At 69.0% G+C, this 112084-nt stretch carries 106 protein-coding genes (1 of these 106 running past the window's edge); 43 read left to right on the top strand and 63 right to left on the bottom strand.

Annotated features, from left to right (window positions below):
• Positions 1-684 carry a dienelactone hydrolase family protein gene (locus PSQ40_RS17685; RefSeq protein WP_273953209.1) on the bottom strand — a complete coding sequence of 228 codons (684 nt, stop codon included), beginning with the start codon at positions 682-684 and terminating at the stop codon, positions 1-3.
• Between the two features lie 189 nt (positions 685-873).
• On the opposite strand from PSQ40_RS17685, the gene PSQ40_RS17680 reads away from it, so the two are divergent.
• From PSQ40_RS17680 to PSQ40_RS17660, 5 genes are all read left to right on the top strand, one after another.
• Positions 874-1620, top strand: a complete 747-nt coding sequence (locus tag PSQ40_RS17680) for an SDR family oxidoreductase (RefSeq protein WP_273953208.1) — start codon at positions 874-876, stop codon at positions 1618-1620.
• 50 nt (positions 1621-1670) lie between these two features.
• Entirely contained in the window at positions 1671-2177 is a 507-nt protein-coding gene (locus tag PSQ40_RS17675) for a MaoC family dehydratase (RefSeq protein ID WP_273953207.1), read from the top strand.
• A gap of 90 nt (positions 2178-2267) precedes the next feature.
• Complete coding sequence (locus PSQ40_RS17670) at positions 2268-2891, top strand: MarC family protein (RefSeq protein ID WP_273953206.1); 624 nt, start codon at positions 2268-2270, stop codon at positions 2889-2891.
• A 192-nt stretch (positions 2892-3083) separates the two neighbouring features.
• Positions 3084-4700, top strand: coding sequence for a methyl-accepting chemotaxis protein (locus PSQ40_RS17665; RefSeq protein ID WP_273953205.1), 1617 nt, complete (start codon positions 3084-3086; stop codon positions 4698-4700).
• Between the two features lie 224 nt (positions 4701-4924).
• On the top strand, positions 4925-5515 hold the full coding sequence (locus PSQ40_RS17660) for an OmpW/AlkL family protein (RefSeq protein WP_273953204.1): 591 nt from the start codon (positions 4925-4927) through the stop codon (positions 5513-5515).
• A 167-nt stretch (positions 5516-5682) separates the two neighbouring features.
• Here the strand turns inward: PSQ40_RS17660 and PSQ40_RS17655 are convergent, their stop codons facing one another.
• From PSQ40_RS17655 to PSQ40_RS17620, 8 genes are all read right to left on the bottom strand, one after another.
• A complete protein-coding gene (locus PSQ40_RS17655; protein ID WP_273953203.1) occupies positions 5683-6648 on the bottom strand; it encodes an acyltransferase family protein in 966 nt (321 codons plus the stop codon).
• 108 nt (positions 6649-6756) lie between these two features.
• A complete protein-coding gene (locus PSQ40_RS17650; RefSeq protein ID WP_273953202.1) occupies positions 6757-7257 on the bottom strand; it encodes a hemerythrin domain-containing protein in 501 nt (166 codons plus the stop codon).
• 98 nt (positions 7258-7355) lie between these two features.
• The gene (locus PSQ40_RS17645; RefSeq protein ID WP_273953201.1) at positions 7356-7547 is read right to left on the bottom strand and encodes a hypothetical protein; all 192 of its coding nucleotides are present in this window, start codon (positions 7545-7547) and stop codon (positions 7356-7358) included.
• A 315-nt stretch (positions 7548-7862) separates the two neighbouring features.
• Positions 7863-8576, bottom strand: coding sequence for an ABC-type transport auxiliary lipoprotein family protein (locus tag PSQ40_RS17640; RefSeq protein WP_273953200.1), 714 nt, complete (start codon positions 8574-8576; stop codon positions 7863-7865).
• Positions 8577-8600: 24 nt separating this feature from the next.
• A complete protein-coding gene (locus PSQ40_RS17635; protein WP_273953199.1) occupies positions 8601-9584 on the bottom strand; it encodes an MlaD family protein in 984 nt (327 codons plus the stop codon).
• An 18-nt stretch (positions 9585-9602) separates the two neighbouring features.
• A complete protein-coding gene (locus tag PSQ40_RS17630; RefSeq protein WP_273953198.1) occupies positions 9603-10457 on the bottom strand; it encodes an ABC transporter ATP-binding protein in 855 nt (284 codons plus the stop codon).
• Positions 10458-10459: 2 nt separating this feature from the next.
• Complete coding sequence (locus tag PSQ40_RS17625) at positions 10460-11614, bottom strand: MlaE family ABC transporter permease (protein WP_409338616.1); 1155 nt, start codon at positions 11612-11614, stop codon at positions 10460-10462.
• Between the two features lie 123 nt (positions 11615-11737).
• Positions 11738-12625, bottom strand: coding sequence for a LysR family transcriptional regulator (locus PSQ40_RS17620; RefSeq protein WP_273953197.1), 888 nt, complete (start codon positions 12623-12625; stop codon positions 11738-11740).
• A gap of 180 nt (positions 12626-12805) precedes the next feature.
• On the opposite strand from PSQ40_RS17620, the gene PSQ40_RS17615 reads away from it, so the two are divergent.
• A complete protein-coding gene (locus PSQ40_RS17615; RefSeq protein ID WP_273953196.1) occupies positions 12806-14542 on the top strand; it encodes a GMC family oxidoreductase in 1737 nt (578 codons plus the stop codon).
• A 66-nt stretch (positions 14543-14608) separates the two neighbouring features.
• On the opposite strand, the gene PSQ40_RS17610 is transcribed toward PSQ40_RS17615, so the two are convergent.
• Both PSQ40_RS17610 and PSQ40_RS17605 read right to left on the bottom strand, forming a co-directional pair.
• Positions 14609-14938: a hypothetical protein gene (locus PSQ40_RS17610; protein ID WP_273953195.1), complete on the bottom strand. Its 330-nt coding sequence runs from the start codon at positions 14936-14938 to the stop codon at positions 14609-14611.
• Between the two features lie 43 nt (positions 14939-14981).
• On the bottom strand, positions 14982-16307 hold the full coding sequence (locus PSQ40_RS17605; protein ID WP_409338615.1) for an ammonium transporter: 1326 nt from the start codon (positions 16305-16307) through the stop codon (positions 14982-14984).
• Between the two features lie 345 nt (positions 16308-16652).
• On the opposite strand from PSQ40_RS17605, the gene PSQ40_RS17600 reads away from it, so the two are divergent.
• On the top strand, positions 16653-17411 hold the full coding sequence (locus tag PSQ40_RS17600) for a sulfite exporter TauE/SafE family protein (RefSeq protein WP_273953194.1): 759 nt from the start codon (positions 16653-16655) through the stop codon (positions 17409-17411).
• A gap of 73 nt (positions 17412-17484) precedes the next feature.
• Here PSQ40_RS17600 and mrdA read toward each other — a convergent pair whose 3' ends face one another.
• The 4 genes from mrdA to PSQ40_RS17580 form a co-directional block, all read right to left on the bottom strand.
• Positions 17485-19467: a penicillin-binding protein 2 gene (gene mrdA / locus PSQ40_RS17595; RefSeq protein WP_273953193.1), complete on the bottom strand. Its 1983-nt coding sequence runs from the start codon at positions 19465-19467 to the stop codon at positions 17485-17487.
• Positions 19464-19985 carry a rod shape-determining protein MreD gene (mreD, locus tag PSQ40_RS17590; protein WP_273953192.1) on the bottom strand — a complete coding sequence of 174 codons (522 nt, stop codon included), beginning with the start codon at positions 19983-19985 and terminating at the stop codon, positions 19464-19466. The genes mrdA and mreD overlap by 4 nt, the downstream gene beginning before the upstream one ends.
• Positions 19982-20899, bottom strand: coding sequence for a rod shape-determining protein MreC (gene mreC, locus PSQ40_RS17585; RefSeq protein WP_273953191.1), 918 nt, complete (start codon positions 20897-20899; stop codon positions 19982-19984). The genes mreD and mreC overlap by 4 nt, the downstream gene beginning before the upstream one ends.
• An 81-nt stretch (positions 20900-20980) precedes the next feature.
• Entirely contained in the window at positions 20981-22024 is a 1044-nt protein-coding gene (locus PSQ40_RS17580) for a rod shape-determining protein (RefSeq protein ID WP_273925337.1), read from the bottom strand.
• Positions 22025-22249: 225 nt separating this feature from the next.
• Here PSQ40_RS17580 and gatC point away from each other — a divergent pair, with 225 nt between their 5' ends.
• Genes gatC through gatB form a run of 3 tightly spaced genes read left to right on the top strand, consistent with a single transcriptional unit; the run spans position 22250 to position 25515 of the window.
• Positions 22250-22549, top strand: coding sequence for an Asp-tRNA(Asn)/Glu-tRNA(Gln) amidotransferase subunit GatC (gatC, locus tag PSQ40_RS17575; protein ID WP_273953190.1), 300 nt, complete (start codon positions 22250-22252; stop codon positions 22547-22549).
• A 12-nt stretch (positions 22550-22561) separates the two neighbouring features.
• On the top strand, positions 22562-24064 hold the full coding sequence (gatA, locus tag PSQ40_RS17570) for an Asp-tRNA(Asn)/Glu-tRNA(Gln) amidotransferase subunit GatA (RefSeq protein WP_273953189.1): 1503 nt from the start codon (positions 22562-22564) through the stop codon (positions 24062-24064).
• Positions 24065-24066: 2 nt separating this feature from the next.
• Positions 24067-25515 (top strand): Asp-tRNA(Asn)/Glu-tRNA(Gln) amidotransferase subunit GatB, encoded by a 1449-nt coding sequence (gene gatB / locus PSQ40_RS17565; protein WP_273953188.1) that lies wholly within the window; start codon positions 24067-24069, stop codon positions 25513-25515.
• A 220-nt stretch (positions 25516-25735) separates the two neighbouring features.
• Here gatB and PSQ40_RS17560 read toward each other — a convergent pair whose 3' ends face one another.
• Positions 25736-26368 carry a DUF4124 domain-containing protein gene (locus tag PSQ40_RS17560; RefSeq protein ID WP_273953187.1) on the bottom strand — a complete coding sequence of 211 codons (633 nt, stop codon included), beginning with the start codon at positions 26366-26368 and terminating at the stop codon, positions 25736-25738.
• 2 nt (positions 26369-26370) lie between these two features.
• Positions 26371-27081: an orotate phosphoribosyltransferase gene (gene pyrE, locus PSQ40_RS17555; RefSeq protein WP_273953186.1), complete on the bottom strand. Its 711-nt coding sequence runs from the start codon at positions 27079-27081 to the stop codon at positions 26371-26373.
• 10 nt (positions 27082-27091) lie between these two features.
• Here pyrE and PSQ40_RS17550 point away from each other — a divergent pair, with 10 nt between their 5' ends.
• A complete protein-coding gene (locus PSQ40_RS17550; protein ID WP_273953185.1) occupies positions 27092-27895 on the top strand; it encodes an exodeoxyribonuclease III in 804 nt (267 codons plus the stop codon).
• Positions 27896-27925: 30 nt separating this feature from the next.
• Here PSQ40_RS17550 and PSQ40_RS17545 read toward each other — a convergent pair whose 3' ends face one another.
• Positions 27926-28687, bottom strand: a complete 762-nt coding sequence (locus PSQ40_RS17545) for a 4-hydroxy-tetrahydrodipicolinate reductase (RefSeq protein ID WP_273953184.1) — start codon at positions 28685-28687, stop codon at positions 27926-27928.
• Between the two features lie 123 nt (positions 28688-28810).
• On the opposite strand from PSQ40_RS17545, the gene PSQ40_RS17540 reads away from it, so the two are divergent.
• Positions 28811-30175 carry a chloride channel protein gene (locus PSQ40_RS17540; protein WP_273953183.1) on the top strand — a complete coding sequence of 455 codons (1365 nt, stop codon included), beginning with the start codon at positions 28811-28813 and terminating at the stop codon, positions 30173-30175.
• Between the two features lie 52 nt (positions 30176-30227).
• On the opposite strand, the gene PSQ40_RS17535 is transcribed toward PSQ40_RS17540, so the two are convergent.
• Entirely contained in the window at positions 30228-30779 is a 552-nt protein-coding gene (locus PSQ40_RS17535) for a MarR family winged helix-turn-helix transcriptional regulator (protein WP_273953182.1), read from the bottom strand.
• A gap of 140 nt (positions 30780-30919) precedes the next feature.
• Between PSQ40_RS17535 and PSQ40_RS17530 the strand changes: the two genes are divergently transcribed.
• The 3 genes from PSQ40_RS17530 (at position 30920) to PSQ40_RS17520 (ending at position 34955) form a co-directional block, all read left to right on the top strand.
• Positions 30920-32839 carry a C1 family peptidase gene (locus PSQ40_RS17530; RefSeq protein ID WP_273953181.1) on the top strand — a complete coding sequence of 640 codons (1920 nt, stop codon included), beginning with the start codon at positions 30920-30922 and terminating at the stop codon, positions 32837-32839.
• Between the two features lie 25 nt (positions 32840-32864).
• Entirely contained in the window at positions 32865-33344 is a 480-nt protein-coding gene (locus PSQ40_RS17525; RefSeq protein ID WP_273953180.1) for a hypothetical protein, read from the top strand.
• A gap of 66 nt (positions 33345-33410) precedes the next feature.
• On the top strand, positions 33411-34955 hold the full coding sequence (locus tag PSQ40_RS17520; protein ID WP_273953179.1) for an argininosuccinate lyase: 1545 nt from the start codon (positions 33411-33413) through the stop codon (positions 34953-34955).
• 199 nt (positions 34956-35154) lie between these two features.
• Here PSQ40_RS17520 and PSQ40_RS17515 read toward each other — a convergent pair whose 3' ends face one another.
• The 4 genes from PSQ40_RS17515 to PSQ40_RS17500 form a co-directional block, all read right to left on the bottom strand.
• A complete protein-coding gene (locus PSQ40_RS17515) occupies positions 35155-36414 on the bottom strand; it encodes an NAD(P)/FAD-dependent oxidoreductase (protein WP_273953178.1) in 1260 nt (419 codons plus the stop codon).
• A 243-nt stretch (positions 36415-36657) separates the two neighbouring features.
• Positions 36658-38442 carry a methyl-accepting chemotaxis protein gene (locus tag PSQ40_RS17510; RefSeq protein ID WP_273953177.1) on the bottom strand — a complete coding sequence of 595 codons (1785 nt, stop codon included), beginning with the start codon at positions 38440-38442 and terminating at the stop codon, positions 36658-36660.
• A gap of 432 nt (positions 38443-38874) precedes the next feature.
• Entirely contained in the window at positions 38875-39861 is a 987-nt protein-coding gene (locus PSQ40_RS17505; protein ID WP_273953176.1) for a tripartite tricarboxylate transporter substrate binding protein BugE, read from the bottom strand.
• Positions 39862-39917: 56 nt separating this feature from the next.
• On the bottom strand, positions 39918-41120 hold the full coding sequence (locus PSQ40_RS17500; RefSeq protein ID WP_273953175.1) for an alpha-hydroxy acid oxidase: 1203 nt from the start codon (positions 41118-41120) through the stop codon (positions 39918-39920).
• 105 nt (positions 41121-41225) lie between these two features.
• On the opposite strand from PSQ40_RS17500, the gene PSQ40_RS17495 reads away from it, so the two are divergent.
• Both PSQ40_RS17495 and PSQ40_RS17490 read left to right on the top strand, forming a co-directional pair.
• The gene (locus PSQ40_RS17495; protein WP_273953174.1) at positions 41226-42122 is read left to right on the top strand and encodes a LysR family transcriptional regulator; all 897 of its coding nucleotides are present in this window, start codon (positions 41226-41228) and stop codon (positions 42120-42122) included.
• Positions 42123-42310: 188 nt separating this feature from the next.
• The gene (locus tag PSQ40_RS17490; protein WP_273953173.1) at positions 42311-42949 is read left to right on the top strand and encodes an MBL fold metallo-hydrolase; all 639 of its coding nucleotides are present in this window, start codon (positions 42311-42313) and stop codon (positions 42947-42949) included.
• 30 nt (positions 42950-42979) lie between these two features.
• Here PSQ40_RS17490 and PSQ40_RS17485 read toward each other — a convergent pair whose 3' ends face one another.
• Positions 42980-43876 carry a M48 family metallopeptidase gene (locus PSQ40_RS17485; protein ID WP_409338614.1) on the bottom strand — a complete coding sequence of 299 codons (897 nt, stop codon included), beginning with the start codon at positions 43874-43876 and terminating at the stop codon, positions 42980-42982.
• A 58-nt stretch (positions 43877-43934) separates the two neighbouring features.
• On the opposite strand from PSQ40_RS17485, the gene PSQ40_RS17480 reads away from it, so the two are divergent.
• The 3 genes from PSQ40_RS17480 (at position 43935) to PSQ40_RS17470 (ending at position 47452) form a co-directional block, all read left to right on the top strand.
• Positions 43935-45278, top strand: coding sequence for an AmpG family muropeptide MFS transporter (locus PSQ40_RS17480; RefSeq protein WP_273953172.1), 1344 nt, complete (start codon positions 43935-43937; stop codon positions 45276-45278).
• Positions 45279-45437: 159 nt separating this feature from the next.
• Positions 45438-46148, top strand: a complete 711-nt coding sequence (locus PSQ40_RS17475; protein WP_273953171.1) for a response regulator — start codon at positions 45438-45440, stop codon at positions 46146-46148.
• 116 nt (positions 46149-46264) lie between these two features.
• Positions 46265-47452 carry a sensor histidine kinase gene (locus PSQ40_RS17470; RefSeq protein WP_273953228.1) on the top strand — a complete coding sequence of 396 codons (1188 nt, stop codon included), beginning with the start codon at positions 46265-46267 and terminating at the stop codon, positions 47450-47452.
• A gap of 44 nt (positions 47453-47496) precedes the next feature.
• Here PSQ40_RS17470 and PSQ40_RS17465 read toward each other — a convergent pair whose 3' ends face one another.
• On the bottom strand, positions 47497-48399 hold the full coding sequence (locus PSQ40_RS17465; protein ID WP_273953170.1) for a LysR family transcriptional regulator: 903 nt from the start codon (positions 48397-48399) through the stop codon (positions 47497-47499).
• Between the two features lie 74 nt (positions 48400-48473).
• Between PSQ40_RS17465 and PSQ40_RS17460 the strand changes: the two genes are divergently transcribed.
• Positions 48474-49511 (top strand): NAD(P)H-dependent flavin oxidoreductase, encoded by a 1038-nt coding sequence (locus PSQ40_RS17460; RefSeq protein ID WP_273953169.1) that lies wholly within the window; start codon positions 48474-48476, stop codon positions 49509-49511.
• A gap of 38 nt (positions 49512-49549) precedes the next feature.
• On the opposite strand, the gene PSQ40_RS17455 is transcribed toward PSQ40_RS17460, so the two are convergent.
• The 8 genes from PSQ40_RS17455 to radA form a co-directional block, all read right to left on the bottom strand.
• Positions 49550-50524 (bottom strand): glycosyltransferase, encoded by a 975-nt coding sequence (locus PSQ40_RS17455; protein ID WP_273953168.1) that lies wholly within the window; start codon positions 50522-50524, stop codon positions 49550-49552.
• 15 nt (positions 50525-50539) lie between these two features.
• Complete coding sequence (locus PSQ40_RS17450) at positions 50540-51862, bottom strand: O-antigen ligase family protein (RefSeq protein WP_273953167.1); 1323 nt, start codon at positions 51860-51862, stop codon at positions 50540-50542.
• A gap of 2 nt (positions 51863-51864) precedes the next feature.
• The gene (locus PSQ40_RS17445; protein WP_273953166.1) at positions 51865-52701 is read right to left on the bottom strand and encodes a glycosyltransferase family 2 protein; all 837 of its coding nucleotides are present in this window, start codon (positions 52699-52701) and stop codon (positions 51865-51867) included.
• A gap of 21 nt (positions 52702-52722) precedes the next feature.
• Entirely contained in the window at positions 52723-53595 is an 873-nt protein-coding gene (locus PSQ40_RS17440) for a glycosyltransferase family 2 protein (protein ID WP_273953165.1), read from the bottom strand.
• 43 nt (positions 53596-53638) lie between these two features.
• A complete protein-coding gene (locus PSQ40_RS17435; protein ID WP_273953164.1) occupies positions 53639-53845 on the bottom strand; it encodes a zinc-finger domain-containing protein in 207 nt (68 codons plus the stop codon).
• Between the two features lie 37 nt (positions 53846-53882).
• Positions 53883-54821, bottom strand: a complete 939-nt coding sequence (locus PSQ40_RS17430; protein WP_273953163.1) for a branched-chain amino acid transaminase — start codon at positions 54819-54821, stop codon at positions 53883-53885.
• A gap of 81 nt (positions 54822-54902) precedes the next feature.
• Complete coding sequence (locus tag PSQ40_RS17425; RefSeq protein WP_273953162.1) at positions 54903-55322, bottom strand: glycerate kinase; 420 nt, start codon at positions 55320-55322, stop codon at positions 54903-54905.
• Positions 55323-55389: 67 nt separating this feature from the next.
• Positions 55390-56784 (bottom strand): DNA repair protein RadA, encoded by a 1395-nt coding sequence (radA, locus tag PSQ40_RS17420; RefSeq protein WP_273953161.1) that lies wholly within the window; start codon positions 56782-56784, stop codon positions 55390-55392.
• Between the two features lie 100 nt (positions 56785-56884).
• Between radA and hpaR the strand changes: the two genes are divergently transcribed.
• The 13 genes from hpaR to PSQ40_RS17355 all read left to right on the top strand — a co-directional run bounded on the left by hpaR (position 56885) and on the right by PSQ40_RS17355 (position 68370).
• The gene (gene hpaR, locus PSQ40_RS17415) at positions 56885-57325 is read left to right on the top strand and encodes a homoprotocatechuate degradation operon regulator HpaR (protein WP_273953160.1); all 441 of its coding nucleotides are present in this window, start codon (positions 56885-56887) and stop codon (positions 57323-57325) included.
• Positions 57322-57990: a fumarylacetoacetate hydrolase family protein gene (locus PSQ40_RS17410; protein ID WP_273953159.1), complete on the top strand. Its 669-nt coding sequence runs from the start codon at positions 57322-57324 to the stop codon at positions 57988-57990. The genes hpaR and PSQ40_RS17410 overlap by 4 nt, the downstream gene beginning before the upstream one ends.
• Positions 57987-58763, top strand: a complete 777-nt coding sequence (locus tag PSQ40_RS17405) for a fumarylacetoacetate hydrolase family protein (protein ID WP_273953158.1) — start codon at positions 57987-57989, stop codon at positions 58761-58763. Before PSQ40_RS17410 ends, PSQ40_RS17405 begins: the two co-directional genes overlap by 4 nt.
• A 4-nt stretch (positions 58764-58767) precedes the next feature.
• Positions 58768-60240 carry a 5-carboxymethyl-2-hydroxymuconate semialdehyde dehydrogenase gene (hpaE, locus tag PSQ40_RS17400; protein ID WP_273953157.1) on the top strand — a complete coding sequence of 491 codons (1473 nt, stop codon included), beginning with the start codon at positions 58768-58770 and terminating at the stop codon, positions 60238-60240.
• 102 nt (positions 60241-60342) lie between these two features.
• Complete coding sequence (locus tag PSQ40_RS17395; protein WP_273953156.1) at positions 60343-61314, top strand: tripartite tricarboxylate transporter substrate binding protein; 972 nt, start codon at positions 60343-60345, stop codon at positions 61312-61314.
• A gap of 32 nt (positions 61315-61346) precedes the next feature.
• Positions 61347-62270, top strand: coding sequence for a 3,4-dihydroxyphenylacetate 2,3-dioxygenase (gene hpaD, locus PSQ40_RS17390; protein ID WP_273953155.1), 924 nt, complete (start codon positions 61347-61349; stop codon positions 62268-62270).
• Between the two features lie 58 nt (positions 62271-62328).
• A complete protein-coding gene (locus tag PSQ40_RS17385) occupies positions 62329-62763 on the top strand; it encodes a 5-carboxymethyl-2-hydroxymuconate isomerase (RefSeq protein WP_273953154.1) in 435 nt (144 codons plus the stop codon).
• Positions 62764-62795: 32 nt separating this feature from the next.
• The gene (gene hpaH / locus PSQ40_RS17380; protein WP_273953153.1) at positions 62796-63599 is read left to right on the top strand and encodes a 2-oxo-hept-4-ene-1,7-dioate hydratase; all 804 of its coding nucleotides are present in this window, start codon (positions 62796-62798) and stop codon (positions 63597-63599) included.
• Positions 63600-63601: 2 nt separating this feature from the next.
• Complete coding sequence (locus PSQ40_RS17375) at positions 63602-64408, top strand: SDR family NAD(P)-dependent oxidoreductase (protein ID WP_273953152.1); 807 nt, start codon at positions 63602-63604, stop codon at positions 64406-64408.
• Between the two features lie 150 nt (positions 64409-64558).
• Positions 64559-65578 (top strand): Bug family tripartite tricarboxylate transporter substrate binding protein, encoded by a 1020-nt coding sequence (locus PSQ40_RS17370; RefSeq protein ID WP_273953151.1) that lies wholly within the window; start codon positions 64559-64561, stop codon positions 65576-65578.
• Positions 65579-65624: 46 nt separating this feature from the next.
• On the top strand, positions 65625-66437 hold the full coding sequence (locus PSQ40_RS17365) for a class II aldolase/adducin family protein (protein WP_409338613.1): 813 nt from the start codon (positions 65625-65627) through the stop codon (positions 66435-66437).
• A gap of 111 nt (positions 66438-66548) precedes the next feature.
• Positions 66549-67535 carry a 2-dehydropantoate 2-reductase gene (locus PSQ40_RS17360; RefSeq protein WP_273953150.1) on the top strand — a complete coding sequence of 329 codons (987 nt, stop codon included), beginning with the start codon at positions 66549-66551 and terminating at the stop codon, positions 67533-67535.
• 193 nt (positions 67536-67728) lie between these two features.
• Positions 67729-68370 carry a glutathione S-transferase family protein gene (locus PSQ40_RS17355; RefSeq protein ID WP_273953149.1) on the top strand — a complete coding sequence of 214 codons (642 nt, stop codon included), beginning with the start codon at positions 67729-67731 and terminating at the stop codon, positions 68368-68370.
• 135 nt (positions 68371-68505) lie between these two features.
• On the opposite strand, the gene PSQ40_RS17350 is transcribed toward PSQ40_RS17355, so the two are convergent.
• Positions 68506-70098, bottom strand: coding sequence for an ABC transporter substrate-binding protein (locus PSQ40_RS17350; protein ID WP_273953148.1), 1593 nt, complete (start codon positions 70096-70098; stop codon positions 68506-68508).
• A gap of 146 nt (positions 70099-70244) precedes the next feature.
• Positions 70245-71369 carry an alanine racemase gene (gene alr, locus PSQ40_RS17345; protein WP_273953147.1) on the bottom strand — a complete coding sequence of 375 codons (1125 nt, stop codon included), beginning with the start codon at positions 71367-71369 and terminating at the stop codon, positions 70245-70247.
• Positions 71370-71506: 137 nt separating this feature from the next.
• On the opposite strand from alr, the gene lplT reads away from it, so the two are divergent.
• The 3 genes from lplT to PSQ40_RS17330 all read left to right on the top strand — a co-directional run bounded on the left by lplT (position 71507) and on the right by PSQ40_RS17330 (position 74357).
• Positions 71507-72811, top strand: a complete 1305-nt coding sequence (gene lplT / locus PSQ40_RS17340) for a lysophospholipid transporter LplT (RefSeq protein WP_273953146.1) — start codon at positions 71507-71509, stop codon at positions 72809-72811.
• A 51-nt stretch (positions 72812-72862) separates the two neighbouring features.
• Positions 72863-73774, top strand: a complete 912-nt coding sequence (locus PSQ40_RS17335; protein ID WP_273953145.1) for a DMT family transporter — start codon at positions 72863-72865, stop codon at positions 73772-73774.
• A 79-nt stretch (positions 73775-73853) separates the two neighbouring features.
• The gene (locus tag PSQ40_RS17330; protein WP_273953144.1) at positions 73854-74357 is read left to right on the top strand and encodes a glutathione peroxidase; all 504 of its coding nucleotides are present in this window, start codon (positions 73854-73856) and stop codon (positions 74355-74357) included.
• Positions 74358-74372: 15 nt separating this feature from the next.
• Here PSQ40_RS17330 and PSQ40_RS17325 read toward each other — a convergent pair whose 3' ends face one another.
• The 15 genes from PSQ40_RS17325 to PSQ40_RS17255 all read right to left on the bottom strand — a co-directional run bounded on the left by PSQ40_RS17325 (position 74373) and on the right by PSQ40_RS17255 (position 87613).
• Positions 74373-75332 (bottom strand): DMT family transporter, encoded by a 960-nt coding sequence (locus PSQ40_RS17325; protein ID WP_273953226.1) that lies wholly within the window; start codon positions 75330-75332, stop codon positions 74373-74375.
• Positions 75333-75598: 266 nt separating this feature from the next.
• Positions 75599-76480 (bottom strand): AraC family transcriptional regulator, encoded by an 882-nt coding sequence (locus tag PSQ40_RS17320; protein ID WP_273953143.1) that lies wholly within the window; start codon positions 76478-76480, stop codon positions 75599-75601.
• A 39-nt stretch (positions 76481-76519) separates the two neighbouring features.
• The gene (locus PSQ40_RS17315) at positions 76520-76909 is read right to left on the bottom strand and encodes a DUF2237 family protein (protein ID WP_273953142.1); all 390 of its coding nucleotides are present in this window, start codon (positions 76907-76909) and stop codon (positions 76520-76522) included.
• A gap of 97 nt (positions 76910-77006) precedes the next feature.
• Entirely contained in the window at positions 77007-77705 is a 699-nt protein-coding gene (locus PSQ40_RS17310) for a helix-turn-helix transcriptional regulator (protein ID WP_273953141.1), read from the bottom strand.
• A 55-nt stretch (positions 77706-77760) separates the two neighbouring features.
• Complete coding sequence (locus PSQ40_RS17305) at positions 77761-78255, bottom strand: EVE domain-containing protein (protein WP_273953140.1); 495 nt, start codon at positions 78253-78255, stop codon at positions 77761-77763.
• A 14-nt stretch (positions 78256-78269) separates the two neighbouring features.
• Entirely contained in the window at positions 78270-78683 is a 414-nt protein-coding gene (locus tag PSQ40_RS17300) for a VOC family protein (RefSeq protein ID WP_273953139.1), read from the bottom strand.
• A gap of 114 nt (positions 78684-78797) precedes the next feature.
• Entirely contained in the window at positions 78798-79763 is a 966-nt protein-coding gene (locus tag PSQ40_RS17295) for a ProQ/FINO family protein (RefSeq protein WP_273953138.1), read from the bottom strand.
• 100 nt (positions 79764-79863) lie between these two features.
• Positions 79864-81093, bottom strand: a complete 1230-nt coding sequence (gene glcF / locus PSQ40_RS17290; protein WP_273953137.1) for a glycolate oxidase subunit GlcF — start codon at positions 81091-81093, stop codon at positions 79864-79866.
• A gap of 53 nt (positions 81094-81146) precedes the next feature.
• The gene (locus PSQ40_RS17285) at positions 81147-81923 is read right to left on the bottom strand and encodes a YoaK family protein (RefSeq protein WP_273953136.1); all 777 of its coding nucleotides are present in this window, start codon (positions 81921-81923) and stop codon (positions 81147-81149) included.
• A gap of 33 nt (positions 81924-81956) precedes the next feature.
• Complete coding sequence (glcE, locus tag PSQ40_RS17280) at positions 81957-83027, bottom strand: glycolate oxidase subunit GlcE (protein ID WP_273953135.1); 1071 nt, start codon at positions 83025-83027, stop codon at positions 81957-81959.
• 97 nt (positions 83028-83124) lie between these two features.
• Positions 83125-83598, bottom strand: coding sequence for a DUF7256 domain-containing protein (locus tag PSQ40_RS17275; RefSeq protein ID WP_273953134.1), 474 nt, complete (start codon positions 83596-83598; stop codon positions 83125-83127).
• A 102-nt stretch (positions 83599-83700) separates the two neighbouring features.
• Entirely contained in the window at positions 83701-84654 is a 954-nt protein-coding gene (locus PSQ40_RS17270; protein ID WP_273953133.1) for an SMP-30/gluconolactonase/LRE family protein, read from the bottom strand.
• A gap of 263 nt (positions 84655-84917) precedes the next feature.
• On the bottom strand, positions 84918-86459 hold the full coding sequence (locus tag PSQ40_RS17265) for an ammonium transporter (RefSeq protein WP_273953132.1): 1542 nt from the start codon (positions 86457-86459) through the stop codon (positions 84918-84920).
• A 37-nt stretch (positions 86460-86496) separates the two neighbouring features.
• Positions 86497-86835 carry a P-II family nitrogen regulator gene (glnK, locus tag PSQ40_RS17260; protein ID WP_273925434.1) on the bottom strand — a complete coding sequence of 113 codons (339 nt, stop codon included), beginning with the start codon at positions 86833-86835 and terminating at the stop codon, positions 86497-86499.
• A 25-nt stretch (positions 86836-86860) separates the two neighbouring features.
• Positions 86861-87613 (bottom strand): TorF family putative porin, encoded by a 753-nt coding sequence (locus PSQ40_RS17255; RefSeq protein WP_273953225.1) that lies wholly within the window; start codon positions 87611-87613, stop codon positions 86861-86863.
• A 263-nt stretch (positions 87614-87876) separates the two neighbouring features.
• Here PSQ40_RS17255 and PSQ40_RS17250 point away from each other — a divergent pair, with 263 nt between their 5' ends.
• Both PSQ40_RS17250 and PSQ40_RS17245 read left to right on the top strand, forming a co-directional pair.
• Complete coding sequence (locus PSQ40_RS17250) at positions 87877-89415, top strand: YifB family Mg chelatase-like AAA ATPase (protein WP_273953131.1); 1539 nt, start codon at positions 87877-87879, stop codon at positions 89413-89415.
• Between the two features lie 149 nt (positions 89416-89564).
• A complete protein-coding gene (locus PSQ40_RS17245; RefSeq protein WP_273953130.1) occupies positions 89565-90821 on the top strand; it encodes an MFS transporter in 1257 nt (418 codons plus the stop codon).
• A gap of 137 nt (positions 90822-90958) precedes the next feature.
• On the opposite strand, the gene PSQ40_RS17240 is transcribed toward PSQ40_RS17245, so the two are convergent.
• The 11 genes from PSQ40_RS17240 to PSQ40_RS17190 all read right to left on the bottom strand — a co-directional run bounded on the left by PSQ40_RS17240 (position 90959) and on the right by PSQ40_RS17190 (position 104887).
• Complete coding sequence (locus PSQ40_RS17240; RefSeq protein ID WP_273953129.1) at positions 90959-94741, bottom strand: molybdopterin cofactor-binding domain-containing protein; 3783 nt, start codon at positions 94739-94741, stop codon at positions 90959-90961.
• Positions 94738-95274, bottom strand: a complete 537-nt coding sequence (locus PSQ40_RS17235) for a (2Fe-2S)-binding protein (RefSeq protein ID WP_273953128.1) — start codon at positions 95272-95274, stop codon at positions 94738-94740. The genes PSQ40_RS17240 and PSQ40_RS17235 overlap by 4 nt, the downstream gene beginning before the upstream one ends.
• A gap of 45 nt (positions 95275-95319) precedes the next feature.
• Entirely contained in the window at positions 95320-96048 is a 729-nt protein-coding gene (pncA, locus tag PSQ40_RS17230) for a bifunctional nicotinamidase/pyrazinamidase (protein WP_273953127.1), read from the bottom strand.
• 76 nt (positions 96049-96124) lie between these two features.
• Positions 96125-96871, bottom strand: coding sequence for an ABC transporter ATP-binding protein (locus PSQ40_RS17225; RefSeq protein ID WP_273953126.1), 747 nt, complete (start codon positions 96869-96871; stop codon positions 96125-96127).
• Positions 96868-97671 (bottom strand): ABC transporter ATP-binding protein, encoded by an 804-nt coding sequence (locus PSQ40_RS17220; protein ID WP_273953125.1) that lies wholly within the window; start codon positions 97669-97671, stop codon positions 96868-96870. Before PSQ40_RS17220 ends, PSQ40_RS17225 begins: the two co-directional genes overlap by 4 nt.
• The gene (locus PSQ40_RS17215; protein ID WP_273953124.1) at positions 97668-99599 is read right to left on the bottom strand and encodes an ABC transporter permease; all 1932 of its coding nucleotides are present in this window, start codon (positions 99597-99599) and stop codon (positions 97668-97670) included. Before PSQ40_RS17215 ends, PSQ40_RS17220 begins: the two co-directional genes overlap by 4 nt.
• 93 nt (positions 99600-99692) lie before the next feature.
• Positions 99693-100898, bottom strand: a complete 1206-nt coding sequence (locus PSQ40_RS17210) for an ABC transporter substrate-binding protein (RefSeq protein WP_273953123.1) — start codon at positions 100896-100898, stop codon at positions 99693-99695.
• An 86-nt stretch (positions 100899-100984) separates the two neighbouring features.
• Complete coding sequence (locus PSQ40_RS17205) at positions 100985-101569, bottom strand: amino acid synthesis family protein (protein WP_273953122.1); 585 nt, start codon at positions 101567-101569, stop codon at positions 100985-100987.
• A 48-nt stretch (positions 101570-101617) separates the two neighbouring features.
• Positions 101618-102259: an amino acid synthesis family protein gene (locus PSQ40_RS17200; RefSeq protein ID WP_273953121.1), complete on the bottom strand. Its 642-nt coding sequence runs from the start codon at positions 102257-102259 to the stop codon at positions 101618-101620.
• Positions 102260-102280: 21 nt separating this feature from the next.
• Entirely contained in the window at positions 102281-103201 is a 921-nt protein-coding gene (locus tag PSQ40_RS17195) for a UPF0280 family protein (RefSeq protein ID WP_273953120.1), read from the bottom strand.
• Between the two features lie 33 nt (positions 103202-103234).
• Entirely contained in the window at positions 103235-104887 is a 1653-nt protein-coding gene (locus PSQ40_RS17190) for a 6-hydroxynicotinate reductase (RefSeq protein ID WP_273953119.1), read from the bottom strand.
• A 372-nt stretch (positions 104888-105259) separates the two neighbouring features.
• On the opposite strand from PSQ40_RS17190, the gene PSQ40_RS17185 reads away from it, so the two are divergent.
• From PSQ40_RS17185 to PSQ40_RS17175, 3 genes are all read left to right on the top strand, one after another.
• Positions 105260-106033 carry a ferredoxin--NADP reductase gene (locus tag PSQ40_RS17185; RefSeq protein WP_273953118.1) on the top strand — a complete coding sequence of 258 codons (774 nt, stop codon included), beginning with the start codon at positions 105260-105262 and terminating at the stop codon, positions 106031-106033.
• An 88-nt stretch (positions 106034-106121) separates the two neighbouring features.
• The gene (locus PSQ40_RS17180) at positions 106122-106913 is read left to right on the top strand and encodes a TetR family transcriptional regulator (RefSeq protein ID WP_273953117.1); all 792 of its coding nucleotides are present in this window, start codon (positions 106122-106124) and stop codon (positions 106911-106913) included.
• Between the two features lie 72 nt (positions 106914-106985).
• Entirely contained in the window at positions 106986-108185 is a 1200-nt protein-coding gene (locus PSQ40_RS17175) for an amidohydrolase family protein (RefSeq protein WP_273953116.1), read from the top strand.
• 29 nt (positions 108186-108214) lie between these two features.
• Here the strand turns inward: PSQ40_RS17175 and PSQ40_RS17170 are convergent, their stop codons facing one another.
• Positions 108215-109798, bottom strand: a complete 1584-nt coding sequence (locus tag PSQ40_RS17170) for a methyl-accepting chemotaxis protein (protein WP_273953115.1) — start codon at positions 109796-109798, stop codon at positions 108215-108217.
• 202 nt (positions 109799-110000) lie between these two features.
• Here PSQ40_RS17170 and PSQ40_RS17165 point away from each other — a divergent pair, with 202 nt between their 5' ends.
• Positions 110001-111137 carry a serine hydrolase domain-containing protein gene (locus tag PSQ40_RS17165; protein WP_273953114.1) on the top strand — a complete coding sequence of 379 codons (1137 nt, stop codon included), beginning with the start codon at positions 110001-110003 and terminating at the stop codon, positions 111135-111137.
• Positions 111138-111304: 167 nt separating this feature from the next.
• Here PSQ40_RS17165 and PSQ40_RS17160 read toward each other — a convergent pair whose 3' ends face one another.
• On the bottom strand, positions 111305-112084 hold the 3' portion of the coding sequence (locus PSQ40_RS17160; RefSeq protein ID WP_273953113.1) for a hypothetical protein. The gene runs 48 nt beyond the window's last position; the window shows 780 of its 828 coding nt (coding positions 49-828); the start codon falls outside the window, past its right edge; its stop codon occupies positions 111305-111307.

Here is a 112084-nt window from a genome sequence, read left to right as displayed (position 1 = left end):
TCAGGCCAGGTGCTGAGCGAAGAAAGCCAACGAACGCTCGAGCGCCGCCTTGGCCGCGGCCGCGTCGTAAGAACCCCGCTGGTCGCAGTTGAAGCCGTGGTTGGCCGCATAGACATGGGTCTGCACCTCGGGGTGGGCCGCGCGGAACGCCTCGACCGTGTCGAGCGGGATCCAGTGGTCCTGATCGCCAAAATGCGCCAGCACCGGCACCTTGGGTTGGCGCGCCACCTCGGCCGGGGTGGTGACACCGCCGCCGTAGTAAGCCACTGCAGCGCTCAGGCCCTGCAACTCGGCGGCCGAGCGCCAGACCAGCAGACCGCCCCAGCAGTAACCCACGATGCCCACCTTGCCCGCCGACGCGGCATGGTCCACGGCGGCCTGGATGTCCAGCAGCACGCCCGGGGCCGGCAGGGCCTCGACGGCGGTCTTCAGGCCAAAGCCCTCACCCATGTCGGCCTCGGTGTAGCCCAGCTCCACACCCGCCTTGACGCGGTGGAAGGTGGACGGCGCCACCGCCAGGTAGCCCTGGGCGGCGTAGCCGTCGGCGACCGCGCGGATGTGCGAATTGACACCAAAAATCTCTTGCAGGACGACCACAGCGCCCTTGGGCGTGCCCGCGGGCTGCGCCACGTAAGCCGGGAACACATGGCCGTCGGCGGCCTTCAGATCGGTGAATTGACCCATGAACAATCTCCTTGGAAACAAAACGGAACGCGCCGGGGGCTCGCCCCCTCAACCGCGGGTGGGCGCCAGCACGGCACGCCAGCTGACCGCACAATGGACGACGGGGCGAACGGGCGACCCAGGTGAAGCCCCGGCCACGCCACAGGCGTTTTTTAACCGAACAAGCTTACCCTGAGAGGAGATCGGGACATGGACAAGGTTTTGCTCGTCACTGGCGGCAGCCGGGGCATTGGGGCGGCCACCGCGCTGCGGGCGGCCGAAGCTGGCTACGCGGTCGCGGTCAACTACAGCGCCAACTCGCTGGCCGCCGACGAGGTGGTGCGCCAGATCCGCGCCCAGGGCGGCAGCGCCATCGCGGTGCAGGCCGATGTGGCCGACGAGGCCCAGGTGCTGGCCATGTTCCGCAAGGTGGACGCCAAGCTCGGCCGCCTGACCGGCCTGGTCAACAACGCCGGCGTGGTGGACGTCAGCGCGCGGGTCGAGGACATGAGCCTGGCGCGCTGGAAGCGCATGTTCGACATCAATGTGCTGGGCAGCTTTCTGTGCGCGCGCGAGGCCGTGCGCCGCATGAGCCAGCGCCATGGCGGCTCGGGCGGGGCCATCGTCAATGTGTCCAGCGCCGCGGCCCGGCTCGGATCGCCGGGGCAGTACGTGGACTACGCGGCGGCCAAGGGGGCCATCGACGCCTTCACCGTGGGCCTGGCCAAGGAGGTGGCGGCCGACGGCATCCGCGTCAACGCGGTGCGGCCCGGCCTGATCGAGACCGAGATCCACGCCTCCGGTGGCCTGCCCGACCGGGTGCGCGACCTGGCCCACCTGGTGCCGATGCAGCGCGGCGGCAGGGCCGACGAAGTCGCGCAGGCGATTGTCTGGTTGCTGTCGGAGCAGGCAAGCTACACCACGATGTCGCTGCTGGACGTGTCCGGCGGCCGCTGAACCGGCCCGACATCCGCCGCCTGTCCACCCCAAGCCCCACCGCCCGCCCCATGAGCACGCCCACCATCCGTTATTACTGGGAAGACCTGCAAGTCGGCTCGCAACGCGACCTTGGCAGCATCACCCCGACGCGCGAAGAGATCCTGGCCTTCGCGGGCCAGTTCGACCCGCAGCCCTTCCACCTCGACGACGAGGCCGCCAAGGCCTCGGTGTTTGGCGCCCTCTGCGCCAGCGGCTGGCACACCTGCGCGATGGCCATGCGCCTGATGGTCACCAACTTCCTGCACGAGGCCGCCAGCCTGGGCTCGCCAGGCCTGGAGTCGGTCAAATGGCTCAAACCGGTGTACCCCGGTGACACGCTGAACCTGCGCCATTCGGTGCTGGAAAGCCGTCCCATGAGCAAGCGCCCCGACGTCGGCCTGGTGCGCACCCAGTGGGCCATGTTCAACCAACATGGCGAGCAGGTGCTGCACATGGAAGGCTACGGCATGTTCCGGCGCCGCCACCCGGGGGCCCCCGTACCCGATGCGCCAGCGTCATCGCCCACCGACGCCTGAACCAGCCCGATTTGCACAGAGGGGAAGCCCTGAGCAGCCCCAGCTATGGCGTGGGCCACAAAGCCCGGGCGGTGTGCGAGACTGCCGCCCATGGATTTCAAACCCCTTGTGACCTTGCTGGCCATCGTCAACCCGTTGGCGATCGTGCCCTTTTTCATCCACTACACCCAAGACTTCACGCCGGCCCAGCGCCGGCGCACCATCGTCATCGCGTCGTTCAGCACCTTTGCGGTGATCGCGATCAGCGCCATCCTGGGCCTGCAGATCCTGGATTTCTTCAGCATCTCGCTGCAGAGCTTCCAGGTCGGCGGCGGCACCTTGCTGCTGATCGGCTCGATCAACATGCTCAACGCACAGCCTGCCGAAGCCAAGTCGAATGCCGACGAGGTCAGCGATGCCGCCGCGCGCGCCTCCATCGCCGTGGTGCCGCTGACCATCCCGCTGCTGACCGGCCCCGCCACCATGTCCACCGTGGTGATCTACGCCGACAAGGCGCACACCTTCTGGCAACACGCGGCCCTGGTGGGCTACGGCGCGGTGATCGCGGCGGCCACCGCCATGTGCTTCCTGCTGGCCGAGCCGATCGCGCGCGTGCTGGGCAAAACCGGCATCAACGTCATGACCCGCCTCATGGGCTTGATCCTGGCCGCGCTGTCGGTCGAGGTGATGGCCGACGGCCTGGGCAAGCTGTTCCCGGCCTTGCTGGGGCGCTGAGGGCGCTCGGCGCGGGCCTGACCGGGCCCGCTCATTGACCTTGGTCAAGGAAGCGCCAAGCAGGCCAGCGCGCGGGCGAGGCCCTCCCTAGAATCGATTTCAGGCCCCTGCAGACCCGCCAGCCCGCCGCGGCTGCGCCCCCGGATCCCGTGTCCTGCGAGGGCCTGAGCCCTCGATTCCAGGACCCTTTTCATGCAGAAACTCTCCATTGGCACCCGGCTCGCGCTCGGGTTTGGCCTCCTCTTGTTGCTGACCTTGCTCAACACCGGCCTGGGCAACTGGCAATTGCAGACCGCCACCGAATCCACCCAGGCCATCATCGACCAGCCGCTGAGCAAAGAGCGCCTGATCTCCGACTGGTACCGACTGATCCACACCGCGGTGCGCCGCACCACCGCCATCGCCAAGAGCAGCGACCCCTCGCTGGCCACCTTCTTTGCCGCCGAGCAAAAGGAATCCGCTGCCGCTACCACCGCGATCCAGAAGCAGGTCGAAGGCCTGATGGTCACCAGCGCGGAAAAGCAGTTGTTCGCCGACATCTCCGAGCTGCGCAAGACCTACGTCGCCGCACGCGATGAGGTGATCCGCCTGAAACGCGAGGGCCAGCCCGCCGAGGCCGACAAACTGCTGGAGAACGCCTTCCTGCCGGCCTCCGTGCGCTATGTGGAGCAGGTCAAAGCGTTGCTGGAGATGCAGCGCACCGCGCTGGACCAGGCCGCCGCGCCGATCCGCGAGGCCAACGACCAGGCGCGCCATGCCATGTGGCTGCTGGGCGCCCTGGGCCTGGCCGCGGGCGTCACCTGCTCGGTGCTGATCACGCGCAGCATCACGGCCCCCATGGGCCGCTCGCTGCAGGTGGCGCAGCAAGTGGCCTCGGGCGACCTCAGCCCGCTGCCCGCCCACCTGCACGACAGCCGCGAAGCCAGCGACACGCGCGACGAATCGCGCCACCTGCTGCTGGCCCTGGGCACCATGCAAGGCTCGCTGACCCAGGTGATCCAGGGCATCCGCCAGGCCGCGGACAGCATCGCCACCGCCAGCGCCGAGATCGCCAACGGCAACCACGACCTGTCGGTGCGCACCGAGCAGACCGCCACCAACCTGCAGTCCACCGCCTCCTCGATCGAGCAGCTGACCGGCCACGTGCAGCAAACCGCTCAGGCCGCGCGCAGCGCCAGCGACCTGGCCTCACAGGCCACCGAGGTGGCGTCGCACGGCGGCGCCGTGGTGGCCCAGGTGGTCAACACCATGGACGCCATCAACGCCAGCTCCCGCCGCATTGCCGACATCACCGGCCTGATCGACAGCATCGCCTTCCAGACCAACATCCTGGCCTTGAACGCCGCCGTCGAAGCCGCGCGCGCCGGTGAACAAGGGCGGGGCTTTGCCGTGGTGGCCAGCGAGGTGCGCACCCTGGCCCAGCGCAGCGCCGAGGCGGCGCGCGAGATCAAGAGCCTGATCACCAACAGCGTCGAACGCGTGGAAGACGGCACCCGCCAGGTGCACGAGGCGGGCCGCACCATGGAAAGCATCGTGGACGCGGTGCAGCGCGTGACGGCGGTGGTCAATGAGATCGCCAGCGCGGCCCAGGACCAATCGCAGGGCATTGCCCACGTCAACCAGTCGATTGGCGAGCTGGATCAGATGACGCAGCAGAACGCCGCCCTGGTCGAAGAGTCCGCCGCTGCGGCCCAAAGCCTGCGCGAGCAAGCCGAGCGCCTGACCCAGACCGTGGCCACCTTCACCCTGGGCCCAGGGGCCGGCGGCGTGCGTGCGCCTCGGCCGGCGCAGGCGCTGCTGAGCGCCTGACGGTGGGGGGCATGGCGCGTGACAAGCGTGCTCAGGCACGCCCCGTGCCCCGCCCAGCAGCCCACAACCGCCCCGTCAAGCCGGCGCCATTTGACGCAGCGCAAACATTGCGCATGACCCCGCCGACGGCCTGTGGCCACTTGACCTGACGCAAGGCCTCAACCAGGCGGAACGACTTTAATCAAGTCACGGGGGCCGTCCCCGGTGATGTAAGAGAGAACACCATGAAAAAGCAAGTGATGGCTGTCGCCGCCCTGTGTGCCCTGATGTCTGGCGCTGCCTTCGCCCAGCAAACCGAAGGCCCCTGGATGGTCCGCGCCCGTGCCGTGAACCTGCAAAGCGCCAACGGCGACACGACCGGCCTGGGCCTGTCGACCAACAACAAGTGGCTGCCTGAAGTCGACTTCACCTATTTCTTCAACAAGAACATCGCAGCCGAGTTGATCCTGACCGTGCCGCAAAGCCAAACGCTGTACGCCAAGGGCACCGCCATCGGCTCGTTCAAGCACCTGCCGCCGACCCTGACGCTGCAGTACCACTTTGACGCACCGGGCTTCAAGCCCTACGTTGGCGCCGGCATCAACTACACCCGCCTGAGCAGCATCAAGCTGCCGGCCGGTGTGAGCGCCGACAGCAGCAGCTTCGGTCCGGCCCTGCAAGTGGGCGTGGACATCCCTGTGGGCAAGAACATGTACGTCAACTTCGACGTCAAGAAGGTTTACATCCGTACGGATGTGAGCGCCGCTGGCAGCAAGTTGGGGACCTTCAAGGTGGACCCCCTGCTGGTGGGTGTGGGTCTGGGCTGGCGTTTCTAAACCAATCGCCTCAAACGCCCAGTTTGGAGCCAGCAGGTCGCAAGCCTGCTGGCTTTTTTATTGGCCGTCGGATCTGAAAACCGGCACCCTGACCGCGAGCCCGCGCGCCGCACAGTCACCCGCGCGGCGCATCCCGCCAGCCTGCCTGGCTGCCGAGGCCCTGGCGCTCAGGCGGGCAGCTTGAGCTTTTGCAGCGGTCGGTCGATCCACCAGACGAACGCGGCCGACACCAGCAAACTCGCCAGCAGCGACACGGCGGCAAAGTCCAAGGGGCGGTCTGCGCCCCAGCGCAACAGGAACACCGCCCCCACCGTGGTGTGCACCAGGTACAGCGGGTAAGACAGGTCGCCCAGCCACTTGTCCGTCAGGCCCGTGCGGCCACGCGCCAGCGACAACACGACCCAGGCCGACAGCAGCACCGACAAGCCCAGGCCATGGGTCCAGGGCCAATAGGGATCGCGCAACCAGTAGGCGCCATGCAAGCACCAGACCAGGACGCTGAGCCGCGGCATGGCCCAGCGCTGCCAGGCGTCGCGGTAGTGGCAGACCAGCGAGCCCGCCGCGAACGGCATCAGGCCGGTGGCAAAGCCCACGTAGCGCGGCACAAAGGAGTCGGTCGAGAAGCCAAACTGCACATTGGCAAAGAAGGCCACCGCCAGCCCCAGCCAGGCCGCACTGCGGCTGCGCGCGAACAGGGGCATCAGGGCGTAGGCCCAGACTTCCACAAACAAGGCGCCGGCCACCGGCACCGGCAGGCCCGGGGTGGGCAGCCAGGGGTTCATGGTGATGGCCGCCAGCCAGTTGCGCCAGCCTTGCGGAAACTGGAACTGGGGGTTCAGCACCGCCGGGTTGATGCCCTGCCGGCCCAACCACCACAACAGCGCCAGGCCCGCCAGCGAGGCCAACACATACGAGGGGTAGATGCGCAGAAAGCGGTTGAAGGCATAACGCTTGAGCCCCGCGGCTTCAAAGCCGTAGCGCTGGCTCAGCACAAAGGTCATGAGGTAGCCGCTGAGGACAAAAAAGCCCCACACCGCGTACGCGGCCGGGCCATGGATCATGTCGGCGTACAGGTGCGACACGGCCACCAACAGGGCCAGAAAAAACCGCCAACTGCCCAGACCCAAACCCATTGCAACCCCCGCATCAGAAAGGGGTGAAAGGTATCACAAGCGGCTGCGGCGGCCGCTCACCGTGGGGTCAGCGCCAGTGCGGCAACGGCCCAGAACCCGAAACCGGCCTCAGTGGGTGGCCAATGCGTCCTCGGGGGTGTCGGAACAGGTGGCGCCGCCGCAGCCGTGGATCACGGCCCCCGGCAGCGCCTCGGGCGCGGCCACCACGCCCGTCAGCGGGTCGTAGCCGACACGGCGCAGGTGCAGGGCCAAGGCCGCGTCCATCGACTGCGCATGCTGGGGGAACCAGATCGCCAGTTCGGCGGCCATCTGACGCACCACCGCCAAGTCACCGGCGGCCCCACGCACGGCGCCCTCGCGCATCACCTGCAGCACCACCTTGTGCTGCACGCTGTGGCAGTTAGAGGACGAGAACCGGGTGTCCTGCATCCACTGGTCTTCCCGCCCAAAGTGGTCGTCGGTGTGCTCGATCAGGGCTTGCCAATGCGCCAGCAACTGCTCGTCAGGTGCCTCGCGAACCACGGCCAGCAGGTCGACAAACTCACGGTGGGTGTCGTCCATGAGGGGAAGGTCAAGCGACAGGGCGTCGCTCCAAACGAGCTGGGTCATGCGGTTCTCCGAGGGTGGCAAGCGCCGCAGCTTAAGCGGCCCTGTGTCGGCCCCGCTTGATCCAGGTCAGGCTCTGCGCAATGCCGCAGCGCGCCAGCTCAGGGCTTGCGCGGCGGGCGCTTGGCCAGCGAGGGCGCGGCCTTGAAGGGCCAGGCCACGGCGGCCTGGGCCCAGGCAGGGGCGGCCACCGAGGACGGCGCGGGGCGTTGCGGGCTGGGGGCGTTGGCCGACGGGTTGGCGGCGGCCGGGGGATGGGGCTGGTCGGCCGAGACCGGCTTCGGATGTGACATGGGGCTCCCTTGGAGTGCGCGGCCCGGGGCGGGCCAACAAGCACGGTGGTCCAGCCACCGGCTGGCCACCTTTTTGCTCACTCAACGAAGTGGATCCCTCTGCGGTTGACGCCCCGGGGTCGGCGCCAGCGCAAAAAATGAAAAATCGCCCACCAGCCGGTCACCATCCGCCCAGGCTGCCGCACCGGGGTGCCAGCCAGCGAAGGGCGCCAGCGTCGGCGCAGCTCTGATCCGGTGGATGGGCCGGGGCAGAACCGCCGCGGGCCAGGCCGGCCCGCCCCGGGCGCGGGGCCCTGTGGGCCGGCGCGGAGCGCCTCAGGGTTTGGACGGCGCCGCGTCGATCCACTGTGCCAGGTCTTGGGCCAGTTGGTCGGTGGCCTGGGTCAGCGCGATCACCCCGCCCGGGGCATCTGGGCTGAGCGCCGCCTGGCGGGTCACAAAGACGCGCTGGGCCAGCAGGGTCTCGCCAGCCGGCCGACTGTCCAGCAAGGTGGCGCGCAGGCGCACCAGGGCCGAGCTTTGCTGCGGCTGGTCAAACACCTGGCTGAACTCCTCCAGCTCGAGGCGCAGCACGCGCAGCGACTGGCCCTGACTGCGCTGCAACGCCGCGCCTTCGGTGGGGCTCATGACGGCGCGCTGCAGGCTCAGGTGGTCGCGCAAACGCAGGCGCACCAGCTGGGCCGGGGGCAAGGTCCAGCGGGCCTGGGCATAGGGGCGCAATTGCTGGTCACCGGTGTAGGCCAGCCGGTACAGCACCATGCTGGAGCTGTCCAGCCCCCCCGAGGGTTCAAGGTCGGCGATCACCAGCACCGCCTGGCCCAGGGCGGGTCGCGGCGCGGGGGCCGTCATGGCCCCGGGGCCAAAGTCATACTGGGTCGGGCGCACCGGGTGGTCTGGCATCACCGAGCAGGCGCCCAGCCCCAGCACCAGGGCCGTCAGGCCCACCAGACGACCAGCGCGAGACAGCGCCGGCGACACCCCCACCGCCCGCGCGGGCTGGGACCAAGACAACAGAGAAAACAAAGACATGGGTTCGTGCTCCTAAAGCCGATCTCAGGGCCGCGCGGCAGCGGGGGGCGGGGTGAAGCCGGGTTCGCCCGGGCCTGGCAGCATCTGTCCGGACCCGAACAGCAGCGACTGGGGGTTGTCGTTGAGGCCGGTCACCGTGCGGCCCAACAGGCGCGCGGTGCGGGAGGCGTCTTCTGTCACGCGGTTGATGCGCGGCAAGGTGGTGGTGCCCAACGTGTCGATGACGTGGGAGAAGGCGTCGGCGCTCTCGGCGATGCGGTCCAGCGGGCCGTTGCGCTCGTTCAGGCGCTGCGCGGTCAGCGTGATAGCGTTCGACATGCGCCCCACATCGGCGGCGTTGGTCTGCAGGGTCTTGAGGGTCAGCGTGGCCTCGTGGGCCAGCGCCGGCACGGTGGCCAAGGCCGGGTCCAGCCGCGCCTGAACGGTGTGGTTCAGGTTGGCGGTCAGCTCGGCGGTGTTTTCGGAGACCTTGGCCAGGTTGCTCAGCATGAGCGACAGGCGGCGCTGGTTGTCGTCCGACAGCAGCTGGTTGATGCGCACCGTGGCCTCGTTGATCTGGGCCAGCAACTCGGGCGCCTGCTCGGTCATCTTGCCCAGCTGCGACGTGACCAACGGCAGGCGCGGCAGACCGTCGTCGCCCGAGGGATGCGGCTTCTGGGGCTCGCCCGAGTCGTTGAGCAACACATAGGCCAGACCGGTCACCCCCTGGTAGGCCAGGGTGGCGTAGGTGGTCGAGCTGATCGGGGCCTTTTCGTCCACCTGGATGCGGATCAGCACATTGCCTTTGGCCTGGTGGTCAAAGCTGATGGTGGTGACCTTGCCGACCGACACCCCTTTGTAACGCACCGCGGCCTGCGGCTGCAGGCCGGTGATGGCATCGGCGCTGGAGAGTTCGTAGGTCTGGTACTGCCCCTTGTCACGGGTCAGCCAAAGCACCAGGGAGACGAGCAACAAGGTGATCACCAGCACAAAAGTGCCGGCGGCCAGGGCGTGAGATTTATTTTCCATGAGCGGATCCTTGGCAATTCAGGGCTGAGACGGAGCGGGAGCGGAGGCAGGCGCCACAGCGGCCATCGGGGTCATGGCCCGACGTCCGCGCTCACCCTGGAAGAAATCGTGAATGAAGGGGTGCTGGATGCGCGCCACCTCGGTCGGGGGGCCGGTGAACAGCACTTTCTGCTCGGCCAGCACCGCCACCCGGGACGACAGGGTGAACAGGGTGTCCAGGTCGTGGGTGACCATCACCATGGTGATGCCCAGCTCGGCGTGCAGCGAATGCAGCAGCTCGCAGAACTCGTCGGAGGCATGGGGGTCCAGACCGGCGGTCGGCTCGTCGAGCAGCAGCAGCGGCGGGTCCATGATGAGCGCCCGCGCCAGGGCGACGCGCTTGATCATGCCGCCCGACAGGTCGGAGGGGCGCTTGTTGGCATGCTGCGGCCCCAGGCCGACCATCTGCAGCTTGACGTAGGCCGCGGCCCGCACCAGGTCGTCGGGCAGCGTGCCCAGCTCGCGCAGGGGGAAGGCGATGTTGTCGAGCACGCTGAAGGCCGAGAACAAGGCGCCCTGCTGGAACAGCATGCCGACCCGGCTGGCGGCGCCCTTGCGCCCCATCTGGGCCGCGGGCTGCCCCAGCACCACGACCGTGCCCCGCGCGGGGTGTTCGAGGCCCAGCATCTGGCGCAGCAACACCGTCTTGCCGGTTCCGGATCCCCCCACCAGGGACACCATTTCGCCACGCTCGACGGTCAGGGCGAGGTCGCGGTGGATCACGACGGGGCGGTCTTCAGGACCAAACTGGGTCCACAGGCCCCGGATCTCCACCACCGGGGGCGGCGTGCCCGGGGCACGCGCGGCGGCGGACGGCTGGACGGTTGGCTGCATCATCAAATCCCCACGTCCCTGAACAAAATGGCAAACAGGGCGTCGACCAGGATCACCACCGTGATGGCACTGACCACCGACGACGTGGTGCCCTGCCCCAGGCTTTCGGTGTTGGGCTTGATGCGCAGGCCGTAGTGGCAGCCCACCATGGCGATCAGGATGCCGAACACCGCGGACTTGGCGGTGGCCAGCACCACGTTGGCGGGTGCCACGGCGGCCGGCAGGGCCTCCATGAAATAGGCCGGGGTGACGTTCAAGGCCAGGTCACTGGCCAGCATGCCGCCGGCCAGCGAGCACAGCGAGGTCCAGACCGAGATCAGCGGCATGGCAATCGCCAGGGCCACCGCCCGGGGCATGACCAGACGGAAGCCGTGCGAGATGCCCATCACCCGCATGGCGTCGAGTTCTTCGGTCACCCGCATGACGCCAATCTGTGCCGTGATGGCCGACCCCGAGCGCCCCGCCACCAGGATGGCGGCCAGCATGGGGCCCAGCTCGCGGATCAGCGAGATGCCCAGGATGTTGACGATGAAGGCCTCCGCGCCAAACTGGCGCAGCTGCAGCGACATCAGGTAGGCGAGCACCACGCCGATCAAGAACCCCACCAGGGCCGTGATGGGCAAGGCCGTGGTGCCCATCTGGTAGAGGTGGCCGGAGAGATCGCGCCAGGGGCCGTCCTGCGGTGAACGGAGCCAGCGGTACAGGTCCAACAGCAACTGCCCCTGCATGCGCAGGTAGTCGGTGGCGTGCTCGCCGCCTTCGATGACCCGCTCGCCCAGGCGGTCCACCCACAGGCCCCAGCCGCCCTCGCGGGCGTTGGCCTTAACCAGGGCCTCGGGGGTCAGCGCCAGCTGCGCCACCCGCTCCAGCATCTGTTGCTGCAAGTCGGTGGTGGCCAGTGCGGCCGGCCATTGCTGGCCCCACTGACGCCACAGCAACTGGGCGCCCACATGGTCGAGTTGCTGCAACTCGCGCAGGTCCCAACGCTGCGGGGCCTGGGCACGGCCCTGGCTGCGGGCCAACTGCCCGAGCAGGGCTTTGGCGGCGTGGCGGTCCGCCAACGCAGCGGCGGTCCAGTCGCCCTGGGGCACGCCGCACAGTCCCTCGGGCAAAGTTCGCAGCGCCAGGCTCGGCAATGAACGCGAAAGTTCAGTCAAGGTGTGATCAATGGTTGGGTTGGCGGGTTACGGCGGCCATCCTAACTTGACCCTTCACAGGTCAAGGCCATGCACGCCCCTCCAAGGTAAGCAAACATGACGCCATTTACAAACCCGGGCGCCTCAGGACTGGGTGGGCCAGACCGCGGCCAGAGCCACGAGGGCGCTGCTGACCAGGGGATCGGCGCGGCGCCCCTCTGCAAAGACAAACCGAAGTTCACAATCGAGTTGCACCGTATCGGCGATCACCAGGCCACGGGCCTGGCTCTCGCGGATGGCGATCGAGTCACGCACCAGGCTCAGGCCGACGCCCGAACGCACCAGGTCCAGCATGGTGGCCTCCTGGTCCACCAGGGCCACGCGGCGCGGCTCCAGTCCGCTGACCGAACCCGGGCCAAACACCTGGGCCTGCAGGCGGTGGTGCACCGAGGCCGCGGGCGTGGCCAGCCAGGGCAATGCCGCCAGGCCTTTCCAGTCGCGCCCCAGCACCTGGGGGCCCCAGCCGGCCGGCGCCAGCACCCGGTAGCTGAACCGGGCCAGGCTGAGCTGGGCCAGGGAGGGGTCGGCCGGCGCCGCGGGCGCGTCGAGGTAGAACCCCACATCCAGCGACTGACGCGCCACCCCCGCCCAGACATCGCCGCTCATGGCCTGCCGCAACTCGGTCTGGATCTGCGGCGAGGACTCGGCCAGGGCCTTGAGAAAAGCCCCCAGCCGGGTGAACTCCGGGTCGAGGATGGTGCCAATGCGCAGGGTGCCCCGCACCGTGCTTTGCAGGCGTTGCACGGCCTGGGCAAAATCCTGCAGCCCCCCGAGCGCGCGTTCGGCCTGCGGCAGCAGCGCCGCACCGTCGGGCGTCAGCGTCAGGCCATGGGGGGTGCGGGTGAACAGGCTCAGACCGGTGGTCTGGGCCAGGCCCTTGAGTTGCAGGCTGACGGCCGGCTGGGACAGGTGCAGGCGCTGGGCCGCGCGCGACACATTGCCCTCCCGCGCGACGGCCAGAAAAGCGCGCAAGGTCTGGGGATCGGGAAGCGGTGGGAGGGACACAACAGGCTCGACTGATATTTGCCTTGTTTATAGGACAGTTTTGAATAAATCATTGGATCGCCCTCGACAAGTCGAGCAAACTGCCGTCCAAGCCCTCCACCTCGCCATGAGGTGAACAAATACGACAAGCCCCTGGAGACCCGCCCGATGAGTGCCCCTTCACCCCAAGCCCCGGCCAGCGCTGCCGCTGAGACCCAGTTCGACTACATCGTGGTGGGTGGGGGCACGGCGGGGGCCTTGATGGCCAACCGGCTCAGCGCCCTGCGTGGCAAGCGCGTGCTGCTGATCGAGGCCGGCCGCCGCGACGACTACCACTGGATCCACATCCCGGTCGGCTACCTGTATTGCATCGGCAACCCGCGCACCGACTGGCTCTACCAGACCGAACCGGCCGCCGGCCTGAACGGGCGCACGCTGCGCTACCCCCGTGGCAAGACCCTGGGGGGTTGCAGCAGCATCAACGGCATGATCTACATGCGCGGCCAGGCGCGTGACTACGCCCAATGGGCCGACCTGACGGGCGACGACAGTTGGCGCTGGGAACAGGTGCTGCCGCAGTTCATGAAGCACGAGGACCACTGGAAGCTCGACACCCCGGGCCAGGCCCCGAGCGGCTTTGCCCAATGGCACGGCCACCGCAACCAGGGCAGCACCGGCGAGTGGCGGGTGGAGAAGCAGCGCCTGCGCTGGGACGTGCTGGACGCCTTTGCCCAGGCCGCGCAGCAGGCTGGCGTGCCCGCCAGCGACGACTTCAACCAGGGCAACAACGAGGGCGTGGGCTACTTCGAGGTCAACCAGAAAAGCGGCTGGCGCTGGAACACCGCCAAGGCCTTCCTGCGCCCGACCTGCTATGGCCGCGCCAATTTTGAGCTGTGGACCAGCGCCCAGGTGGCCCGCCTGCTGCTGGAAACCCAGGCCGATGGCAGCCGCCGCTGCACCGGGGTGCAGGTCTGGACCGGCACCGAGATGGTCACCGCCCAGGCCTCGACCGAGGTGGTGCTGTGCGCGGGCAGCATTGGCAGCCCGCAGATTCTGCAGCTCTCGGGCATCGGTCCGGCCGAGCTGCTGCAGGCCCGCGGCGTGACCCCCCTGATCGACCTGCCCGGTGTGGGCCAGAACCTGCAGGACCACCTGCAAATCCGCACCGTGTTCAAGGTGCAGGGCGTCAAGACCCTCAACACCCTGGCCAACAGCCTGTGGGGCAAGGCCCTGATCGGGCTGGAGTACGCGCTCAAGCGCAGCGGGCCGATGAGCATGGCCCCGAGCCAACTGGGCGCCTTCACGCGCAGCCGGCCCGACCTGGCCCACGCCAACCTGCAGTACCACGTCCAGCCGCTGAGCCTGGACGCCTTTGGCGAGCCCCTGCACACCTTCAACGCCTTCACGGCCAGCGTGTGCAACCTCAACCCCAGCAGCCGCGGCACGGTGAACATCAAGGGCCCGCGCTTTGACGAGGCGCCCGCCATCGCGCCCAACTACCTCAGCACCGACGACGATCGCCAGGTGGCGGTGGACAGCCTGCGCCTGACGCGCCGCATCGTGGCCCAGCCGGCGCTGTCGCGCTACCAGCCCGAAGAGTTCAAGCCCGGCACGCAGTACCAGGCCGACGGCGATCTGGCGCGCCTGGCCGGGGACATTGCGACCACCATCTTCCACCCCGTGGGCACCACCAAGATGGGCCGCGCCGACGACCCGATGGCGGTGCTGGACTCGCGCCTGCGCCTGTTCGACGGCCCCGCCGTGCCGGGGCAGGCGCGCCGCACCGTGGCAGGTCTGCGCGTGGTCGACGCCGGCGCCATGCCCACCATCACCAGCGGCAACACCAACAGCCCGACCTTGATGATGGCGGAGCGCGCGGCCGCCTGGATCGCCGCCGAGGCCTGACGCGACCCCGCCCAGGCGCCTGTGCGGCCGGTCTGTGGTGACCGGCGGCGGGTCAGTGCCGCGGTCTCAGCGCAGGCCGCCGATGTAGCGGGGGGCTTCCGGGTCGGGGCTGACAGGCTCGTTGCGCACCGCGCCCCCCACCCATGCGCGGCCCAGCCCCGGCAGCGCGGACACCGGTTTGGCCGGCGCGGGCTCCCAGCACTGGGCCAGTTTGTCGGCCCACTCGGCCAGGTCGGCGTGACCGCCTTCGGCCGCCGCCTGGCGGGCCAGGCGCACCATGGCCGCGGCGTACTCGGCGTTGCTGGCAAGCCATTCGGTGTCGGTGACGCGGCCCACCTTGCGCCGCATCAAGACATGCAGATGGGCGGCGATCGCCAGTTTTTCACTCGCAAGCATGGGCCGATTCTCCGTAAGAAGACAAAACAGGGCCTGAATGCGCTCAAGACCCCAGGTGTTCGCGGTGCTGCGCCTGGTCCAGGCCCTGCAACTCGCTGGCCTCGTCCACCCGCAAACCCACCATGAAGTGGGTGAACTTCAGCACCAGCCAGGTGCCCAGGGCGCTGTACGCCGCGACCGCCACCGCGCCCAGGGCCTGCACCACCCATTGGCCGGACACCCCACCGATCAGCGGCTGGGCCAGCACCCCGGTCAACAGGCTGCCCACCAGGCCACCCACGCCGTGCACCCCAAACACATCCAGCGAGTCGTCGGCCCGCAACCAGCGCTTGAGCCCGGTGGCGCCCCAGTAACAGGCCAGACCCGCGACCGCCCCAATCAGGGCCGCCGATGCCGGACTGACGTAACCGGAGGCCGGCGTCACGGCCACCAGGCCCGCCACCACGCCCGAGCACAGCCCCAGCAGCGAGGGCCGGCGTCGGCGCACCCATTCACCCATCATCCAGGCCAGGGCCCCGGTGGCCGCGGCCAGGTGGGTGCACAGCAGCGCCAGCCCGGCCCGGCCGTCTGCCGCCACGGCCGAGCCCGCATTGAAACCAAACCAGCCCACCCACAGCAAGCCGGTGCCCGCCATGGTCAGGCCCAGGTTGTAGGGCTCGAAGGGCTCGCGCCCGTACCCCCGGCGCGGGCCCAGCACATAGGCACAGACCAGCCCGGCCACCCCGGCGTTGATGTGCACCACGGCGCCCCCGGCAAAGTCCAGCGCCCCCAACCGGGCCAGCCAGCCACCGGGCTCCCACACCCAATGGGCCACCGGCGCGTAGACCACCAGCGACCAGGTGCCGGTGAACCACAGCAGGGCCGAGAACCGCATGCGCTCGACCAAGGCACCGACCACCAGGGCCGGCGTGATGATGGCAAAGGTCAGCTGGAACATCGCGTAGACCGACTCGGGCACATTCGGCGCCACATGGCTGACCGCCACCTGGGCGCTGCCTTTGAGGTAGTCCATGCCCGCAAAGCCGGCCCGACTCCAGGAGCCCAACCAGGCATTGCCCGGCGTGAACGCCAGCGAATAGCCCACCGCGAACCACAGCAGGCTGACCAGCGCGGCCACGGCCACCAGGCTGGCCAGGGTGTTGATGACGTTTTGACGGCGCACCATGCCGGCATAGAACAGCGCCAGCCCGGGCAAGGTCATCATCAGCACCAAAGCGGTGGCGCTGAGCATCCAGGCCGTGTCGGCGGCCTGCAACGAGGCCTCGGGCACCAGGCCCGGCTCGGTCATGGGGGTGGCGGCCTGGGCCGCCCAAGGCCCGAGCGCCAGCACGGCCCCGCACATCAGCCCTTTGAGCCGGCTCAATCGCATGGTGTCTCCATCAGCATCAGTCATGCCCCACTGGTGCAGGACTCATGCCAGGGCGGCTGACGCAGCGCCAGGGGCGACTTGAGGGGGAGGGAAACTCCCTATGCACCGAAATGATCCCCCGCGTTACATTTCATGCACTCGCAACGGGCCTCAGCTGCCCGGCAGGGCGGGGGATCGAGGAGACAAATCACTCAGAATCAGAATGATTTATGGACGGTGCTCAAAGAAGCTGCCGCTACCTGACAAAGGCGCCCATTTGGGCGCCTTTTTTCTTTTTGAGGCCGCCATCCCGGTGCGTGCACCACCTCGGGGCAACGGCTCCCGGCCGGATGCGACAATCCCGGGATGGACTTTCTGCTGGTTTCCTTCGCCTCGCTGCTGGCTGGCTTCATTGATTCGATCGTCGGTGGCGGTGGCCTGGTGCTGGTACCGGCCTTGTTCGCCACCTTCCCCACCACCCACCCGGCCACCCTGTTCGGGGTCAACAAGAGCGCCTCCATCTGGGGCACGGCCATGGCCACCTGGCAATACCAACGCCGGGTGAGCCTGCGCTGGGGCACCTTGCTGCCTGCGGCGGCGGCGGGTTTCATCGGGGCCGGTTCGGGGGCCTGGGCGGTGACGGTGATCTCGCCCAACTTCCTGCGCCAACTGCTGCCGCTGGTGCTGCTCGGGGTGCTGGTCTACACGCTGGCCAAAAAAGAACTGGGGCAGCTGCACCAGCCGCGCTTCCAGGGGCGCGCCGAAGTGCTGGCGGCCAGTGCGGTGGGCCTGGGCATTGGCTTTTACGACGGCTTCTTCGGGCCTGGCACAGGCAGCTTTTTTGTCTTCTTGCTGGTGCGCTGGCTGGGCTATGACTTCCTCAACGCCTCGGCCTCGGCCAAGCTGCTGAACACCGCGACCAACCTCGCCGCCCTGATTTTGTTCACCCTCAAGGGCCACGTCTGGTGGCACTTTGCACTGCCCCTGGCGGTGGCCAATGTGGTGGGCAGCGTGCTGGGCACGCGCATGGCGCTCAAGCATGGTGCGGGCTTCGTGCGCTGGGTGTTCATTGCCGTGGTCTCGACCCTGATCCTGAAGACCAGCTACGACGCCTTCCTGCGCTGAGGCCTGCGCCACGCGCCACGGCAGCCCGCCCTCGATGGCGCTGCGGCGCGCGGGCGCCACGCGGGCGGGCGCGTCAGCGCCCGCTGGGCCGGGGTGGCAACTGGCCCTGGGCCAGATCGGGCAGGCCCGGCACCTCGGACACCTTGCGCGGTGTGCCCACCGGCAACTGCGCCTGGCCCACCTGCACCGCGGCCATGTCCTGCTCGCTGGGGTACTGCTGCATCAGCCAGTAGTCAAACACCCGACGCGCGATCGGCGCGGCCGCAGCGCCCCCCCAACCGGCGTTTTCCACCACCATGGCGAGTGCGATCTGCGGCGCCTCGGCGGGGGCAAACGCCATGTAGAGCGCATGGTCGCGGTTGCGCTCCGACATCTTGGAGGCGTCGTATTTCTCGTTTTGCTTGATGGTCACGACCTGCGCCGTGCCGGTCTTGCCGGCGGCCACATAACCCGCGCCGCGGAAGCTGGCGGCGCCCGTGCCCTCGACGTTCACACCGACCAGGGCGTGGTTGATGACGGCGATGTTGCTGGCCTTGGCGATCTGCTCGGCCTTGATCTCGTGCAGGGTGTCACGCGACTCGCGGCTCACCACGTCCACCACCTGGCGCACCAGGTGCGGCTTCATCTTGACGCCGTTGTTGGCCAGCACACCGGTGGCCAGGGCCAGTTGCAGCATGGTGAAGTTGTTGTAGCCCTGGCCGATGCCCAGCGAAATGGTTTCGCCCGAGTACCAGCGCTTTTGTTCAGGGCGCTTGTAGGCGTTGCGCTTCCATTCGGTGGACGGCAGGATGCCGCGCACTTCGCCAAAGATGTCGATGCCGGTCAGTGCCCCGAAGCCGAACTTCTGCAACTCGTCGTGGATCAGGTCCACGCCCATGTCGTTGGCCAACATGTAGTAGTAGGTGTCGCAGGACTGGACGATGGACTTGTACATGTCCACCGTGCCGTGGCCGCCTTCCTTGTCGTCACGGAAGCGGTGGTTGCCGAACATGAAATAGCCCGGGTCCTGGATCGACTGCTGCGGCGTGCGCTTCCCGGTCTCCAGCGCGGCCAGCGCCATGAAGGGCTTGTAGGTCGAACCCGGCGGGTAGGTGCCGCGCAAGGCCCGGTTCAGCAGCGGCTTGTCGGGCGACTCGTTGAGGGCCTGCCAGTTCTCCTGGTCGATGCCGTCCACAAACAGGTTGGGGTCGAAGGTGGGCTTGCTGACAAAGGCCAGCACCTCGCCGGTCTTCGGGTCCAGGGCCACCAGGGCGCCGCGGCGGTCACCAAACAGGTCCTCGACCAGCTTCTGCAACTTGATGTCGATCGACAGCATCACCGTGTTGCCCGGGGTGGCCGGGTGGCTGGCCAGGCGGCGCACCGCGCGCCCACCGGCCGAGGTTTCCATCTGCTCGACCCCGGTGATGCCATGCAACTGGCGCTCGAAGCTCTGCTCCACCCCCAGCTTGCCGATGTACTCGGTGCCACGGTAGTTGGCTTCGTCCTCGGAGCCCTGGATGTCTTCTTTTTCTTTTTGGTTGATGCGGCCGATGTAGCCGATCACATGGCTGGCCAAGGGCCCGAAGGGGTAGTTGCGGAACAGGCGGGCCTTGATCTCGACCCCCGGGAAGCGAAAACGCTGGGCCGCAAAGCGCGCCACTTCCTCGTCGGACAGGCGGGTGCGGATGGGCAGCGACTCGAAGCTTTTGGACTCATCAACCAGCTTTTTGAAGCGGCGGCGGTCACGCGGCTGGATGTCGACCACGGTGGCCAGGCCGTCGATCACCTCGTCGAGTGGGCCGGCCTTGGACGGCGTGATCTCCAGCGTGTAGGCCGAGTAGTTGGTGGCCAGCACCACCCCGTTGCGGTCCACGATCAGGCCGCGGTTGGGCACGATCGGCACCACCGCCGTGCGGTTGTTCTCCGCCTGCTCGGCCAGGTCCTCGTGGCGCACCACCTGCAGGTAAACCAGGCGCGAGGCCAGCAGCACAAAGCACAGCAGCACCAGCACCCCCGCGGCCACCACCCGCCCGCGGAAACGCCACAGGTCCGCCTCGATGTTGCGCAGTTCGGTCATAGCGGCCGGTTTTCATCCCGATCGGGCGGGCGCCGCTGCGGGGCCAGCAAGACCCAGGACACCAGCGGCCACAGCGCCACCTCCAGCCCCGCGGCCAGCAGGAACCAGAAACCCGGGAAGATGCCCCCCAGGGCCACCCGCAGCAGCACCTCGATCACCTGCGCGGCCACAAACAAGGGCAACACCTGCAGGGTCTGCGACGGCACGCTGAACCACAGCAGGCGGCGCTGCATCAGCAAGAACAAGAAGGACAAGGCGCAGTAGGCCAAGGCGTGTTGACCGAGCAGGGCCGACTGGTGCACGTCCATGATCAGGCCGAACACAAAGGCGGCGCCAATGCCGACACGGGCCGGCTGGTGCACCGACCAGAACATCAACAGCACCAGCAGCACATCGGGCATGCCGGGCATGCGCCCCAGGGGCAGCATGTTGAACATCAGGGCCACCAACAGCGAGCCCCAGATGAACAGCGGGTTGGCAGGCAGCAGCAGCTGCTGCCCGCTGGCTTTGCCAATCATTTGCGACCTCCCTTGCGGCCAGCGCTCACCGGTTCAGGCTGGGGGCGCGGCGGCACCTGCCCGCCCAGGGGCTTGAGCACCATCACGTGGCGCGAGGCCGACACCATGCCCAAGGGCACGCAGTGGATGCGCGCAAAGGCCGAGTCGGCCCGCCGCTCCACCTTGTCGACCCGGGCCACGGGCAGGCCCGGCGGGTAGACGCCGTCCACCCCGCTGGTGGACAGCAGGTCGCCCTCTTGCACGTCCGCGTTGGCGGGCATGTAGCGCAGCTCCAGCCCACCGCCCCCCGCCAGCGGGTCGCCGTAGGCCACGCTGCGCGCGCCGGTGCGGGTGTTGAGCACGGGGATGGCGAAGTCGCGGTCGATCACCAGCGTGACTTCGGACAGCAGGGGTTCGACACGGGTCACCTGACCCAGCACGCCCGCCTCGTCGATCACCGGCGAACCCAGGGCCACGTCTTTCAACTGGCCACGGTCAATGATGATGCGGCGGGTGTAGGGGTCGGGGGCGTCGTACAGGACCTCGGCCGCCAGGCCTTCGGCCTTGAAACGCTCACTGAGCGACAGCAGCGCCCGCAAGCGGGCGTTCTCCAGCAGCAGTTGCTCGACCTGGTTGGCGCGCTGCGACTGCTGCGCCAGGGCCTGACGGGCTTGCTGCTCGATCTGTTGCGCGGTGTGCAGGGACTCGAAGTACTCACCCGCATCGCGCGCCGCCCGCACCGGTTGCAACACCACCCACTGCAGCGGGTACAGGGCCGTGTCGACCAGGGCACGCAGCGGCTGGGTGATGTGGAAGCGCACATCGGCCACCATCAGGAACAGGGACAAGGCGCTGAAAAACAGCAGCCGGGACAAGGCCGACGGCCCCTGCCTGAAAAACGGGGGTGGGTTGCGATCCAGGGTTCCCAGAGGCATGTGGAGCTTGAACCAGGTTCACCAGAATTGAAAAAAGCCGGCTGACGTCAGGCCCAGCCGGCTCACGGAATCAAGCCGCCCTTACTCGCTGGTGAAGATGCTGCCCTGGCGGTCCATGCGCTCCAGCGCAATGCCACAGCCACGCACCACACAGGTCAGCGGGTCTTCGGCGACCAGCACCGGCAGACCGGTTTCTTCGGCCAGCAGGCGGTCCAGGTCGCGCAGCAGCGCGCCGCCACCGGTCAGCATCATGCCGCGGTCGGCGATGTCAGCGCCCAGTTCCGGCGGGGTTTGTTCCAGCGCGTTCTTGACCGCCGAGACGATCTGGTTGAGCGGATCGGTCAGGGCCTCCAGCACTTCGTTGCTGGAGATGGTGAAGCTGCGCGGCACGCCTTCGCTGAGGTTGCGGCCCTTGACTTCCATCTCGCGCACTTCGGAGCCCGGGAAGGCCGAACCGATCTGCTTCTTGATGGCTTCAGCGGTGGGCTCACCGATCAGCATGCCGTAGTTGCGGCGGATGTAGTTGATGATGGCTTCGTCAAACTTGTCGCCGCCCACGCGGACCGAGCCCTTGTAGACCATGCCGCCCAGCGAGATCACGCCCACTTCGGTGGTGCCACCACCGATGTCGACAACCATCGAGCCGCTGGCCTCGGACACCGGCAGGCCGGCGCCAATGCCGGCGGCCATCGGTTCTTCGATCAGGTAGACCGCGGTGGCGCCCGCCGCCTCGGCGGCGTCCTTGATGGCGCGACGCTCAACCTGGGTCGAACCGCAGGGCACGCAGATGATGATGCGCGGGCTCGGGCTCAGCAGGGTGCGCGGGTGCACCATCTTGATGAACTGCTTGATCATCTGCTCGGTGATCACGAAGTCGGCAATCACGCCGTCCTTCATCGGGCGGATGGCCTCGATGTTGCCAGGCACCTTGCCCAGCATGGCCTTGGCTTCACGCCCCACGGCCTGGATCACTTTTTTGCCGTGCGGACCTCCTTCGTGGCGGATCGCGACCACAGACGGTTCGTCCAGGACGATGCCCTTGTCACGGGCAAAAATCAGGGTGTTGGCGGTGCCAAGATCGATGGCAAGGTCGGTGGAGAAGTACCGACGGAAGGCTCCAAACATTCAAATTCCTCTCAGGCACGGCCTGCGCTTCGGCCCGCCGTCGCCTTTAAATTCCGGGTCTATTACAGGGTCTGTTACGGGGTCAAAATTGGCCCTTTTTGACTCAATTGCCCGCACATGAGGGGGCAACGCGACAAAGACGGGATAATACCCGATCCCCTGTGAATAACTCTTCCCGGCCCTTCGGGAAGGCAGCTTTATCTGCGCTTTACCGCGCCCAAATTTATGGCCCTCACCCCTCAGGACATCGGCCGGATCGCCAATCTGGCCCGGCTGGAACTCCAGCCCGCCGAAAGTGAGCGAATGCTCACTCAGCTGAATGGCTTCTTTGACATCGTCGAGAAAATGCGCGCCGTGGACACCACCGGTCTGGAGCCCCTGGCCCACCCCGTGGCCATCATCCAGGACGTGGCGCTGCGCCTGCGCGACGACATCGCCAGCGAGCCCAACCAACGCGAAGCCAACCAGCAAAGCGCCCCTGCCGTCGAGCGGGGCCTGTTCCTGGTGCCCAAGGTGATCGAGTAAGGACCGCCCCGCATGACGACCCCCGCCTCCACCGAACTGCACGACCTGAGCGTGGCCGAACTGGCCCGCCAACTGCGCGAACGCCAGGTCTCCGCCGTTGAAGCCGCCACCCATTTTCTGGGCCGCATCCAGGCCGCGCCCCAATTGGGCGCCTTTGTGGCCCTCAATGAAGAGGCCACCCTGGCCCAGGCGCGTGCCGCCGACGAACGCCTCAGCCGCGGCGAAGCCCTGGCTTTGGACGGTGTGCCGATCGCACACAAAGATATCTTTGTTACAAAAAACTTTGCCAGCACCGCCGGTTCCAAGATGCTGGATGGCTACCGCTCGCCTTTTGACGCCACCGTGGTGACGCAATTGGCCCAAGCCGGCGCCGTGACCCTGGGCAAGCTCAACTGCGACGAATTCGCCATGGGCTCGGCCAACGAGAACTCGGCCGTGGCGCCGCTGGGCTTTGACTCACCGGCGCCGGTGCGCAACCCCTGGGACCTGGACCGCGTGCCCGGCGGCTCCTCGGGCGGCAGCGCCGCCGCCGTGGCCGCCCGCCTGGCCCCGGCCGTGACCGGCACCGACACCGGCGGCTCAATCCGCCAGCCCGCCAGCTTCTGCGGCATCACCGGCATCAAGCCAACCTACGGCCGCGCCTCGCGCTACGGCATGATCGCCTTCGCCTCCAGCCTGGACCAGGCCGGCCCGATGGCGCGCAGCGCCGAAGACTGCGCCCTGCTGCTGTCGGCCATGTGCGGCCCCGACCCAGACCGTGACTCGACCTCGCTGGACCTGCCCGCCGAGAACTTTGCGCGCAGCCTGAACGACTCGATCGACGGCCTGCGCATTGGCGTCCCGGCCGAGTTCTTTGGCGACGGCCTGGCCCCCGACGTGCGCGCCGCCGTCGACGCCGCGCTGAAAGAATACGAAAAGCTCGGCGCCAAGCTGGTGCCCATCGCCCTGCCGCGCACCGAGCTGTCGATCCCGGTCTACTACATCATTGCCCCGGCCGAGGCCAGCTCCAACCTGAGCCGCTTTGACGGCGTCAAGTTCGGCCACCGCGCCAAGGACTACGGCGACCTGACCGACATGTACAAGAAGACCCGCGCCGAGGGCTTTGGCGACGAGGTCAAGCGCCGCATCATGATCGGCGCCTACGTGCTGTCGCATGGCTATTACGACGCCTACTACCTGCAGGCGCAAAAGATCCGCCGCATGATCGCCGACGACTTCCAGCAAGCCTTCCAGCACTGCGATGTGATCGCCGGCCCGGTGGCCCCGACCGTGGCCTGGAAGCTGGGTGAGAAGTCCGCCGACCCGGTGGCCAACTACCTGGCCGACATCTTCACCCTGCCCGGCTCGCTGGCCGGCCTGCCCGGCATGAGCCTGCCCGCCGGCTTTGGCGCCGGCGGGATGCCCGTGGGCCTGCAGCTGATCGGCAACTACTTCAGCGAGGCCAAGCTGCTGAACGCGGCCCACCGCTTCCAGCAAGCCACCGACTTCCACCTCCGTCGTCCGGAGGGCATCTGACCATGAGCAAGAACAAACTCGTGCAAGGCTACGAAGTCGTGATCGGCTTCGAGACCCACGCCCAGCTCTCGACCCAGAGCAAGATCTTCAGCCGCGCCCCCACCGCGTTCGGCGCCGAACCCAACACCCAGGCCTGCGCCGTGGACCTGGCCCTGCCGGGCACGCTGCCGGTGATGAACAAGGGCGCGGTCGAACGCGCCATCGAGTTCGGCCTGGCGATCGGTTCGCACATCTCGCCGCGCAGCATCTTTGCGCGCAAGAACTACTTCTACCCCGACCTGCCCAAGGGCTACCAGATCAGCCAGTTCGAGATCCCGGTGGTCGTCGGCGGCCAGGTGGAGTTCTTCCTCGGCGACGAGAAGAAGACCGTGCGCCTGGTGCGCGCCCACCTCGAAGAAGACGCCGGCAAGTCGCTGCACGAAGACTTCATCGGCCAGTCGGGCATCGACCTGAACCGCGCCGGCACGCCGCTGCTGGAGATCGTCACCGAGCCCGACATCCGCTCCAGCGAAGAAGCCGTGGCCTACGCCAAAGAGCTGCACAAGATCGTCACCTGGATCGGCATCTGCGACGGCAACATGCAGGAAGGCAGCTTCCGCTGCGACGCCAACGTGTCGGTGCGCCGCCCGGGCGAGCCGCTGGGCACGCGCCGCGAGATCAAGAACCTGAACAGCTTCAAGTTCATGCAGCAGGCCATCGACTACGAAGTGCGCTGGCAGATCGAGCAGATCGAGGACGGCCACGCGATCCAGCAGGCCACCGTGCTGTTCGACCCCGACACCGGCGAGACCCGCGCCATGCGCACCAAGGAAGACGCGGCCGATTACCGCTACTTCCCCGACCCCGACCTGCCGCCGCTGGTGATTGCCGACGAGTGGGTGCAGCGCGTCAAGGCCGCGATGACCGAACTGCCGCGCACCATGGCTGCGCGCTTTGTGGCCGACTACGGCCTGCCCGAGTACGACGCCACCACGCTGACCCAAAGCAAGGCCATGGCGGCCTACTTTGAAGCCGCGGCCAAGGCCTGTGGCCAGGCCAAGCTGGTCAGCAACTGGGTCATGGGCGAGCTGTCGCGCCGCCTCAACAGCGGCGAAGTCAGCATCGAATCCGCCCCGGTCAGCGCCGCCCAACTGGCGGCCCTGATCACACGCATTGCCGACGGCACCATCTCCAACAACGCCGCCAAGCAGGTGTTTGAGGCGCTGTGGTCCGGCGAAGCCAGCGATGTGGACGCGGTCATCGAAGCCAAGGGCCTCAAGCAGATGAACGACAGCGGCGCGCTGGAGAAAATCATCGACGAGGTGATCGCCGCCAACGCCGACAACGTGGCCCAGTACAAGGCCGGCAAGGAGAAAGCCTTCAACGCCCTGGTCGGCCAGATCATGAAGGCCAGCAAGGGCAAGGCCAACCCGGGCCAGGTCAACGAACTGCTGAAGCAAAAGCTGGCCTGAAGCCGACCCCGAAGCCGGCCGTGCACCCCCGCCCAGCCGCCGCCGCTGCAGACCCTCAGCGGCGGCTTTTTTTCGCCTGGGTGGAGCTGGAGCGTTGGGGCGCCAGGGCGTTGGGGCAGCCCCCCCGGCGCGGGCCGCCACGAAGCGGTGACGCCGAGCCGGACGCCCGCCCACCCGCTGGGGGCTTGGCTGTCGAGCCGCGGGCGTCAGCAGCAGGGCCTCAGCGGGTGCCTGGGCCCCAGATCTGCTGCAAGCGCTTGAGCTCCTGGTCAAAGCGCTGGTTGATGCGGTCTTTCTCGCGCGCCTGGTCGGCAATGAAGCGGTTCTGGGCCTCTTCGGCCTGCTGGTTGTCCTGCAGTTTCTGGCGCAGCGCGGGCGGCGCCTTGCTCGGGTCTTTGCGGTAAAACTCGAACTCGGCCAGGATGGACTTGCGTTGCTCGCGCAGGTCGTCGATGCGCTTTTGGGCAATTTTCACCACCGCGTCGACTTGCTTGAGGGCCTCGACGCGCTCGCCGTCGTGGGCCGCCTGGCTGGGGTAGCGGGCGGCCAGCGCGCGTTCTCGGCGCCGGTCCTCGTTCAGGCGGGCCTGCTCTTCGTCCTGCAGGCGCTGGCGTTCCTCGGCGGCGGCGCGCTCCTGCGCTGTGGGGGCCGGGGCCAGCTTGCGCTTGACCGTGCCGCTGGGGTTGAGCTCGCGCTGCTCACGGTCCAGGCATTCAGGGATGGGGCGGTCCGAGGTGATGCGCCGGCCCGAGGCGTCGACACAGGTGAAGATGCCCTGCGCGGCCAGTCCGGCGTGCAGGCCCACGCCCAACCAGCAAACCAGTCCAACGCGTGCCCCACCCCATTTAGTCACTTTTATCCTTCATCGACTCCATAGCGCTCGCGGTAAGCCAGCACCCGGGCGTGATCGGCGGCCAAAGCGCCGTCACCCCTTGCTTTCAGATACTGTAGCAAGTCTGCCAGTTTGGCGATGGCACAGACCTGCAAACCCAGCTGCTGGCGGACATATTGCACAGCGCTGTGGTTCACGTCTTGGCCGTTTTCGGTCGCCTTCTCTTGGCGGTCCAGCGCCAACGCCACGGCGTGCGGGGTGGCCCCGGCGGCGCGGATGATGGCAATCGACTCGCGGGCCGCGGTGCCGGCAGACATCACATCGTCCACGATCAGCACCCGGCCCTGCAACAGCGCACCGACCAGGGTGCCGCCCTCGCCATGATCCTTGGCTTCCTTGCGGTTGTAGGCAAAAGGCACGTTGCGCCCCAGGCGGGCCAGCTCGATCGCCACCGCGGCCGCGAGCGGGATGCCCTTGTAGGCGGGGCCAAAAATCATGTCGAACTCGATGCCGCTCGCCAGCAGGCGTTTTGCATAGAATTCGGCCAGTTTGCCCAGCTTGGCGCCGTCGTCAAACAGACCGGCATTGAAAAAATAGGGGCTCAGTCGACCCGCCTTGGTCTTGAATTCGCCAAAGCGCAAGACGCCCGAATCCACCGAAAACCGCACAAATTCCTGTGCCAGCGTGTCTTGTCCGGCTGCTGCTCCAGACCCTTGCGCGCTCTCAACCACCATGGGGAAATCCTTGTTCAAGTTAACCAGCCTCAACCTCAACGGCATCCGCTCTGCCGCCACCAAGGGCGTCGAAGCCTGGATTGCGGCCACACAGCCGGATTGTATTTGTGTGCAGGAAATCAAGGCCCAGGCGCCCGACATGGCGGGCCGCTTCGAAACCCTGGCCGGCTTGACCGGGCACTTCCAGTTTGCCGAGAAAAAAGGCTACTCGGGCGTGGGCATCTACACCCGCCACGAGCCCAGCGACGTGGTGATCGGGTTGGGCGCCTCCGAGTTCGACGCCGAGGGCCGCTACGTCGAGCTGCGCTTTGACACCCCGAGCCAGAAGCGCTCCATCATCAGCAGCTACTTCCCCAGTGGCTCGTCGGGCGAAGACCGGCAGCAGGCCAAGTTCCGCTTCCTGGCGCTGATGCACCCGCACCTGATGGCCCTCAAATCGCAGCGCGACTTCATCCTCTGCGGCGACATCAACATCGCGCACAAAGAGGCCGATCTGAAGAACTGGAAGGGCAACCTCAAGAACAGCGGCTTCCTGCCCGAAGAACGCGCCTGGATGACCCAGCTGCTGTCCGACAACGCGGCGGTCGGCGGCTTGGTCGACGTGTACCGGCGCCTGCAACCCGACACCACCGACGCTTGCTACACCTGGTGGAGCAACCGCGGCCAGGCCTACGCCAAGAACGTGGGCTGGCGCCTGGACTACCACCTGGCCACCCCCGCGCTGGCCGCCACCGCGCGCAGCGAGGCGATCTACAAGGGCGAGAAGTTCAGCGACCACGCGCCGATCACCATCGAGTACGACCTCAGCCTGTGAGCCCCGCTCCCGGGCCTGTGGGCCCGGCCCTCAGGCACTGGCCAGCAAGCCTTTGGCAATCCGTTTCGACAGCAGGTCCTCAAAGGCGTAAAAGCCGGGCGGCTGCTGGGCCAGTTCTTTGATCGCGAAGGCGGCGCCGGTGCCGAAGGCCTCGCGCCGGATCGAATCGTGGATCAGGCGCACGGTCTGGTGCGGGAAGCCAAAAATCACCTCATGGTGGCCCACGATGCCGCCCAGGCGCAGCGAGGTGATCTTGTCGTCATCCACGTTCAGGCCCTCGGCAATGATGCGGGCCGTGCCCGACACCTCGGGCTTGTCGCGGAAGTGCTGCTCCACGATCTCCACATCGGCCAGGGGCGCGATGCTGCGCAGCAGCTTGGCGGCGGTCAGCAAGAAGTTGATGCCCAGCGTGATGTTGGGCGAGCTCATGACCCGGCAGTCCTGCCCCAGCGCGCGCAACACCTCGCGTTGCGCGTCGCTGTAAGCCGAGATCGCGGTGACCAGCATGGTCTGGCGCTGACGCACCGCGTCGACGTACAGCGCCAGGGTCTCGGCGCGTGAGAAGTCCACCAACACCTGCACCGGGTGCGCGTCCAGCCAGCGGTCCAGGGCTTGGTCCTGCAGACCGACGAAGCGGACCGCGGGCTGCTCGTCCCAACGCGCGTCGGGCGCGGCATGGCGGCGCGCAATCCACTTCAGCTCCAGCTGCGGGTCGCTGGCCAGCACCTGGGCCACCGCCCGACCGGCTTTGCCGAAACCCAACAGGCCCACGGTGATGCGTGACGTGTTCATGGCTTTCCTCCTGTTTGTGGATGATCCTGTGGCAATTATATTTGTACAAATGTATCATCCCCTTCCAGAATCGCCGACAACCCACGCCGCAAGACCCTTTGGCGGCCTTGGAAAGTGCCCCCCATGAGCCTTGCAAAGTCCCTCGCCGCCACCTGGCATGCCGAACTCAGCAACCGCCAGATCTGGCAAACGCGCGCCGTGGTGGTCGCCTTCGGCGCCCTGTCAGGCCTGACCGTGGTCACGCTGACCTGGCTCAGCGAGCAGGCGCTGATGCTGTTCCACCGCGGCCAGGCGGCCTTCACCTACCTGCCCTTGCTGTGGACGCCGCTGCTCACGCTGGCGGTGGTGTGGGCCACAAGGCGCTTTGCGCCGGGTGCAGCGGGTTCGGGCATCCCGCAGGTGATGGCGGCCTTGCACCCGCAGTCGCCGCCCGCCTCGCGTGGCCTGTTCGTGTCCATCCGGCTCACCCTGGCCAAGATGGTGTTGACCGCCACCGGCCTGCTGAGCGGTCTGTCGCTGGGGCGCGAGGGGCCTTCGGTGCAGATCGGGGCCGGGGTGATGCACGCCGCGCGGCGCTTTTTGCCAACGCAGCACAGCGTGTCCGACCAGGGTCTGCTGATCGCGGGTGGCTCGGCCGGCATCGCGGCGGCCTTCAACACGCCCCTGGGCGGCATCATGTTCGCGATCGAAGAGTTGTCCCGGCGCCCCGAGCAGCGCAACAACGGCCTGATCATGGCGGCCATCGTGGTGGCCGGCCTGATGGGGGTGTCGGTGTTTGGCAATGCCACGCATTTCGGGGTCATCCGGGTGCAGGCCCTGTCGTGGTCGCTGCTGGGCCCGGCGCTGCTGGTGGCCGGCATCGCCGGGGTGGCGGGCGGCCTGTTCGCCCGCGTGCTGACGGCCTCGCTGGCCGGGACCTCGGCCGACCGCTTCAGCCAGTGGCGCCGCCGCTACCCGCTGCGCTTTGCGGCCGGCTGTGGCCTGGCCGTGGCGCTGATCGGCCTGGCCAGCCAGGGCAGCACCTTTGGCAGTGGCTATGCCCACACCCGGGGCCTGCTGGACGGCCACGCCGATGCGCTGCCAGGCTACTCGGCGCTCAAATGGCTGGCCACCTGGATCACCGCATGGTCAGGTGTGCCGGGGGGCATCTTTGCGCCTTCGCTGGCGATTGGCGCATCACTGGGCGCCGATGTGGCGGCCTGGACCGGGCAGGCCGATGCGCCGGCCCTGATCGCGCTGGGCATGGCGGGCTTTCTGGCCGCCGTGACCCAGGCGCCCCTGACCTCGTTCATCATCGTCATGGAAATGGTGGACGGCCACAGCCTGGTGCTGAGCCTGATGGCCAGCGCGCTGGTGGCCAGCGCCGTCTCACGCTGGATCTCCAGCCCGCTCTACGCCAGCCTGGCCGAGCTGCAATTGCAACGCCTGCCGGGCGGCGCACCGGCCCCGGACCCCAGCCCGGCGCCAGCCCAACGCGAACGGGCCTGAACGCGGCGGCCTCAGGCGCGCGCGGGGCCTGGGCGCCCGCCGAGCCAGTGGCTCACAGGTGGGCCAACGGGATCGAGCCCGCCGCGTCGTCGGCCTGCAACTGGGCCATCAAGGTGCCCAGGTCCTGGTCCAGCCGCGCCAGGGTGGCGGGGTCCAGCGCGGCCAGGGCCTCGGGCAACACGCCGGCAAAAGGCCCCGGGGCCTTTTGCAGCACCGCCTCACCGGCCGGGGTGAGGCGCAGCCGCACGGCCCGGCGGTCCGGCCCGTCGCGGTGCGTGCCCACCAGGCCCAGTGTGCTCAAGGCCTTGACCAGGTTGCTGGCGGTCGTCTGATGCACATCCATGGCCTGGGCCAGGGCACCGACGCCCAGGTCGGGCTGGGCCTGGATCACGCTCAGCGCCCACAGCTGAGCCCCCCCAATGCCGGCTTGCTTCTCGACCTGCTGAAAATGTGCCTTGACCGCGTTGAAGACCACGCGGAAGCGGCGCAGCACGCGCGCGGCCGCTTCGGGCGAGGCCCCGGCAGGGACGGGCGCGGACGACGGCGGCGGTGAGGGCGCACGGGGCGCACGGGGCAGTTGGGAAGCGGCAGCAGAGCGGGGCATGCCCCCGATGATAGAGACCCCCAACCACTCGCCCAGGGGCACCGGCGCAGGGGCCGCCCTCCCCGACCGCGTGGGCTGCACGCCGCAGCGCCGCAGCGACTGCGGGCCGTTAACATGTCGGGCGATCGGAGGCGTACAAAATGAAACACAACACCGTGCGTTGGGTCGGGGCGGGCCTGACCGTGCTCGGCGCTCTGGCTGGCGGGGCTCGGGCCCAGACCCTGGCCCCCCTCAATGCCGACTGGCTGGACCACCCCTCGAGGCAAGCGCTGAAACAAGCCGCCACGCCCAGTGACGACCCCGCGGGCCGGGGCACCGGCTGGGTGCCGTCACCAATGGACCAGAGCCACATGCGGGGCCAGATCCCGCAGCAGGTGCAACAGCTGCTGCAGACCAAGGCCGCCGGCGCCGACGGCAGCGTGCTCAAGGCCACCTTCCCCAGCAGCTTTGACCTGCGCAGCCTGGGCTGGGTGTCGCCGGTGCGTGACCAAGGCGCCTGCGGTGACTGCTACGCCTTTGCCACCACGGGCTCGCTGGAGTCCACCATGCTGGCCACCCAGGCCGGCAGCTACGACTACTCCGAGAACCACATCAACGTTCGCCACGGCTTTGACTTTCCGGTCTGTGCCGGCGGCAACATGCAGATCACGGCGGCCTACCTGACACGCTGGGGCAACACCGAAGGCTTTGCCGCCGGCCCCGTGTTCGAGTCCGATGACCCCTACACCGCCACCGCGGCCACCTCGGTGGCGGGCCTGTCGCCGCGCCAGCACGTGCAGCAGGTGATGTACCTGCCCGAACGCGCCAGCCCCACCGACAACACCAACTGGAAGTACGCCCTGCAGCAGTACGGCGCGGCCGCCGTGGCCATGTACATCAGCAGCAGCCCGGCCTACTGGAACGCCAGCACCGCCTCGTACTACTACACCGCGGCCAACCCGGCCAGTGCCAACCACGCGGTCACGCTGATTGGCTGGGACGACAACTACCCGGCCAGCCAGTTCAGCACCCGCCCGCCCGGCAATGGGGCCTTTCTGATGAAGAACCAGTACGGCAGCAACTGGGGCAATGGCGGCTACTTCTACATCTCCTACTACGACGCCCGCCTGAGCAACGCCACCGTGTTCAGCCCGGCACAAAGCGTCAACAACTACGGCCGGGCCTACCTGCACGACCCGCTGGGCAGCATCACGGCCATGGGCTACAACGGCTCCACCTCGGCCTATGGCGCCAACGTCTTCACCGCCCAGGCCACCGAAACCATCAGCGCGGTCGGCCTGTACCTGCCCGATGTGAACGGCAGCTACCAGATCGACCTCTACACCGACCTGAGTTCGGGCAGCAACCCGGTCTCGGGCACCCTGCAGACCAGCGCCCGCACCACGGGCTCGTTCCCGTATTCGGGGCTGTACACCGTGACACTGAACAGCCCCGTGCAGGTGAAGGCGGGCAGCCAATTTGCAGTGGTGGCGCGCATCACCAACAGCAGCTCGTTTTACCCCTTGGGCATCGAGAAGCCGTACGCGGGGTATTCGAGCCGCGCCACCGCCAGCAGCGGGCAGAGCTTTGTCAGCTTCAGCGGCAGCAGCTGGACCGACCTGAGCACGTTGAACGGGTATGCCAACACCAACCTGACCCTGCGCGCCTACACCCAGGCGGGCAGCGCCACGGAGGCCGCCAGCTACGCCGGCATCTACCAAAGCACGGCGGACAGCAACAGCTACCTGTCGGTGCACCAGAACGGCAACGGCGTGATCATCGCCAACTTCAACACCATCGGCGCCGTGGGGGCCCGCCAAAGCACGGTGCTGGGCAGCTACCAACCGGCGCGCCAGGACATCTGGGACCTGTACCAGGGCACCCTGTCCGGCAACCAGGCCACGCTGTCGGGCCAGCTGCTGTTTGGCGCCTGCCAGGCCAGCGTCAGCGCGGTCTTCACCAGCACCACGGTGCAACTGAACCTGTCGGGCCTGAGCGCCACCACCTCGGGCCTGTCCCAGGGGGTGAACTGCGGCAGCTCGGCGATCCGGACCAACACCGTCTACAACAAAATCATGTGAGCCCCCCGGCCGACAGGAGCCCGCCATGACCCCGACCTTCTTCCGCCCCCAGCGCCTGATCCCGACCGCCCTGCTGGCCCTTGCGGCCCTGGGCACCCCGGCCAGCTGGGCCCTGGGCAGCTACGACGGCATCTACCAGAGCAGCCTTGAGAGCAACAACTACCTGGCCGTGCACCAGAGCGGCAACACGCTGATCGTGGCCAGTTTCAACACCATCGGTCCGGTGGGCGCCGTCCAGTCCACGGCCGCGGGCATGTACACGCCCGCGCGACAGGACATCTGGGACCTGTACCAGGGCACCCTGTCGGGCTCGCTTGGCAGCCTGAGCGGGCAGCTGCTCTACGGGGCCTGCCAAGCCAACGTCAGCGCCAACTTCGACAGCACCGGCGTGCAGCTAACGCTCAACAGCCTGAGCAGTACCTCCTCGGGTCAGACCCAGGGGATCAGCTGCGGCCTGCTGCCCGCGCGCACCGCCACCAACGTGCGCTTCACCAAAATCTACTGACCGCCCACCGCCTCGCCCGCAGGCTGCAACGCCTGGGGCAGCAGGCCCCAGCCCCGCCCCCATCCCATGAAACCCCTGCTGCCCACCCGCCCCCGCGCCCTGCGGACCCTGACCTGGGCCCTGGCCTTGGCCCTGCCCCTGGGCGCGGCCCGCGCCGACGGCCCACGTGACGAGTTCTTCTGGCTTGGCGAGATCAACAAGGCCACCGCGGTCATCAACACCGAACAAGGTCTGCTGGACCGCCGCCTGACCCCGCTGGTCACGGCCGGCCTGCGCCAGGTGCTGCGCGACGCCCAGCAGCCCGGCGCCAAACGCCCGGCCAGCGTGATCACCTTCGAGCCCTTGCTGATCCAGGCCGCAGGGCCCGAGATCACCTGGCTGCACGCCGGGCGCTCCAGCCAGGACATGCACGCCACCTTCCGCGCCGCCATCCTGCGTGACGAGATGCTGCGCCTGGCAGATCAGCTCAACGCCACCCGCCGCACCCTGATCGACCTGGCCGACCAGCACCGCGCCACCATCGTGCCCAACTACACCAACGGTGTGGCCGCCCAACCCAACAGCTACGGCCACAACCTGCTGGGCCACGCCGCGGGCCTGGAGCGCGATGCCCAGCGCCTGCGCGAGGCCTATGCCCGCATCGACCGCTCACCCATGGGCAGCACGGTCTTGAACGGCAGCAGCTGGCCCCTGGACCGCGCGCGCATGGCCGACTACCTGGGCTTTGCAGCGCTGGTGGAGAACGCCTACGACGCGGGCCAGATCTCGTCGGTGGACGAGCCCGTGGAGGCGGCTGCCGTGGCCACCAGCCTGGCCCTGCACACCGGCCAGTTCATCGAGGACGTGATGACCCAGTACGCCCAGGCCCGGCCCTGGATCCTGCTGGAAGAAGGCGGAGCCAACACCTACGTGTCCAGCGCCATGCCGCAAAAGCGCAATCCGGGCCTGCTCAACGCCACCCGGCGCGACGCCAGCAGCGTGCTGGCCCAGGCGCATGGCGTGGTGCTGCAGGCGCACAACATCCCGCCGGGCATGAGCGACGCCAAAGAGGTCAAGCCCAACACCGCCTTGCTGCGCGACACCGGCGCGGTGCTCAAGCGCTGGCAGCAGATCCTGCAGGCCCTGCGCGTCAACCGCGAGCGCGCGCTGGACGAGCTCAACAGCGACTGGACCGCCTCGCAAGAGCTGGCTGACGTGCTGATGCGGCGCTTCCAGCTGCCGTTCCGGGTGGGGCACCACTTTGCCTCCGAGGTGGTGGCGTACGCCCGCGCGAAAGCCATCCGACCCCTCGACTTTCCGTACCGCGAAGCGCAGCGCATTTACGCCGAAACCGTGCACGGCAGCGAGCACCCGGCCCAGCTGCCCCTGAGCGAAGCCGAATTCCGTGCCACGCTGGACCCGGTGGCCATCGTGAACAACCGCGCCACCGCAGGGGGCCCGCAACCGGCCGAGATGACGCGCATGCTGGCCCGCGCCCGGCAGAGTGTGGCCGACCACGAGGCCTGGGTGCGCGCCCGCCGTGAGCATGTGCAGCGTGCACTGGCCCGGCTCGACCAGGACTTTGATCGCCTGGCCGACAGCGCCCGCCCGGCCCAGCCCCCCAAACCCTGAAGACCGCCGGCCGTGGCGGCCCGCGGGGGCGGCCCCGCCCCGCCAGGTCCAGGCGTCGGATCAACGTGTCGGATCAACGTGTCGGGTTAACGCGTCGGGTCCACGGGCCAACTCAAGGCGCTGGGTCAACGCGCCAGGCTGGCGACGTCAGGCGGCGCCCCGCCAACGACCGCCCCCTCACCGCGCCCGACGGGCCCCCTCAGCGCCAAAAGCGCCCGGGCCGGAACGGCGCCGCGTCGATGGCCGGGGTCTCGCCCGCCATCAGCGCGCCCAGCAAGGCGGCCGTGCCCGGGCCGGTGCTGAAGCCGATGTGCTGGTGGCCAAAGGCCAGCCACAGCCCCGGCTGCCCGGGCGCCTCGCCAATCATGGGGCGGCTGTCGGGCAGTGTCGGGCGGCTGCCCATCCAGGGTTCGGCCTCCAGACGCGCGCCCAAGGGGAAAGCCTGGCGGGCCGCATCCTCGGCCAGGGCCAGCTGCAGCGGCTGGCGCGGCGCGTCCAGATCGGTCAGCTCGACGCCCGAGGTCAGGCGCAGGCCCTGCGCCATCGGCGACAGCACGTAGGCGCCCCCCGTGTCGTACACCGGCCGGCCCAGCGTGGCGCCGTCCTGGGGCTGAAAGTGGCGGTGGTAGCCCCGCTCGTAGGCCATCGGCACCCGCACGCCCAACTGGGCCTGCAAAAAGCCCGCGCTCCACGGGCCCAAGGCCACCACCACGCGATCGGACTGGAGTTGACCACCATCGCCCAGGCTGAGTTGCCAGCCCGTCCCTTCGGCCCGGCGCGCCAAGGCCTGCACGGGCTGGCTCAGCAGGCGACCGCCCTGCGCCACGAACCAGCGGGCATAGGCCTCGGTCACCGCCCCCGGGCTGTCGACCGAAGACGTGTCCTGCACCCACAGCGTGCGCGGAAACAGCCCGGGCGTGAAGCCGGGCTCCAAGGCCTGCAGGTCGGCCGCGTCCAGGGTCTGGGTGCGCACGCCGTAGCGCTCAAACACCGCGCGCCCCGCGGCCCCGGCCTCGTAAGCCGCCTGGCTGCGGTACAGGAACAGCCAGCCGTTGTCGCGCAGGCGGTGCCGCTCGCCCACCTTGGTCAGCAGGCGCAGGTGCTCGGCCATGGACAGGCGAATCAGGCCGTCCAGGGCGCGCGCGGTCTCCTCGAACGGGCCCGGTCGGGCGCGCGCCAAAAAGGCCGTGGCCCAACCCAGGTGGCGCAGCAGAAACGACGGGCTGTAGCGAAACTGCGGCGACTGGTTGCGCAGCAGCCCCGGCAGGTTGGCCCACAGCCCGGGGTGGTTGAACGGGATCAGCGAACTGCGCGCGATCACGCCGGCGTTGCCGTAGGAGGTCTCCTGACCGGGCGCGCGGCGTTCGACCAGCGTGACTTGAAAACCGCGCCTTTGCAGCTCCAGCGCGCAAGACACGCCCACCATGCCTGCGCCCAGAACGGCGACCGTGTTGCTCATTGAAAAATCCTGTCCGTGTCCTGTCGAGGGCCCTCGGGGGCCGCTGTCCAACCCAGCCCGCCGGCGGCCAGAAGCCCTCTTCAGCAGTGGGCCGGCGTGAAGATCGCCCGCAGTATGCCAGCGCGCGCCAGGGGACGCGGAGCCCGCCCCCTTCGGGGGGGTTTGCCGAAGAGCCACCCGGGCCGCGCGCAGGATCGCCAGGGCCCCGGTCAGGGCCGAGCCCCGCTCAGCCCAGGGTCCCGGTCAGAAGGTTTCCCAGTCGTCGTCGCGCCCCTGGGTGGGCGGCGATGCGTTGCGGCCCGGAGACGCCGCCGAGGCGGCGGGCGCCACCGGGGCCGACTGGGTCAGGGCGGGCGCAGCCGCGGGCGCAGCCGCAGGCGACGCCGCCTTGGCGAGAGGCCGGTGGGCCAGGGGCGGCTGGGCAGGGCGAGCGGAGGCCGCGCGGGCCGCCGCTTGGGGGTGGGCCGGTGCGGCGCCTTCCTGCCCCGGCTGGAGCCGGAAGACACTGACCGCCTGCACCAGCTCACGGGCCTGGCTGTTGAGACTGGCTGCGGCCGCGGCCATCTGCTCGACCAGCGCCGCGTTCTGCTGCGTCGTGTGGTCAATCTGCGCCACCGCCTCCCCCACCTGGGCCACGCCGGCGCTTTGTTCGCCCGTGGCGGCGGTGATCTCGCCCACCATGTCGCGGACGCGGGCGATCGCAGCGACCACCTCGTCCATGGTGTGTCCGGCCCGGTCGACCAGCTCGGTGCCCTGCCCCACGCGGTCCACACTGGTGGTGATCAGGGTCTTGATTTCTTTGGCGGCCGCCGCACTGCGGCTGGCCAGTGAGCGCACCTCACCAGCGACCACGGCAAAACCACGCCCCTGCTCGCCGGCCCGGGCGGCCTCGACGGCGGCATTCAGCGCCAGGATGTTGGTCTGGAAGGCAATGCCATCGATGACCCCGATGATGTCGGCGATGCGCTGGCTGCTTTGGTGGATGTCCCGCATCGTGTTCACCACCTGCGACACCACCTCCCCGCCCTGGCTGGCCACTTGCGAGGCACTGAACGCCAGCTGGTTGGCTTGGGCGGCGTTGTCGGCGTTGTGCTTCACGGCAGAACCCAACTGCTCCATGGAGGCGGCGGTTTCCTGCAGGGCACTGGCCTGGCTCTCCGTCCGGGCACTGAGGTCGGCATTGCCCGTCGCGATTTCCGTGCTGGCCGTCGACACGCCGTCGGCGCCGTGACGCACCGTGGTCACCACCTGGATGAGGCTGGCCTGCATGGTCGACAGCGCTGTCAGCAACTGCGCCACCTCATCGCGCCCGTGCACCTCGATGCGGCGGCTCAGGTCGCCCTGGGCCACGGCCTCGGTCACCGCGATGGCCTGCGCCAGCGAGCGCCGCAGCCCCCGCACCAGGGACAGCCCGACGAATGCCCCCAGCAAAATGCCCCCGATGATGGACGCCAGCGCCAGCCGACGAATCACCTCGAAGCGGCCTTGCCCTTGCTGAAACTCCTGCCGTGCCACCGCCACTTGCAACTGCTGCAGGCCGTTCATGCTGTCGCGCACGGGGTCCCAGAGCGGGTGGATTTTGTCGAGCGCCAGGCGACGTGTCTGCTCCAGGTCATTGCGCTGCATCGCGGCCACGGCGGGTCGAAGCCCGTCGTTGACAAACTGAGCCCGGGCCACCTCGAAATCCCGGGCCAGTTTGACTTCTTCCGGGGTCAGGTAGGTCGCCATGTAAGCCGACCAGACGCGGGTGATGCGCTGCTCGTTGGCCTCGATCTCGTCGACGTAGCGGCGGGTGTGACTGGGGTCGTTGAAGGCCACCGCGTTCGCCACGGCCAGGCGATGGCGCAGCAACAGACGCTGCACGTCGGCCAATGCGGCCAAGGGCTCCACGCGATCGACAAAAACAGTCTGCAGCGCCGCGTTGGTTTGACTCATGCCGTACAAACCGAGTCCGCCAACCGCGCTCAACAGCAGCGACATCAAGGCCAATAAGGCCATGACCCGCGTTGAAATCTTAAATTGATTCAAAAATCGCCCCCATCCTCACGCCATTTATCTGATGACTTCAGAGTCGCTTGCTGGCTCCCAGTCAAACGCTTTGATCCTGCCCGCCCTTGAGCTGGTACGGCCTCTGATTCTATCGAGCCGCCCCCCGCGATCAGATGATGGCGATCAAGTGAAATGAAGGCACTTTGGGGATTTAAATCGCGGGGACACCGAGGCCGGCCGCCCCGGGCCAGCCGCCTCACCCGCCCGCCCCGGGCGCACGGGCGCACGGGGGCTAGGGCTGGCCGGCCAGACGCCGCCATCCCTGATCGCCCCAGCGCCAGGCCGGTGCGCTCAAAATCAGCGCGCAGACCTCGACAAAATCGGAGGCGGTTATTTTGCAGCGCCGGCCATTCAAATCCATCGCTTGAATGGCGACTGGACGGGCTGATTTTCAAAAACCGGCCCGCGCTCTCAATCCAGCGTCAGATTCTGGGTTTTCACCACCTGCTTATACAGCGCGAATTCCACCTTGATCTGCTCGGCAAACTGCTCGGGGGTATTGCCCACAATGATCGAGCCGGTGCCTTCGATGTGCTGTTGCACCGCGGGCGTGGCCAGCACTTTCCTGATCGCCGTGTGGACCCGGTCGACCACCTCCTTGGGCAGGCCTTTGGGGCCAACCAGGCCGTAATAGGCCATGCGGTTGACGGGCTCGAGGCCGACTTCCTTGAAGGTGGGCACGTTGGGCAGGGCGGCCAGTCGCCTGGGCGCCGCCACCACGATGGGCACCAGCTTGCCGGCCTTGATGAAGGGCAGCGAGGACGGCAGGTTGTCCAGGTTCATGCTGACCTGCCCGGCCACCACGTCGTTCAGGGCCGGGCCGGCGCCCCGGTAGGGCACATGGGTGATCTGCACGCCCGCCGAGGCTTTGAACATCTCCATCAGCATGTGGGTGATGCTGCCGCTGCCGGTGGAGGCGTAGGCGTACTTGTCGGGGTTGTTCTTGAGTTCCTGGACAAAACCCTTGTAGTCCTGCGCCGGGAACCTGGCCGTGACAGCGATCACATTGGGGGTGGCTGCGATGTTGCTGATGGGCGTGAAGTCGGTCTCGGGGTGGTAGGGAAACTTGGGCGTGATGGCCGGGTTGGTGGCGGTGGTTGACACGGTGGCCATGCTCAGGGTGTAGCCGTCGGCCTTGGCACGCACGGCTTCCTGCGCCCCCACGGTGCCCCCGGCGCCGCTTTTGTTGTCGACCACGACCGGCTGACCCAGTTCACGCGCCAGGGGTTCGGCCACCGCGCGGGCAATGATGTCGGTGGTGCCCCCGGCGGCGAAGGGCACGATCAGGCGGATCGGCTTGCTGGGGTAGCTGCCTTGCGCCACGGCGGCCGCGCCAGCGGTCAAAGCCAGGCTGCACAGCGCAGCGCGCGCGCCCAGGCGCAGGAAGGGGGTCAACATGAAGGTCTCCTTGGTGTGGTTGAAGGGTCAAGCCGGGGTGTGGGGTCGGGGCCGCGTCAGGCCGCGGGGCGCTGGCGGATCAGGTGCTGCGGGCCCAGTTCGGCGCAGGCCGTCACGCCGAGCATGGCCATGTTGCGGTCCACCTCGTCGCGCAGCAGGCCGATGGCGTGGGCCACACCGGCCTCACCCGCCACGGCGGCGGCGTAGTTGAAGGGGCGGCCAATCAGCACCAGGCGCGCGCCCAGGGCCAGCGCCTTGAGGACGTCCGAGCCGCGCCGGAAGCCACTGTCGATCAGCACCGGGTAGTCGGGCCCGACGGCCTGCACCACCGACCCGAGCACACGCATGGGCGAGCACGCCCCATCGAGTTGGCGCCCCCCATGGTTGGACAGCACGATGGCGTCGGCGCCCAGGCGCTGGGCCTGCAGCGCGTCGTCCACGCTGAGCAGGCCCTTCACGACCAGGGGGCCCTTCCAGCGGCGCCGGATGACCTCGAGGTGCTGCCAGCTCAGGTGGTCGCGGGCCGAGAAATCGCGCAGCACGGATGGCGAAAGGATCGGCGCGCCCCGGGTGGCGAACGAGTTCTCAAAGTGCGGCATGCCGTGGCGCAGCCAAGTGCGCAAGAAGGTGTCGAGCACCCAACGCGGCCGCACCAGGCCATCCCAGGCCAGGCGCAGGCTGGGACGCAGCGGCGTCGAGAAGCCGGTGCGGATGTTGTTCTCGCGGTTGGCCGAGATGGGGATGTCCACCGTCACCACCAGGGTGTTGAAGCCTGCGCGCTCCACCCGGTCGATCAGCGCGTCGATGCGCGCGGGGTCACCGGGCAAGTAGGCCTGGAACCAGGTGGCGGGTGACTCGCGGGCCACTGCCTCCATCGGGATCAGCGAGGTGCCGCTCATGATCGACACCACGCCCGCCTGCTGGGCGGCCCGCGCCAGCACCAGGTCCCCCCGGTAGGTGGACAGCGCGTTGATGCCCATGGGCGCGATGCCGAAGGGGCTGCTGTAGCGCTGGCCAAACAGCGTCACCGACTGGCTGCGCTGCGAGACATCGCGCAGCACCCGCGTGACCAGCCCGTACTCGGCGAACACCCCGCGGTTGTCGCGCAGCGAGGTGTTGTCCTCGGCCGCACCCGCGATGTAGCCAAAGATGGGACGCGGCAGGCGCCGGCGGGCCGCGTCCTCGAAGTCGTGCAGCGACAGCATGGCGCGCAAGGCGGCGGGGACGGGGACGGAGGAGGGTTCTGCGTAGTTGGCCATGGGTCGAGCGAGCGGGCGGGTCAATCGGGTGGCTGCGACTTTAGGCAGGCTGCTTATCAAATAAAAGCGATATATTTAGAACGCATATGTTCGATTTCTAGAAACATGACCACCCCCTCGATCAAGCAGCTGGAGGCCTTCTGGTGGGCCGCCACCTGCAGCAACTTCGCCACCGCGGCCGAGCGGGTGCATGTGTCGGTGTCGTCGCTGTCCAAGCGCATCACGGAGCTCGAAGCCGCCCTGGGCCAGACGCTGTTTGACCGCAGCGGGCACCGCGCGGTGCTAACCGAGGCCGGCCAACAGCTGCTGCCGTCGGCGCTGGCGGTGCTCAATGCCATGGCGGCGCTGAGCCAGACGTTGCAGGCCAAGGTGGCCCTGACCGGGCGGTGCCGCTTTGGGGTCGGCGACCTGTCCGCCCTGACCTGGCTGCCGCACTGGGTGGCGGCGGTGCGCCAGGCCCACCCCGGGCTGGCGCTGGAGCCTTTTGTCGACGTCGGCCGCGTGCTCGAGCGGCGCCTGGCCGATGGCGAGCTGGACTTTGCGGTGATCGCAGGCCGCAGCTCGCGCAGCGAACTGCTGTCACAGCCGGTCGGGGCGGCGCAGTTCAGCTGGGCCGCGGCGCCCGGCTTGGCCAACGCAGCGGAGCACGAGGCCGGGCAATGGCTGCAACACCACCCCTTGGTGACCCTGCCGCACACGGCAGGCACCACCCGCCTGTTGGATGACTGGCTGCACCGCCAGCAGGTCACGGTGCGCGAGCGCATCCACTGCAACAGCTGGGGCGCCGTGGCCGGCATGTTGCGCCTGGGCGTGGGGATTGGTTTTTTGCCCACGCACTGGGTGGCGGCGATGGGCTTGCAAAGCCTGCACACCGCCACCCCGCTGCAGCCATTGCACTACCACTTCCAATGGCGGCGCGGCGATGCCCGCGCCCTGATCAGCACGCTCCAGCCCTTGGTCCAGCAGCACGTTGATTTTCGGCACCACCCCTTCAGCACCTGAACCCCTGAGCCCCTGAACACCCGAGCGCCCGACGCCCCCACGGCGGCGGGACCGGGCGCCCCCCGCACAAGCCCCCCGCCCCCTGAAGCCGCCCGCCACACGGTGCCCGCTGGGCGCTATGCTTGGCCTGCCTGACCTGGGCCTGTCGCGCTGGGTCGCCCCCTTTGTTTTGGACCCCTCTCCCCACCATGCTGCAGTACCACACCGTTCCCGTCACCGCTTTCCAGCAGAACTGCTCCCTCGTCTGGTGCGATGAAAGCCGCCAGGCCGCGGTCATCGACCCGGGCGGGGACATCGACCGCTTGCTGGCCGAGCTGGACCAGCGCGATCTGACGCTGGAGCAGATCTGGCTCACCCATGCCCACATCGACCACGCGGGCGGCACGGCCGAATTGGCCAAGCGCCTGAACCTGCCGATCATCGGCCCGCACCCGGGCGACCAGTTCTGGATCGACGGCCTGCCGCAGCAAAGCCAGATGTTTGGCTTCCCGCCCGCGGGCCTGTTCTCCCCCACGCGCTGGTTGCACGACGGCGACACCGTGACCCTGGGCCGCCACACCTTGCAGGTGCGCCACTGCCCGGGCCACACGCCGGGCCATGTGGTGTTCTACTCGCCCGAGATGAAGCGCGCCTTCGTGGGCGATGTGCTGTTTGCCGGCAGCATTGGCCGCACCGACTTCCCGCAGGGCAACCATGCGCAGCTGATCGCCAGCATCACCGAGCGCCTGTGGCCGATGGGCGATGACACGGTGTTCATCCCGGGCCACGGCCCCGAAAGCACTTTTGGCCGCGAACGCCAGAGCAACCCCTACGTCGGTGGGACCTGAGGCCGCCAGGCCTGCTGGCGCGCCAGGAACTCAGCCGTTTTTGCGCGCGGCTTCGTACAGCGGCATGACCTTGGGCAGCTTGCGCTCGATGTCGGCGATGCGGGTCGCCCCCGAAGGGTGGGTGGACAGGAACTGCGGTGGCGCGCCCTTGCTGGCGGCGCTCATCTTCTGCCACAGCGTGACGCCGGCGCGCGGGTCAAAGCCCGCGCGGGCGGCCAGCTCCATGCCCACCAGGTCGGCCTCGGACTCGTCTTCGCGGCTGAACTCCAGCGTCAGCAACTGAGCACCGTACTGCGTCAGGGTCTGGCCGATCTGGCCAAAGCCCAGCACCGAACTGATCACGTTGACGCCAATGTTGGTGGCCGCCGACTTGCCCATGCGTTCGCGCGCGTGCTCGCGCAGGGCGTGGGCGATTTCGTGGCCCATGACCATCGCCACCTCGTCGTCGGTCAGCTTGAGCTGGTCGAGGATGCCGGTGTAGAAGGCGATCTTGCCTGCCGGCATGCAGAAGGCGTTGATCTGCTTGGAGCCGATCAGGTTGACCTCCCAGCGCCAGTCGCGGGCGCGCGGGTTCCACTCGTAGCTGAACGGGATCAAGCGGCGCGCAATCGAGCGCAGCCGCAGCACCTGCGGGTGGTTGTCGCTGCCCAGGGCGTTTTTGGCCTGCGCTTCGCGCAGCATCTGCGCGTACTGCTGCACCGCGGCCTGCTCGATCTGAGCCGCAGGGACCAGCTTGGTGAAGGCCGAGTTCTTGCCCACATCGTGGCCGACGCCCACGTCCTGCGCCCAGGCGGCCGGGCCACCGGCCAGCGCGGCGGCCAAGGCCCAGCCCGCAGCGCGGGCCCAGCGCCGGCGCGCGCGGCGCATGGCCACACCAGCCGACGGGAGGGCGGCAGACAAAGGGGTCTGAATGAGGGACTCTGACATGGGGGGCTCCGACAGCAAACGGGTGGGGAGGGAGTGGACCAACGCTTATTATTCCCGCATGAACGATGCCCCCGCCACTGACAGCCCTGCCCCCGCCCCCCGCCGCTCCTGGCTGGCCACGCTGAAGGTGTACCTGGAGGCCCCCAGCCTGCGCATGCTGGCGCTGGGGTTCTCGGCCGGGCTGCCGCTGCTGCTGGTCTTGGGCACGCTGAGTTTTCGCCTGCGCGAGGCCGGGGTGGACCGCACCACCATCGGCTACCTGTCGTGGGTGGGGCTGGCCTACGGCTTCAAATGGGTCTGGGCGCCCCTGGTCGACCGCCTGCCCCTGCCGGGCCTGACACCCTGGCTGGGTCGGCGCCGCAGCTGGCTGCTGCTGTCGCAACTGGCGGTCACCGGGGGCCTGGTGGGCATGGCCCTGGTCGACCCCCAACAGGACCTGCACCTGCTGGTGGGCTGTGCCCTGGCGGTGGCCTTTGGCTCGGCCACGCAAGACATCGCGCTGGACGCTTTCCGCATCGAGTCGGCCGACGCCCAGCGCCAGGCCGCGCTGGCCGCGTCCTACCAGACCGGCTACCGCCTGGCCATGATCTGGGCGGGCGCGGGGGTGCTGTGGGTGGCCGCCCGCGCCGAAGTGCCCTCGGCCAATGCCTACCAGCACGCGGCCTGGCAAAGCGCTTACCTGGTGATGGCGGCGTCGATGGCGGTGGGCATGCTGACGGTGCTGTTCTCACGCGAGCCCGTGCCGCAGCCCCACAAGCCGGCGCGCAATGCGGCCGAATGGCTGCAAGGGGCGTTGATCGAGCCGTTTGCCGACTTCCTGCGCCGCTACCGCTGGCAGGCCGCGCTGATCCTGGGCCTGATCGCGGTCTACCGCATCAGCGACGTGGTGATGGGCATCATGGCCAACCCGTTCTACGTGGACATGGGCTACACCAAGGACGAGGTGGCCGCGGTGACCAAGGTGTACGGCGTCATCATGACCCTGCTGGGCGCTTTCATCGGCGGGGCCCTGTCGATGCGCCTGGGCGTGATGCGCGTGCTGATGCTGGGCGCGGCCCTGAGCGCGGCCAGCAACCTGCTGTTCGCCTGGCTCGGCGCCCGGGGGCACGACGTGAACGGGCTGATTTTTGTGGTCTCGGCCGACAACCTGTCGAGCGGCATCGCCTCGGCCGCCTTCATCGCCTACCTGTCGTCTTTAACCAACATCAGCTACTCTGCCACGCAGTACGCGCTGTTCAGTTCGATGATGTTGCTGGCCCCCAAGTGGCTGGCGGGCTTCTCCGGGCGCTATGTGGACGCGTTTGGCTACAGCCAGTTTTTTGTCTCCACGGCCTTGCTGGGGGTCCCGGTGCTGCTGCTGGTGGCACTGGCGTCCCGGGTCAAGACGCCTCCCAGCACTTGAAATAAAAGCCTTTTTTGCTCCTGAAAAGAGAGCAAACGAGCACCGGGCAACGGCCTCGCTGGGGCGGCGGGACGGGTTTACTTTACTTTACGGCGACTTCAAGATGTGCCTACAAGTTTGGAAGATGATCTGTCAAGCAACTTTACAACGACCCCGCTCATGACGACCCAGCTCTTGATGATTGAAGACGATGCCCGCCTGGCCCAGATGGTGGGCGAGTACCTGGGCCAGTCCGGCTTTGCCGTGGCCCACGCCGCCACCGGCACGGCCGGGCTGGAGCGCATGCAGGGCAGCGCCAACGCACCCGATCTGGTGGTGCTGGACCTGATGCTGCCTGACCTGGATGGGCTGGAAATCTGCCGCCGCATCCGCTCGCTGCCGGGTGCGCAGGCGCACACCCCCATCTTGATGCTGACCGCCAAGGGCGACCCCATGGACCGCATCATCGGCCTCGAACTCGGGGCCGACGACTACCTGCCCAAGCCCTTCGAGCCGCGCGAGTTGCTGGCCCGCATCCGCGCCATCCTGCGCCGCAAGAACGACAGCGGCCATGCCCCCTCGCAAGTGATGCGCTTTGGCTCGCTCGAAATCGACCGTGATGCGCGCAGCGTCAGCGTCAACGGGCAGGCGGCCGAACTCACCTCCTACCAGTTCGACCTGCTGATCACCCTGGCCGAGCGGGCCGGCCGCGTGCTGACCCGCGACCAGATCATGGAAGCCGTGCGGGGCCGCGAACTTGAGGCCTTTGACCGCTCGATCGACGTGCACATGGGCCGCATCCGGCTGGCCATCGAGTCCGACCCCAAGGCCCCCAAGCGCATCCTGACCGTGCGGGGCGTGGGCTATGTGTTCGCCAAACAGCAGGACTGACCTTGACGCCCCCCCTTCCCCCTGCCCCGCCGCCCGCGCCCCGTTTCGCCGGCAACCCGCTGCAGCGCCTGACCCGGCGCCTGTACGTGCGCATCTGGTTGGCCGTGCTGCTGGCCATGGCGCTGCTGACCCTGGGCGTGGCGGGGGCCTGGCGCCTGGCCAGCGACCCCCCGCTGCGCGAGGCCGTGGTGCGCAACGCCACCGGCGACGTGGTGGGCTCGGGGGCGTTGCGCCTGCGCCCGCCGCCCGACGAAGCGGGCTTCCCGGGCGGCCCACCGCCGCCACCCGGCCCGCGTGCGGGCCCCGAGGGCGCTCCCCCCTGGCCCCCTGGCGAGCCACCGCCGCCGCACCGCAACGGCCCCGAGTTCGTGGTCAAGATGGACAGCGGTGAACTGCTCAGCATCCACCTGCCGCGCCCACCGCGCAGCTTTTGGGGCAAGCCCTTCGGCTTCTTCTGGACGCTGGGCTTGTGTGCCATTGCCGTGGCCCTGGCCACCTACCCCATCATCCGCAAGCTGACGCGCCGGCTCGAAGAGCTGCAACGCGGCGTCGAGCGCTGGGGCGCGGGCGAGCTGTCGGTGCGCGTGCCGGTGCACGGCCACGACGAGGTGGCCTACCTGGCCGAGCGCTTCAACCACGCGGCCGAGCGCATCGAAACCCTGATGCAGTCGCACAAGGCGCTGCTGGCCAACGCCTCCCACGAGCTGCGCTCGCCGCTGGCGCGCATCCGCATGGGGGTGGAGCTGATGGGCACGCAGGCGGCGCCGGGCTTCCGCGACGAGATCAAGCGCAACATCGCCGAGCTGGACCAACTGATCGACGAGATCTTGCTGGCCAGCCGACTCGACGCCAGCGAAGCCGACATGGGCACCCTGGAATCGGTTGACCTGGTGGGCCTGTCGGCCGAGGAATGTGCCCGCGTGGGCGCGGAGCTGGAGGCCGACGACGGCAGCAGCGAACTGGCCGTGACCGGCGTGTCCAAGCTGCTGCGCCGGGCCGTGCGCAACCTGCTGGAGAACGCGCGCCGCTATGGCCAAGGGGACATCCGCGTCAAGTTGTCACGCCAGGGGACGCAGATCCGGCTGGCGGTCTGTGACCGCGGGCCGGGCGTGCCGCCGGCGCTGCGCGAGCGCATTTTTGAGCCCTTCTACCGCCTGCCCGGCGCCAGCGAGCGTGAAGGCGGCGTGGGCCTGGGCCTGGCCCTGGTCAAGTCGATCGCCGAACGGCACGGCGGCAGCGTGCGCTGCGAGGACCACGAGGGCGGCGGCGCCTGCTTTGTGCTGACCCTACCGCACACCCCCTGAGCCGCATGGCGGGCGCCGGCGGCCCCGGTGCGGTGCGCCCCCCGTCAGGCCGAAGGCGCCAGCGTCCCGCCGCGCAAAGCCTGCACCAGCGCCCGCAAGGCCGCCGAAGCCGGCCCTTGCCGGGTCACCAGCCAGGTGGTCTGCCGCGCCCAGGCCTCGGGCAACGCCTGCACCTGCAGGCCCCGGGTGTCGAGGCTGCCCAGCACCGCACGGGGCAGCAGGCCCAGGCCCATGCCGGCGGTCACCGCCGCGGCCAGCGCATGGTATGACCCGATCTCGGTCGCCGGCCCAGGCGGCAGGCCTTGGGCACGCGCCCAGTCCAGGGCCACTTCGCGGTAGGCGCAACCCGCGCTGAAGGTGACCAGGCCCGTGGCGGGCAGCGGCGCGGCGTTCAAGTCGCCATCAGCGGCGGCGCCACTCGCCAGCGCGGTGGGCAAGGGCAGCGGGGTGATCAAGACCAGTTCCTCCTCAAACACCGGCTGCCAGTCGAGGGTGGGTCGGTTGGCCGGCCCCGCCACCAGCACCGCGTCCAGCGCATGCTGTTCCAGGCCTTGCAGCAAGGCCCCGGTGGTGCCGGTGCGCAGCGACAGGCGCATGCCGGGCTGGGCGCGGCGCAACTGCGCCAGCACGGGGGCCAGGCGCACGGCGGCGGTGCTCTCCATGGCGCCCAGGCACAGCACGGCGCCCGGGCCGGTGCCCGCCAGTTCCTGGCGCAGCGCCACCAGGTCCTGCACCAGGGCGGCGCTGCGCTCGTACAGGTGGCGGCCCTCGGGGGTGAGTTGCAGGCGGCGCCCCACGCGCTCGAACAAGGCGCAGCCCAGGTCGCGCTCCAGCGCCGACAGGCGGGCCGAGATGCTGGACTGCACCCGGTGCAGCTGCGCGGCGGCCGCGGTCACCCCACCGTGCTCCACCACGGCCCGGAAAGTCTGCAGGTCGGCAAAATCCATACTTCGTCCAAATCGATGAATAGCTTCATTTTTATTCGTTGGACTCGCTTTGTCACGCCCACCACAATCGCCCCATGACCTCCACCCCGCCCCCCTCCACCGCCGCCACCGCGGGCCGCCTCTGGCCCGAGTCCCGTTTCAGCCAACGCTACGGCCTGAGCCTGCCGGTGGCCTTGGCGCCCATGGCCCTGGCCTCGGGCGGGGCCTTGGCAGCGGCCTGCGCCGACGCGGGGGCGCTGGGCCTGGTGGGGGGCGGTTATGGCGACCTGACTTGGACTCAACGTGAGTACACACTCGCCTTGAAGTCCAAAGCCACAGGGCGCATTGGCTGTGGCTTCATCACCTGGAAACTGGACGAGGACGCCTCCGCGCTGGACTGGTTGCTGGACCAGGCCGAGGCCGATTTGCCGCGCGCCGTGATGCTGTCGTTTGGCAACCCACGGCCTTACGCGGCACGCCTGCGGGCCCGCGGCGTGGACCTGATCTGCCAGATCCAGCGCCTGGAACAACTGCCCCAGGTGCTGGAAGCCGGCGCCCAGGTGGTGGTGGCCCAAGGCGCTGAGGCCGGCGGCCACGGCATGAACGCGCTGAACGGCCGGGCCACCCTGACCCTGGTGCCCGAGTTGGCCGACGCCCTGGCGGCCCAGGCGCCCGCCACCTTGCTGCTGGCCGCGGGGGGCATCGCCGATGGCCGCACCCTGGCCGCCAGCCGCGTGCTGGGCGCCGATGGCGCCCTGGTCGGCTCGCGCCTGTGGGCCAGCCAGGAAAGCCTGGCCCCGGCCGGGGCCAAGGCACAGGCCGTGGCCAGCACCGGCGACGGCACGGCGCGCTCGGAGGTGTTTGACATCTTGCGGCGCAAGCACTGGCCGGCGCCGTATGACTTCCGGGCCCTGCGCAACCCGCTGCACCAGGCCTGGGAGTCGCGCGTCGAGGCCCTGCGCCAGGACCCCGCCGCCGCCCGCGCCGAGTACGACGCCGGGGTGGCCGAACAGGACTACCGCCGCGCCCATGCCACCGTCGGCGAAGGGGTGGGCCTGATCCACGACTGCCCACCGGCGGCGCAGATCCTGCAGGCCCTGAGCGAAGGCGCGCGCCAGCGCTTGGGTGGCTGAGCGGGCCGGGCGCGGCGCCCGCCTCGGGGCCCGCGGCCTCAGTTCTGCCAGGGCTGGTCGAAGGCCGACTCGGCCATGTGCGGCGGCTGCGGGTTCAGCTGGCCACCGGCCAGCACCTCTTCATAACACTGCAGGTAGCCGCGTGCCATGGTGTCGGCACTGAAGCGGTGCAGCACCGCCGCCTGGCAGGCGCGCGGGTCGCCGCGCCAGGCCCGCACCGCCTCGGCCAGTTCGGCCGCGCTGGCCGCCAGGGTGCCGCAGTCGTGCGGCACCAACTCGGGCAAGGCGCCGTAGGGCGTGGCGAACACCGGGCAACCAAAGTAGAGGCTTTCGATCACCGCGAGGCCAAAGGGCTCGTGCCAGCGCACCGGCAAGATCAGGCCACGCGAGGCGTTGAGCAGGTCAAACTTCTGCTGCCCGCCCACCATGCCGTAGAAATGCACACGCGGCGACCAGGTGAAGCGGAAGCCACGCCGCAGGTTGAGCCGGGTGCCCCCCAGCACGTCCAGCTCGACGCCGGCCAACGCCGCCACGCGGATCGCGCCCTTGACGTTCTTGACCCGCCAGGCCGCCTTGCCCAAAAAGTGGTGGTGGCCGCGCGCGCGCTCGAAATCCACCGGCCCGTAGGCCGACCAGTCCAGGCCATTGAGCACATAGCGGGTCGAGCCATGGCGTTGCGCGTGGTTGCGCGAGACAAAGATGGTGTTCAGCGCCAGCGGGTCGGGGTCGCGGCCGTTGCCGTGCTCGGTGACCACAAAGGGGCGACCGATGTCGGTCTTGGGGTTGAACTGGAAATGCACCACGTCCACATCGGCCGGGATCTGCGCCGCCCAGGGTTGGCCCGGGCGGATCGGCAGCACCTGCGCAAAGTCACAGTGCGACCCCTCGGGCACCAGGTAACTGACGCGGTGCCCCAAGCCCACCAGGGCGCGGCCCAGGTCCCAGATGACGCGCTCGGTGCCGCCGTAGGCAAACACCGGGATGGGCGCGTTGTTGACCAGCAAGACGTGCATGGGCGGGCTCCAGGATCAGGCCATGGGCGACGCCGAGGCCGGCGGCGGTGTGGCGGCGGCCGGTCCCGCCGCCTGCGGCGGGCGCAAGGCGCCATACATCAGCAGCGTCATGAACAGGTAGAACATGGTGCCGCTGTTGTGGCCCAGGAAGGCCTGGGTCAGGCCAAAGCCCAGGTAAGCCAGCGGCATCATCAGCGCGGCCAGTTGCAGCCCCTGGCGTTCGGGCGACAAGGCCTGCCCCAGGCGCGGCCAGAACAACCAGAGCACCGCCGCATACAGGCCCAGCACCGAGAACAGGCCCAGCAGTCCGCGCTTGGCGAACACGTCGACAAATTCATTGTGCGCATGGCCATAGACCAGCACCACGGCAGGGGCCTCGCCGGCGGCCACCAGGCGTTGCTTTTCCTGCTCGTAACCGGCCTGGGTCCAACCCAGCAGCGGGCGCTGCAGGCCCATGTGCCAGGCGGCTTTCCAGTGCGCGAGGCGCTGGCCCACCGAGTTGTCGGAGTGACCGGTGGTCTCGTACTCGCGCACCTCGTCGACCGCCAGCGTCAGGCGGTGCAACAGGGTGGGGCCCATGGCGGCCACCAGCAGCACCAGCGACAAACCCAGCGCGCCCAGCGCCACCAGCAGGCGCTTGAGCGGAATGTAGCGGCGCACCAGCCAGACCAGCACCGGCAGGATGAACACCAGCGACAGCCAGCCACCGCGCGCCTGCGACAGCAAGGACGCCACCAGGCCCAGCACCATGCCCACGCCCAGCGCCAGGCGCCAGGCCAGACGGCGCGGGCCCTCGGGCCAGGTCATGGCCCCGATCAGGCACATGATGGCCATCAGCAGGCTGAGGTTGCCGTACTGGATGGCGTTGGTGAATCCTTCGGTGCGCCACATGCCTTGCACCAGGTACTGGTACAGCGACACCAGGCCGCTGAGGCTGGCACCGACCGCCAAGCCGGCCCACAGGGCGCGCGGACGCGGCGGGTAACGCAGCACAAAAAACAGGCAGGGCAAGGCCAGGAAGTACTTCAACGGCTTGTCCAGCCCGCGCCAGCTGCCCTGGCTGATCAAAGCATCGATCAGCCAGTCCATCCCCATGAACACCACGGCCGCGACCAGCCAGCGCAGTTGGGTCCAGTCCGCGGGCCGGTGCCACCAGTGGCGGCTGGTCAGCAGCGCCGCCAGCAGCAGCAAGGTCGCGCCCCAGGAATACCCACTGGGCAGGCACAGCGACAGCGCCGGAAAGGCGAACGCCGCCAGCGAGGACGCCCGCTCCGCGGGCGACATCCCCGCCAGCAGCGCCGCGGTGGGCGATGGGGCTTGCTCAGGCGTGGACTGCATCGTCAGCGCCCCACCGACTGGCTGAGGGAGTCGCGGTCGTAGTACAGCGCGGCGTAGCGGAAGAAGCACTCCAGCGCGATGAAAAAGCAGAACAGGAAGCCGGGCCCGCCGCCGAGGAAGCCCAGGCGGAACACGTACAGGCGCAAAAAGATCGCGAACGCCGAGGCCATGCCCCGCAGCACGCCCCCGCGTTTGCCCGCCTGGGCCCGCTTGGCCGCGCCCAGCATGGCGTACTGGGTCAGCTTCTCCAGGCTGCCGCGCACGGTTTCACGCGAGTAATGCAGCAGGCGGGCCTTGAAGGCATGGCGCGGCACCGGCTCGGCCTGTGGCTTGAGCACGGCGTGCTCGTGCACCACGCCTTCGTAGCGCTCCAGCATGTCGCGGCGGAACATGCGGTCCAGGCGCGACTGCGACAAGAAGTACTTGAGCTCGCGGCCGTAGGCCACCACGCTCCATTCGATGGCCCAGATGGCGCGTTCGCCCGAGCGCACCGCGGCCTCGATCTGGGCCTGCAGCGCCGGGGTGATGACCTCGTCGGCGTCCAGGTAGAACAAATAATCGCCCCGCGCGTGCGACAGCAGGCGCGTGCGCTGCACCGCAAAGCCCTGCCAGTCGGGGTACAGGTGCACCTCGGCGCCCCAAGCCTGGGCCAGCGCCACGGTGTTGTCGGTGCTGCCACTGTCGATCACGATGACCTGATCGGCAAAGGCGGCGCTGCGCAGACAAGCCTCGATGTGGTGGGCCTCGTTCTTGGTCAGGACGCCAATGGTCAGGCTGGGGCGGTCGGTGGGCCAGGCGGCGGCCGACGGGCCGGGCACGTTGGATGAGGGGGTCGACATGGTGCTCGTCAAAAAGGGGGCTCAGGCCTGGGGCGGCAACTGCCACACACCGCGCAAGCGGCCCCAAGCCCGGGCCAGGTGTTTGGGCGACACCAGCAAGGCCCGGACCAGCACGTTGGCGCAAGCCGACAACATCAGGCGGCGTTGCGCGCGCGCGCCGGCGACAGCCCCTGCGTGCTTGTGGATGAAGGTGATTTTCGACTGCGCATGGTGGTAGCCGCGCCAGTACTCCGAGCGCCAGGGCCGCGGGCCGCGCACCGAGCCGCGCGACAGGTGGGTGACGCGGATGTCGGGCAACACCAGGATCTGCCCGTGCTGCTGGAACACCCGCAGGCACAGGTCCTCGTCCTCGTAGTACAGGAAGAATCGCGGGTCAAAAAAGCCCAGTGGGCGCAGCCGGTCCATGTGGATCAACATCACCGCGGCACAGGCATACCCCACGCCCAGCGGGCCATCGGCGGCCCCCTGACGGGGCTTCCAGGCGTGGCGCGGCCAGCTGTAATTGACCTGCAACGCCCCATCGCCGTCGACCAACTGGGGCACCAGCAAGGTGGCCTCGGGCCAGGCCTGGGCGGCGCGCACCAGGGCCGCGATGGCGTCGGGCGTGACCTCGCAGTCGGGGTTGAGCAACAGCGCGTAGGGCGTGCGCACCTCGGCCAGGCCCGCGTTGTTGGCCACGCCATAGCCCTTGTTGCTGGGCAGGCAGGTCAGCTCGGCCGTGGGCAACAGGCGCCGCACCGCGTCGGGCGTGCCGTCCTGGCTGGCGTTGTCCACCACGCGGACATGCGGCAGCCGCGCCAGGCCCTGGGCCAGCGCGGGCAGGCAGTGCCCGCTGTTGTAGGTCACCACCAGCACGGTGACCTGGGACAGCAGCGCGGCGGTGTCCGGGGACATCATGCCGGGGGGGTGAGACCGGGGCGGCGAAGCCACCGGGTGCTCAGTGGTGATGCGACACCACTTCGCCCGCCTTCAGGCGGTACACCGTGCCGCAGTACGGGCACTTGGCTTCGCCGGTGCGGGCCACGTCCAGGTAAACCTTGGGGTGGCTGTTCCACAACTTCATGTCAGCCTTGGGGTTGGGGCAGAACACGCCGCCTTGGGCGTTCAAGTCCTTGGCCAGCAGTTCAACAGCAGCGGTACTCATGGGGTCCCTTGTTTTTGGTAGTTCAAGCCAGCAGCGCTCAGACCGGGGTCAGCCAGTGGGCGTACTTGGGGTTGCGGCCGTTCACGATGTCGAAGAACGCCGACTGGATCTTTTCGGTGATCGGGCCGCGCGAGCCACTGCCGATCTCGATGCGGTCGAGCTCGCGGATCGGGGTCACTTCGGCGGCGGTGCCGGTGAAGAACGCCTCGTCGGCGATGTACACCTCGTCGCGGGTGATGCGCTTTTGCACGATGTTCAGGCCCAGGTCCTGGGCAATGTGGAACACCGTGTTGCGGGTGATGCCGTTCAGGGCACCGGCCGACAGGTCGGGCGTGTAGATCACGCCGTCCTTGATGATGAAGATGTTCTCGCCCGCGCCTTCGGACACAAAGCCCGACGAATCCAGCAGCAGCGCTTCGTCGTAGCCGTCGTCGGTGGCTTCCATGTTGGCCAGGATCGAGTTGCTGTAGTTGCTGACCGCCTTGGCCTGCGTCATGGTGATGTTGACGTGGTGGCGGGTGTAGCTGGAGGTCTTGACGCGGATGCCGCGCTTCAGGCCTTCTTCACCCAGGTAGGCGCCCCAGGCCCAGGCCGCGACCATCAAATGGATGGTGTTGCCCTTGGGGCTGACGCCCAGCTTTTGCGAGCCGATCCAGGTCAGCGGACGCAGGTAGCAGCTTTCGAGCTTGTTTTCGCGCACCACGGCCTTTTGCGCCTCATTCACCTCTTCCTGGGTGAAAGGCAGGGTCATGCGCAGGATCTTGGCGCTGTTGAACAGGCGCTTGGTGTGGTCTTCCAGGCGGAAGATCGCCGTGCCATTGACCGTGTTGTAGGCACGCACCCCTTCGAAGGCACCGCAGCCGTAGTGCAGGGTGTGGGTCAGGACGTGGATCTTGGCGTCACGCCAGTCGACCATTTGGCCGTCCATCCAGATCTTGCCGTCGCGGTCCGCCATGGAGGGGGGAAGGGTGCTCATGCGCTTGTGTCCTTTGAAAAAACGTCGAGGCACCGTTGACCGGCCAGCCAGAACCGGTCACCAGCGGTGCAAACCGCGATTTTACGGTGTGGGCGGGGCTTCGGCGTCTTCGGCGGGGGGGCGCACGAGGGTCCACTGCACCAGCTTGCCGTCGCGGAACTCGGCCGTGACATGCGAGCGGGTGCCGTCGGTCCAACGGTACACCTCGGGCTGTTCGCCCTCCGGCGACTGCAACTCGCCCAGGGCGCGGGTCAGCGCCAGCACATGGATCAGGGGCACGCCGGGGCGCAGCTTGGCGTTCAACATGACCGCGCTGCCCACGTAACCAATGGGGTTGTTGTTGGCACGCTTGAGCACCTGCATCAGGCGCGTGTAGTGCATCAGCACCCACATCACGACGCCCCCCAGGGCCGCGGCCACGCCCGCCAGGCCATAGGCGCGGTAGGCCAGGCCGACGATCAACAGGCCGCCCACGGGGACCAGAATTTTCTTGAAGTTCATGCGCGCATTTTCCTATGGCCGGCCCCGGGGGCGGCTGTGGCTTGTGCGTAGGCTGCGGGGCGGGTGGTCAATCCAGCTCGCGGCGGATCAGATCCATGGCCTCGTCCACCCGCTCGACGGCGTGCACCGTCAGGCCCTCGATCGGCTTCTTGGGGGCGTTGGCCTTGGGCACCACGGCCACGCTGAAGCCCAGCTTGGCGGCCTCCTTGAGCCGCTCCTGGCCGCGCGGCGCGGGCCGGATCTCGCCCGCCAGGCCGACCTCGCCAAAGGCCAGGAAGCCCTTGGGCAAGGCCTTGCCACGCAGCGAGGAGGTGATGGCCAGCAGCACCGCGAGGTCGGCCGCGGGCTCGCTGATGCGCACCCCGCCCACCGCGTTGACGAACACGTCCTGGTCCATGCAGGCCACGCCGGCATGCCGGTGCAACACCGCCAGCAGCATGGCCAGGCGGTCGCGCTCCAGGCCCACGCTGAGGCGGCGCGGGCTGGGCCCGCCGCCGTCGACCAGGGCCTGGATCTCGACCAGCAGCGGGCGCGTGCCTTCGAGCGTGACCAGCACGCAGCTGCCGGGCACCGGCTGGCTGTGCTGCGACAGAAAGATCGCGCTGGGGTTGCTCACGCCCTTCAGGCCGCGCTCGGTCATGGCGAAGACGCCAATCTCGTTGACCGCGCCAAAGCGGTTCTTGATGGCGCGCACCAGGCGGTGGGTGGAATGGGTGTCCCCCTCGAAATACAGCACCGTGTCGACCATGTGCTCGAGCACGCGCGGGCCGGCCAGCGCGCCCTCCTTGGTGACGTGGCCGATCAGCACGATGGCGATGCCCGTGCCCTTGGCCAGTCGCGTCAGGTGGGCCGAGCACTCGCGCACCTGGGCCACCGAGCCCGGCGCCGAGCTGAGCTGGTCGCTGTAAATGGTCTGGATCGAATCAATCACCGCCACCGCGGGCTGGCGCGCCTCGATGGTGGCGAGGATCTTCTCGAGCTGGATCTCGGCCATCACCTTGACCTGGCTGTTGTCCAGCCCCAGGCGGCGCGAGCGCAGCGCCACCTGGGCGCCGCTTTCCTCACCGGTCACGTACAGCGTCTCCAGGCCGCGGCGCTGCAGCGCGTCCAGCGCCTGCAGCAGCAGGGTGGACTTGCCAATGCCCGGGTCACCGCCGATCAGCACCACCCCGCCCTCGACGATGCCGCCGCCCAGCACCCGGTCCAGTTCCTCGAGCCCGCTGGGCGTGCGCGCCACCTCGGTGGCCTCGATCGCCGACAGCGGTGTGACCGCCTGCGCCAGCCCCGCATAGCCCGAGTAAGCCGGTGCGCTGAGCCGGTTCTTGCCCCCGCCCGCCCCCGCGCCCTCGGCCACCGACTCGACCAGGGTGTTCCAGGCATTGCACTGCGGGCATTTGCCCAGCCACTTGGCACTGGTGCCACCGCATTCGGTGCAGGTGTAGATGGTTTTTTCGCGCGACATGGGGGCCTCTGACAACAGGCGGCCACTATAGCGACCCGCCGAACGACTCCGGGTTAACACCATGCGATCACCACCTCTAAACATTTAACATGTTAAATAAATGAGCACCGTGATCCAACCCTTTGTCCACCGCAACCTGCCCCGCCTGCTGCTGCAGGCGCGCGAAGCGGTGATGGCCCACACCCGGCCCAGCCTGCGCCAGCACGGCCTGTCGGACCAGCAATGGCGTGTGCTGCGCGTGCTGGGCGAGCACGGCGTGGTGGAGACCGGGCGCGTGGCGCGCGAGGCCTTCATCCTGGGCCCCAGCCTGACCGGCGTGCTGACCCGCATGGAGCGCGACGGCCTGATCCAGCGCCAGCGCGACCCGCAGGACGCCCGCAGCACCGTGGTGCAGGCCACCGACAAGGGCCTGCGCCTGGTCGAAAAGCTGTCACTGACCATCGAGGCGCACTACCTGTGGATGGAGAAAGCCCTGGGCAAGGACAAGCTCGCGCAGCTTTACGAACTGCTGGACACCCTGATCGAACTGGAGCAACCATGAGCGCCGCCCTCCCGCCCGGCACCGCCGCGCCCTGGCAACCTGCCGGCACCGTGTACGGCGTGCTGCTGAACTTTGAGCACGAACACACCCTGTGGCGGCCGCGCATGCTCGAGGCGCCCTACCAGGCGCCACCGCAGGCCCCGGTGCTCTACATCAAAACCGCCAACACCTGGAACCCCGACGGCGGCCAGGTGACCGTGCCGGCCGACGCCCCCGGCGTCGAGGCCGGGGCCACGCTGGGCCTGGTACGCGACGCGCAAGGCCAGTGGGCCGCGGCCCTGCTCAACGACTTCAGCCTGCCCCATGACAGCTACTTCCGCCCGCCGGTCAAGTACCGCTGCCGCGATGGCTTCCTGGGCACGCCAGCCGCGCTGCGGCCCCTGGGCAGCCTGGCCGAACTGGCCACGCTGAGTTTGAGCGTGCACGTCAACGGCGAGCTGCGCCAGAGCGTGGACCTGGGCCGGCTGCGCCGCGATGCCGCCACCCTGTGGGCCGACGTCAACGACTTCATGACCCTGCGCCCCGGCGACGTGTTGATGCTGGGCTGCGACGTGGCCGCCGATGGCGGCCGGCCGCTGCTGCGGCCGGGCGACACGGTCGAGCTCAGCGCGCCGGGGTTTGCCCCGCTGCGCCACCACCTCAGCGCCGAGGAGGCCCGCGCATGAAACACGCCCGCATCCTGCTGAACGACGCGCCCGAACTGGGCCCGCTGCACGCGGTCGAAGACGGGGGCGCGCTGCGCCTGGACGACGGCCGCCGCGTGGCCTTTGACGCGGTGCGCTGGCTGCCGCCGCTGGCCCCGGTGCCGCGCGCACGCAGCATCTTTGCCATGGGTCTGAACTACGCCGACCACGCCAAAGAACTGGCGTTCAAACCGCCCACCGAACCCTTGGCGTTCCTGAAGGGCGAAGCCTCGCTGATCGGCCACCGCGAACACACCGTGCGCCCCGCCGACGCCCGGCACATGCACTACGAGTGCGAACTGGCGGTGGTGATCGGCCGCACGGCGCGCCATGTCAAGCGGGCCGACGCCTATGACTTTGTGCAGGGCTACACGGTGGCCAATGACTACGCGATCCGCGACTACCTGGAGAACTGGTACCGCCCCAATCTGCGCGTCAAAAACCGCGACACCTGCACCCCGCTGGGGCCCTGGCTGGTGGATGCGGCGGACGTCCACGCCCGCCCCGGCGGCCCGATGAACCTGGCGCTGCAGACCACCGTCAACGGCGTCGTGACCCAGCGCGGCAACACCCGCGACATGGTGTTCGACGTGCCGTTCCTGATCGAGTACTTCAGCGCCTTCATGACGCTCTCGCCGGGCGACCTGATCCTCACCGGCACCCCCGATGGCGTGGTCGACTGCCCGCCCGGCGCCGAGGTCGTGACCGCCATCGAGGGCCTCGGCACGCTCCACAACTTCATTCGACAAGGTTGACCCCATGCAGCAGATCCAGCACCTGATCAACGGCCAGTCGGTGGCCGGCAGCGACTACTTTGAAACCGTCAACCCGGCCACCCAGGAGGTGCTGGCCGAGGTCGCCAGTGGCGGCGAGGCCGAGGTCCACGCCGCCGTGGCCGCCGCCAAAGCCGCCTTCCCCGGCTGGGCGAGCACGCCCGCGCCCGAGCGCGCCAAGCGCATCCGCCAGCTCGGCGAACTGATCGCCCGCCATGTGCCCGAGATCGCCCAGACCGAAACCAACGACTGCGGCCAGGTGATCGCCCAGACCGGCAAGCAGCTGGTGCCGCGCGCGGCCGACAACTTCCACTACTTCGCCGAGATGTGCACCCGCGTGGACGGCCACACCTACCCCACGCCCACGCACCTGAACTACACCCTGTTCCACCCGGTCGGCGTGTGCGCGCTGATCAGCCCCTGGAACGTGCCCTTCATGACCGCCACCTGGAAGGTCGCGCCCTGCCTGGCCTTTGGCAACACCGCCGTGCTGAAGATGAGCGAGCTGTCGCCCCTGAGCGCCGCCCGCCTGGGCGAGCTGGCGCTGGAGGCCGGCATCCCGGCCGGCGTGCTCAACCTCGTGCACGGCTACGGGAAACAGGCCGGCGAGCCGCTGTGCGCCCACCCCGATGTGCGCGCCATCAGCTTCACCGGCTCCACCGCCACCGGCCACCGCATCGTGCAGACGGCGGGCCTGAAGAAGTTCAGCATGGAGCTGGGCGGCAAGAGCCCGTTTGTGATCTTTGCCGACGCCGACCTGGACCGCGCCCTCGACGCCGCCGTGTTCATGATCTTCAGCAACAACGGCGAGCGCTGCACCGCCGGCAGCCGCATCCTGGTGCAAAAGTCCATCTACGCCGACTTCGCGCAGAAGTTCGCCGAGCGCGCGCGCCGCATCACCGTGGGTGACCCGCTGGACGAGAAGACCATCGTCGGCCCCATGATCAGCCCCGCCCACCTGGCCAAGGTGCGCCACTACATCGAGCTGGGCCCCAAGGAAGGCGCCACGCTCCTGTGCGGCGGCCTGGACCGCCCGAGCTACGCGCCCGAGCTGCCCGAGCGCGTGCGGCGCGGCAACTACGTCTGGCCCACCGTGTTCGCCGACGTCGACAACCGCATGAAGATCGCGCAGGACGAGATCTTTGGCCCGGTGGCCTGCCTGATCCCGTTCGAGGACGAGGCCGACGCGATCCGCATCGCCAACGACACCCAGTACGGCCTGTCCAGCTACGTCTGGACCGAGAACCTGGGCCGCGCCCACCGCATGGCCGCCGCCATCGAGGCCGGCATGTGCTTTGTCAACAGCCAGAACGTGCGCGACCTGCGCCAGCCCTTTGGCGGCACCAAGGCCAGCGGCACCGGGCGCGAGGGCGGCACCTGGAGCTACGAGGTGTTCTGCGAACCCAAGAACGTGGCCGTCTCGCTGGGCGGCCACCACATCCCGCACTGGGGGGTGTGATGGCCGCCCCCTTGAGTCGGCTGCGGTGCCTGGTCCCAGGGGCCGCTGCCAGCGGACGGGCCAAGCCCGCCGCCTGCCCACGCACCGCCAAGGAGCCCTGACATGAAACGTCGCCAATCGCTGCAGGCCCTGGGGGCTGTTGCCTTGCTGCCCGGCCTGGCGTGGGCCCAGGCGCCCGCCTGGCCCACGCGGCCGCTCAAGCTGATCGTGCCCTTCCCGCCCGGGGGCACCACCGACCTGGTGGCCCGCCTGGTGGCCACGCCCATGGCCAACGGCCTGGGCCAGCCCGTGGTGGTGGACAACAAGCCCGGCGCCGGCACGGTGATCGGGGTGGACGCGGGCGCCAAGGCCGCACCCGATGGCCTGACCCTGACCTGCGTGGCCAACAGCTTTTGCGTCAACCAGACCCTGGTCAGGAACCTGCCTTACGACGGCCTGCGTGACCTGCGCCCGGTGAGCCTGATGGGCCAGTCCGAGCATGTGCTGGCCAGCCACCCGGGCAGCGGCATCCGCACCATCGCCGACTTGCGCGCGGCGGCCCAAAAGCCCGGCGCCCGGCTCAGCTACGCCTCGTTCGGCAGCGGCACCTCGGCCCACCTGGCCGGCGAGATGCTGCGCGAGCAGATGGGCATCGAGCTGACCCACATCCCCTACAAAGGCCAGGCCCCGGCGCTCAACGATTTGCTGGGCGGCCAGGTGACGCTGATGTTCGGCAACTGGCCCGAGTTCCGTGGCCACGTGCAGTCCGGCAAGCTAGTGGCGCTGGGCATGGCCACCGCCAGGCGCTCCGCCCACGCCCCCGAGCTGGCGACCCTGGCCGAACAGGGCGTGGCCGTCGAGTCCAACTCCTGGAACGGTCTGCTGGTGCCCGCCGCCACGCCCGACGCCCTGGTGCAGCGCCTCAACGCCGAGCTGCGCCGCGCACTCGACACGCCCGCCGTGCGCGAGGCCTTTGCCAAAGGCGGCATCAGCTCGCTGGCCGGCACACCGGAGCAGTTTGGCGCCTTCATCCAGAGCGAGATCAGCCGCTATGCGCAGGTGATCCGCAGTGCCCGCATCAGCGCCGACAGCTGAGCGCCGACCGACCTTCTTTTTGGAGACACCGCATGGGAACCCTCGCCCTGGCCGCCAAGATCACCCACGTGCCCTCGCTGTACCTCAGCGAGCTGCCGGGCCCGCGCCATGGCACGCGCCAGGACGCCATCGACGGCCACCTCGAGATCGGCCGCCGCTGCCGCGAACTCGGCGTGGACACCCTGGTGGTGTTCGACACCCACTGGCTGGTCAACGCCAACTACCACATCAACTGCGGGCCCCACTTCAAGGGCGTCTACACCAGCAACGAGCTGCCGCACTTCATCAGCAACCTGCCGTTTGAATGCCCGGGCAACCCGGCGCTGGGCCGGCTGCTGGCGCAGTCGTGCAACGCGCTGGGCGTGGAAACCCTGGCGCACGACGCCACCACGCTGAACCCCGAGTACGGCACCCTGGTGCCGCTGCGCTACATGAACCCCGACCAGCACTTCAAGGTGGTCTCGGTGTCGGCCCTGTGCACCGGCCACTACCTCAACGACAGCGCGCGCCTGGGCTGGGCGCTGCGCCGCGCGGTGGAAGACCACTACGACGGCACCGTGGCCTTTTTGGCCAGCGGTTCGCTGAGCCACCGCTTTGCACAGAACGGCCTGGCCCCCGAGTTCGCGTTCAAGGTCTGGAGCCCGTTCCTCGAAATGATGGACCGCGAGGTGGTCGACCTCTGGCAGCGCGGTGACTGGGCGCGCTTTTGCGACATGCTGCCCGAGTACGCCACCAAGGGCCACGGCGAAGGCTTCATGCACGACACCGCGATGCTGCTGGGCGCGCTCGGCTGGTCGGCCTACCAGGGCCAGGCCGAGGTGGTGACGCCGTACTTCGGCGCCTCGGGCACGGGCCAGATCAATGCCGTGTTCCCGGTCACGCCGCAGGACGGGCGCGCGATCCCGGCGGCGCAGGCCTCGGCCGCCAGCGCTTACCAAGCCTTTCCCCGGCTCTGACCACCAGCACCTGCCCCCCGCCTGCCGTCCCCCACAGCGCCCCCCCACTGAACCCACCATGCCCCACCTCGTCATCCTCTACACCCCGCAACTGGACGCCGAAACCGACCTCGGCGCGCTGTGCCGCCGCCTGGCCGACACCATGCTCGCGCAGCGCGACGCCGAAGGCCGCGCGGTCTTTCCGCCCGGGGGCACCCGGGTGCTGGCCTTCCCGGCCGCGCACCACGCCATCTCGGACGGCGGCACCGCGGGCCGCGCGGCCGGCGGCAACGGCGACTATGCGTTTGTCTACCTCCACCTGCGCATGGCCAGCGGCCGCCCCCCCGCCGTGGTGCAGGCCGCTGGCGAATCGCTGCTGGCCGACGTGAAGGCGCATTTCGCACCGCTGTTCGCGCAACGCCACATCGGCATCACCTTGCAAGTGGACGAGGGCGCCCCCGCCTTCGACGGCAAGCACAGCAACCTGCACCCCTTGTTCAACAAGGCGGTCTGAGCCCCACCCTGTCACCGAAAGCGAGACCGCCCATGTTCACCCCCGAGCAGATCGCCGCCCTGGCGGCCGAACTCGACCAGGCCGAGAAAAGCCGTCAACAGGTCGAGCATTTTTCCAAGCGCTTCCCCGGCATGACGATCGAAGACGGCTACGCCGTGTCGCGCGAATGGGTGCGGCAGAAGATCGCCGCCGGGCGCAGCGTGCGCGGCCACAAGATCGGCCTGACCTCGCGCGCCATGCAGTTGTCCAGCCAGATCGACGAACCCGACTACGGCACCTTGCTCGACGACATGTTCTTGGCCGAGGGCGGCGACATCCCGTTCCACCGCTTCATCGCGCCGCGCATTGAAGTCGAGCTGGCCTTCATCCTCGGCAAGCCGCTGCGCGGCCCGGGTGTCACGCTGTACGACGTGCTGGACGCCACCGACTGGGTGGTGCCCGCGATCGAGATCATCGACGCGCGCATCGAGCAGTTCGACCGCCACAGCAAGGCCCCGCGCAAGGTCTTTGACACCATTGCCGACAACGCGGCCAATGCCGGCATCGTCACGGGCGGGCGCCCGGTGCGGCCCGACGCGGTGGACCTGCGCTGGGTCAGCGCGCTGCTGTTCAAGAACGGCGTGATCGAGGAATCCGGCGTGGCCGCGGCGGTGCTGAACCACCCGGCCCAGGGCGTGGCCTGGCTGGCCAACAAGCTCGCCCCCTGGGGCGAAGGCCTGGCCGCGGGCGAGGTGGTGCTGGGCGGCTCGTTCACGCGGCCCACGCCGGCCCAGCCCGGCGACACCTTTCACGCCGACTATGGCCCCTTGGGGTCGATTGCCTTTCGGATGGTCTGACCGTGTCCCCCCTTTTGCCCCCCTCCACCACGGGCCCCGCCCCGCGCCCTGCGGTGCTGATCACCGGCTCGGCCACCGGCATTGGCGCGGCCTGCGCGCGTGAGTTCGCGCGCCAGGGCTGGAACGTCGTCATCACCCACCTGGACGCGGCCACCGCGGACGAGGCCCAGCAGGTGGCCCGCGACTGCGAAGCCGTGGGCGCCACCACCCTGGTGCAGGCGCTCGATGTCGGCGACGACGCCGCCTGCCGGGCCGTGGCCGCCACCGCCGTGGCGCGGCTGGGCGGCCTGCAGGTGCTGGTCAATTCGGCCGGCACCACGCGCTTTGTGCCGCACGAGGACCTGGACGCGCTCGACGCGGCCGAGTTCCAGCGCACCAGCCAGGTCAACCTGGTGGGGCCCTGGCAGATGACCCGCGCCTGCCGCGAGGCCCTGTCCGCCTCGGGCCAGGGGGCGGTGGTCAACATCTCGTCGATCGGCGGGGTGCTGGGGCGTGGCTCCTCGCTGGCGTACGCGGCCAGCAAGGGCGCCCTCAACACCCTGACCCTGGGCCTGGCGCGGGCACTGGCCCCGGCGATCCGGGTCAATGCGATCGCGCCGGGCTTTGTCGACGGCGGACTGCCCAGCCGGGTGCTGGACGCGGCCCAACACGGGGCCGTGCTGGCACGCCAGCAGCAAGCCTCGGTGCTGGGCCGGGTCTCGCAAGCCGAGGAAGTGGCGGCGCTGGCCTGGTTTGTCGCCGCGCGGGCGCCCGGTATGACGGGGGCGGTGCTGCTGATGGACAACGGCCTGCACCTGAACGCGGGCTGAGGCGCAAATTGGTTATAGAAATGAATCAAACGTGCAGGTAAACACGGGTAGCGCTGGCGCGTGCAGGCTGGAAAAATCAGGCGCACAGGTGGTCTGTGCCCCAGGCCTGGCCGCCGCCCACAACACCCAACCGACCCTCAGGAGACCCGCATGAGCCAACCGCACGATTCCGCTTCCAACTTCTCGCGCCGCCAATGGCTGCAAACCGCCGGCGCCAGCGCCCTGCTGGCGGGCCTGGGGCAGCAGGCCATGGCCCAGGCCAGCGCCTTTGAGACCGTGAAGATCATCACCGGCTTCGCGGCGGGCGGCACCTCCGACACCATCTGCCGCCGCGTGGCCGACAAGCTGCCGGGCACGGGCTACACCAAGGCCGCGTTTGTCGAGAACAAGACCGGCGCGGGCGGCCAGATCGCGATCCAGTTCGTGAAGTCCCAGAACCCCGACGGCCAGACCCTGCTGCAAACGCCCATGTCCATGCTGGGCATCTACCCGCACATCTACAAGAAGCTCGCCTACGACCCGGTCAACGACCTGACCCCGGTGTCGCTGGGCTGCGTGTTCGACTTCGGCTTTGCGGTCGGCCCCTCGGTGCCGGCCAGCGTCAAGACCGTGCCCGACTTCCTGGCCTGGTGCAAGGCCAACCCCAAGGACGCCAACTTCGGCTCGCCCGCCGCGGGTTCGACGCCGCACTTTGTGGGGGCGCTGCTGGGCCATGCGGCCGGCATCGACCTCAAGCACATCGCCTTCCGGGGCACCCAGCCCGCCATCCTGGACATGATCGGCGGCCAGCTGCCCGCCGTGTCGGGTCCGGTGGGTGAGTTCACCCAGCACGTGGCCGCCGGCAAATGCCGCCTGCTGGCCACCACGGGTGCCCAGCGCAACAAGTTCGCGCCCAACACCCAGACCATGGTCGAACAGGGTCTGAAGGACATGGTGTTCAACGAATGGTTCGGCTTCTACCTGCCGGCCAAGGCCTCGCGCGACCTCGTGACCCGACTCAACACCGCCCTGCGCAGCGCGCTGGCCGCCCCCGATGTGGTGGACGGTCTGGCTGCCATGGGCCTGGAGGCCAAGTCCTCCAGCCCGGCCGAACTGGCCGCCATGCTGAAAGCCGACTTTGAACGCTGGGGCCCGCTGGTGAAGACCATCGGGTTCACGGCCGACGCCTGAGGCGCCCGCTGCGCGCGGGGGCCCACCACCACCGAGGAGACCCACCATGAACGCCCCCACCCCGGCCAGCCTGCTGGCCCCCCGCGCCCCCGAACCGGCCGCCCCGGCCGGCATGCACCCCGAAGAATGGACGCAGCGCGTCCAGCTCGCCGCCTGTTACCGCGTGTTCGCGATGCTGGGCTGGACCGAGATGATCTACAACCACATCACGGTGCGCCTGCCCGACAGCGTCAGCGGGCCCGGCAGCAAGCAGTTCCTGATCAACCCGTTTGGCCTGCACTACAGCGAGGTCACCGCCAGCAACCTGGTCAAGATCGACCTGCAGGGCCAGGTGCTGGACGGCTCGCCCTACCCCGTCAACCCGGCCGGGTTTGTGGTGCACGGCGCCATCCACGAAGGCCTGCCCGACGCGCATTGCGTGATGCACACCCACACCACCGCAGGCGTGGCCGTGGCCTGCCTGCAAGGCGGCCTGCAGCAAACCAACTTCTACACCGCGCAGCTGCACGGCATGGTGGGCTACCACGACTTTGAAGGCATCACGGTGCACGCCGAAGAAGGCCCGCGCCTGGTCAACAACATCCGCGGCAAGCCCGCCGTGATCCTGCGCAACCACGGCCTGCTGGCCTGGGGCCAGACCCTGCCGCAAACCTTCGCCATCCTGTGGACCTTGCAGCGCGCCTGCGAGATCCAGCTCGCCACGCTGTCGATGGGCGCCCCGATCCCGGTCACCGAGGAAGCCGCCATCAAGAGCAGCCGCGACGCGCTGCAGTTCAGCCCCGCGCACGGGGCCGGGCAGGACGTGTTCGACGCCCTGGTGCGCCAGGTGCACCGGCAAGACAGCAGCTACCTGCAATGACCCGCGGGGCTGCGGCGGCTCCAAAATGTGCCGCTGCAGGCGCAGGCCGTCGGCCCGCCCCGCACTGACCCCAACCCGCCCTGAGCCAGGGCAGCAAACCACACAGTTCCCATGAAAGCATGCATTTACGGCGCCGGCGCCATCGGCGGCTGGATCGGTGCCGGCCTGGCCCGCACCCCCGAACTCGAACTCAGCGCGGTGGCGCGCGGCGACACCCTGCAGGCCCTGCAAAGCCAGGGCCTGCAAATCGACCAGGACGGCCAGACCCTGCGCCTGCCGATCCGCGCCTGTGCTGACCCGGCCGAGCTGGGCCCCCAGGACCTGGTGGTGATCGCCGTCAAGGCCCCGGCCCTGGCCGCGGTGGCGCGCCAGATCGGCCCCCTGATCGGCCCCGACACCCTGGTGCTGACGGCCATGAACGGTGTGCCCTGGTGGTTCCTGCACGGCTTTGGGGGTGCGCTGGCGGGCCAGCGCCTGAGCGCCGTGGACCCCGAGGGCGCGATCGCCGCGGCCATCCCGCCCAGCCAGGTGATTGGCTGCGTGGTGCACGCCAGCTGCTCGCTGAACGGTCCGGGCCACGTCAAGCACCACTTTGGCAACGGCCTGATCATCGGCGAACCCGCAGGGGGGCTGACGCCGCGCGTGCAGGCCTTGCAGGCCCGCCTGGTGCAGGCCGGCTTCAACGCCACGGTGTCGCCGCAGATCCAGAAGGACACCTGGTACAAGCTGTGGGGAAACATGACGGTCAACCCGGTCAGCGCCCTGACCGGCGCCACCACCGACCTGATCCTCGGCGACGAACTGGTGCGCCATTTCATCTCGGCGGTGATGCTGGAGGCGCGCGAGATCGGCGCACGCATCGGCATCCCGATCGACCAGCAACCCGAGGACCGACACCAGGTCACGCTCAAGCTCGGCGCCTTCAAGACCTCGATGTTGCAGGACGTGGAAGCCGGCCGCAGCGTCGAGCTCGACGCGCTGGTCGGCGTGGTGCGCGAACTGGGCCAGCGTTGTGGCGTGGCCACGCCGTTCACCGACGCCTTGCTGGGGCTGGCCCGGCTGCAGGCCCAGGTGCGCGGCCTGTACCCGCGCCCTTGACGCAGGGCTGACCGACGACTGACCGAGGCCCGCCGCGGGACGGCCCCGGGCCCACCGGTGGTGGACCGCTGCACGCCTCAGGCAGGCTGGCTAAACTGACACCCCCAACCGGCCCCCGGCCGCCCCGGTGCGCGCGCCGGGGTGGCCAGTCCGCCGACCTCACCCTGTTCCCCTCCCCGGAGTGATTTCGCCCATGTCCCGCCTCAAGCTCTACCTCGCCCCCGGCACCTGCGCCCTGGCCGTCCACATCGCCTTGCACGAGGCCGACGCCGGCCACGAGCTGGCCTTGGTCAACTTCGCTGCCAGCCAGCAGCGCAGCCCCGAGTACCTGGCCGTCAACCCCAAAGGCCGTGTGCCGGCCCTGGTGACCGAGCAAGGGGTGCTGACCGAAACCCCGGCCCTGCTGCTGTATGTGGCCCAGCTTTTTCCGGCCGCCCAGCTGGCGCCGCTGGACGACCTGTTCGCCCTCGCGCGCATGCAGGAATGCAACAACTACCTGGCGTCCACCGTGCACATCAACCACGCGCACCGGCCACGGGCCTCGCGCTGGGCTGACGAGCCCGAAGCGATTGCCGGCATGCAGCGCAAGGTAGCGCAGAACATGACCGAGAACTTCCGCTACCTCGAACAGACCTACCTGCAAAACGGCCCCTGGGTGCTGGGCGAGCGCTACTCGGTGGCCGATGGTTACCTCTACACCGTGGGCGACTGGCTGGCCAGCGACGGCGTGGACATCCGTGACTTCCCGGCCGTGTACGCGCACCGCGAACGCGTGCTGCAACGCCCCGCCGTGCAGCGCGCCCTGGCCACGGCTCAGCTGCCCAAGGCCAGCTGAGGCCCGCGCCCCGACCGGGCCTGACAACAAAAACCCCCCGGCGGCCCGCACAGGGCCATCGGGGGGAGGGGTTGGCTTGGGCGCCGCCCCGCCGGGCTCAGGCCCGGGACGGCGACCTGCGCGAGCGCAGCGACCTCAATTGACGCGCAGCGCGCGCCAGTCGATGCGGTTGTCCGCGCGGTGCGGCACGTCCACGCTCTGGCGCAGGGCCCACGGAATGATCTGGTGGTACAGCGGGATGTGCGAGATCAGCTCATGGTCCTGCAGCAGCGCCTTCTCGATCAGCACATTGCGCGTGGCGAGGTCGGTTTCCTTGCGGATGCGCTCGACCAGGGCGTCTTGCTGCGGGCTGCTGAAGCGGCCCAGGTTGAAGTTGCCGTCGCCGCCAGCGCCCGGGCTGCGGATCAGCGACTGCAGGCTGTAGAAGGCGTCAAAGGTCGGCACCCCCCAGCCCAGCAGGTAGATGCTGGCTTCATTGCGCTGGATCATCGGGAAGTAGGTGCTGAAAGGCAGCGAACGCAGACGCGCCTTCACGCCCACCCGTGCCCACTGCGCCGTGATGGCCTGGCACAGCTGCTCGTCGTTGATGTAGCGGCCCGCGCTGCAGGCAAAGTCCACCTCGAAACCCTGCGGGTAGCCGGCTTCGGCCAGCAGCTGCTGAGCGGCCTTGACGTCGTAGGGCCAACGCACATCGGCCTGGCGCGTCCAGCCGTTGACCTGCGGCGCGATCAGCGCGCCCGCCGGCAGCGCCAGACCACGTTGCACCACGCGCTGGATGCTGGCGATGTCGATGGCCTGGTAAAGCGCCTTGCGCACGCGCACATCCTTGAGCGGGTTCTGGCCCTTGACGCTGGAGCCGGGCAGCTCGTCGCGGAACTGGTCCATGCCCAGGAACAGGGTGCGGTTCTCGGGGCCTTCGAGCACCTTGAGCTGCGGCGTCTGGCGCACGCGGGCCAGGTCTTGCAGGCTGGGGTCGATCACAAAGTCCACCTCACCCGACAGCAGCGCCGCCATGCGGGTCGCGTCGGACTTGATCGGGGTGTAGACGATCTGGCTCACGTTGCCGCTGAACTTGCCCTTGCCCCACCAGTGGGGGTTGGGCTCGAGCACCACGCGCTGATCGGGCGTCCACTCCTTGAGCTGGAACGGCCCGGTGCCCAGGGCGTGGCGGTGGGCGTAGGTTTCTTCCTTGTTGCGGATGTCCTTGGGGTCGACCGAGTTGTTCTTCTCAGCCCAGGCCTTGCTCATGATGCGCAGCTCGGTGAGCTGGTTGACCAGCACCGGGTTGGGCAGGTTGGAGAAGATGTCGATGACGGTCGGGCTGACCTTTTCGATCCGGTCGATGCCCAGGGTGTAGACCACGTAGTTGGAGCTCTTGGCCTTGGCGCGCTCCAGCGAGAAGCGCACATCGTCGGCGGTCAGCGCACTGCCGTCGCTGAACTTCACGCCCTGGCGCAGCGTCAGGCGCAACTGGGTCGGCGAGATCTGCTTCCACTCCGTGGCCAGCGCGGGCTCGGGCTTGAACGTCTTGCTGTTGTACTCAACCAGCGTGTCGTAGATGGCCGAGTGCAGGGCGTTGTTCACGCCCACGTTCTGGGCGTGCACGTCCCAGGACGACAGGTCCACGGCTCGGGTCCAGCGGAAGGGTTTGGCCTGCACGGCCAGGGGCGCGGCGGCGCTCAGCGCGAGCGAGGCAGCCAGCAGCCAGGGGGTGGTTTTTTGTAACAAGGCATCTCCATTTCGACGATCAGCGACTCTGGCACAGGCGGTTCACGGCGCCAAGCCGTGATTGCGCGATTGTTTATGCAAAAAACGAGTCAGGAAACCCATTCCCATGCAAGAAACCGGCCCAATCGACCCCGCCCGGGCCAGGCTCAGCCAGCCGTGCTGGACTCGTCGACGCCGAAATTGACGCGCGGTGCCACCGCACACATCAGCTCGTAGCCCACAGTGCCCGCCGCCCGCGCCACCTCGTCGATGGGCAAGGTGGTGCCCTGGCTGGAGCGCCCCCACAGCGTGACCTCGGAGCCAAAACCAAAGGGCACACCGGCGTGTTCCAGCGGGGTCAGGTCGAGCATCAGCATGTCCATGCTGACGCGGCCCAGCAGGCGCGTGCGCACGCCGTTGACCAGCACCGGGGTGCCGGTGTCGCACAGGCGCGAATAGCCGTCGGCGTAACCACAGGCGGCCACGCCCACGCGCAACGGCTGTTCGGCGACAAAGCGCGAGCCGTAGCCCACGCTGTCACCGGCCTGCAGCGACTGCACCGCGAGCAGCTTGCTGCTCAGGGTCATGGTGGGCTGCAGGCCCCAGTCGGCTGCGCTGTGCTCGGGGAAATCGGGCGCGCTGCCGTACAACACGATGCCCGGGCGCACCCAGTCGCTCTTGATGCGGGCCCGTTCGGCGTGGCGCAGTGTGGCCGCGCTGTTGGCCAGGCTGCGCTCGCCGGGCAGGTCGGCGGTGGCGCGCAGGAAGGCTTCTTCCTGGTACGCAATGCCGCGCGGGCCGTCGGCGTCGCTGAAATGGGTCATGAGCGAGATCTCGTCCACCTGCGGCAATGCGTTGAGCCGCGTCCAGGCCGAGCGGTAGCGCTCGGGCGTGAAGCCGAGGCGGTTCATGCCCGAGTTCATCTTCAGGAACACGCGCTGCGGCAGCTGGGTTTTGTGCGCGGCCAGCATGTCGATCTGCTCGTCGCAATGCACCGCGTGCCACAGGTCCAGGCGCGAACACAGCTCCAGGTCGCGCGGCTCGAAGACGCCTTCGAGCAACAGGATCGGCCCGCGCCAACCCAGGCGGCGCACGCGCTCGGCCTCCGCCAGGTCGAGCAGGGCAAAGCCATCGGCGCCGCGCAACCCCTCGAACACCCGCTCGATGCCGTGCCCGTAGGCATTGGCCTTCACGACCGCCCAAACGCGGGCGTCGGGAACCGATTGACGCACGCGCGCCAGATTTTGCTGCAATGCAGCAGTGTGGACAGTGGCCAGGATCGGGCGGGGCATAGGGCAATCAGGGAGAGGAAGTGAAGGGATTTTGGCACCGGCCCCAAGGGGTGGCGTGATATAACCAACTGCCTTTTTGAGGCCATGTTCAACATTACAAAAGTATCAGTTTTCCTGATGCTCGAATCAGCCACTCAATGAAGCGCGGTTTCTACACCATCATGTCGGCGCAGTTTTTCAGCTCGCTGGCCGACAACGCCATCTTCGTGGCCGCCGTGGAACTACTCAAAAGCGATGGCGCACCCGAGTGGCAACGCGCCGCTTTGGTGCCCATGTTTGCGCTGTTCTATGTGATCCTGGCCCCCTTCGTGGGGGCCTTCGCTGACGCACAGCCCAAGGGCAAAGTGATGTTCATCAGCAACGCCATCAAGGTGGTGGGTTGTCTGTTGATGCTCTTTGGCACCCACCCGCTGATGGCGTATGCGGTGATCGGGCTTGGCGCGGCGGCCTACTCGCCGGCCAAGTACGGCATCCTCACCGAGCTGTTGCCGGCGTCGCAACTGGTCAAGGCCAATGGCTGGATCGAAGGGCTGACCATCGCCTCGATCATCCTGGGCGTCTTGTTGGGCGGCCAACTGGTGGGGCATTCGGTGTCCGGCCTGTTGCTGTCGTTTGACTTCCCGGTCTTCAACACCGGCATCGACACCCCGCCCGAAGCCGCGATCTTTGTGCTGATCTTCATCTACGCGCTGGCCGCCTGGTTCAACACCCGCATCCCGCACACCGGGGTTGAAATGCGCCCGATGCGCCAGGACCCCGAACTCAGCGTGGCGCGCAACGCACTGAACCTGCTGCCCGACTTCTGGAGCTGCAACTCGCGCCTGTGGAACGACAAGCTGGGCCAGATCTCGCTGGCCACCACCACCCTGTTCTGGGGCGTCAGTGGCAACCTGCGCTACATCGTGCTGGCCTGGAGCGCTGCGGCGCTGGGCTACAGCACCACCCAGGCCTCGTCCCTGGTGGGCGTGGTGGCGATCGGCACCGCGGTTGGTGCGGTGCTGGCCTCGGTGCGCATGCGCCTGGACCAGGCCACCAGCGTGATGCCCCTGGGCATCGGCATGGGCATGCTGGTGGTGCTGATGAACTTCATCGACAACGTGTGGGTGGCCGCACCGTTCCTGATCCTGCTGGGCGGGCTCGGCGGTTTCCTGGTGGTGCCCATGAACGCCTTGCTGCAACACCGGGGCCACAACCTGATGGGTGCCGGGCGCTCGATCGCGGTGCAGAACTTCAACGAGCAGGCCTGCATCCTGGCCCTGGGCGCGCTCTACAGCCTGTCCACCAAGTACGGCATGTCGGCCTTTGGCGCCATCACCGGCTTTGGCCTGATCGTGGCCACCGCGATGTGGCTGATCAAGCGCTGGCACCACCGCAACACGGTGCAGCACAGCGAAGAACTGCAACGCCTGATGGCAATCGCCCGCAACGACCCGGGGCACTGAAGCCCCCCCACCCCTTCAAGGGCCGGCCTCGCCGGCCTTTTGCTTTTGGCCATGCCCTCCACCCCCTCGCCCGCCCCCGCCACGCCCTTGTTCAGCGTGCTGGCCCTGATGTTCAACGCCTTCGTGTGGGGCGTGTCGTGGTGGCCACTGCGGCAACTGGAGCAGGCCGGCCTGCACCCGCTGTGGGCCACCGCGCTGATCTACCTGATGGCGCTCGGCTGCACCCTGCTGGCCTTCCCCAGCGCCCTGCGCCAGTGGCTGGACCAACCCGCGCTGTGGGGCCTGGCGCTGGCCGCCGGGCTGACCAATGTGTGCTTCAACTGGGCCGTCACGGTGGGCGATGTGGTGCGCGTGGTGCTGTTGTTCTACCTGATGCCGCTGTGGGCCGGTCTGCTGGCCTGGTGGCTGCTGGGCGAGCGCCCGCGCGGGGCCGACCTGCTGCGCATGGGGTTGGCCCTGGGCGGTGTGGCGGTGGTGCTGAAAGCCCCGGGCAGCGGCTGGCCCGTGCCCGAGTCGCTGTCCGACTGGCTGGGGCTGACCGGGGGCTTCAGCTTTGCGCTGACCAACGTGATGCTGCGGCGCCTGCACCAGACGCCCGCGCCGGCGCGGGTGCTGGCCATGTTCGGCGGCGGCTCGCTGCTGTCGGCCCTGACCGCCGGGGTGGGCCTGAGCCAGGGCCTGGTCACCCCGCTGCCCGCACCTGACCTCGCCTGGCTGGCCGGGGCCGCGGCGCTGAGCATGGCCTACCTGGGGGGCAATGTGGCGCTGCAATACGGCGCCTCGCGGCTGCGCTCCAGCACCACCGCGCTGGTGATGCTGTCGGAGGTGCTGTTCGCCAGCGCCTCCGCCGTGGCCCTGGGCGCGGCCGAACTGCCGCTGCGGGTCTGGCTGGGGGGCGCGCTGATCGTGGCGGCGGCAGCCTGGTCGGCCTGGGCCCCCTCTCAGCCGCCCACCCACGATTGACGGGGGTCTTGCCGGGCCGGGCCTGCAGCCCGGCACGGCTCGGGGCTACGATGCCCCCTCCACGCCCAGAAAGCCCACCATGAGCTCCCTTTATGACTTTGAAGCCCTGTCCATTCAGGGCCAGACTGTGCCCTTGCGTCAGTTCGAAGGCCAGGTCCTGCTGATCGTGAACACCGCCAGCGCCTGTGGCTTCACGCCGCAGTTCGCCGGCCTCGAGGCCCTGCACCAGCGCTATGGCGCCCAAGGCCTGGTGGTGCTGGGCTTCCCGTGCAACCAGTTTGGTCGTCAGGACCCGGGCAGCGACGAGCAGATCGCCAGCTTCTGCCAGCTCAACTACGGGGTCACTTTCCCGATGATGCACAAGATCGACGTCAACGGTGGCGACGCCCACCCGCTGTACCGCTGGCTGTGCGCCGAGGCCCCCGGCCTGCTGGGCAGCAAGGCCATCAAATGGAACTTCACCAAGTTCCTGGTCGGTCGTGATGGTCAGGTGCTGCGCCGTTTCGCGCCGCAGGACACGCCGTCCCGGCTGGCCAGCGACATCGAGCAGGCCCTGGCCGCCCCCCGCACCGCCGCCCCTTGAGGCGCGGCGCCCCGGTCAGGCCGCGCCCGCGCCGGGCCGCTGGAAAGCGCGCACCCCCATCAACACGCCCGCCACCAGCAGGGCGATGCCCCCGCCCGTGACCGGGGCCGGCCACTCGGCGCGGTGCCAGAAGCCATAGGCCAGGGCCGACAGGGTTTCAAACACGATCAGCTGACCGGTCAACGAGGTTGGCAGCAGCTTGCTGGCCCGGCTCCAGGCCAGGGTGCCGGCCCAGGACGCGAACAGGCCCATGGCCAGCATCAGGCCCAAAAACAACAGCGGCCGCGGGCCCCAACCCATGAGCCAGGGCGCCCCGGGCTGGCTCAGCCCCTGCCACAGGCCCCACAGCAGCCAGCCCAGCAGCGCCAGCGGCAAGGTGGCCAGGCCCTGGGCCGTGGTCCAGGTGGTGGCCGACAAGCCCGGGTGGGCCTTGAGCCAGCGCGCATTGCGGATCGGGTACCAAGTCCAGGCGGCCACCGCCACCAGGGTGAGGGCCGCCCCCGCGGCGTAGGCGTGGCCGTGGCCTGCCTCGATGCGGCCCATCTCGGTCTGATTGACCAGCGCAATGCCCAGCGCGATCAGGCCCAGCGAGGGCATCAGACGGGCCCAGGGCAAGGAGCGGTCGTGCCAGTTGGCGCTGACCGCGATCACCACCGGCAAGGTGCCAATCAACACACTGGCCAGCGGCACCCCGGCGGCCTGGATGCCCGCCGACAGGAACAGGTAGTAAATGATGTTGCCCACCAGCGCCAGCTTGAAAGCCTCCAGCCAGTCCGCGCGGCGCAGCGCCGCCAGCCGCTGCCGGTCGGGCCAGGCCAGCAGCAAGGCCACCACGCCAAAGGCAATGTAGCGGCCAAAGGCCAGCGCCGCGGGGGTGTAGTCGGGCAGCAAGGCTGGCGCCACGAACACCAGCCCCCACATCAGCCCAGCGGCCAGCGCATACGCCACCCCGCGAATCAAATCCCCTGCGGCCATCCGTTCCATCCACGATTCCATTCAAGACGCGCAGTGTGCCTGCACCGCCAGGCGCTTGTCTTGGACCAGATTGCGCTGCGCGGTGGGCGGATGGGACGGTGAAGCGAGGCGCTGCTGCCAGGGCGCCGCCGCGCGCGGGCCGTGTGCTCAGCCACCGCCGCGGGGCCGGCACCCCCTCGCCCACCCCCACGCAGGCCGAGGGCGGGCGGACAGGACGTCAGACGCGTGAGTCGATGTCGAACGACGCCGGAGGGCGCCCGGCAGCCTCAGGCGGCCACCGCCAGCTGCCGCTGGTAGGCGCCGGGGGTGATGCCGTAGAGACGGCGCAGCAAGCGGTTCAGGTGTGGCTGGTCGGACAGACCGACGCTGGCCGCCACCTCGGCCGGGGCCAGGCCACGCGCCAGCAAGGCCTTGGCCCGGGCACCACGCCGGGCCTGCACAAAGACCTGGGGCGTGTGGCGCGTGCTCTGCTTGAAGCGGCGCAGAAAGTGAAACGGCGACAGGCCCGCCTGGCCCGCCAGGTCTTCCAGCCGCAGCGGCTCGTGCAGGTGGGCTTCGATGTAATCACGCACCCGCGCCAGCACCTCGGGCGCCAGGCCAGCCACCGGCTGGGCCGCGGCCCCTTGCCCGTGGCGCGCCACCAGGGCCGACGCCAGCAGGCAGAGCTGGCTGTCAAAGGCCAAGGGGTCGTCGGCGCCCTGCCACAGCCGGTCCAGCGCCGCGGTGACGCGCTGGCCCAAGGCCGGGTCGTCGACGGTGGGCTGGGCAAAGCGGCGCACGCGCTGGCCGGTCAACTCGCTCAGCGTGGCGGCCTCGATGTAGACCATGCGGTAGCGCCAGCCCTGGGCGGTGGCGGCATGGCCGGTGTGCAACTCGTCTTCGTCCATCAGCACCAGCGAGCCCGGCCCCGCCAGGTGTTCGCTGCCGCGGTATCGGAAACGCTCGACGCCCCATTCGACCGAGCCGATGCCAAAGGCATCGTGCGCGTGCGGTGCAAACGCATGGTCGACGATTTCGGCCCGGTACAGCTCCACCCCCGCGCGGTGTGGCACCCGGCGGTACAGGGCGCGGTCGCGCGGCGAATCAAACTGCTGGGGCACCCCGCTGGGACGGGGCCCAGGCGCCAGGGTGGAAGGGGCGTCGGACATGGGCGCCATCTTAGGGCCTGAGCCTGGTCCGGGCGGGGCTCAGGCCCGGCCGGCCGGCGCCCAGGCGTGCTGCTGCAACTCGGCCAGGGTGACGAACTGCAGCGCGCGTTCGTGCGTGGCCTCCAGCACCACGGGCGGCGCGACGCCTGCCGCCAGGGCCTCGCGCCAGCGCAGGGCGCACAGGCACCAGCGGTCGCCGGGCCGCAGCCCGGCGAAGCGCCATTCGGGTCGCGGGGTGGAGAGGTCGTTGCCGCGCGCCAGCGAAAAGGCCAGAAAGTCCGCTGTGACGCGGGCGCAAATCACATGCGACCCCGTGTCGGCGGCGTCGGTGTGGCAGCAGCCATCGCGGAAGTACCCGGTCAGCGGGTCATAGGAGCAGGCCATCAAAGCGCTGCCCAGCACATTGCGGGCGGAGGGCGAAGAAGACATCGGTCACCTGAACAAAGAAACACCAGCCCACAGTGTGCGCCAAGGCGGATGCCCGTGACCCCGGTCGGACTCTCGCGGGCCGGTCGGGGCCCCGCCGTCAGGGCGCGCGCTGACGGCGCTCCTGCTCGACCTGGCGGAACAGGTCGGCCAGGGTGCGACCGGGCTCGTCACGGAAGCGCTGGGCCAGCACCTCCATGGCGCCGATGCGGTCGACCCGGAAGCTGCGCAACGCCTCGCGCGTTTCGCACCAGGCGGCCAGCGTCCACACGCTGCCCCAGTAAAAGCAACCCAGCGGGCGCAGCGTGCGGGTGCTGTCCGTCCCGTCCAGGGCGCGGTACTGCACCCGCACCTTGTGGCGGGTCTGGGCCGCCTCGCGCAAGGCCTGCAGGCGCTGCTGCACCTCGGGGCTCTGGCCCACGGCGGGCGCAAACAAGACCAGCGACTCGGCGGCGGCCCGCGCATCGCGCGGCAACACGGACAGGATCTTGCTGAGCGCGGACTCGGCCTCGCGGGCCAGCGCCGGGTCCAGGCAGGCCTGGGCCAGGCGCACCGAGGCCACCAGGGCGCTGGCCTCGGCCTGCGAGAACATCAGCGGCGGCAACTCGAAGCCGGCCCCCATGCGGTAGCCGACCCCGGCCTCGCCCTCGATCGGCACGCCTTGGTGCTGCAGCTCGGCCACGTCGCGGTAGACGGTGCGCTCGGACACCTCCAGCCGCTCGGCCAGAAAGGCCGCCGTGCTGAGACGGCGCCCGCGCACCAGTTGAACGATGTGGAACAAACGGTCGGCGCGGCGCATGGTGGAAGGGGTGACAAGCCAGTGGAATGGGGGTAGAGCCCCCAGGATAAGGGACTCAGTCCAGCCAAGCCGCCACGCCCATGGCCTGCGCGATCAAGCCCATGTCATGGGCGCTGACCTCGAACAGGCCAAAGCGAAAGCGCGCGCCCCAACGCTGGCGGTCTTCAACAAACTCGAACCGATCGAGCAGGGGCGCAATCGGCACCTCGCGGGCTGCCGAGGCATAGTGCACATCCCGCCGGAAGGGCACCAAGCCGCCCCCCATGTCGAAGGCGTAGGGCTCACCGGCGGCCACTCGGCCAAGGGAGACAAAGCTCTGCAGGCGGTCATGGCCGGCCATGCGGGTGGCCGGCGCGTAGTAGGCCACCGAGTCACCTGGGCGCAACCGGGCCAAGGGCGCGCGCCGGCCATGGCAGACCTGCATGAAACCCAGCGGCTGGGCCTCGCGGCCGCGGCGGGCATGCTCGGCGCAGGCCACGGCAATCCAGTGGCGCGGTGCCACGGCCTGGGGCGCCGGGGCGAGCGGGAAACCGGGCAACACCGTCTGCATGGTGCGGCTCCGCTTCAGCGTTGCACGGTGTGCAGGCCCACCGTGTTGCCTTCGGTGTCGCGCACATGGGCGATGAAGCCGATGCCGTGCGGCAACTCGATGCAGGCGTCGAGCACGGTGCCCCCGGCGCCGGCCACCCGGGCCACCGCGGCATCCAGCGAGGGAGCGCAGTCCAGGTAGGGGCGCACACCGGCATCGGGAGCGACCCGGCGCTGCGGGCCGGCCACCAGGCAGCCGCCCGGGGCAGGTTTGTCGTGCGGGAACACGGCCATGGGGCCGCCCCCCAAGTCTTCGCGGTGCAGGGGTCGGGCCAGCACGGCCTCATAAAAGGCCTGGGCGCGATCCAGGTCGGCGCAGGGGATCTCAAACCAGTTGAGGGCCGAGCCAGCACGGGAGGGGATGGCCGGGGTGGAGGGGGTGTGCGACATGGCAGCGTCTTTCAGTCGGGGTTAAACAGGACTGCCATGGTGCCGGGGGGCTGCTGACAACGGGGTGTCAGCAGGCTGCAGACCGGGGGCGCCCAAGCCCCCGGGGCGGGGGCTTCAGACCGGGTCGGCGGCCACCGGCGTGGCCGGGGCAGCGCGGCGCTGGCGCGCGCGCTCCAGGGTGCGGGCCGCGTCGCGCGGGTCCAGGCCATACATGTCGGCAAAGGCCTCCAGGCTCTGCGCGCTGGCTTCGAAGGCGCGCAGTTGGGCTTCATCGCGGGCGGCCTGGCTGGCGGCCTCGGCCAGGGCTTCGTCGAGCACGGCATTGGCGGCCTCGTCGCGGCTCAGCACCAGGGCGGCATAGGCCTCGCGGCTGAGGCCCGAGGCTTCGAAGGCCTGGATGATGCGGCGGCGCAGCTTGGGGCGCAGGTCTTCACCAGCGCGCTGCTGGCGGCGGCGGAACACCTCGGTCAGCGCGTGGTAGATGTGCTCAGGCGCCAGCGCCTCGACCGACTGGCCTTGCAGGTCGTGTCGGGCCAGCCCGGCGGCCATGGCCGTCAGGTAGCGGCTGGAGCGGGTGTGCAGGGCCAGGGCGGCTTTGAGGGCTTCGCGCTCGAACAACTCGGGGTGGGCCTCCAGCAGGTCCTGGAAGATGCCGCGCTTGAGCGGCAAAAAGTGCTCGCCAAACAAGGCCGGGTACAGGCCTGCGAGTTGCTCCAGCACCGGGTGGCTGCGCGGTGCGCGCGGCGCACTGGGTGGCTGGCCTGCAGCGGGCGCGGCCTGGGCGGCAGCGTCGCGGCGGGGGCCTCGGCGCCCGTCACCTCGGCCACCGGCAGGGCGGGCCGCGTCACGACCTTCGGGGCGACCCGCGGGGCGACCTTCTGCGCGAGCGTCAGGGCGACCGGCGCCCCGGCCGGCGCCACCGCGGCGGCCGCGCCCACCGCGCGGGCTGCGCTCGGTGGCCGCGGGGGCTTCAGGGGCTGCGGCGGCCACAGGGCTCACGGCAGCAGCGTCGGACGCCCCCGACACCACGGGGGTGTTGGCGGCCTGGCTTTGTTCTTTTTCGGACACGGAGTCGGTCATGACGTGGCGGTATTGAAGAGAGGGCTAACCCGCCATCATGCCAGCCCTCGGCGGTCGGGGCCAAGTGGCGCGCCCCCGCGGGCCGGCCACGGGGGGCCGTTCAGGCCTGCAAGGCCTCGTCCAGCACCTCGACCCAGTGCCGCACCGGGGTCGCGGTGCCGCTTTGCAGGTGGGTGATGCAGCCAATGTTAGCGCTGACGATGACCTCCGGCTGCAGGGCCTCCAGGTGGCCCACCTTGCGGTCGCGCAGTTCGTACGAAATGTCGGGGTTGAGCACCGAATAGGTACCGGCCGAGCCGCAGCACAGGTTGGATTCGGTGCGCGTGAGCTGCACCTGGAAGCCCAGCGCGCCCAGGTGCTTTTCGACCCCACCGCGCAGCTGCTGGCCGTGCTGCAAGGTGCATGGCGGGTGGTAGGCCACGACGCCCTTGGGCGCCGCGCGCAGGCGGTCTTGCAGCAACGGCACCAGGTCGGGCAGCAGCTCGCTGAGGTCACGGGTCAGGGCGCTGATGCGGGCCGCCTTGTCGGCGTAGTCCGGGTCGTCGCGCAGCTGGTGGCCGTAGTCCTTGACGGTGACACCGCAGCCCGAGGCGTTCATGACCAGGGCCTCGACTTCACCGCTGGCCACCAGGGGCCACCAGGCGTCGATGTTGGCGCGCATCTGGGCCAGGCCGCCGGCCTGGTCGTTGAGGTGGAACTTGACGGCGCCACAGCAGCCGGCCTTGGGCGCCAGCACGGCTTCGATGCCGGCGGCGTCCAGCACGCGGGCGGTGGCGCTGTTGATGTTGGGCGACATGGCGGGCTGCACGCAGCCGGCCAGCATCAGCACCTTGCGGGCATGCGAGCGGCTGGGCCAGCGGCCCGCGTCCTGCGGCAGCGGCACCTTGGCACGCAGGGTCGGCGGCAGCAGACCGCGCACGCTCTGGCCCAGCTTCATGGCTGGTCCAAACAGCGGCGAGCTGAGGCCTTCTTTGAGCAGCCAGCGCACCGCCTTCTCGCCGGTGGGGCGCGGCACCTGCTCGTCCACGATCTGGCGCCCGATGTCGACCAAGTGTCCATATTGCACGCCGCTGGGGCAGGTGCTTTCGCAGTTGCGGCAGGTCAGGCAGCGGTCCAGGTGCAACTGGGTCTTGCGCGTCGGGGTCTGGCCCTCGAGCACCTGCTTGATCAGGTAGATGCGGCCACGCGGCCCATCGAGCTCGTCACCCAGCAACTGGTAGGTCGGGCAGGTGGCGGTGCAGAAGCCGCAATGGACGCACTTGCGCAGAATGGCCTCGGCCTCACGGCCGGCGGCGCTGTCCTGGTACTGGGGAGCGAGGTGGGTTTGCATGGTCGGGACTCACAAAACAAATTCAAAAAACGGCCTCGGGGCCACGGCGCGGCTCAGGGCCCCTTGGCGGGGCCGGGGGCCTCGGGCTCCAGCATCCGCCCCAGGCGCCGCAGATCGCCCAGCAGCGGGGGCAGGGACAGCAACAGCAACACGGCGGCCAGCGGCAGCACCCAGATGAAACCGATGTGCTTGAAACCCGCCGCCCCCACCACCCCGCCGACCGTGAACAGGCCCAGCAGGGTGCCCAGCAGGCGCAGCCGGTGGCGGTTGGCGCGCACCAGAACCGGGGCCGGCGTGCGGCCATTCCAGTAGACCAATTTGCCCAGTTCGATGCCCAGGTCGGTCAACACCCCGGTCATGTGGGTGGTGCGGATCTGGGCCGAGGACATCTTGCTCACCACCGCGTTCTGCAAGCCCATGATGAAGGCCAGCAACAGCACCGTGACCGGCACCGCAAACGGGGTCTGGTGGTTCAGCGTGCCGCCGATGAGGCCGAACAACAGCATCAACAAAGCTTCCAGCAACAGGGGCAGCGCGTAGCCGCTGCGCAGGTGGTGCACCCGGGCCCAGTTGACCAGCAAGGCGGTCACCGCCGCGCCGCAGGTGAACGACAGCAGCACGCCACAGGCCGACACCACCAGCAACAGGTTGCCCAGCACCAGGTGGTCGGCCAGCATGGAGACAAAGCCCGACATGTGCGAGGTGTACATGCCCACCACCAGAAAGCCCCCGGCGTTGATCGCCCCCGCATTGAAGGCCAGCAAAAAGCCCAGCATGCGGTTGATGGACGGGGTGCGGTGCAGACCCGTGAGGTGACGCAGGCGGCGCATGGCGGTGGCTGGGGCGGTGGCCTGACGGCGGGCTCACCAGCCCCGGTACAGGCGCCCGTGGCTGAACAGGCCCACCGGGTCGAACTGCTGCTTGAGGCTGCGCTGGATGCGCTCCAGCGGCGGCGACAGCGGGGTGAAGACCTCCAGTGCCGGGTCCGGGCCGCGGAAGCGGGTGGCGTGGCCGCCCACGCTGACGGTGTGGTGGCGCAGGCGTTTGGCCTGTTCGGACGGCGCCTTGACCCAGCGCTGGGCCCCGCCCCACTCGATCAGGGTCGGGCCCAGTTGCAGGGGAACGGCGGTGTCGGGGACCGACAGCCGCCACAAGGAGTCTTCGCCTTGCAGGGTAAAAAAGGGATGCGTCTGTTCGCGCAGCGACTGCCAGAACGCCGTGGCCTCGGCGTCGTTGAGCCGCTCCCCGCCCAGGCGCTGGCCCGCAGACTGCACCGCGGCCACCGCGCCGCGCAGGCGCACGGTCAACTGCCCATCGAGCCAGCAGGAGGCGTTCAGCGGCAGCGGCTGACCCGCCCATTCGTTGAGCTTCTTCAGCGCCGAGGCTTCGTCGAAGGCGAAGCGCAGCGTGGCTTCGGCCACCGGCACCGGCAGCACCTTGAGCGACACCGACGTCACCAGGCCCAGCGTGCCCAGGGCCCCGGCGAGCAGGCGCGACACGTCGTAACCCGCCACGTTCTTCATGACCTGGCCGCCAAAAGTGAGGTGCTCTGCCTTGCCGTTGACCATCTCAAGGCCCAGCACATAGTCGCGCACGCTGCCCACGCTGGCGCGGGCCGGGCCCGCCAGCCCCGCGCCCAGCATGCCACCCACGGTGGCGCCGGGGCCGAAGTGCGGCGGCTCAAAGGGCAGGCACTGGCCGTGCGCGGCCAGGGTGGCCTCGAGCTCCGCCAGCGGCGTGCCCGCCCCCACGGTGACCACCAGCTCGCTGGGCTCGTAGGCGCTGATGCCGCTCAGGCCCCGGGTGTCGAGCACCTGCCCGTGCAGGGCCTGGCCATAGAAGTCTTTGGTGCCGCCGCCACGGATGCGCAGCGGGGTGGCCGCATCGGCGGCGGCGCGGATGCGTTCGATCAGGGTTTGCAGGGCAGTCTCCATCTCATCGATGGTAAGGCGACCGGCCGCATTTGCAGCAGGCCCCGGACCTGAATTTTTTGAATCTTCAGCGTGCAAAAAATGATGGGGCGGCCGGGGCTCAGCCGCCCCAGACCTGCTCAAGCCCCGGGCCCGATGGGTCGGCGGGCGCCTCGGCCAGGGCGCCGGGGTAGACCCGCCCTGGGCATTCCAACTCCAAGCCCACCAGTTGGCGGCGGAAAAAGCGCACCCGCAGCAGGTCGCCGGCGGCTGTCAGGTCGCGGTACTCGGTGAGCTGCACCGGCTGCCCTGGCGGCAGCGCGGCGGGGGTCAGGGTGGGTCGGTGCGCACGGGCCGCGGCCAGCGACATGCCCAAGGACAGGCCCTCGAAGCTGAACGCACCCGGGAAGGCACGGTAAAAACCCACCACCCCGAGCTGCTGCTGCACGTCGATGCGGGCGAAACAGCCGTGGTTGACGCCCCAGATGCCGCCCTGGTCCTGGGGTTCGGGTGGGCGCCAGTCGTCGTCCAGGGCCAGGATGAGCGCGCTCAGGGGCTGGCGCGGGCGCAATTGGGCAAACAGCTTGGGTTTCATGCGAACGGTGAAGGGGCCACGGGGCACATGGTGGCCATTCTTCATCGTCCGAGGCGGCCCGCAAGCCGGTCTGTAAACCACCCTCGTCCGGCGGGACAGGACTTACATTTCCTCGAAGAAATTCACCGGCAAGCCGGGCACCTCGACGCGTGCCACCAACACCCGACCGTTCTCCGGCCAATGCGCCAGCTCCCCCTCGGGGCGCCCTTTGGAGGCCGTCGTGACATACAACGTGCGGCCGTCCGGCCCCCCAAAACAGGGCATGGTGGGGCAGCGGGCCGGCAGCGGCAGCTGGGCCAGGCACTCGCCACTGGGGGCTAGGCGCAGCAGGCGTCCGCCCTCGAACTGGGCGCTCCAGTAGCAGCCTTCGGCATCGACCGCCGCGCCGTCGGGGCGCCCGCCGTAGCGCGCCGCCCCCGCCCAATCGTCGGCCCGGTAGCCATCGGGCTTGCCGGGCCACTGCGCAAACACCCGATGCCGGGTCAGCACATTGGCGCCCGCATTCCAGTCCCAGGCGTCGATGCGGTGGGCGGCCGTGTGGGCCCAGTAGAGGGTGCGGCCATCGGGCGACCAGGCCAGGCCATTGGAGACCACGTTGTTGAGCGCCTGCAACTGCACTTCGGGGCGCCGGCCGCCGCGCGCGTCCAGGCTGTAAAGCTCGCCCTGGCAGCGGTCGCGCGGTTCGTACATGGTGCCACCCCAGAAGCGGCCCAGGGGGTCGCATTTGCCGTCATTGAAGCGGGTGGTGCGGGGGTCGTGGGTGAAACGCACCAGGCAGTGCAGCGGGCCGCCCCAGTCGCGGGCGCGGTACATGCCGTCGCGCAGCGCGATCACCAGCCCACCCGCCCGCGCCGGCGCGATGCAGCCCGGCTCGGACGGCAGGTCCCAGCGCTCGCGCCACCCGGTGACCGGGTCCTGGCGCAACACCGCCTGGCCCGGGATGTCGACCCAGTACAGGCGTTGCTCGGTCGGGTGCCAGAACGGCGACTCGCCCAGCGCGTCGCGCTCGGGGCTCAGGGCATGCCAATCGAGTTCAAGCGTGGGGACGTGGCTCATGCGGGCTCCTTGGTCTGTGGCGATGGCCTGGGACCGCAGCGCCGCTGGACCCTCCCGGGCCAGGGTGCCAGGCCTGAACGCCAGGGCTTGGTGGGGGATTTGATTGTGCCTGCTCGGCGCTGGGGCAGCACAGAGGCCCGAAGGTCGGGTGTTGGGGCCAAAAAAAGGGCCCGCCGAAGCGGGCCCAATATCCAAGGGAGACTCTCACTGAAAAAACGCACCGGAGGGTCGCAGGGCAGCTACGCCCCCCCGGCCATGGTGGCTCAACGGTTGTAGGCCGTTTCGCCGTGCGAGGTGATGTCCAGGCCTTCGCGTTCGTCTTCTTCACTGACGCGCAGGCCGATGGTCAGGTCCACCACCTTGTAGGAGATAAAGGAAACCACGCCCGACCAGACCACCGTCAGCAGCACGGCCTTGGCTTGCACCCAGACTTGCGAAGCGATCGAGTAGTCAGCGGCGGTGACGCCGGTGGCCGTGACCCAGTCAGCCACGAAGCCGGGGCCGCCCAGGGAAGGCGAGTTGAACACGCCGGTCAGCAGGGCACCCAGGATGCCGCCCACACCGTGCACGCCGAACACGTCCAGGGTGTCGTCAGCGCCGAGCAGCTTCTTCAGACCCGTCACACCCCACAGGCAGATGAAACCTGCCAGCAGACCGATGACCAGGGCACCGCCGATGCCGACGTTGCCAGCGGCCGGGGTCACAGCGACCAGACCGGCCACAGCACCCGAAGCAGCACCCAGCATCGAAGCCTTGCCCTTGTGCAGGGCTTCGCCCACGGACCAGGACAGCACAGCGGCAGCGGTGGCGGCCAAGGTGTTGATGAAGGCCAGGGCAGCGAAGCCGTTGGCTTCTAGCGCGGAGCCGGCGTTGAAACCGAACCAGCCCACCCACAGCAGCGAGGCGCCGACCATGGTCAGGGTCAGGCTGTGAGGCGCCATCGATTCCTTGCCGTAGCCGATGCGCTTGCCGACCATGAAAGCACCCACCAGGCCAGCCACAGCGGCGTTGATGTGCACCACGGTACCGCCGGCGAAGTCGAGCGCGCCCCATTGCCAGATCAGGCCGGCCTTGCCGGTCATCTCGTCCACCACTTCCTTGGCGGTGTAGGCGTCCGGACCCATCCAGAACCAGACCATGTGGGCGATCGGCGCGTAGCTGAAGGTGAACCACAGGACCATGAACATCAGCACGGCGGAGAACTTGATGCGCTCAGCGAAGGCACCGACGATCAGCGCGCAGGTGATGCCGGCGAAGGTGGCCTGGAAGGCGGCAAACACGATCTCCGGAATCACGACGCCCTTGCTGAAGGTGGCCGCGTTGGCGAAGGTGCCGGCTGCGTTGTCCCAGACGCCCTTCATGAAGAGGCGATCGAAGCCGCCGATGAAGGCACTGCCTTCCGTGAACGCGAGGCTGTAGCCGTAAACGAACCACAGCACCACGATCAGCGAGAAGGTGACCATCACCTGCATCAGCACGGACAGCATGTTCTTGCTGCGCACCAGGCCACCGTAGAACAGGGCCAGGCCCGGCACGGTCATCAAGATGACCAGCAGGGTGGAGACCATCATCCAGGCGGTGTCGCCCTTGTTGGGCACCGGTGCCGGAGCGGCATCGGCAGGGGCTGCCGCAGCGGCAGCGGGGGCAGCAGCGTCGGCCGGCTTGGCGTCGGCCTTGGCATCAGCCGCCGGTGCCGTGGCAGCCGGGGCTTCTGCAGCGGGCGCAGCGGGGGCCTGGGCGAGCACGGCGTTGCCGGCGAACATCAGACCGAAACCCAGTGCAAGTGTTGCTAAGAGTTTTTTCATGGTTTTGACTTTCTTGAGGGCAGGACCGGGGTCTCGCTTACAGGGCCTCTTTGCCGGTTTCGCCGGTACGGATGCGCACCACCTGCTCCAGGTCGTACACGAAAATCTTGCCGTCACCGATCTTGCCGGTGCGCGCGGCGGATTCGACCGCTTCAATGACGCGCTCGACGAGGTCGTCGGCCACGGCGGCTTCGATCTTCACCTTGGGCAGGAAGTCAACGACGTATTCAGCGCCGCGGTACAGCTCGGTGTGGCCTTTTTGGCGACCAAAGCCCTTCACTTCCGTGACGGTGATGCCTTGCACACCCATGCTCGACAGTGCTTCACGCACCTCGTCCAGCTTGAACGGCTTGATGATGGCGGTAACGAGTTTCATGCGATCTCCTAGTGCGGGGCGCGGATCAGAAGTTGTACTTCACGCTCACGACCAGACCGTCGCGACCCAGGTTCTTGCCGGTGGGCGAGACATAAGCGCCGGACTTGGCGTCGGTGCCTTGCAGGGCGCCAGACACCACGAAGCCGTTGCCCAGGTCCTTGTTCAAGGTCAGGGCGTAGTCGGTGTACGAGTAGAAGCCGTTGTTCTTGACCAATTGGCGGCCAATGTGGGGCACCAGGGTCAGGCCGTTGCCCAGGTCGAAGGTGGCCGACACGTCGAGGTAGCCGCTGTTCTTGCTGTTGGGGGTACCGAACAGGTTGGAGGTGCTGTGCGAGTACTTGGCGGTGACCACGCTGTAGGTGATGGCGCCATACAGCTCGTCGGTGTTGGCGTTGGCGCCCGACACGTTGCGGTAGGTGTTGTTCAGGTACTGGTAACGCAGGTAGCCGACGTCATAGGCCACGTCCTTGACGATCTCACCGCGGTAGCCAGCGTACAGGTCCAGCTCGACCGGGCCCTTGACGGGGGTCGAAGCGATGACACCAGCGTCCTTGATCCACTTGATGGTGGAGCCCCAGGCGCCGACGTAGAAGCCGCTCGAGTGGGTGAAGTCAACGCCACCTTGCAGCGCCGGCTTGAAACGGGTTTGGGAAATGCCACGATAACGGTATTCAGAAGCTACGCTGACGTTGAACGCCAGGGTACTCTCAGGGGCAGCCGCGGGCGCCGTCTGGGCAAACGCAGAAGCACCAGCCACGGCCAGGGCAGCCAGGATCATTGTTTTTTTGGCGTCGAGTTTCACAGAGTTCTCCTGTTAAAAAAAATCATCGGGTTGACGGTTCAGCTTATGCAGACTTCATGCCAACCCACTTGAAAGCCTGCACGGCGCCCCCAGCCCCCTGAGCGGCGCCCCAAAACGGTCGCCTCATTTGTTACTCAACGGTGACAAATGCACAAATTTGGTGCAATTGAGCGCAGCGTACGCCGATCTGGGTCCCAATGCACCCATCTGGGGGCTATTGAATTGGGAGCGCAGTGCACATGAGTCTTTCTTTGGTGCAAAGTCGGGCCCTGCTGGGCTTCGAGGCCGTGTCGGTCACCGTGGAGGTGCATCTGGCCAATGGGCTGCCGAGTTTCACGCTGGTCGGCCTGGCCGACGTGGAAGTCAAGGAAGCGCGCGAGCGCGTGCGCTCGGCGCTGCAGAACGCGGGGCTGGTGTTCCCGCACAACCAGCGCATCACCGTCAACCTGGCCCCCGCCGACCTGCCCAAGGATTCAGGCCGCTTCGACCTGCCCATGGCGCTGGGCCTGCTGGCGGCCAGCGGGCAGATCGACGGCGCCCGGCTCGCGGGTTATGAGTTCGCCGGCGAGCTGTCCTTGTCAGGCGCGCTGCGGCCCGTGCGCGGCGCACTGGCCATGAGCCTGGCACTGCGCCACGGCGGCCAGGCCACGCGCCTGGTGTTGCCCCCCGGCAGTGCCGAAGAAGCCGCGTTGGCCCCGGGCGCCGAAGTCTGGCGCGCGCAGCACCTGCTGGACGTGGTGCAGGCCTTTGCCCTGCCCAACGCCGAAGCGCCCCCGGAGGAGCCAGGGCCAGGCTGGGTTCGGGTGAGCGGCCAGCCCCTGGCCGCAGCGCCCCACTACCCCGACCTCAGCGATGTCAAAGGGCAGGCGGGTGGGCGGCGCGCCCTGGAAATCGCCGCCGCGGGCGGCCACAGCCTGCTGATGTGCGGCCCCCCCGGCGCGGGCAAATCGATGCTGGCCCAGCGCCTGGCGGGCCTGCTGCCGCGCATGACGCTGGACGAGGCGCTGGAAAGCGCAGCCCTGCGCAGCCTGGAGCGCCACTTCCCGCTCGACCAATGGGCCGTGCGCCCCACCCGGCAACCGCACCACACGGCCAGTGCGGTGGCCCTGGTGGGGGGCGGGTCGCCGCCCCGCCCCGGCGAAATCTCGCTGGCCCACCACGGCGTGCTGTTCCTGGACGAGTTGCCCGAGTTCCCGCGGGCCGCGCTCGAAGCCCTGCGCGAGCCGCTGGAGACCGGGCGCATCACCATCTCGCGCGCGGCGCGGCAGGCCGATTACCCCGCCCGCTTTTTATTGGTGGCGGCGATGAACCCCTGCCCCTGCGGCTACCACGGCTCGCGCCAGGGCGCCTGCCGCTGCAGCCCGGACCAGATTGCGCGCTACCAAGGCCGGCTCAGTGGGCCGCTGCTGGACCGCATCGACCTGCATGTGACGCTGAACGCCCTGAGCCCGGCCGAGTTGCTGCGCGCGCCCGCCAGCGCCAGCAGTGCCGAGGTGCGCGACGGGGTGCAGGCCGCGCGCGACCGGGCCCTGCAACGCCAGGGCGTGGCGAACCAGCAGCTGGCCGGCCAGGCGCTGGCGCAACACGCCCGGCTGAGCCCCGAGGGCCAACCGTTCATGGAGGCCGTGGCCCAGCGCCTGGGCTGGTCGGCGCGCAGCCTGCACCGGGTGCTGCGGGTGGCGCGCACCATCGCCGACCTGGCCGGGGCGCCCGACCTGGACATTCCCCACCTGGCCGAGGCGGTGCAGTACCGGCGTGGCCCGGGCCAAGGCGCCTGACCGGGCCTGGGCCACAGGCGGTCGGCGCTCTCGCACTGACGCCTGCTGGACAGCCATGGGGCGACAAAAGCGCGGCCGGCGGGCACACTGACAGGCTTTGCCGCCCGGGGCCTGCGAACGCCCCTTTGTCCTGACCCATGCCCGCTGCCGTGCCTGCTTCCCAGCCCTCTGCCGCCTCCGAGGCCCAACGCGTCCGTTTTGTCGCCTGGCTGTCCCTGCCGCAACTGATCAGCTGGGGCAGCGTGTTCTACGGCTTCGCTTTGCTGATGGAGCCCCTGGAGCGCGACCTGGGCATGGGCCGCGCCGAGTCCTCGCTGGCCTTCAGCCTGGCCCTGCTGGTCGAGGGCCTGATGGCCTGGCCCGTGGGCCGCTGGATCGACCGCGGGCTGGAACGCCGGGTGATGGCGGGTGGCTCATTGTTGTTGGCCGCGGGCCTGCTGCTGCACAGCCAGGTGAACAGCCTGGCGGGCTTTTATGCGGTCTGGGCCCTGCTGGGCGCGGGCATGGCCTGCGCGCTCTACATGCCCTCGTTCGCGGTGGTGACGCGGCGCTACCCCCACGACTTCCGCCGCGCCATCATCACCTTGACCTTTCTGGGCGGACTGGCCAGCACGGTGTTCATCCCGCTGACCGACTGGTTGATCAACCACCAGGGCTGGCGCCAGGCCGTGGTCTGGCTCGGTGGCCTGCAGTTGCTGATCTGCCTGCCCTTGCACCTGCACCTGCTGCGCGACGCACCGCCCCCGGCCCCGCGCGGGCCCCGCCCGGCCGGGCCCGCGGCGGTTTCAACCGGCGAGGGCGTGGCCCAACTGATGCGCCGCCCCACCTTTTGGCTGGTGGCGTGTTTCAGCGTGCTGCTGATGTCGGTCACGACGGCGGTGCCCGCCCACATGGTGCCGCTGCTGCGCGAAAGCGGGCTGTCTCCGGCCTGGGTGGTGGCCCTGCCCGCCAGCATGGGGGTGGTGCAGGTGCTGGGGCGCTTGCTGCTGTTCTTCTTTGAAAAGCACTTTGACGTGCACCTGGCCAACCGGCTGATTCCCTGCTTGATTCCGCTGGGCCTGGTGATCTTGCTGTTGGGCCACGGCATGACCGCCATGGCCTGGCTGTTCGCGGCGCTCTATGGCCTGGGCAACGGCATGCTGACCATCGTCAAGGGCACGGCGATCGCGCAGTACGTGAGCCGCGAGCACGCGGCCACCTTGAATGGCGCGCTGGGCGTGCCCAGTGCGCTGGCGCGCGCCTCGGCGCCACTGCTGCTGGGCCTCATGTGGCAGGCCGACACCGGCTACCGCAACGGCCTGCTGTGCCTGCTGGCGGTGGCCGTGATCGCGGTGCTGGCCCTGGTGCAGGCGCAGCGCCTGCATTTGCGCGCCCACGCGGCTCAGCCGGGCCCTGCGGGGGCCTGAGGCCGGGGCCCCGCCACCACCGGCCCCGCCCGGGCCGGTGCGCCCACGTCTCGGGGGGACTGACGGCGCACACCCGCATGAGGCCAGCAAGCGCCGGCCCGGCCCCCACCCGGCACCGTTCGCCGGGCGGCCGCACCTCAGGGGTGGGCGGGCGAAGCGCGCACCCGCGCCAGCGCGGCGGGCACATCGGTCCAGGCCGGCTGGTCGGGCGCAAAGCGCTGGCGCAGGTAGCCGGCCAGCTCGGTGATCTGGGCGTCGCTGAAGGTGTCGCCAAAGGCCGGCATGAAGCCCAGGGCGGGCGCCGCCGGCTGGCGCAGGCCATGCACGATGACCTGCAGCAGGTTGTCGGGCCGCGCGCTGTGCAGGTTACTGTTCAGCGCCAGCGGCACATTGACCCCCAACAGGCGCGGGCCGTCGCCGTCGTGGTGGCAGGCGGCGCAGGCACCGTCAAACAGCCGCGAGGCCGTGCTGGCCAACGGTGCGCGGGCGGCAGCCTGGGCCACCTGGCGTTGGGCCTGGGCCGGTGCGTCGGGGGTGGGCGGGTTGAAGCTGGCCAGGTAAGTGGCCATGGCCTGCACATCGGCGTCGGGCAAGGCCGCCAGCTCGCGCACCACCGGGGCCATGGGGCCGCTGGCGCTGCCGTGCTCGGCGCTGTGGCCGTGGCGCAGGTACTGGTAGAGCGAGGCCTGGGTCCAGGGCACGGGCGCACGCGACAGGGCGGTCAGCGCGGGCGCCTCCCAGCCGTCCACCAGCGCGCCCGACAAGTAGGCCGGGCCGCCGCGCTCGGCGCCCAACGCGTTGCGCGGGGTGTGGCAGGCGCCGCAGTGGCCCACGCCCTGCACCAGGTAGGCGCCGCGGTTCCATTCGGGCGAGCGGCCGGGCTCGGGCTGCCAGGGGCGGGGGTCGTGGAACAGGGCGTTCCAGCCGGCCATCAGCGGGCGCAGGCTGAACGGGAAGGCCAGCTGGGTCTGGGGCACCTGGGCCGGCACCGGGGGCTGGGCCATGAGCCAGGCGTACAGCGCGGTCAGGTCCTCGTCGCTCATCTTGGCAAACGAGGTGTAGGGGAAGGCCGGGTACAGGTGGTGGCCGTCGCGCGAGACACCCTCGCGCATCGCGCGCTGGAAGGCGCTGAAAGACCAGCGGCCCAGGCCCGTGTCGGGATCGGGCGTGAGGTTGGTGGTGTAGATGGTGCCGAACGGCGTGTCCATGGCCCGCCCGCCGGCGTTGGGCACCCCGCCCGGCGCGGTGTGGCAGACGGCACAGTCGCCGGCGGCGGCCAGCAGGCGCCCACGCTCCAGCGTGGCCTCGGTGTAGATGGAGCCGCTGGCGGGCTGCACCGGCGCGATCGCCGAACGCGCGCCCAGCAGGCCAAGCGTGATGCCCACGGCCGCGGTCAGCAGCGCCCCCACGCGGGCCCAGCGGCGGCGTGGACGCGGGGCCACCGCGTCCGCAGGCCAGGCCACAGCGGGCTCGCCGGGGGGCATGGCCCGGGCGCCCGGGGGGGCTGCGTCAGGTCGCTGAGGGCCGTCCGGGCCGCCGGGAGCGGGCAAGGGGTTGAGTGCGGCGCGGACCACCTCGGGGGTGAAAGGCGGCGCGCGAAAACGCACGCCCGTGGCGTCAAAGATGGCGTTGGCGATGGCCGCGGTGCCGGGCACCGAGGCCGACTCGCCAGCCCCCAGCGGGGCCTCGCCGGGGCGCGGCATGTGCAGCACCTCGACCACCGGCACCTCGCGAAAGCTCAGGATCGGGTAGCTGCCCCAGTCGCGGCTGGCCAGGGTCTGCGGCGCGGCCACCAACGGCCCTGGGGCCGGGGCCTCGGCCGGCGTGGGGCGCGGTGTCAGCGGCTCGAACTGCACCTGCTCTTTCAAGGCCCGGCTGGTGGTCTGCAGCACATTGCCCTGGATCTGTTGCTCGATGCCTGCCGGGTTGACCACCAGGCCCGCGTCGTGGCCCACCACCACGCGCTTGACGTGCACCTCGCCCGTGACCTGGTTGACCTCGACATCGGCCACCCAGGCGGCCCAGGCGGCCCCAAAGCCGGGCCACTTGCTGTGCACGTAACGCGCATAGGCAAAGCCCTGGCCTTGCAGCCAGTCGCCGTCGCGGCGCCGCGTGGGGCCGGTGCGCGGGCGCCAGCCGGCGCGCTCGGCCGTGGACTGCACCAACTCGATGGCGCGCGGGTCGCTCAGGTGCTGCAGGCGAAACGCGACCGGGTCAACCCCGGCCGCGGTGGCCAGCTCGTCGACAAAGGACTCGTGCGCAAATGAATTGGGCAAGGCCGACACCCCGCGCAGCCAGGAGGCGCGGATGATCGGCGGCATGTCGTTCACCGCCACCCGCAGGTCGCTGTAGTCGTACGGCGGGCGGGCGGTGCGGTCGCCCATTTCGTAGGCCTGGGCCAGCGGCTCGACCGTGCGGGTCAGCAGCAGGGCCAGGGTGGGCGCGCCGTTGCTGGGGTAGGAGGTTTCGAAGTCGTAGCCGGCCACCGAGCCGTCGGCGTTCAGGCCCCCGCGCACCTGCATGAGCTGGGCCGTGCCCTTGGGCTCCCACAGGTGCTCTTGCTCGCGCGTCAGCTGCACCCGCACCGGGGCCCCCACCGCGCGCGACAGCAGGGCCGCGTCGGCGGCCACATCGTCGGCGCCATTGCGGCCGTAACAGCCGGCGGCCTCCATGCGGATCAGGTCGATGGCGACGTCGGGCAGGCCCATCAGCCGGGCCAGGTCGGCGCGCAGCACATGGGGGTTTTGCGTGCCGGCCCAAACCGTCATGCGCGGCCCGGCCCCCCCCTCGTCGGCGCGCCAGTCGGCCACCGCGCACGAAGGGCCGATCGAGCCGTGCAGCTGGTAGGGCCAGACATAGGTGCGCGCCATGGGCTGGGCGGCGCCGGCCAGCGCGGCATCGACATCGCCCTCGTCCACCAGGCGGCGCTGGGTGGCGGGGTTGTTGCGGATGGCCTGGCGCACCGCCTCGGGGTGGGACTGGTCGGGGAAGCCGGGCCAGGTTTTCCAGCGCACACGCAGTTCGCGCAGGGCTTGTTCGGCGTGCTCTTCGCGCTCGGCCACCACCCCGACAAAGTCGCGGATGACCACCACCGCGCGCAGGCCGGGGATGTGGGCGACCGAGCTTTCGTCCACCGACTCCAGCGTGTTGCCAATGAAGTCGCCGTGGTCGGCACCCGCGTAGGGCGGGCGCACCACGCGCCCGTGCAGCATGCCGGGCACGCGCATGTCGTGGACAAAAATCAGCTCGCCGCTGACCTTGGCCGGGATGTCCAGGCGCGGCGCGGACTGGCCCACCGTGTGGTAATCGGCGCGGGGCTTGAGCGGGGTGTCGGGGTCCAGGCGCAGCGACTGCGCGGGCCCGGCCAACAGCTCGGCCCAGGGCAGGCGGCGCTCGGGTTCGGCGCGCACCGACACTTCACCGGGGGTGATGGCCAGCGCCTCGGGCGGCAGCGACCAGCGCTGGGCCGCCTGCGCCAGCAGCCACTGCCGCGCCTGGGCCGCCGCCAGGCGCAGCGGCTGGGCATGGATCTGGATCGAGGTGCTGGCGATGGTGGCGCCCTGGTTGGGCGCGCGCGGGGTGTCGCCCAGCACCATGTGCAGCGCGCTCAGCGGCAGGTCCAGCTCTTCGGCCACGATCTGGGCCAGCGCGGTGCGGATGCCGGTGCCCAGGTCCACATGGCCGCTGAGCGCGGTGACGCTGCCGTCGTCCCACAGCGCCAGCAACAGCTCGGGGCCTTCGGCGGGGTTGCTGCTGACCAGGGCGGGCTGGCCCTTGACCGGGGGCGGCGCTGGGGGCGGGTCGCGCCAGACCAGCAACACACCGCGGGCGGCCCAAAAATCAGCCCGGGTTTGCGGCAGGGTGGCGCGGCGCGGCGCACAGGACGCCGCGGCTGCGGTGGGGGTCGGCTGGGCGCTCATGGGGCGGATCTGGGGGCCGCCGCCGGGGCCGGGGCGGCCGGCGCGCACGAGCGCGACATGCGCTCGGCAGCGCGCTGCACCGCGCGCAGGATGGACAGGTGGGTGCCGCAACGGCACAGGTTGTGCGACAGCTCGCGCCGGATGTCAGCCTCGCTGGGCTGGGGCTGCCGCGCCAGCAAAGCCGCGGCCATCATCACCATGCCGTTCAGGCAGTAGCCGCACTGGGCGGCTTGCTCGTCGACAAAGGCCTGCTGCACCGGGTGCCACTGGCCGGGCGGGGCCAGGCCCTCCAGCGTGGTGACGTCGCGGCCCGCCACGCCCGTGGCCGGGATCACGCAGGCGCGCGCCGCCACCCCATCGACCAGCACGGTGCAGGCACCGCACTGGCCCAGGCCACAGCCGTACTTGGGCCCGTTGAGGCCCAGGTCATTGCGCAGCAGGTGCAGCAGGGTGAGCGCCGTCGAATCCACGGGCAGCTCACAACGCTGGCCGTTGACGCTGAGGTGGGTGCAGGGGGCGGCGCGGCCGGTCATGGAGGGAGGCCTGGGGCGACAGTGCGGTCAGCTGGGAGGGGCGAATCAGGCCAGCACGATGTCGCTGGACTGGATGCGCTTGACGCCCTTGGCGCTCATTTGCTTCCAGGCCGCGGCCAGCGAGCCATTGAGGTCGATGGCACGGCAGGCGTCTTCGACCACATAGGTCTTGAAGCCCAGGCGGCGCGCGTCCAGCGCGGTCCAGGCGACACAGAAGTCGGTCGCCAGCCCGGTCACGTAGACGGTCTTGATGCCACGCGCCTTCAGGTAACCCGCCAGGCCGGTGGCGGTCTTGCGGTCGGCTTCTTCGAACGCGGAGTAGCTGTCCACATGCTTGTGGAAGCCTTTGCGCAGGATGATCTGCGCCTGCGGCACCTTGAGGTCTTTGTGCAGCGCGGCGTCGTCGGTGCCCTGCACGCAGTGGTCGGGCCACAGCACCTGCTGGCCATAGGACAGCTTGGTCGACTCGAAGGGCTTCTTGCCTTCGTAGCTGCTGGCAAACGAGGCGTGGGCCGGCGTGTGCCAGTCCTGCGTGACGACCACGTTTTCAAACGCGGCGGCGATGCGGTTGATCACCGGCACCACCTCGTCGCCCTTGGCCACCGGCAGCGTGCCGCCGGGCACAAAGCAGTTCTGCACGTCGACCACGATGAGAGCGCTGTCGGCACCAGGCTTGAGGCCGGCCGCCCAGACCGGGTGAGACAAGACGCCGCCAGCCAGCCCCATGAGGGCGGCGGACTGCAAGAACTGACGGCGCTGAGGGATCGAAGACATGGCATCACTCCTTAAGTTGAAAGCACAGACGGGACCACATGAAAGCGCACAGCCTCAAGCAGAAGCCGTGCCGTGTTCACACGCTCAGGTAGGCCCGGCGCACGGCCTCGTTCTCGGCCAGTTCGGCCATGCTGGCCTGGTAGCGGATCTGGCCTTTTTCGAGCACGTAGGCACGGTCCGACACCAGCTCGGCAAAGTGCATGTTCTGCTCGGACAGCAGGATGCTCACGCCCTGCGATTTGAGCTCGAGGATCATGTGCGCCATCTGCTCGACGATCACCGGGGCCACGCCCTCGGAGGGTTCATCGAGCAGCACCAGGTAGGGGTTGCCCATCAGGGTGCGCGCTACCGTCAACATCTGCTGCTCGCCACCACTCATGCGACCGCCGGGGCGCTGCTGCATCTCGCCGAGGTTGGGAAACAGCTTGAACAGGCGCTCGGGTGTCCACTCGGGCGCGGCGCTGCCATCGGGCCAACGGCGCGGCGGCTGGCGGCCCACGGCCAGGTTCTCGGTCACGCTGAGGTCGGTGAAGATGCGCCGGTCCTCGGGCACAAAGCCCAGGCCCAGGCGCGCCGCGGTGTGCGGTTCGCTGCGCGACAGGTCGTGGCCCATGAACGTGATCTGGCCGCGGCGCTTGGCCAGCATGCCCATCAAGGCCTTGAGGGTGGTCGACTTGCCGGCGCCGTTGCGGCCCATCAAGGCCACCACCTCGCCACGCCGCACCTCAAGGTCCACGTCATACAGGATTTGCGCCGCGCCATACCAGGCCGCCAGGCCCTTGGCCTGCAACAGGGGAGCGGAAGAAGGGGCGACAGCACTCATGCAACAGACTCCACCGGGGTCGGGGCCACGCGCTCGGCGGCCTGGTTTTTCTCAAAGGTCTTGCCGGAGCCGAAGTACACCTCCTGCACCTTGGGGTGGTCGCGCAGTTCGAGGGGTTTGCCCTCGGCGATCAGGCGGCCACGGGCCAGCACGATCATGCGGTCGGCGTAGGCGAACACCACGTCCATGCTGTGCTCGGTGAACAGCACGGCCATGCCGCGGTCCACCACCAGCTGCTTGGTCAGCGCCATGAGGTCATTGCGCTCTTTGGGGGCCATGCCCGCGGTAGGCTCGTCCATCAGCAGCAGCTTGGGCGAATTGGCCATCGCAATCGCAAGTTCGACCCGCTTGACGTCGCCATAAGCCAGCTCGCTGCAGGGGCGATCGGCCTGGGCCCGCATGCCCACCTGGGCCAGCAAGTCGAGCGCCTCGTCGCGCTTGTGGTCGGAGGCGTTGCGCCAGAACGAGAACAGACGGTCGTCGACCGACAGCAAGGCCATCTGCACGTTCTCCACCACGCTGAGCGAGGCAAAGGTCTCGGCGATCTGGAAGGTACGGCCCACGCCCATGCGCCAGATGTCACGCGGCTTGCGGCCGACCAGTTCCTGCCCGTTGAGCAGGATGGAACCGCTGTCCGCGGGCAACTGGCCGTTGACCATGTTGAAGGTGGTCGACTTGCCCGCGCCGTTGGGGCCGATCAGCGCCAGCAGCTCGCCCGCGGCCAGCTCGAAGTGGATGCCGTCCACGGCCTTGACGCCGCCAAAGGCCTTGCCCAGACCGGCAACTTTCAACAGACTCATGCGACCTCCTTGGTGGCGCTGGGGACGCTGGGCGCGGCCTGGCGGCGGCGCTCCTGCCAGGACTCGATCAGGTGCTTGATCGAGCCCGCAATGCCTTGCGGGAACAGCAGCACCAGCAGCAAGATGATGGCGCCCAGCATGGCGCGCCAGTAGTCGGTGTTGCGCGCCACGGTGTCGTGCAGCCAGGTGAAGGTGACGGCCCCCACCACCGGGCCCGACAGGGTTTGAATGCCCCCCAGCAGCACCATCACCAAGCCGTCCACCGACTTGCCCACGGCCAATGCCTCGGGCGAGATGCTGCCCTTGGAGAAGGCAAACAAGGCCCCGCCCAAACCAGCAAAGCCGCCCGCAATGATGAACGCCACCCACTGCATGCGCTTGACGTCGATGCCAATCGCATCGGCCCGCAAGGCCGAGTCACGGCCCGCGCGCAGCGCATAGCCAAAGGGCGAGAACAGCACGCGGCGCAGCAGCAGCACGCCCACCGTGACCAGCACCAGGGTCAGGTAGTAGTAGTTGAGCTTGTTCGACAGCCACGGTGCCGGCCAGACCCCGGTGAGGCCGTTGCTGCCGCCGGTGAAGCCGTCCCACTGGTAACAGATGGCCCAGGTGATCTGCGCGAACGCGAGCGTCAGCATGGCCAGGTAAACGCCCGACAGGCGCACACAGAACCAGCCGTAAATCAGCGCGCCCACGGCAGCGGCCAGGGGTGCCAGCACCAGGGCCAGCTCCATCGGGATGCCGGCCGAGCGCACCAGCAGCGCCGCGGCGTAAGCGCCCAGACCAAAGTAGGCCGCGTGACCAAACGAGTGCATGCCGGCCGGGCCCATGATGAAGTGCAGGCTGGCGGCAAACAGGGCCGCGATCATCAGGTCGATCATCAGCACCGACAGGTAGGGCGAACCGGCCGTGAGCCAGGGCAGCAGCACCAGGGCCGCCATCAGCGCGGCCCCGCCGAGCTTGAACCAGCGCCCCGGGTGGCGCAGCGGCGCCTCGGCCAGACCGGTGTGGCGGCTGTTGGCCTGGGGCTTGCCCATCAGGCCCCAGGGCCGCACCACCAGCACCACGGCCATCACCAGGAACTCGACCACCAGGGTCAGCTTGGAGAACGACACACTGACCCCGAACACGTCCACCACCCCCAGCCAGATGCAGATCGCCTTGACTTCGGCGATCAGCAGCGCGGCCGCGTAGGCGCCCGGGATCGAGCCCATGCCGCCCACCACCACCACCACAAAGGCGGCGCCAATGGTGTGCAGGTCCATCTCCAGCGTGGCGGGCTCGCGCGGCAGTTGCAGCGCACCGCCCAGGCCCGCCAACAGCGCACCGAGCGCAAACACCGCGGTGAACAACCAGGCCTGGTTGACGCCGAGCGCGCTGACCATCTCGCGGTCTTGCGTGGCGGCGCGCACCAGGGTGCCCCAGCGGGTGCGCGTGAGCAGCAGGGTCAGGGCCCCCAGCACCAGCGGGCCGACCACGATCAGGAACAGGTCATAGGCCGGGAAATTGCGGCCCAAGATGTCGACCGAGCCCGACAGGCCCGGGGCGCGCGGGCCCAGCAGCTCTTCGGGGCCCCAGAGCCACAGCGCGGCGTCCTTGATGACCAGCACCAGCGCAAACGTGGCCAGCAACTGGAACAGCTCAGGCGCCTTGTAAATGCGGCGCAGCAGCACCATCTCCACCAAGGCCCCCAGGACCCCGGTGATGATCGCCGCCAGCACCAGGGAGGGCCAGAACCCGAGGCTCGAGCCCAGGCGCTCGACCAGGCTGTACGCGAGGTAGATGCCCACCATGAAGAAAGAGCCGTGCGCAAAGTTCACGATGCGCGTGACCCCGAAGATCAGTGACAGGCCCGCCGCCACCAGGAACAGCGAGGACGCCCCCGCCAGCCCATTGAGCAGCTGCACCACAAAGCTCGAAACACCCATGCCAAATCCTTTAGGGAAGTGCCCCGCCCATCAGGCGGGCGGCCACAGCGGCGCCCGGACTGCCGTCCGGAACGCCGTCAAAACAGCGCCGTGTCAGTCGGCGGGACGCAGCTTCTTGACTTCTTCCGCGGTCGGCTGGAACTTGGCGCCGTCGAGGTAGCGGTAGTCCACCATCACGCCCTTGCCGCCTTCGTTCTTGGTGCGGCCGATGTAGCCGCCCATGGTCGACTGGTTGTCTTCGGGGCGGTAGGTGATGCGGCCAAACGGGGTCGGCACTTGCAGGCCCTTGAAGGACGTGATGAGCTTCTCGGTGTCGGTGGAGCCGGCCTTCTTGATGCCTTCGGCCAGCGACTTGATAGCGCTGTAGCCGACGATCGAGCCCAGGCGCGGGTAGTCGTTGAACTTGGCCTGGTAGGCGGCCAGGAAGGTCTTGTGTTCCGGCGTCTGGATGCCGTACCAGGGGTAGCCGGTGACGATCCAGCCGTTCGGGCTTTCGTCCTTCAGCGGGTCGAGGTACTCGGGCTCACCGGTCAGCAGGCTGGCCACTTCACGGCCCTGGAACAGGCCCCGTGTGTTGCCCTCGCGCACGAACTTGGACAGGTCAGCGCCGAACAGCACGTTGAACACCGCATCGGGCTTGGCATCGGCCAGCGCCTGCACCACGCTGCCGGCATCGACCTTGCCCAGCGGCGGCGCCTGTTCGGCCACGAACTCGACATCGGGCTGGGCCGCCTTGAGCAGGGTCTTGAAGGTGGCGGCCGCCGACTGGCCGTACTCGTAGTTGGGGTAGACCAGGGCCCAGCGCTTTTTCTTCAGCGCGGCGGCCTCGGGCACCAGCATGGCCACCTGCATGTAGGTCGAGGGGCGCAGGCGGTAGGTGTAGCGGTTGCCGTTTTGCCAGACGATCTTGTCGGTCAGCGGCTCGCCCGCCAGGAAGAACACTTTCTTCTGCTTGGCGAAGTCGGTCAGGGCCAGACCGATGTGCGACAGGAAGGAGCCCGTCAGCACGTCCACCTTCTCACGCGACAGCAGCTCCTCGGCGGCCCGCACGGCGTCGCCCGGGTTGGCGTTGTCGTCGCGCGTGATCAGCTCGACCTTCTTGCCCAGCAGGCCACCACCGGCGTTGATTTCGGTGATCGCCAGTTCCATGCCCTTCTTGTAGGGCTCGAGGAAGGCGGGCTGCGCCTTGTAGCTGTTGATCTCACCGATCTTGATGACGTTGTCAGCGTGGGCCAGGCCCAGGCTGGTGGCCAGGGCAGCCAGGGCGGTGGCGCGCATGAGGGAGGGGGGCAGCGGCATGGGAAGCACTCCTGTGGGTGGGGGTGAAGAGTTGAGCGGGAGCGGGGGGTATTTTGGTTCGGGTGTCGGGGCGCGGGGGCCGGGCCTCAGCGCAGGCCGTCCTGGCCTTTGATCTCGTGGGCTTGCAGGCCCCCGATGCGGGGCAGCGGGCGGCCACTGTCGGTGACCACCACGGCCACCACAATCTCGTTGGCGCGCGGGGCGTCAGCGACCCGCGCCTCCATGGCGTCAAAGTGGCTGCGCACGTAGGCGGCGTCCTTGTGGCCCAGCGGCACGTCGATGGCGGTGCCCAGACCGCCACGCTTCTTGGACGAGGGCACCAGGGCAGCGCCCTTTTCAACCGCTTCGCGCAGCGGCGCGCCAAGCTTGGGGTGCAGGATGGCGGCGGCGTGTTCCAACTCGCCAGCCTCGCCCACGATGGCGGCCTTGCCATAGCTGTGGGCCTGGCCGGGCTCGATGCCCAGGGCTTGCACGCAGCGGCGGCCCAGCAGGCCACCGAGCTCTTCGCCAATCGCCACCAGCGCATCGAGGTTCTCTTCGTAGCGCCCGGCAAACGGGTTGTCGATCACCGCCATGGCCAGCGCCTTGCGCACCGGGGGGTTCACGGCCTGGCCCATCTCGACGCGGACTTCGTCCACCTGCACGATGATTTTGCGGATGTTGGCACTCATGTCTCTGCTTCCTTGAATCGGTTGTCGTTGGGGTCGGTGGGGCCGCGCTCAGCGCAGGCCATCCCACTGGCTGATGGCGCTGGCGGCCAGGCCTGCGACGCGGGCATGCACGCGCGGGCCGGTGCTCATGGCCAGGATGAAGACGATTTCATCGGGCAGCGGCGCGCCGGGCACCCGCACCTCGATCGCATCAAAGTGGCTGCGCACATAGCTGGCGTTGATGTGGGTCAGCGGCACATCGAGGGCCGCGCCCGGGCCGCCCACCTTCTTGGTCGACGGCACGATGGACAGCGCATTGCCAGGCTGCCCGGTCTTGACCTCGGCAGCGCCTTTTTTATAGGCATCGCGGTCGCCCTTCCAGCCCAGCAGTTCGCGCATCGCGTAGCCGCCGGGCACATGCCACAGCGCGCCGTGCTCCAGCTCGCCGGCGGCGCCGATGATGGCGCCCTTGCCATAGCCTTCAATGCGCTCGACCGGCACGTCCATGGCGGCGCGCAGTCGCTGCGCCATGTCGATGCCCACCGCCTGCAGCGCGTCCATCATGGGCAGGATGTCCTGCACATAGCGGCCCGCGAACGGGTTGGTCAGCACCGCACCGATGGCACCACGCTGGAGCGGCACCGCCGCGGGCGGCCCGAATTCGTGCCGGATTTCTTCAACATGGGTAAAAACGCGTCGGATGTCGATCATGTCTGGTGCCTGTGCATTTCATTAAGCAAATACTGAACCAACTGAATTCTGGGCGCTGGGCTGAGGGCGGTGCGCCAGGGCGTCCACCCCGGGCGGTCGGGCCGTGCTGACCGCCTGCTGCTGGCAGGTCAACAAGGCGAACCATACCAGCCCTGAGGCCCGCAATTCTTCAGCTTTTTTCAAGCCCTGATGCAAAGCCTGGCGAAGCAGGTCGGGCGGCAGCGGCGGCACCTGCACGGTGACTGGCCGGTGGCCCAGGTCGCTGTCGTCGCGCAACTCGCAGGCGGGCACCCGCACGATGCCGGCATGCGCCACATCGACCGCGTTGGCGATCACGGTGGCAGCCGCGTCGGCCTGGGCCGCGGTGGCCGCCAGCACGGTGACGCTGTCGGCGATGCCCAGCGAGTGGCTGCGCCCGCGCCAGCCACTGGTGGCCACGCCGCGCACCGGCCACTCGGCGGCCAGCGCCATCTGACCGTCGAGTTGCAGGCCCTCGACACACTGGCGGGCGTCCAGGCGCGCGAGGTCCGCGTACAAGCCAATGCGGACGCGCTCACCGGGCTGCAGGTGCAGGGCGATGTCGCCCCCGTTGTTGACCCAGGCACGGCGCACGCCCGGCACCGCGTAGGCGGCCACGATCTCCTGCGCCACCGCGCCGGCAACCGCCGCCATCGGGGTGATGAACTGCTGGGCCAGGGGTTGGCAGGCCTGCCACATGCGGCGCGCCACCGGGCCCTGCAGTGGGCAGTGGGTGCCGACCGGCTGGCGCAAGGCGGGCAACTCGGCCACCAGTTCGGGCAGCAGCGGCTCGAAACGTTGCCAGGCGCGCTCGTGGGCCGCCGCGACGGCCCCGGCCTCGCCCTCGGCCCCGATCACGAGGTCGATCGGGCCATGCTGGAAATGCCAGCGGGCGTCGGGCAGCGGGTGGCGGGTGGCGTGCATGGGCGCGGGGTGGGTGGGGGGGTGACGCTCGGTTCAACCCAGCAGCGGCGCTTGCCCCAGCGGCCAGGGGTTGACCTCGGGCAGGGTCAGCCATTGCAGCGCTTGCGGCGCCCCTTCGTTGTGCCAGGCGCCCCGCTGCAGCACGTCTTGCAAGCCCCGGATCTGCCCCATGTGGCCGCCCAGGGCCTCGTAGTCGCTGCGCCGCAGGCTGAACTCGATCGGGGCCACGATGGCCGGTGTGGGCACGGTGCCAAAGCTGTTGTCGGGCATGCGCAGCACATCGGCCATGACGGTGATGCCACCGCCGGGCCAGACGTAGGCCGGCGCACCGCCGACCGTGACGTTGACCAGCGCCTGCTTGATCGAGCGGGTCAGCAGCACCGGGTTTTCGGTCACGCCCGCGCGCAGGCTGCCGCCAGCCCCCGCGAGGAACAACACGGTGGACAGCGAGGGCTCGCAGTTCTCGCCGATGCGGTCGACGATGCGGCGCACCTCGGCGGGCATCTCGGTCTCGACCGGCTGCAGCTGCGCGTCCAGCACGTACCAACTGGCGTGCTCACCGGTGGTGGACGTCATCAGCAGGCGCAGGCCTGGCCAGGCCACGGCCGGGTCCCAGGGGTCCAGGATGGACAGCGGGTCGGCAATGTCGGTGCCGCCCCAGCCGTTGCCCGGGTTGGCGACCTGAAAGTAGCGCCCCGGCGTGGACTTGCGACCGCGCATCGAAATGCCCGAGGGCTTCATGTCGAGGCAGCGCCCGGCCTGGTGCTCGGTCAGCACGCCGGTGATGTGGTCGTCGACCACCACCACCTCGTCCACCAGCCCAAAGAACTGGCGCGCAAAGATGCCCACCGCCGCCGAGCCGCAACCGACCCGCATGCGCTGCTCTTCGACGCCGTTGACGATGGGCGCGCGCCCGGCCTGGATGACGATCTGCGAGCCGCCGTCGATGGTGAACTCCACCGCCTGCTTGTTGCCCAGCGCCTGCATCATCTCGGCGGTGATGCGTCCCTCTTTCTTGCTGCCCCCGGTCAGGTGATGCACCCCGCCGAGCGACAACATTTGCGAACCATACTCAGCGGTGGTGACGTGGCCGACCACCTCGCCCTTGCAGCGCACATTGGCCTGCTCCGGGCCCAGGAAGCGGTCGGTGTCGATCTTCACCTTGAAGCTGCAGTAGCTGAAAATGCCCTCGGTGACCACGGTGACCATGTCCACCCCCTGCTGCCGGGAGCCGACAATGAAGGGCGCGGGCTTGTAGTCCGGGTAGGTGGTGGACGAGCCCACGCCCGTGACAAACACCTGCTCGCTGTGCAGCAGGTCGCCCGACCAGGCCGGCGGCGGCGCAACCGACGCGCTGGCATCAACCGACTCAACCGCTTCAGCAGCACTGTCCGCAGGGGCGGCTTCGGCCCGGCCGGCAAAGGGCACCAGCGTGGCCTCACCGGCCTCCAGACTGCGCCGCAGCACCACCACCGGATCGAGGCGCACCAGGGTGCCGCCGTGGTTGGCGTAGCGGTCGCAGGCGCCCGATCGGCCCTCGGAGATCTGGCACAGCACCGGGCAGGCGTTGCACTCCACCTTGGCGCTGTTCATGCGCTCATTGCGGGGGCGAGCCCGCTCCAGCACCTGCGGCAACCCCGGCGCATCGAGTCCGGGCAATCCATCGGTCTTGGTGTGTTCAGTCATCTCTGAAGGCTTGGTTGTGGGGCAAAAATCGGCTTGTGCAGCCATTTCATTTTGTGTAGCATCCACTTAATAAAAATGTGGCGTTCACTACATTGGAGGTCAATGTAGCGTATTCACTGCAGCCCCGCAATGGTATTTTTCAGCTCCCAAAATGGGGGCACCAGGAGCCCCGATTTGATGCACAAAGCCCATCACGCCCCGCTTCGGTGCCCCTGCGCAGAGCCCGGGCACGCGCCACAAAAAGGAGGCGGCCGCAACTTGCGGAACAATGGAGGGGCGTGAGCCAGTTGCCAGCAGGGAAAAATTCGGAAAATCCCCCGCCCCAAGCGCCCTGCCTTCACCCGTTAAATTCAACTTTGTCATCTGAACACCATGAGTGCTTTCCTTGAAGAAACCGTGCTGTCGGTCCACCACTGGACGGACCGCCTTTTCTCTTTCACCACCACCCGCGACACGGCGCTGCGCTTCTCCAACGGCCACTTCACGATGATTGGCCTGCGCGTCAACGAAAAGCCCCTGCTGCGCGCCTACAGCATCGCCAGCGCCAACTACGAAGAACACCTCGAGTTCCTGAGCATCAAGGTGCCCGACGGCCCGCTGACCTCGCGCCTGCAGCACATCCAGGTCGGCGACAAGATCGTGGTGGGCAAGAAGCCCACCGGCACCTTGCTGATTGATTACCTGCTGCCCGCCAAGCGCCTGTACATGCTGTCCACCGGCACCGGCCTGGCCCCGTTCATGAGCCTGATCCGCGACCCCGAGACCTATGAGAAGTTCGAGGAAGTCGTGCTGGTGCACGGCGTGCGCCAGGTCAACGAACTGGCCTACCACGACTACATCACCCAGGAACTGCCGCAACACGAGTTCCTCGGCGAGATGGTCAGCCAGCAGCTCAAGTACTACCCCACCGTGACGCGCGAGCCCTACAAGAACCAGGGCCGGGTGACCACCGTGATCGAAAACGGCCAGCTGGCCGCCGACCTGGGCCTGCCCGCCCTGAACCCGGCCGAAGACCGCGTGATGATCTGCGGCAGCCCCGAAATGCTGCGCGACCTCAAGCACATGATGGAAGCGCGTGGCTTCAAGGAAGGCAACACCACCAAGCCGGGCGACTTCGTCATCGAGCGCGCCTTCGCCGACCAGTGATTGGTCCCACGGGCCGCGCCATTGGGGCGTCGGCCCGTTTCTTTGCCGCCGTTGCGGCGGCTGGCCCATCCCTTGCTCTGGATCCACCATGTCTGCCACCCCCAGAAAGACCCGGACCGCAGCGAAGTCAGTCCCAGCGGCACGCCGCCTGGGCGTGCGCGAGCAAGCGGCCCAAACCACCCGCGACAACATCCTGAAGGCGGCGATCAAGGTCTTTGCACGCTATGGCTACGACGGCGGCAGCGTGGAGAAGATCTCCAAGGCGGCGAAGTCCTTCGACCGCATGATCTACTACTACTTCGGTAGCAAGGAGGGCCTCTACATCGAGGTCATCGAGGAGATCTACCGCCGCATGAACGAGGCCGAGTTGAAGCTCGACCTGAACCCGGACAAGCCCGTCGAGGCGCTGCAGGCGGTGATCCGCTTTGTGGTCGGCTACTACCGGCGCAACCCCGAGTTCGTCACCCTGCTCAACACCGAGAACCTGCACAAGGGCAAGCACATCGTGAAGTCGGTGCGGGCCCGTGAGTACTCGTCCCCCGCCATCGAGGTGATCCGCCAGCTGCTGGCCAGCGGCCAGGCCCAAGGCCTGTTCCGGCCCGACATGTCGGCCCGCGACCTGTACCTGCTGATTGCCGCCAACGGCTACTTCTACATGTCGAACCGGCACACGCTGTCCGCCTTCCTCGGTGAGAACCTCGAAGCGCCCGAAGCCCTGGCCCATTGGGAGGAGTTCGTCATCGACACCGTGCTGCGCGCCGTGGCACCGGCGCCTGCGCTGACCCAGGCCCGCGCGCCCAGCCTCGGCAGCGCCCCCGGCAGCCCGCCAGCCCCCGCACGCACCCGGGCCGTGGCACGGGCCTCGGCGCCGGGCGACTGAGCCCTTTGTTCTCCGGCCCAGCGCCCTGAACCGGGCGCGGGTCATCCGACCTCACCCCCACAGGAGCACCCCATGGCAGATCCCGTCGCCGGCGCCAAGTCCGGCAAAGTCGTCATCCAGAACATCGGCCTTTTGCTGTCCGGTGACCTCGATCACCCGATCCTCGACGCCGACACCCTGGTCGTCCACGACGGCCTGATCACGGCCGTGGGCCGCTACAAGGACTGCGACACCGAAGGCGCCCAGACCGTCATCGATGCGCGCCAGACCTGCGTGGCGCCCGGCCTGATCGACAGCCATGTACACCCGGTGTTTGGCGACTGGACGCCGCGTCAGAACCAGATCGGTTGGATCGACTCGACCATGAATGGCGGCGTCACCACCATGGTGTCGGCCGGCGAGGTGCACCTGCCCGGGCGCCCCAAGGACATCGTGGGCCTGAAGGCGCTGGCGATCACCGCGCAACGGGCGTTTGACAACTTCCGCCCCGGGGGGGTGAAAGTGATCGCGGGCGCCCCGGTGATCGAGAAAGGCATGACCGAACAGGACTTCAAGGACCTGGCCGACGCGGGCGTGACCCTGCTGGGCGAAGTCGGCCTGGGCTCGGTCAAGGCGGGTGAGGAGGCCAAGCAGATGGTGGCCTGGGCCCGCCAGCATGGCATCCAGAGCACCATCCACACCGGCGGCCCCTCGATCCCGGGCTCGGGCCTGATCGACAAGGACGTGGTGCTGGAAGCCGATGCCGACGTGATCGGCCACATCAACGGTGGCCACACCTCGCTGCCCTGGAAGCATGTCTGCGAGCTGTGCGAGAAGTCCTCGCGCGCCATCGAGCTGGTGCACAACGGCAACGAGAAAATCGCCATCGAAGCGGCCCGCGCGGCGATGGAACTGAAGTGCCCGCACCGGGTGATCCTGGGCACCGACGGGCCCGCGGGCTCGGGGGTGCAGCCGCTGGGCATGCTGCGCATGATCGCGCTGATTTCGAGCTTCGCCAACATCCCGGCCGAGCTGGTGTTCTGCTTTGCCACCGGCAACACCGCCCGCATCCGCCAACTGAACTGCGGCCTGATCGAGGTCGGCCGGGCGGCTGACTTTGTGTTCATGGACCGGGCCCAGCACACCGCCGGCAAGACCCTGCTGGAAAGCGTCGAGCTGGGCGACATCCCGGGCATTGGCATGGTGATGATCGACGGCCTGGTGCGCTGCGGCCGCAGCCGCAACACCCCCCCGGCGACCGAGATCCCGGTGGTGATCAGCGGCGGGCACTGAGGCCTGCCGGACTCGCCCGCCGCGCCGACTCAGGCCAACAGAGCGGCGGCCTGAACGCGGGGGCCGCCGTCGATGCGGAAGCGCGCCACCGCCGTCACCAGCTGCTGGGCCTGCGCGTGCAGGGCGGCGGCCGCGGCGGCGGTTTCTTCGACCAGCGCGGCGTTCTGCTGGGTGGCCTGGTCCATCTGCGTGACCGCCTCACCGACCTGCGACACGCCCGCGCTCTGCTCGCGGGTGGCGCCACTGATCTCACTGACGATGCCACTGACACGGCGGATCGAACCCACCACCTCGTTCATCGTGCCGCCGGCGCGGTCGGCCTGCTGGGTGCCGGCTTCGACGCGCTCGACGCTGGCCGTGATCAGGCTCTTGATTTCACGCGCGGCCTCGGCACTGCGCGCAGCCAGCAGCCGCACCTCGCCCGCCACCACGGCAAAACCGCGCCCTTGCTCACCGGCGCGCGCCGCTTCGACCGCGGCGTTGAGCGCCAGGATGTTGGTCTGGAAAGCGATGCCGTCGATGACGCCAATGATGTCCGCGATGCGGCGCGAGCTCTCGTTGATGCCCTGCATGGTGTGCACCACCTCGGCCACCACCTCGCCGCCCTGGCTGGCGACTTGGGCCGCGGTGTTGGCCAGCTGGCTGGCCTGCTGGGCATGGTCGGCGTTCTGGCGCACATTGGCACCCAGCTGCTCCATCGAGGCGGCGGTCTCCTGCAAGGCCGAGGCCTGCGACTCGGTGCGGCCACTGAGGTCCTGGTTGGCGGTGGCGATCTGCGAGGCCGCTGACGACACCTGATCCACCCCGCCACGCACGCTCAGCACCAGGTCGCGCAATGCCGCCTGCATGCGGGCCATGGCCTGGAGCATGTGAGCGGCTTCGTCCCGCCCCTCGGCCTCAATGGCCACACACAGGTCGCCTTCGGCGATTTGCTGGCTGACTTGCACCGCCTGCTGCACCGGCTGCAGGATGGAGCGCGTGATCAACCACGAGGCCAGCCCCCCGATCACCAGGCTCAGCCCGCCAAGCAGCAGCAACCAGGTGTTGGCCTGGCGGTTCAGGTCCTCGATGTGTTGACCGCTTTCGTGGGCCACGTTGCGTTGCAACACCATCAGGGCGTCCACATGGCCCTGCAAGGCGTCGATGGCCGGCAGGGTTTCGGACTTGAGCTTTTGCTCGGCCGCTTCGCGCTGCCCGGCTTCGAGCAGCTGGTCGACCTGCGAGAACGAGGTCACGAAGCCGGTGCGAGCCTCTTTGAGGCGCGCCAACAAGGCCTTGGCGTCGGGGCGCTCGACCAGGCGGTCCAGCTGCTCGATGGCCTCGGCGATGGTCTTCTTGTTCTGGTCAATGAAGCCGCGGATGCGGGTGCGCTCGGCCGCATCGGTGACAAAGAACAGCTCCATGGTGCGCCGCGCGTTGGCCCGCGTGGTGGCCGTGATGGTCTGCGCGGCCTCGGCCTTGACCCAGGCCTGGTGCAACAACTCGTCGGTGGCCCGGTTCACGGCGCGCAGCGACAGGCTGCCCACCCAACCCACCGCCGTCAGCAACACCAGCAACAGGACATACGAAAGCCGCAATCGGGTACCGATGCGGAGTTGGTTGAGCGCGAACATGGGGGACCTCCTGAATATTCTTGGGGCGCAAAGCCGTGTGCGGAGAAGTTATCAGACAAGCTGAGCGCGAAGGGGCGGTAAATCCCCTCCAGACCCAAGGGTCTACAACGCCCTGAGCCCTATCACCCGCGCGACCCGGGCCAGGGTCCTGCACTTCCTAGAATGGCTCAGCGCCCCCGCCGAGGGGCCCTTGGAGCCCACCATGCACGCCCCCGCCCTGAACCAGCTGCGCAGCCACCTGCAACACCTCATCGACCAGGGCCAGCTGCCCGGGGCGGTGGCCCTGATCCAGCAGCGGGGCGAAACGGTGCTGTTTGACGCCTTGGGCGCCCAGCGCCCCCAGGGCCCGCCGATGGCGCGCGACACCCTGTTCCGCATCTACTCGATGACCAAGCCCATCGTGTCGCTGGCCGCCCTGCAACTGATGGAGCAAGGGCGTTTGCAGCTGGCCGACCCGGTGTCCCGCTACCTGCCCGGCTTTGCCCACCAGCAGGTCTGGACCCCGCAAGGCCTGGTGCCGGTGCAACGCGAGGCCACCCTGCACGACCTGCTGCGCCACACCGCCGGGCTGAGCTACGCCTGGGAGCCCGGTCCGGTCGCGGAGGCCTACCTGGCCGCGCGGATCGGTTCGCGCAAGCACCGCAACGCCGAGTTGGCCGCCGCCCTGGGGCCGCTGCCGCTGCAGCACCAACCCGGCAGCACCTGGGAGTACAGCCGTGCCACCGATGTGCTGGGAGCGGTGCTGGAGGTCGTCACCGGCCAGCCGCTGGGCCAGGCCTTGAAGGCCCTGGTACTGGGCCCGCTGGGCATGGACGAAACCGGCTTCAGCGTCCCCAGTGGGCAGTTGCACCGCCTGGCCGAGCCCTTTGAACGCGACCCGGTGACCGGTGAGCCGGTGCAGCTGATCGACGTCAGCCAGCCCCCGGTGTTCGAGTCCGGCGGCGGGGGCCTGGTGTCCAGCGCCAGCGACTACGCGCGCTTTCTGCAGATGATGCTGGGGGGCGGCAGCCGCCGCGACCCGGTCAGCGGCGAAGTGCAGCGCCTGCTGAGCCCCGCCACCCTGCGCTTCATGACTGCCGACCACCTGGGCACGCGCCCGGTGGCGGGCGACATCCTGGCACCCGGCCACGGCTTTGGCCTGGGGGTGGCCGTGCGCCGCGAAACCGGCCTCGCGGCCCGCCCGGGTTCGGCGGGGCAATATGGCTGGAGCGGCTTGGGCGGCACGGTGTTCTTTGTCGATCCGACCGAAGACCTGTTCGCCGTGCTACTGACCCAGGCCCCGGGCCAGCTGCGCTCGCTGATCGAGTTGTGGCCAGCCCTGGTCTACGCCGCGCTCTGACGGCCATGCTCAGTTGGCCGCGCTCTGAAGGCCGTTGTCCGACCGCCGTGCTCTGACTGCGGTCCGCAGAACCCACGACCGGGGCCGCGGTCGAGGCCGCCGCGCGTGCCATCCACAGTTCGGCAGTTCGGCAGTTCGGCAGTTCTGCAGTTCTGCAGTTCGGCGATTCAGCGGGTGCCGTAGGTCTTGCCGGTGGCGGCCGGGTTGGCACTGCCCGTGCCCACGCTGGTCCCGGCGGTGGGCCGGGCGCTGCTCAGCCGCGCCACACCCCCCTCCAACACCACGGCCGCCCCCAGCGGCAAGGGCTCCGGCTGCAGCAGCTGGCGCTGGCTGCCGTCCTCCATCCGGATGCGGATCTCAAAACCTGCCGACGCTGGGCCTGACGCGGTGCCCGCCAGCGCCGACGCCCCGACCACGGCCCCGGCGGCCGCGGCGGGCACGTTGGGCCGCCCTGCCGAGGTGCCATGGGCCACCCCGGCCCCGGCTTGGGCGCCCACCGCCGCGCCGGCCGCCAGCACCGCGCCCGGGGGCAGCCCCCCGGCTTGAACCGCCTGCACCGACTCCACCCAACCGCAGTTCGGGCAGGCCGGGGCCGTGCCGTAGACCCCCTGCAGCGCACGCGGCGGCTCGCCCTGCGGGGGCAGCGCCGGGGGACGCAACAGGGTCGGTGGCGGTGGCAAGGCGGGCCCGCTGCGGGCTGGCTCGGCCTGGCCCGGGCGCGTGGCCGCGGGCGGTGCCAGCGAGGCCGGTGTGCGCGGCGCGGTGACCATGGGGGGGGCGCTGTCGGCCGCCGGCGGGGGCGCTGCCGGGGTCGGTGAACGCAGCGTCCCCGCGGGGGGCACAGGCTCGGCCGGCCGGGTTTGGATGTGGATCACGGTGGCCGCCAGGGTGAGCCCCAGCACCGCCAACCAAGGCATGACCGAGGTCCACAGGCGGGGACCGGCAGC

This window comes from Curvibacter cyanobacteriorum, from assembly GCF_028649475.1.
Taxonomy (GTDB): domain Bacteria; phylum Pseudomonadota; class Gammaproteobacteria; order Burkholderiales; family Burkholderiaceae_C; genus Curvibacter; species Curvibacter cyanobacteriorum.
The sequence above is the reverse complement of the archived record's forward strand: the minus strand, read 5'-3'. Positions and strand labels throughout refer to the sequence as shown.

Excerpts from the sequence above, each read along its gene's own strand:
- PSQ40_RS17235 (WP_273953128.1), bottom strand. The coding sequence starts at position 95,274 with ATGACCGGCCGCGCCGCCCCCTGCACCCACCTCAGCGTCAACGGCCAG.
- PSQ40_RS17355 (WP_273953149.1), top strand. The coding sequence starts at position 67,729 with ATGTCCCGCCTCAAGCTCTACCTCGCCCCCGGCACCTGCGCCCTGGCC.
- PSQ40_RS17410 (WP_273953159.1), top strand. The coding sequence starts at position 57,322 with ATGAGCGCCGCCCTCCCGCCCGGCACCGCCGCGCCCTGGCAACCTGCC.
- PSQ40_RS17630 (WP_273953198.1), bottom strand. The coding sequence starts at position 10,457 with ATGCAGCCAACCGTCCAGCCGTCCGCCGCCGCGCGTGCCCCGGGCACG.
- PSQ40_RS17220 (WP_273953125.1), bottom strand. The coding sequence starts at position 97,671 with ATGAGTCTGTTGAAAGTTGCCGGTCTGGGCAAGGCCTTTGGCGGCGTC.
- PSQ40_RS17660 (WP_273953204.1), top strand. The coding sequence starts at position 4,925 with ATGAAAAAGCAAGTGATGGCTGTCGCCGCCCTGTGTGCCCTGATGTCT.
- glnK (WP_273925434.1), bottom strand. The coding sequence starts at position 86,835 with ATGAAACTCGTTACCGCCATCATCAAGCCGTTCAAGCTGGACGAGGTG.
- PSQ40_RS17320 (WP_273953143.1), bottom strand. The coding sequence starts at position 76,480 with ATGTCCGACGCCCCTTCCACCCTGGCGCCTGGGCCCCGTCCCAGCGGG.
- PSQ40_RS17445 (WP_273953166.1), bottom strand. The coding sequence starts at position 52,701 with ATGTCGACCCCCTCATCCAACGTGCCCGGCCCGTCGGCCGCCGCCTGG.
- gatC (WP_273953190.1), top strand. The coding sequence starts at position 22,250 with ATGGCCCTCACCCCTCAGGACATCGGCCGGATCGCCAATCTGGCCCGG.
- PSQ40_RS17545 (WP_273953184.1), bottom strand. The coding sequence starts at position 28,687 with ATGAACACGTCACGCATCACCGTGGGCCTGTTGGGTTTCGGCAAAGCC.
- gatA (WP_273953189.1), top strand. The coding sequence starts at position 22,562 with ATGACGACCCCCGCCTCCACCGAACTGCACGACCTGAGCGTGGCCGAA.
- PSQ40_RS17335 (WP_273953145.1), top strand. The coding sequence starts at position 72,863 with ATGCCCTCCACCCCCTCGCCCGCCCCCGCCACGCCCTTGTTCAGCGTG.
- glcF (WP_273953137.1), bottom strand. The coding sequence starts at position 81,093 with ATGCAAACCCACCTCGCTCCCCAGTACCAGGACAGCGCCGCCGGCCGT.
- PSQ40_RS17485 (WP_409338614.1), bottom strand. The coding sequence starts at position 43,876 with ATGTCAGAGTCCCTCATTCAGACCCCTTTGTCTGCCGCCCTCCCGTCG.
- PSQ40_RS17430 (WP_273953163.1), bottom strand. The coding sequence starts at position 54,821 with ATGAGCACCCTTCCCCCCTCCATGGCGGACCGCGACGGCAAGATCTGG.
- PSQ40_RS17505 (WP_273953176.1), bottom strand. The coding sequence starts at position 39,861 with ATGTTGACCCCCTTCCTGCGCCTGGGCGCGCGCGCTGCGCTGTGCAGC.
- PSQ40_RS17650 (WP_273953202.1), bottom strand. The coding sequence starts at position 7,257 with ATGACCCAGCTCGTTTGGAGCGACGCCCTGTCGCTTGACCTTCCCCTC.
- PSQ40_RS17370 (WP_273953151.1), top strand. The coding sequence starts at position 64,559 with ATGAGCCAACCGCACGATTCCGCTTCCAACTTCTCGCGCCGCCAATGG.
- PSQ40_RS17295 (WP_273953138.1), bottom strand. The coding sequence starts at position 79,763 with ATGACCGACTCCGTGTCCGAAAAAGAACAAAGCCAGGCCGCCAACACC.
- hpaR (WP_273953160.1), top strand. The coding sequence starts at position 56,885 with ATGAGCACCGTGATCCAACCCTTTGTCCACCGCAACCTGCCCCGCCTG.
- PSQ40_RS17525 (WP_273953180.1), top strand. The coding sequence starts at position 32,865 with ATGACCCCGACCTTCTTCCGCCCCCAGCGCCTGATCCCGACCGCCCTG.
- PSQ40_RS17535 (WP_273953182.1), bottom strand. The coding sequence starts at position 30,779 with ATGCCCCGCTCTGCTGCCGCTTCCCAACTGCCCCGTGCGCCCCGTGCG.
- PSQ40_RS17435 (WP_273953164.1), bottom strand. The coding sequence starts at position 53,845 with ATGAGTACCGCTGCTGTTGAACTGCTGGCCAAGGACTTGAACGCCCAA.
- PSQ40_RS17270 (WP_273953133.1), bottom strand. The coding sequence starts at position 84,654 with ATGAGCCACGTCCCCACGCTTGAACTCGATTGGCATGCCCTGAGCCCC.
- hpaE (WP_273953157.1), top strand. The coding sequence starts at position 58,768 with ATGCAGCAGATCCAGCACCTGATCAACGGCCAGTCGGTGGCCGGCAGC.
- mreC (WP_273953191.1), bottom strand. The coding sequence starts at position 20,899 with ATGCCTCTGGGAACCCTGGATCGCAACCCACCCCCGTTTTTCAGGCAG.
- PSQ40_RS17680 (WP_273953208.1), top strand. The coding sequence starts at position 874 with ATGGACAAGGTTTTGCTCGTCACTGGCGGCAGCCGGGGCATTGGGGCG.
- hpaD (WP_273953155.1), top strand. The coding sequence starts at position 61,347 with ATGGGAACCCTCGCCCTGGCCGCCAAGATCACCCACGTGCCCTCGCTG.
- PSQ40_RS17250 (WP_273953131.1), top strand. The coding sequence starts at position 87,877 with ATGAGTCTTTCTTTGGTGCAAAGTCGGGCCCTGCTGGGCTTCGAGGCC.
- PSQ40_RS17530 (WP_273953181.1), top strand. The coding sequence starts at position 30,920 with ATGAAACACAACACCGTGCGTTGGGTCGGGGCGGGCCTGACCGTGCTC.
- PSQ40_RS17315 (WP_273953142.1), bottom strand. The coding sequence starts at position 76,909 with ATGTCTTCTTCGCCCTCCGCCCGCAATGTGCTGGGCAGCGCTTTGATG.
- mreD (WP_273953192.1), bottom strand. The coding sequence starts at position 19,985 with ATGATTGGCAAAGCCAGCGGGCAGCAGCTGCTGCTGCCTGCCAACCCG.
- PSQ40_RS17460 (WP_273953169.1), top strand. The coding sequence starts at position 48,474 with ATGACCTCCACCCCGCCCCCCTCCACCGCCGCCACCGCGGGCCGCCTC.
- PSQ40_RS17175 (WP_273953116.1), top strand. The coding sequence starts at position 106,986 with ATGGCAGATCCCGTCGCCGGCGCCAAGTCCGGCAAAGTCGTCATCCAG.
- PSQ40_RS17190 (WP_273953119.1), bottom strand. The coding sequence starts at position 104,887 with ATGACTGAACACACCAAGACCGATGGATTGCCCGGACTCGATGCGCCG.
- PSQ40_RS17360 (WP_273953150.1), top strand. The coding sequence starts at position 66,549 with ATGAAAGCATGCATTTACGGCGCCGGCGCCATCGGCGGCTGGATCGGT.
- PSQ40_RS17495 (WP_273953174.1), top strand. The coding sequence starts at position 41,226 with ATGACCACCCCCTCGATCAAGCAGCTGGAGGCCTTCTGGTGGGCCGCC.
- PSQ40_RS17610 (WP_273953195.1), bottom strand. The coding sequence starts at position 14,938 with ATGCTTGCGAGTGAAAAACTGGCGATCGCCGCCCATCTGCATGTCTTG.
- PSQ40_RS17425 (WP_273953162.1), bottom strand. The coding sequence starts at position 55,322 with ATGAACTTCAAGAAAATTCTGGTCCCCGTGGGCGGCCTGTTGATCGTC.
- PSQ40_RS17670 (WP_273953206.1), top strand. The coding sequence starts at position 2,268 with ATGGATTTCAAACCCCTTGTGACCTTGCTGGCCATCGTCAACCCGTTG.
- PSQ40_RS17515 (WP_273953178.1), bottom strand. The coding sequence starts at position 36,414 with ATGAGCAACACGGTCGCCGTTCTGGGCGCAGGCATGGTGGGCGTGTCT.
- PSQ40_RS17395 (WP_273953156.1), top strand. The coding sequence starts at position 60,343 with ATGAAACGTCGCCAATCGCTGCAGGCCCTGGGGGCTGTTGCCTTGCTG.
- gatB (WP_273953188.1), top strand. The coding sequence starts at position 24,067 with ATGAGCAAGAACAAACTCGTGCAAGGCTACGAAGTCGTGATCGGCTTC.
- PSQ40_RS17285 (WP_273953136.1), bottom strand. The coding sequence starts at position 81,923 with ATGCGCCGCCTGCGTCACCTCACGGGTCTGCACCGCACCCCGTCCATC.
- PSQ40_RS17480 (WP_273953172.1), top strand. The coding sequence starts at position 43,935 with ATGAACGATGCCCCCGCCACTGACAGCCCTGCCCCCGCCCCCCGCCGC.
- PSQ40_RS17450 (WP_273953167.1), bottom strand. The coding sequence starts at position 51,862 with ATGCAGTCCACGCCTGAGCAAGCCCCATCGCCCACCGCGGCGCTGCTG.
- PSQ40_RS17615 (WP_273953196.1), top strand. The coding sequence starts at position 12,806 with ATGAGTGCCCCTTCACCCCAAGCCCCGGCCAGCGCTGCCGCTGAGACC.
- PSQ40_RS17405 (WP_273953158.1), top strand. The coding sequence starts at position 57,987 with ATGAAACACGCCCGCATCCTGCTGAACGACGCGCCCGAACTGGGCCCG.
- PSQ40_RS17365 (WP_409338613.1), top strand. The coding sequence starts at position 65,625 with ATGAACGCCCCCACCCCGGCCAGCCTGCTGGCCCCCCGCGCCCCCGAA.
- PSQ40_RS17600 (WP_273953194.1), top strand. The coding sequence starts at position 16,653 with ATGGACTTTCTGCTGGTTTCCTTCGCCTCGCTGCTGGCTGGCTTCATT.
- PSQ40_RS17200 (WP_273953121.1), bottom strand. The coding sequence starts at position 102,259 with ATGATCGACATCCGACGCGTTTTTACCCATGTTGAAGAAATCCGGCAC.
- radA (WP_273953161.1), bottom strand. The coding sequence starts at position 56,784 with ATGTCGCGCGAAAAAACCATCTACACCTGCACCGAATGCGGTGGCACC.
- PSQ40_RS17165 (WP_273953114.1), top strand. The coding sequence starts at position 110,001 with ATGCACGCCCCCGCCCTGAACCAGCTGCGCAGCCACCTGCAACACCTC.
- pncA (WP_273953127.1), bottom strand. The coding sequence starts at position 96,048 with ATGTCTTCGATCCCTCAGCGCCGTCAGTTCTTGCAGTCCGCCGCCCTC.
- PSQ40_RS17440 (WP_273953165.1), bottom strand. The coding sequence starts at position 53,595 with ATGTCCCCGGACACCGCCGCGCTGCTGTCCCAGGTCACCGTGCTGGTG.
- PSQ40_RS17385 (WP_273953154.1), top strand. The coding sequence starts at position 62,329 with ATGCCCCACCTCGTCATCCTCTACACCCCGCAACTGGACGCCGAAACC.
- PSQ40_RS17305 (WP_273953140.1), bottom strand. The coding sequence starts at position 78,255 with ATGCAGACGGTGTTGCCCGGTTTCCCGCTCGCCCCGGCGCCCCAGGCC.
- PSQ40_RS17255 (WP_273953225.1), bottom strand. The coding sequence starts at position 87,613 with ATGATCCTGGCTGCCCTGGCCGTGGCTGGTGCTTCTGCGTTTGCCCAG.
- PSQ40_RS17500 (WP_273953175.1), bottom strand. The coding sequence starts at position 41,120 with ATGGCCAACTACGCAGAACCCTCCTCCGTCCCCGTCCCCGCCGCCTTG.
- pyrE (WP_273953186.1), bottom strand. The coding sequence starts at position 27,081 with ATGGTGGTTGAGAGCGCGCAAGGGTCTGGAGCAGCAGCCGGACAAGAC.
- PSQ40_RS17470 (WP_273953228.1), top strand. The coding sequence starts at position 46,265 with ATGGCGCTGCTGACCCTGGGCGTGGCGGGGGCCTGGCGCCTGGCCAGC.
- PSQ40_RS17580 (WP_273925337.1), bottom strand. The coding sequence starts at position 22,024 with ATGTTTGGAGCCTTCCGTCGGTACTTCTCCACCGACCTTGCCATCGAT.
- PSQ40_RS17635 (WP_273953199.1), bottom strand. The coding sequence starts at position 9,584 with ATGGAAAATAAATCTCACGCCCTGGCCGCCGGCACTTTTGTGCTGGTG.
- PSQ40_RS17195 (WP_273953120.1), bottom strand. The coding sequence starts at position 103,201 with ATGCACGCCACCCGCCACCCGCTGCCCGACGCCCGCTGGCATTTCCAG.
- PSQ40_RS17225 (WP_273953126.1), bottom strand. The coding sequence starts at position 96,871 with ATGAGTGCTGTCGCCCCTTCTTCCGCTCCCCTGTTGCAGGCCAAGGGC.
- mrdA (WP_273953193.1), bottom strand. The coding sequence starts at position 19,467 with ATGACCGAACTGCGCAACATCGAGGCGGACCTGTGGCGTTTCCGCGGG.
- PSQ40_RS17330 (WP_273953144.1), top strand. The coding sequence starts at position 73,854 with ATGAGCTCCCTTTATGACTTTGAAGCCCTGTCCATTCAGGGCCAGACT.
- PSQ40_RS17240 (WP_273953129.1), bottom strand. The coding sequence starts at position 94,741 with ATGAGCGCCCAGCCGACCCCCACCGCAGCCGCGGCGTCCTGTGCGCCG.
- PSQ40_RS17210 (WP_273953123.1), bottom strand. The coding sequence starts at position 100,898 with ATGCCGCTGCCCCCCTCCCTCATGCGCGCCACCGCCCTGGCTGCCCTG.
- PSQ40_RS17310 (WP_273953141.1), bottom strand. The coding sequence starts at position 77,705 with ATGCGCCGCGCCGACCGTTTGTTCCACATCGTTCAACTGGTGCGCGGG.
- PSQ40_RS17685 (WP_273953209.1), bottom strand. The coding sequence starts at position 684 with ATGGGTCAATTCACCGATCTGAAGGCCGCCGACGGCCATGTGTTCCCG.
- PSQ40_RS17655 (WP_273953203.1), bottom strand. The coding sequence starts at position 6,648 with ATGGGTTTGGGTCTGGGCAGTTGGCGGTTTTTTCTGGCCCTGTTGGTG.
- PSQ40_RS17645 (WP_273953201.1), bottom strand. The coding sequence starts at position 7,547 with ATGTCACATCCGAAGCCGGTCTCGGCCGACCAGCCCCATCCCCCGGCC.
- PSQ40_RS17465 (WP_273953170.1), bottom strand. The coding sequence starts at position 48,399 with ATGGATTTTGCCGACCTGCAGACTTTCCGGGCCGTGGTGGAGCACGGT.
- PSQ40_RS17180 (WP_273953117.1), top strand. The coding sequence starts at position 106,122 with ATGTCTGCCACCCCCAGAAAGACCCGGACCGCAGCGAAGTCAGTCCCA.
- PSQ40_RS17300 (WP_273953139.1), bottom strand. The coding sequence starts at position 78,683 with ATGTCGCACACCCCCTCCACCCCGGCCATCCCCTCCCGTGCTGGCTCG.
- PSQ40_RS17325 (WP_273953226.1), bottom strand. The coding sequence starts at position 75,332 with ATGGCCGCAGGGGATTTGATTCGCGGGGTGGCGTATGCGCTGGCCGCT.
- PSQ40_RS17475 (WP_273953171.1), top strand. The coding sequence starts at position 45,438 with ATGACGACCCAGCTCTTGATGATTGAAGACGATGCCCGCCTGGCCCAG.
- PSQ40_RS17665 (WP_273953205.1), top strand. The coding sequence starts at position 3,084 with ATGCAGAAACTCTCCATTGGCACCCGGCTCGCGCTCGGGTTTGGCCTC.
- lplT (WP_273953146.1), top strand. The coding sequence starts at position 71,507 with ATGAAGCGCGGTTTCTACACCATCATGTCGGCGCAGTTTTTCAGCTCG.
- alr (WP_273953147.1), bottom strand. The coding sequence starts at position 71,369 with ATGCCCCGCCCGATCCTGGCCACTGTCCACACTGCTGCATTGCAGCAA.
- PSQ40_RS17675 (WP_273953207.1), top strand. The coding sequence starts at position 1,671 with ATGAGCACGCCCACCATCCGTTATTACTGGGAAGACCTGCAAGTCGGC.
- PSQ40_RS17215 (WP_273953124.1), bottom strand. The coding sequence starts at position 99,599 with ATGGGTGTTTCGAGCTTTGTGGTGCAGCTGCTCAATGGGCTGGCGGGG.
- PSQ40_RS17605 (WP_409338615.1), bottom strand. The coding sequence starts at position 16,307 with ATGCGATTGAGCCGGCTCAAAGGGCTGATGTGCGGGGCCGTGCTGGCG.
- PSQ40_RS17185 (WP_273953118.1), top strand. The coding sequence starts at position 105,260 with ATGAGTGCTTTCCTTGAAGAAACCGTGCTGTCGGTCCACCACTGGACG.
- PSQ40_RS17275 (WP_273953134.1), bottom strand. The coding sequence starts at position 83,598 with ATGAAACCCAAGCTGTTTGCCCAATTGCGCCCGCGCCAGCCCCTGAGC.
- glcE (WP_273953135.1), bottom strand. The coding sequence starts at position 83,027 with ATGGAGACTGCCCTGCAAACCCTGATCGAACGCATCCGCGCCGCCGCC.
- PSQ40_RS17455 (WP_273953168.1), bottom strand. The coding sequence starts at position 50,524 with ATGCACGTCTTGCTGGTCAACAACGCGCCCATCCCGGTGTTTGCCTAC.
- PSQ40_RS17265 (WP_273953132.1), bottom strand. The coding sequence starts at position 86,459 with ATGAAAAAACTCTTAGCAACACTTGCACTGGGTTTCGGTCTGATGTTC.
- PSQ40_RS17540 (WP_273953183.1), top strand. The coding sequence starts at position 28,811 with ATGAGCCTTGCAAAGTCCCTCGCCGCCACCTGGCATGCCGAACTCAGC.
- PSQ40_RS17170 (WP_273953115.1), bottom strand. The coding sequence starts at position 109,798 with ATGTTCGCGCTCAACCAACTCCGCATCGGTACCCGATTGCGGCTTTCG.
- hpaH (WP_273953153.1), top strand. The coding sequence starts at position 62,796 with ATGTTCACCCCCGAGCAGATCGCCGCCCTGGCGGCCGAACTCGACCAG.
- PSQ40_RS17640 (WP_273953200.1), bottom strand. The coding sequence starts at position 8,576 with ATGTCTTTGTTTTCTCTGTTGTCTTGGTCCCAGCCCGCGCGGGCGGTG.
- PSQ40_RS17490 (WP_273953173.1), top strand. The coding sequence starts at position 42,311 with ATGCTGCAGTACCACACCGTTCCCGTCACCGCTTTCCAGCAGAACTGC.
- PSQ40_RS17520 (WP_273953179.1), top strand. The coding sequence starts at position 33,411 with ATGAAACCCCTGCTGCCCACCCGCCCCCGCGCCCTGCGGACCCTGACC.
- PSQ40_RS17205 (WP_273953122.1), bottom strand. The coding sequence starts at position 101,569 with ATGAGTGCCAACATCCGCAAAATCATCGTGCAGGTGGACGAAGTCCGC.